The organism is Thalassobacillus sp. C254 (assembly GCF_001310615.1).
On sequence record NZ_BAXQ01000001.1, the window covers coordinates 279,153 to 394,495 of the forward strand.

Annotated in this window: 80 protein-coding genes, 1 tRNA gene, 42 pseudogenes and 6 other annotated features (2 of these 129 cut by a window edge); of the genes and pseudogenes, 9 read left to right on the forward strand and 114 right to left on the reverse strand. The window is 41.4% G+C overall.

What is annotated here, in order from left to right; all coding sequences use genetic code 11:
• Positions 1 to 234, reverse strand: the 5' portion of a protein-coding gene (locus JCM19033_RS01625) for a chemotaxis protein CheW (protein WP_054635043.1). The gene continues 207 nt to the left of window position 1, outside the view; 234 of the gene's 441 nt are visible here — the first part of the coding sequence; it begins with the start codon at positions 232 to 234; the stop codon falls past the left edge of the window.
• Between the two features lie 99 nt (positions 235 to 333).
• Here JCM19033_RS01625 and JCM19033_RS24860 point away from each other — a divergent pair, with 99 nt between their 5' ends.
• A complete protein-coding gene (locus JCM19033_RS24860; protein ID WP_269757910.1) occupies positions 334 to 465 on the forward strand; it encodes a hypothetical protein in 132 nt (43 codons plus the stop codon).
• Here JCM19033_RS24860 and JCM19033_RS01630 read toward each other — a convergent pair.
• Positions 458 to 2,489 (reverse strand): annotated as a pseudogene (locus JCM19033_RS01630) (chemotaxis protein CheW). The gene JCM19033_RS24860 and the pseudogene JCM19033_RS01630 sit on opposite strands and share 8 nt — an antisense overlap.
• A gap of 491 nt (positions 2,490 to 2,980) precedes the next feature.
• Between JCM19033_RS01630 and JCM19033_RS01635 the strand changes: the two are divergent.
• Entirely contained in the window at positions 2,981 to 3,214 is a 234-nt protein-coding gene (locus JCM19033_RS01635) for a KTSC domain-containing protein (RefSeq protein ID WP_054635044.1), read from the forward strand.
• Positions 3,215 to 3,566: 352 nt separating this feature from the next.
• On the opposite strand, the gene JCM19033_RS23055 is transcribed toward JCM19033_RS01635, so the two are convergent.
• From JCM19033_RS23055 to hemA, 45 genes and pseudogenes are all read right to left on the reverse strand, one after another.
• The gene (locus tag JCM19033_RS23055) at positions 3,567 to 3,731 is read right to left on the reverse strand and encodes a hypothetical protein (RefSeq protein WP_157049695.1); all 165 of its coding nucleotides are present in this window, start codon (positions 3,729 to 3,731) and stop codon (positions 3,567 to 3,569) included.
• 123 nt (positions 3,732 to 3,854) lie between these two features.
• Positions 3,855 to 4,217 carry a DUF1516 family protein gene (locus JCM19033_RS01640; RefSeq protein ID WP_054635045.1) on the reverse strand — a complete coding sequence of 121 codons (363 nt, stop codon included), beginning with the start codon at positions 4,215 to 4,217 and terminating at the stop codon, positions 3,855 to 3,857.
• Positions 4,218 to 4,402: 185 nt separating this feature from the next.
• Positions 4,403 to 5,050 (reverse strand): phosphate signaling complex protein PhoU, encoded by a 648-nt coding sequence (phoU, locus tag JCM19033_RS01645; RefSeq protein WP_374701187.1) that lies wholly within the window; start codon positions 5,048 to 5,050, stop codon positions 4,403 to 4,405.
• A 25-nt stretch (positions 5,051 to 5,075) separates the two neighbouring features.
• On the reverse strand, positions 5,076 to 5,906 hold the full coding sequence (gene pstB, locus JCM19033_RS01650) for a phosphate ABC transporter ATP-binding protein PstB (RefSeq protein WP_054635047.1): 831 nt from the start codon (positions 5,904 to 5,906) through the stop codon (positions 5,076 to 5,078).
• A gap of 22 nt (positions 5,907 to 5,928) precedes the next feature.
• Positions 5,929 to 6,821 (reverse strand): annotated as a pseudogene (gene pstA / locus JCM19033_RS01655) (phosphate ABC transporter permease PstA).
• Between the two features lie 25 nt (positions 6,822 to 6,846).
• Positions 6,847 to 7,763, reverse strand: a pseudogene (gene pstC, locus JCM19033_RS01660) (phosphate ABC transporter permease subunit PstC).
• 117 nt (positions 7,764 to 7,880) lie between these two features.
• Positions 7,881 to 8,909: a phosphate ABC transporter substrate-binding protein PstS family protein gene (locus JCM19033_RS01665; RefSeq protein WP_054635048.1), complete on the reverse strand. Its 1,029-nt coding sequence runs from the start codon at positions 8,907 to 8,909 to the stop codon at positions 7,881 to 7,883.
• Between the two features lie 288 nt (positions 8,910 to 9,197).
• The gene (locus tag JCM19033_RS01670; RefSeq protein WP_054635049.1) at positions 9,198 to 9,938 is read right to left on the reverse strand and encodes an MBL fold metallo-hydrolase; all 741 of its coding nucleotides are present in this window, start codon (positions 9,936 to 9,938) and stop codon (positions 9,198 to 9,200) included.
• Positions 9,939 to 10,112: 174 nt separating this feature from the next.
• Positions 10,113 to 10,396 (reverse strand): annotated as a pseudogene (rpmA, locus tag JCM19033_RS21810) (50S ribosomal protein L27).
• A 1-nt stretch (position 10,397) separates the two neighbouring features.
• Positions 10,398 to 10,742 carry a ribosomal-processing cysteine protease Prp gene (locus JCM19033_RS01675; RefSeq protein ID WP_054635050.1) on the reverse strand — a complete coding sequence of 115 codons (345 nt, stop codon included), beginning with the start codon at positions 10,740 to 10,742 and terminating at the stop codon, positions 10,398 to 10,400.
• An 11-nt stretch (positions 10,743 to 10,753) separates the two neighbouring features.
• Positions 10,754 to 11,062, reverse strand: coding sequence for a 50S ribosomal protein L21 (gene rplU / locus JCM19033_RS01680; RefSeq protein ID WP_054635051.1), 309 nt, complete (start codon positions 11,060 to 11,062; stop codon positions 10,754 to 10,756).
• Between the two features lie 12 nt (positions 11,063 to 11,074).
• Positions 11,075 to 11,148 (reverse strand) — a sequence feature (ribosomal protein L21 leader region).
• Between the two features lie 72 nt (positions 11,149 to 11,220).
• Entirely contained in the window at positions 11,221 to 12,402 is a 1,182-nt protein-coding gene (locus JCM19033_RS01685; RefSeq protein WP_157049696.1) for a ribonuclease E/G, read from the reverse strand.
• On the reverse strand, positions 12,380 to 12,727 hold the full coding sequence (locus JCM19033_RS23060; protein WP_157049697.1) for a S1 RNA-binding domain-containing protein: 348 nt from the start codon (positions 12,725 to 12,727) through the stop codon (positions 12,380 to 12,382). The genes JCM19033_RS01685 and JCM19033_RS23060 overlap by 23 nt, the downstream gene beginning before the upstream one ends.
• Before the next feature lie 208 nt (positions 12,728 to 12,935).
• On the reverse strand, positions 12,936 to 13,079 hold the full coding sequence (locus JCM19033_RS24030) for a hypothetical protein (RefSeq protein WP_198153385.1): 144 nt from the start codon (positions 13,077 to 13,079) through the stop codon (positions 12,936 to 12,938).
• 82 nt (positions 13,080 to 13,161) lie between these two features.
• Positions 13,162 to 13,764: pseudogene (locus JCM19033_RS01690) on the reverse strand (M50 family metallopeptidase); the annotation flags it as partial.
• A 19-nt stretch (positions 13,765 to 13,783) separates the two neighbouring features.
• Positions 13,784 to 13,981, reverse strand: a complete 198-nt coding sequence (locus JCM19033_RS01695; protein ID WP_054635053.1) for a peptidoglycan DD-metalloendopeptidase family protein — start codon at positions 13,979 to 13,981, stop codon at positions 13,784 to 13,786.
• Between the two features lie 8 nt (positions 13,982 to 13,989).
• Complete coding sequence (locus JCM19033_RS01700; protein ID WP_054635054.1) at positions 13,990 to 14,604, reverse strand: hypothetical protein; 615 nt, start codon at positions 14,602 to 14,604, stop codon at positions 13,990 to 13,992.
• Positions 14,605 to 14,823: 219 nt separating this feature from the next.
• The gene (locus tag JCM19033_RS01705) at positions 14,824 to 15,003 is read right to left on the reverse strand and encodes a hypothetical protein (protein WP_054635055.1); all 180 of its coding nucleotides are present in this window, start codon (positions 15,001 to 15,003) and stop codon (positions 14,824 to 14,826) included.
• 504 nt (positions 15,004 to 15,507) lie between these two features.
• A pseudogene (locus JCM19033_RS01710) lies at positions 15,508 to 15,914 on the reverse strand (ArsI/CadI family heavy metal resistance metalloenzyme).
• Between the two features lie 79 nt (positions 15,915 to 15,993).
• On the reverse strand, positions 15,994 to 16,281 hold the full coding sequence (locus JCM19033_RS01715) for a metalloregulator ArsR/SmtB family transcription factor (protein ID WP_054635152.1): 288 nt from the start codon (positions 16,279 to 16,281) through the stop codon (positions 15,994 to 15,996).
• A 177-nt stretch (positions 16,282 to 16,458) separates the two neighbouring features.
• The gene (minD, locus tag JCM19033_RS01720) at positions 16,459 to 17,259 is read right to left on the reverse strand and encodes a septum site-determining protein MinD (RefSeq protein WP_054635056.1); all 801 of its coding nucleotides are present in this window, start codon (positions 17,257 to 17,259) and stop codon (positions 16,459 to 16,461) included.
• A 117-nt stretch (positions 17,260 to 17,376) separates the two neighbouring features.
• Positions 17,377 to 17,790 (reverse strand): septum site-determining protein MinC, encoded by a 414-nt coding sequence (locus JCM19033_RS01725; protein WP_054635057.1) that lies wholly within the window; start codon positions 17,788 to 17,790, stop codon positions 17,377 to 17,379.
• Positions 17,787 to 18,104, reverse strand: a complete 318-nt coding sequence (locus JCM19033_RS01730; protein ID WP_198153386.1) for a hypothetical protein — start codon at positions 18,102 to 18,104, stop codon at positions 17,787 to 17,789. The genes JCM19033_RS01725 and JCM19033_RS01730 overlap by 4 nt, the downstream gene beginning before the upstream one ends.
• 318 nt (positions 18,105 to 18,422) lie before the next feature.
• Positions 18,423 to 18,947, reverse strand: coding sequence for a rod shape-determining protein MreD (mreD, locus tag JCM19033_RS01735; protein ID WP_054635059.1), 525 nt, complete (start codon positions 18,945 to 18,947; stop codon positions 18,423 to 18,425).
• A pseudogene (mreC, locus tag JCM19033_RS01740) lies at positions 18,947 to 19,881 on the reverse strand (rod shape-determining protein MreC). The gene mreD and the pseudogene mreC overlap by 1 nt, the downstream one beginning before the upstream one ends.
• 15 nt (positions 19,882 to 19,896) lie before the next feature.
• Positions 19,897 to 20,940 carry a rod shape-determining protein gene (locus JCM19033_RS01745; protein WP_054635060.1) on the reverse strand — a complete coding sequence of 348 codons (1,044 nt, stop codon included), beginning with the start codon at positions 20,938 to 20,940 and terminating at the stop codon, positions 19,897 to 19,899.
• 420 nt (positions 20,941 to 21,360) lie between these two features.
• Positions 21,361 to 21,988: pseudogene (gene radC, locus JCM19033_RS24865) on the reverse strand (DNA repair protein RadC).
• A gap of 130 nt (positions 21,989 to 22,118) precedes the next feature.
• Complete coding sequence (locus JCM19033_RS01755) at positions 22,119 to 22,697, reverse strand: nucleoside triphosphate pyrophosphatase (RefSeq protein WP_054635061.1); 579 nt, start codon at positions 22,695 to 22,697, stop codon at positions 22,119 to 22,121.
• Positions 22,698 to 22,903: 206 nt separating this feature from the next.
• Positions 22,904 to 23,197 (reverse strand): hypothetical protein, encoded by a 294-nt coding sequence (locus JCM19033_RS01760; protein ID WP_198153387.1) that lies wholly within the window; start codon positions 23,195 to 23,197, stop codon positions 22,904 to 22,906.
• 26 nt (positions 23,198 to 23,223) lie between these two features.
• Positions 23,224 to 23,652 carry an SPOR domain-containing protein gene (locus JCM19033_RS01765; RefSeq protein ID WP_198153388.1) on the reverse strand — a complete coding sequence of 143 codons (429 nt, stop codon included), beginning with the start codon at positions 23,650 to 23,652 and terminating at the stop codon, positions 23,224 to 23,226.
• Entirely contained in the window at positions 23,607 to 23,825 is a 219-nt protein-coding gene (locus JCM19033_RS01770) for a hypothetical protein (RefSeq protein ID WP_054635064.1), read from the reverse strand. The genes JCM19033_RS01765 and JCM19033_RS01770 overlap by 46 nt, the downstream gene beginning before the upstream one ends.
• Before the next feature lie 177 nt (positions 23,826 to 24,002).
• Complete coding sequence (locus JCM19033_RS26995; RefSeq protein ID WP_306301188.1) at positions 24,003 to 24,431, reverse strand: A24 family peptidase; 429 nt, start codon at positions 24,429 to 24,431, stop codon at positions 24,003 to 24,005.
• A 23-nt stretch (positions 24,432 to 24,454) separates the two neighbouring features.
• Entirely contained in the window at positions 24,455 to 24,730 is a 276-nt protein-coding gene (locus JCM19033_RS27000) for a prepilin peptidase (protein WP_306301199.1), read from the reverse strand.
• A gap of 195 nt (positions 24,731 to 24,925) precedes the next feature.
• Positions 24,926 to 25,471 (reverse strand): glutamate ligase domain-containing protein, encoded by a 546-nt coding sequence (locus JCM19033_RS21820; RefSeq protein WP_198153389.1) that lies wholly within the window; start codon positions 25,469 to 25,471, stop codon positions 24,926 to 24,928.
• Positions 25,452 to 26,207, reverse strand: coding sequence for a folylpolyglutamate synthase/dihydrofolate synthase family protein (locus JCM19033_RS21825; protein ID WP_083465218.1), 756 nt, complete (start codon positions 26,205 to 26,207; stop codon positions 25,452 to 25,454). The genes JCM19033_RS21820 and JCM19033_RS21825 overlap by 20 nt, the downstream gene beginning before the upstream one ends.
• A gap of 75 nt (positions 26,208 to 26,282) precedes the next feature.
• Positions 26,283 to 28,928 (reverse strand): annotated as a pseudogene (locus tag JCM19033_RS01785) (valine--tRNA ligase).
• A 121-nt stretch (positions 28,929 to 29,049) separates the two neighbouring features.
• Positions 29,050 to 29,283 (reverse strand) — a binding site (T-box leader).
• Positions 29,284 to 29,737: 454 nt separating this feature from the next.
• Entirely contained in the window at positions 29,738 to 30,409 is a 672-nt protein-coding gene (locus JCM19033_RS01795; protein WP_054635066.1) for a hypothetical protein, read from the reverse strand.
• The gene (locus JCM19033_RS01800) at positions 30,409 to 30,741 is read right to left on the reverse strand and encodes a hypothetical protein (protein ID WP_054635067.1); all 333 of its coding nucleotides are present in this window, start codon (positions 30,739 to 30,741) and stop codon (positions 30,409 to 30,411) included. Before JCM19033_RS01800 ends, JCM19033_RS01795 begins: the two co-directional genes overlap by 1 nt.
• On the reverse strand, positions 30,731 to 32,014 hold the full coding sequence (locus JCM19033_RS01805; RefSeq protein ID WP_054635068.1) for a LysM peptidoglycan-binding domain-containing protein: 1,284 nt from the start codon (positions 32,012 to 32,014) through the stop codon (positions 30,731 to 30,733). Before JCM19033_RS01805 ends, JCM19033_RS01800 begins: the two co-directional genes overlap by 11 nt.
• A gap of 281 nt (positions 32,015 to 32,295) precedes the next feature.
• Positions 32,296 to 33,580, reverse strand: a pseudogene (hemL, locus tag JCM19033_RS01810) (glutamate-1-semialdehyde 2,1-aminomutase).
• A gap of 125 nt (positions 33,581 to 33,705) precedes the next feature.
• Positions 33,706 to 34,684, reverse strand: a pseudogene (gene hemB / locus JCM19033_RS01815) (porphobilinogen synthase).
• Positions 34,684 to 35,463, reverse strand: a complete 780-nt coding sequence (locus JCM19033_RS01820) for a uroporphyrinogen-III synthase (protein ID WP_054635069.1) — start codon at positions 35,461 to 35,463, stop codon at positions 34,684 to 34,686. The pseudogene hemB and the gene JCM19033_RS01820 overlap by 1 nt, the downstream one beginning before the upstream one ends.
• Positions 35,460 to 36,395 carry a hydroxymethylbilane synthase gene (gene hemC / locus JCM19033_RS01825; protein ID WP_054635070.1) on the reverse strand — a complete coding sequence of 312 codons (936 nt, stop codon included), beginning with the start codon at positions 36,393 to 36,395 and terminating at the stop codon, positions 35,460 to 35,462. Before hemC ends, JCM19033_RS01820 begins: the two co-directional genes overlap by 4 nt.
• Before the next feature lie 202 nt (positions 36,396 to 36,597).
• Positions 36,598 to 37,428, reverse strand: coding sequence for an inner membrane protein YpjD (locus tag JCM19033_RS01830; RefSeq protein WP_054635071.1), 831 nt, complete (start codon positions 37,426 to 37,428; stop codon positions 36,598 to 36,600).
• 18 nt (positions 37,429 to 37,446) lie between these two features.
• Positions 37,447 to 38,835, reverse strand: coding sequence for a glutamyl-tRNA reductase (gene hemA, locus JCM19033_RS01835; protein WP_054635072.1), 1,389 nt, complete (start codon positions 38,833 to 38,835; stop codon positions 37,447 to 37,449).
• A gap of 384 nt (positions 38,836 to 39,219) precedes the next feature.
• Here hemA and JCM19033_RS01840 point away from each other — a divergent pair, with 384 nt between their 5' ends.
• Both JCM19033_RS01840 and JCM19033_RS01845 read left to right on the forward strand, forming a co-directional pair.
• Positions 39,220 to 39,489: a LiaI-LiaF-like domain-containing protein gene (locus JCM19033_RS01840; RefSeq protein ID WP_054635073.1), complete on the forward strand. Its 270-nt coding sequence runs from the start codon at positions 39,220 to 39,222 to the stop codon at positions 39,487 to 39,489.
• Positions 39,468 to 39,713 carry a hypothetical protein gene (locus tag JCM19033_RS01845; protein ID WP_157049700.1) on the forward strand — a complete coding sequence of 82 codons (246 nt, stop codon included), beginning with the start codon at positions 39,468 to 39,470 and terminating at the stop codon, positions 39,711 to 39,713. Before JCM19033_RS01840 ends, JCM19033_RS01845 begins: the two co-directional genes overlap by 22 nt.
• Before the next feature lie 167 nt (positions 39,714 to 39,880).
• Here JCM19033_RS01845 and yihA read toward each other — a convergent pair whose 3' ends face one another.
• The 32 genes and pseudogenes from yihA to JCM19033_RS02005 all read right to left on the reverse strand — a co-directional run bounded on the left by yihA (position 39,881) and on the right by JCM19033_RS02005 (position 74,935).
• Positions 39,881 to 40,474, reverse strand: a complete 594-nt coding sequence (yihA, locus tag JCM19033_RS01850) for a ribosome biogenesis GTP-binding protein YihA/YsxC (RefSeq protein WP_054635075.1) — start codon at positions 40,472 to 40,474, stop codon at positions 39,881 to 39,883.
• Positions 40,449 to 42,791 (reverse strand): annotated as a pseudogene (gene lon / locus JCM19033_RS01855) (endopeptidase La). Before lon ends, yihA begins: the two are co-directional and overlap by 26 nt.
• A 355-nt stretch (positions 42,792 to 43,146) precedes the next feature.
• Positions 43,147 to 44,819: pseudogene (lonB, locus tag JCM19033_RS01860) on the reverse strand (ATP-dependent protease LonB).
• 179 nt (positions 44,820 to 44,998) lie between these two features.
• Positions 44,999 to 46,270: an ATP-dependent protease ATP-binding subunit ClpX gene (gene clpX / locus JCM19033_RS01865; protein WP_054635076.1), complete on the reverse strand. Its 1,272-nt coding sequence runs from the start codon at positions 46,268 to 46,270 to the stop codon at positions 44,999 to 45,001.
• Positions 46,271 to 46,975: 705 nt separating this feature from the next.
• A pseudogene (tig, locus tag JCM19033_RS01875) lies at positions 46,976 to 48,204 on the reverse strand (trigger factor).
• A gap of 157 nt (positions 48,205 to 48,361) precedes the next feature.
• Positions 48,362 to 49,396, reverse strand: coding sequence for a M48 family metallopeptidase (locus tag JCM19033_RS01880; protein WP_054635078.1), 1,035 nt, complete (start codon positions 49,394 to 49,396; stop codon positions 48,362 to 48,364).
• Positions 49,397 to 49,586: 190 nt separating this feature from the next.
• Positions 49,587 to 50,174, reverse strand: a complete 588-nt coding sequence (gene leuD / locus JCM19033_RS01885) for a 3-isopropylmalate dehydratase small subunit (RefSeq protein WP_054635079.1) — start codon at positions 50,172 to 50,174, stop codon at positions 49,587 to 49,589.
• A gap of 22 nt (positions 50,175 to 50,196) precedes the next feature.
• A complete protein-coding gene (gene leuC, locus JCM19033_RS01890; RefSeq protein WP_054635080.1) occupies positions 50,197 to 51,606 on the reverse strand; it encodes a 3-isopropylmalate dehydratase large subunit in 1,410 nt (469 codons plus the stop codon).
• 35 nt (positions 51,607 to 51,641) lie between these two features.
• Positions 51,642 to 52,741, reverse strand: a pseudogene (gene leuB / locus JCM19033_RS01895) (3-isopropylmalate dehydrogenase).
• Between the two features lie 30 nt (positions 52,742 to 52,771).
• Positions 52,772 to 54,317: pseudogene (locus tag JCM19033_RS01900) on the reverse strand (2-isopropylmalate synthase).
• Positions 54,304 to 55,325: pseudogene (ilvC, locus tag JCM19033_RS01905) on the reverse strand (ketol-acid reductoisomerase). The pseudogenes JCM19033_RS01900 and ilvC overlap by 14 nt, the downstream one beginning before the upstream one ends.
• 33 nt (positions 55,326 to 55,358) lie before the next feature.
• Complete coding sequence (gene ilvN, locus JCM19033_RS01910) at positions 55,359 to 55,880, reverse strand: acetolactate synthase small subunit (RefSeq protein ID WP_054635081.1); 522 nt, start codon at positions 55,878 to 55,880, stop codon at positions 55,359 to 55,361.
• A complete protein-coding gene (ilvB, locus tag JCM19033_RS01915; RefSeq protein WP_054635082.1) occupies positions 55,877 to 57,604 on the reverse strand; it encodes an acetolactate synthase large subunit in 1,728 nt (575 codons plus the stop codon). The genes ilvN and ilvB overlap by 4 nt, the downstream gene beginning before the upstream one ends.
• Before the next feature lie 140 nt (positions 57,605 to 57,744).
• Positions 57,745 to 58,014 (reverse strand) — a binding site (T-box leader).
• Between the two features lie 7 nt (positions 58,015 to 58,021).
• Positions 58,022 to 59,688, reverse strand: a pseudogene (gene ilvD / locus JCM19033_RS01920) (dihydroxy-acid dehydratase).
• A 29-nt stretch (positions 59,689 to 59,717) separates the two neighbouring features.
• Complete coding sequence (locus JCM19033_RS24870) at positions 59,718 to 60,122, reverse strand: aminotransferase class IV (RefSeq protein ID WP_269757929.1); 405 nt, start codon at positions 60,120 to 60,122, stop codon at positions 59,718 to 59,720.
• Positions 60,123 to 60,326: 204 nt separating this feature from the next.
• The gene (locus tag JCM19033_RS24875; protein WP_269757911.1) at positions 60,327 to 60,620 is read right to left on the reverse strand and encodes an aminotransferase class IV; all 294 of its coding nucleotides are present in this window, start codon (positions 60,618 to 60,620) and stop codon (positions 60,327 to 60,329) included.
• Between the two features lie 724 nt (positions 60,621 to 61,344).
• Positions 61,345 to 61,421, reverse strand: a tRNA-Arg gene (locus JCM19033_RS01930).
• Between the two features lie 110 nt (positions 61,422 to 61,531).
• A pseudogene (locus tag JCM19033_RS01935) lies at positions 61,532 to 62,019 on the reverse strand (metallophosphoesterase family protein).
• A 31-nt stretch (positions 62,020 to 62,050) separates the two neighbouring features.
• A pseudogene (locus JCM19033_RS01940) lies at positions 62,051 to 62,640 on the reverse strand (XTP/dITP diphosphatase).
• On the reverse strand, positions 62,609 to 63,406 hold the full coding sequence (gene rph / locus JCM19033_RS01945) for a ribonuclease PH (protein WP_054635083.1): 798 nt from the start codon (positions 63,404 to 63,406) through the stop codon (positions 62,609 to 62,611). The pseudogene JCM19033_RS01940 and the gene rph overlap by 32 nt, the downstream one beginning before the upstream one ends.
• A 179-nt stretch (positions 63,407 to 63,585) precedes the next feature.
• Entirely contained in the window at positions 63,586 to 64,680 is a 1,095-nt protein-coding gene (locus tag JCM19033_RS01950) for a GerMN domain-containing protein (RefSeq protein ID WP_054635084.1), read from the reverse strand.
• Positions 64,681 to 65,020: 340 nt separating this feature from the next.
• Positions 65,021 to 65,825 (reverse strand): annotated as a pseudogene (racE, locus tag JCM19033_RS01955) (glutamate racemase).
• Positions 65,826 to 65,878: 53 nt separating this feature from the next.
• Positions 65,879 to 66,325, reverse strand: a complete 447-nt coding sequence (locus tag JCM19033_RS01960; RefSeq protein ID WP_054635085.1) for a MarR family winged helix-turn-helix transcriptional regulator — start codon at positions 66,323 to 66,325, stop codon at positions 65,879 to 65,881.
• A gap of 213 nt (positions 66,326 to 66,538) precedes the next feature.
• Positions 66,539 to 68,255, reverse strand: a pseudogene (gene ptsP, locus JCM19033_RS01965) (phosphoenolpyruvate--protein phosphotransferase).
• The gene (locus tag JCM19033_RS01970) at positions 68,255 to 68,518 is read right to left on the reverse strand and encodes a phosphocarrier protein HPr (RefSeq protein ID WP_054635086.1); all 264 of its coding nucleotides are present in this window, start codon (positions 68,516 to 68,518) and stop codon (positions 68,255 to 68,257) included. Before JCM19033_RS01970 ends, ptsP begins: the two are co-directional and overlap by 1 nt.
• Before the next feature lie 426 nt (positions 68,519 to 68,944).
• Positions 68,945 to 69,160, reverse strand: a complete 216-nt coding sequence (locus JCM19033_RS01975) for a response regulator transcription factor (protein WP_100400900.1) — start codon at positions 69,158 to 69,160, stop codon at positions 68,945 to 68,947.
• Positions 69,161 to 69,349: 189 nt separating this feature from the next.
• A pseudogene (locus tag JCM19033_RS01980) lies at positions 69,350 to 69,816 on the reverse strand (acyl-CoA thioesterase).
• Between the two features lie 92 nt (positions 69,817 to 69,908).
• Positions 69,909 to 70,667: pseudogene (gene sdhB, locus JCM19033_RS01985) on the reverse strand (succinate dehydrogenase iron-sulfur subunit).
• Positions 70,664 to 72,440, reverse strand: a pseudogene (gene sdhA / locus JCM19033_RS01990) (succinate dehydrogenase flavoprotein subunit). The pseudogenes sdhB and sdhA overlap by 4 nt, the downstream one beginning before the upstream one ends.
• 24 nt (positions 72,441 to 72,464) lie before the next feature.
• A pseudogene (locus tag JCM19033_RS01995) lies at positions 72,465 to 73,080 on the reverse strand (succinate dehydrogenase cytochrome b558 subunit).
• Between the two features lie 283 nt (positions 73,081 to 73,363).
• Positions 73,364 to 73,534: a hypothetical protein gene (locus tag JCM19033_RS24040; protein WP_198153391.1), complete on the reverse strand. Its 171-nt coding sequence runs from the start codon at positions 73,532 to 73,534 to the stop codon at positions 73,364 to 73,366.
• Positions 73,535 to 73,585: 51 nt separating this feature from the next.
• A pseudogene (locus tag JCM19033_RS02005) lies at positions 73,586 to 74,935 on the reverse strand (TrkH family potassium uptake protein).
• A gap of 115 nt (positions 74,936 to 75,050) precedes the next feature.
• Between JCM19033_RS02005 and JCM19033_RS02010 the strand changes: the two are divergent.
• On the forward strand, positions 75,051 to 75,530 hold the full coding sequence (locus tag JCM19033_RS02010; RefSeq protein WP_157049701.1) for a DUF2507 domain-containing protein: 480 nt from the start codon (positions 75,051 to 75,053) through the stop codon (positions 75,528 to 75,530).
• On the opposite strand, the pseudogene uvrC reads toward JCM19033_RS02010, so the two are convergent.
• The 18 genes and pseudogenes from uvrC to JCM19033_RS02095 form a co-directional block, all read right to left on the reverse strand.
• Positions 75,516 to 77,285 (reverse strand): annotated as a pseudogene (gene uvrC, locus JCM19033_RS02015) (excinuclease ABC subunit UvrC). The gene JCM19033_RS02010 and the pseudogene uvrC sit on opposite strands and share 15 nt — an antisense overlap.
• Before the next feature lie 273 nt (positions 77,286 to 77,558).
• On the reverse strand, positions 77,559 to 77,873 hold the full coding sequence (trxA, locus tag JCM19033_RS02020) for a thioredoxin (RefSeq protein ID WP_054635088.1): 315 nt from the start codon (positions 77,871 to 77,873) through the stop codon (positions 77,559 to 77,561).
• A gap of 193 nt (positions 77,874 to 78,066) precedes the next feature.
• Positions 78,067 to 79,036, reverse strand: a pseudogene (locus JCM19033_RS02025) (electron transfer flavoprotein subunit alpha/FixB family protein).
• A gap of 13 nt (positions 79,037 to 79,049) precedes the next feature.
• Positions 79,050 to 79,823 carry an electron transfer flavoprotein subunit beta/FixA family protein gene (locus JCM19033_RS02030; protein WP_054635089.1) on the reverse strand — a complete coding sequence of 258 codons (774 nt, stop codon included), beginning with the start codon at positions 79,821 to 79,823 and terminating at the stop codon, positions 79,050 to 79,052.
• 30 nt (positions 79,824 to 79,853) lie between these two features.
• Positions 79,854 to 80,625 (reverse strand): annotated as a pseudogene (locus JCM19033_RS02035) (enoyl-CoA hydratase).
• A gap of 35 nt (positions 80,626 to 80,660) precedes the next feature.
• A complete protein-coding gene (locus JCM19033_RS02040; RefSeq protein WP_054635090.1) occupies positions 80,661 to 81,269 on the reverse strand; it encodes a TetR/AcrR family transcriptional regulator in 609 nt (202 codons plus the stop codon).
• 124 nt (positions 81,270 to 81,393) lie between these two features.
• A complete protein-coding gene (locus JCM19033_RS27860; protein WP_374701189.1) occupies positions 81,394 to 81,864 on the reverse strand; it encodes a hypothetical protein in 471 nt (156 codons plus the stop codon).
• Between the two features lie 45 nt (positions 81,865 to 81,909).
• Positions 81,910 to 83,109: pseudogene (locus JCM19033_RS02045) on the reverse strand (AMP-binding protein); the annotation flags it as partial.
• A 248-nt stretch (positions 83,110 to 83,357) separates the two neighbouring features.
• Positions 83,358 to 85,067, reverse strand: a complete 1,710-nt coding sequence (locus JCM19033_RS02050; protein WP_054635091.1) for a long-chain-fatty-acid--CoA ligase — start codon at positions 85,065 to 85,067, stop codon at positions 83,358 to 83,360.
• Between the two features lie 298 nt (positions 85,068 to 85,365).
• Positions 85,366 to 85,779: a DUF350 domain-containing protein gene (locus JCM19033_RS02055; RefSeq protein ID WP_054635154.1), complete on the reverse strand. Its 414-nt coding sequence runs from the start codon at positions 85,777 to 85,779 to the stop codon at positions 85,366 to 85,368.
• Between the two features lie 34 nt (positions 85,780 to 85,813).
• Positions 85,814 to 88,173, reverse strand: a pseudogene (locus tag JCM19033_RS02060) (endonuclease MutS2).
• 56 nt (positions 88,174 to 88,229) lie between these two features.
• A pseudogene (gene polX, locus JCM19033_RS02065) lies at positions 88,230 to 89,963 on the reverse strand (DNA polymerase/3'-5' exonuclease PolX).
• Positions 89,964 to 90,056: 93 nt separating this feature from the next.
• Positions 90,057 to 90,595, reverse strand: a pseudogene (locus JCM19033_RS27865) (CvpA family protein).
• A 2-nt stretch (positions 90,596 to 90,597) separates the two neighbouring features.
• Positions 90,598 to 90,861 (reverse strand): cell division protein ZapA, encoded by a 264-nt coding sequence (zapA, locus tag JCM19033_RS02075; protein ID WP_054635092.1) that lies wholly within the window; start codon positions 90,859 to 90,861, stop codon positions 90,598 to 90,600.
• Positions 90,862 to 91,172: 311 nt separating this feature from the next.
• A pseudogene (gene pheT, locus JCM19033_RS02080) lies at positions 91,173 to 93,592 on the reverse strand (phenylalanine--tRNA ligase subunit beta).
• Between the two features lie 13 nt (positions 93,593 to 93,605).
• Positions 93,606 to 94,637, reverse strand: a pseudogene (gene pheS, locus JCM19033_RS02085) (phenylalanine--tRNA ligase subunit alpha).
• A 64-nt stretch (positions 94,638 to 94,701) separates the two neighbouring features.
• Positions 94,702 to 94,956: a binding site (T-box leader), on the reverse strand.
• Positions 94,957 to 95,118: 162 nt separating this feature from the next.
• Positions 95,119 to 95,541, reverse strand: a complete 423-nt coding sequence (locus JCM19033_RS02090; RefSeq protein ID WP_054635093.1) for a CBS domain-containing protein — start codon at positions 95,539 to 95,541, stop codon at positions 95,119 to 95,121.
• A gap of 367 nt (positions 95,542 to 95,908) precedes the next feature.
• Positions 95,909 to 96,663, reverse strand: a pseudogene (locus JCM19033_RS02095) (TrmH family RNA methyltransferase).
• A 121-nt stretch (positions 96,664 to 96,784) separates the two neighbouring features.
• On the opposite strand from JCM19033_RS02095, the gene sspI reads away from it, so the two are divergent.
• Positions 96,785 to 96,994 (forward strand): small acid-soluble spore protein SspI, encoded by a 210-nt coding sequence (gene sspI / locus JCM19033_RS02100; protein ID WP_054635094.1) that lies wholly within the window; start codon positions 96,785 to 96,787, stop codon positions 96,992 to 96,994.
• A gap of 50 nt (positions 96,995 to 97,044) precedes the next feature.
• Here the strand turns inward: sspI and JCM19033_RS02105 are convergent, their stop codons facing one another.
• Positions 97,045 to 98,184 carry a M42 family metallopeptidase gene (locus JCM19033_RS02105; protein WP_083465219.1) on the reverse strand — a complete coding sequence of 380 codons (1,140 nt, stop codon included), beginning with the start codon at positions 98,182 to 98,184 and terminating at the stop codon, positions 97,045 to 97,047.
• A gap of 145 nt (positions 98,185 to 98,329) precedes the next feature.
• Positions 98,330 to 98,815, reverse strand: a complete 486-nt coding sequence (locus tag JCM19033_RS02110; RefSeq protein ID WP_054635095.1) for a dUTP diphosphatase — start codon at positions 98,813 to 98,815, stop codon at positions 98,330 to 98,332.
• A 203-nt stretch (positions 98,816 to 99,018) separates the two neighbouring features.
• On the opposite strand from JCM19033_RS02110, the gene JCM19033_RS02115 reads away from it, so the two are divergent.
• Positions 99,019 to 99,408: a hypothetical protein gene (locus JCM19033_RS02115; protein WP_054635096.1), complete on the forward strand. Its 390-nt coding sequence runs from the start codon at positions 99,019 to 99,021 to the stop codon at positions 99,406 to 99,408.
• Positions 99,409 to 99,439: 31 nt separating this feature from the next.
• On the opposite strand, the gene JCM19033_RS02120 is transcribed toward JCM19033_RS02115, so the two are convergent.
• The 7 genes and pseudogenes from JCM19033_RS02120 to ytxC form a co-directional block, all read right to left on the reverse strand.
• Entirely contained in the window at positions 99,440 to 100,018 is a 579-nt protein-coding gene (locus JCM19033_RS02120) for a TVP38/TMEM64 family protein (protein ID WP_054635097.1), read from the reverse strand.
• Between the two features lie 28 nt (positions 100,019 to 100,046).
• Positions 100,047 to 100,322, reverse strand: a complete 276-nt coding sequence (locus tag JCM19033_RS02125) for a DUF1294 domain-containing protein (protein WP_054635155.1) — start codon at positions 100,320 to 100,322, stop codon at positions 100,047 to 100,049.
• Between the two features lie 168 nt (positions 100,323 to 100,490).
• Positions 100,491 to 100,847 carry a 50S ribosomal protein L20 gene (gene rplT / locus JCM19033_RS02130; protein ID WP_054635098.1) on the reverse strand — a complete coding sequence of 119 codons (357 nt, stop codon included), beginning with the start codon at positions 100,845 to 100,847 and terminating at the stop codon, positions 100,491 to 100,493.
• Between the two features lie 38 nt (positions 100,848 to 100,885).
• The gene (rpmI, locus tag JCM19033_RS02135) at positions 100,886 to 101,083 is read right to left on the reverse strand and encodes a 50S ribosomal protein L35 (RefSeq protein WP_054635099.1); all 198 of its coding nucleotides are present in this window, start codon (positions 101,081 to 101,083) and stop codon (positions 100,886 to 100,888) included.
• Between the two features lie 95 nt (positions 101,084 to 101,178).
• Positions 101,179 to 101,700: a translation initiation factor IF-3 gene (gene infC, locus JCM19033_RS02140; RefSeq protein WP_054635100.1), complete on the reverse strand. Its 522-nt coding sequence runs from the start codon at positions 101,698 to 101,700 to the stop codon at positions 101,179 to 101,181.
• Between the two features lie 179 nt (positions 101,701 to 101,879).
• Positions 101,880 to 102,009: a sequence feature (ribosomal protein L20 leader region), on the reverse strand.
• Between the two features lie 142 nt (positions 102,010 to 102,151).
• A pseudogene (gene thrS, locus JCM19033_RS02145) lies at positions 102,152 to 104,095 on the reverse strand (threonine--tRNA ligase).
• Between the two features lie 112 nt (positions 104,096 to 104,207).
• Positions 104,208 to 104,436, reverse strand: a binding site (T-box leader).
• Between the two features lie 79 nt (positions 104,437 to 104,515).
• Positions 104,516 to 105,388: a sporulation protein YtxC gene (ytxC, locus tag JCM19033_RS02150; RefSeq protein WP_054635101.1), complete on the reverse strand. Its 873-nt coding sequence runs from the start codon at positions 105,386 to 105,388 to the stop codon at positions 104,516 to 104,518.
• Between the two features lie 209 nt (positions 105,389 to 105,597).
• Between ytxC and JCM19033_RS02155 the strand changes: the two are divergent.
• Positions 105,598 to 106,108, forward strand: a pseudogene (locus tag JCM19033_RS02155) (transposase); the annotation flags it as partial.
• A 403-nt stretch (positions 106,109 to 106,511) separates the two neighbouring features.
• On the opposite strand, the pseudogene mqnC reads toward JCM19033_RS02155, so the two are convergent.
• Positions 106,512 to 107,620, reverse strand: a pseudogene (gene mqnC, locus JCM19033_RS02160) (cyclic dehypoxanthinyl futalosine synthase).
• A 385-nt stretch (positions 107,621 to 108,005) separates the two neighbouring features.
• Between mqnC and JCM19033_RS02165 the strand changes: the two are divergent.
• Positions 108,006 to 109,100, forward strand: coding sequence for a hypothetical protein (locus tag JCM19033_RS02165; RefSeq protein WP_054635103.1), 1,095 nt, complete (start codon positions 108,006 to 108,008; stop codon positions 109,098 to 109,100).
• Between the two features lie 116 nt (positions 109,101 to 109,216).
• On the opposite strand, the gene dnaI is transcribed toward JCM19033_RS02165, so the two are convergent.
• The 7 genes and pseudogenes from dnaI to ytaF form a co-directional block, all read right to left on the reverse strand.
• Positions 109,217 to 110,164: a primosomal protein DnaI gene (gene dnaI / locus JCM19033_RS02170; protein WP_054635104.1), complete on the reverse strand. Its 948-nt coding sequence runs from the start codon at positions 110,162 to 110,164 to the stop codon at positions 109,217 to 109,219.
• Positions 110,164 to 111,612, reverse strand: a complete 1,449-nt coding sequence (locus JCM19033_RS02175) for a replication initiation and membrane attachment family protein (RefSeq protein WP_054635105.1) — start codon at positions 111,610 to 111,612, stop codon at positions 110,164 to 110,166. Before JCM19033_RS02175 ends, dnaI begins: the two co-directional genes overlap by 1 nt.
• A 123-nt stretch (positions 111,613 to 111,735) precedes the next feature.
• Positions 111,736 to 112,202, reverse strand: a pseudogene (nrdR, locus tag JCM19033_RS02180) (transcriptional regulator NrdR).
• A gap of 195 nt (positions 112,203 to 112,397) precedes the next feature.
• Positions 112,398 to 112,781, reverse strand: coding sequence for an adenosylmethionine decarboxylase (gene speD, locus JCM19033_RS02185; protein ID WP_198508968.1), 384 nt, complete (start codon positions 112,779 to 112,781; stop codon positions 112,398 to 112,400).
• Between the two features lie 307 nt (positions 112,782 to 113,088).
• A pseudogene (locus JCM19033_RS02190) lies at positions 113,089 to 114,116 on the reverse strand (glyceraldehyde-3-phosphate dehydrogenase).
• Positions 114,117 to 114,355: 239 nt separating this feature from the next.
• Positions 114,356 to 114,958 carry a dephospho-CoA kinase gene (gene coaE, locus JCM19033_RS02195; RefSeq protein WP_054635107.1) on the reverse strand — a complete coding sequence of 201 codons (603 nt, stop codon included), beginning with the start codon at positions 114,956 to 114,958 and terminating at the stop codon, positions 114,356 to 114,358.
• An 82-nt stretch (positions 114,959 to 115,040) separates the two neighbouring features.
• On the reverse strand, positions 115,041 to 115,343 hold the final stretch of the coding sequence (ytaF, locus tag JCM19033_RS02200) for a sporulation membrane protein YtaF (protein WP_054635108.1). 348 nt of this gene lie beyond the right edge of the window; the window shows 303 of its 651 coding nt (coding positions 349-651); its start codon lies off the right edge, out of view; it ends in the stop codon at positions 115,041 to 115,043.

Consider the following 115,343-nt stretch of genomic DNA (forward strand, 5'->3'; position numbering starts at 1 on the left):
AGATTCATCAGCATGTTTCTCTTCAAGCCCAAACCGTTTTCTAAGGTCAATCACAGGTGTAATCACCCCTCTTAAATTCATAACTCCTATAATAAAAGACTGGACCCCAGGAATTCTTGTTACATTTTGCATTCGTTCGATGGACTGTACGTAAGTAACGTTTATGGCGTATTCTTCTTGACCCAATTGAAAAATAATCATCTTTAATTGGTCATTATCAGTTTCCGTAGTCATACATGGTACCGCCTTTCCTAAATTAGGTCTCTTACTGGCTGTTATTGTTTATAATATAGGCTTTCCCTGGCTGGAAGAGAAGGACTACAGCTTAAGTCTATGAAAAACAGCAGGATGAAAGCCTTCCCCAGGATTATTCCAGCCTACAAGAATCTCGTCAGGGAAGGCCATATCGGTATTCATCATAGTGAAGAGACTAACATTATCCTTACCTATACGGAATTTATTTAACGAGTGCGTTCGTATCTACAATCAGTGCTACTTGGCCGTCTCCCAAAATTGTCGCACCAGAAATAGCAAAAACATTTGAAAGGTAATTTCCTAATGATTTTAGCACCACATCATGCTGTCCGATCAGTGAGTCAACAATGAGGCCAGCCAGTTTTTCCCCTTTTTTTACAATTACCAGGGAATGAATCTGGTTCTCCAGCTTCTCTTTTGATACATCAAAAATACTCGAGAGAAAAACCAAAGGAACTATTTTACCTCTAAAATCAATTACCTTCTGGCCATGATAATTGTAAATGTCTTCTTTATTGATAATCGCCGTTTCTACTATAGCTGATAAGGGCAAACCATATTTCTCCTCTCCGACCTCTACTAATAGGACATCTATTATAGAAAGAGTTAATGGAAGCTGAATGGAAAAAATGGATCCTTTTCCTTCTATAGAATCAACAGTTACAGACCCTCCTAACGTTTCAAACGTATTCCTCACTACATCTAACCCAACTCCACGCCCGGAGACGTCCGTTACTTCATCCGCTGTACTAAAACCTGAAGCAAATAAAAGATTGTAGACTTGCTGGTCACTCATCTTTCCTGCTTCTTCTTCCGAAACCACTTCATTTTCCAACGCTTTTTGAAGCACTTTCTGCTTATTTATTCCTGCTCCATCATCCTCTATTTCAATAAAGACATTATTTCCACTGTGGTAAGCCTTTAAGATGACTTTTCCTTCTTCCGGCTTTCCAGCTTCTCTTCTTACTTCCGGCTTTCAATGCCATGATCAATGGAATTTCGGATTAAATGAACCAGTGGATCACCGATTTCATCAATGATCGTCCGGTCAAGCTCCGTTTCTGCGCCGATGACTTCAAGCTTTAATTGCTTCCCTAGTTCTTTAGACAAGCTGCGGACCATTCGAGGGAAACGGTTAAATACCTGTTCAACCGGCATCATTCTCATCGTCAGAATGATTTCTTGCAAATCCCCTGAAATTCTTGACATATGTTCTACCGTCTCATTGAGCTCATGATTGTTTAGTTCAGAAGAAATCTGCTCCAAACGTCCACGGTCAATCACCAGCTCCTCAAATAAATTCATGAGGACATCCAAACGTTCAATGTTCACTCTGATTGTTTTGTTTACCTCACCACCAGATTTCTCTATTTTTTTATTCTCCCCCTCATTCGTAAATGGAGAAGTTTTTTCCTTGTTGTTTTCTTCATTACTTTTTACTGTGGTGTCCTTTTGCCTAGTGATCTCTTCTTTTGTTACTGAGTGAATATGTACTTCCTCTACTTCTGAGATACTTTCTAACTGGCTTTTATCTTTTCGCCCTCTTCCTGAGAAAGAAGTGTGACAATAAACTCGTTTTCAAAATCTTCATTCTCTAATTTTTCAACGGGTGGGCTGGATTTCACTACTTCTCCAACACCTTCAAATACCTCAAAAACCATAAAAACGCGGGCAGCCTTCAGCATGGTTTGATTATCAAGCATTACTTTGATTTCAAAGACATTATAATTTTGTTCTAATGACTGTACTAGTACCGTGCTTTCGAATTGATCATAGAAGTGTTCAGTTTGTTTAAGAATTTCCTGATCTTTGACTGCTGCTATTTCCTGTAAGGGACTGCTGTTTTGAGCCTGATTCCCCTGCTGGATACGCTCAAGATTCGCTGCAATATCCTGAATATCTTTCTTTCCCTCTCCTCCTTGGGAGATATCAATGACCATTTCCTCTAAGGCATCTACAGCCTCAAAAATGATATCAATAACTTGAGAGGTAACACTCAGTTCATTGTTTCTTACAAGATCGAGAACGTTTTCCATTGAATGGGTAAGCAGAGCTAAATCCTGATATCCCATCGTGGCAGACATACCTTTTAACGTATGAGCTGAACGGAACACTTCTCCAACTACTGACAAATCAGCAGGATCACTTTCCAAACGAAGCACGTTATCATTGATCGCTTGAATATGTTCCTGACTTTCTTCTATAAATACATCTAAGTATTCATTGTTATTCATAGGATCCACCTCAATTAGCTAAAGTACGTCTTTTCCTCAAAGAAAAGAGGAAAAGCTCGCTATGAAGAATCTGTTGCCAAACCATAGTGTTACATTTTGTTGTTGATTTTTCGGTAAAAGATGCTTCCTTGCACCCAAAGTTACAAATGAGAGATTTGCATTCCCGGTGTCTTTTACGCCTCGGGCATAGTTTCGTCTTCCTTAGAAAAACCATCATGCGGGATCTTTGGATCGTGGTATAAGGCGTCTCGCGCTTTTATCTACAATCAATTACTTATAAAAAATCAACATTTCCCTTGCATAGAACCGACCCATTATTAAAGGAAGACTTACCTGCTCATCATTTTCCTTATTCTTCATATCGACTAAATTACAATTCTTTTCACTCTTTCCTTTTACATACGATATTTTCATGGCCCGGAATATAAAGTTTTTTCCCGGAGACTAAAGGGAAAGGGTAAGATAAATTCTACTAAAGAGGAGGCTGACAGATGACAAATAGAAGTGATCATGTAGCAGGAGCCGCTATCACCTCAGTCAGCTATGATGAAAAAACGTATACCTTATATGTTAAGTTTGACAACAACGTCACCCATATCTTTCACGATATTCCCAGTCACATTTATGTTGCTCTATCCTCACAGACCGTTGATGATAGAGAGCAATATTACGAAGAAAAGCTTAAAGGTCAATTCCGTTCACAAATTATTGACCCTAATTCCTAGAGCTAATAAGTAAGAGTCTGGGACAAAACTGTCTCACCAAAATAAATAAGGCTCCAATTATCAAAAGACGATAATTGGAGCCTTATTTTTAGATTCAAAATTGCTGTAGAGTTGTCGTTGATTGTTCAAAAATCACGAGATCACTCCCCGAGATCCAGCGGTTGATCTTCCCCGGTTAGTTGAAGCCTTGTCTCCGGGATAGAAGACACCGTGAATGCGAATGAAGTGAAGCTTGAACGGTTATTACACTTGTGCTTTTAGGTGCATGCCAGTGTATCTTTGAACAAACAAACAATAGAATACAGAAAATAAAAAAGAGCTCTCACCGATGATTCTTGAGTATCAGCTTCACTTAAATGGCACTTCCCTTGTTTCTAAGATACTTTAAATAAGCCAACTCTCTCCCTTCATAGAAACGCTTATCTAAAGCAGACATGCGAAACGCTTTTTCTTGTTCTTTCTTTGTGTACACTCTGGTCTGGAAATTTACCGTAAAACCAAGGAAATGAAATTGCACTTCCTGCTCTCCTCGCCTCTAAAATTTAGCTGACTTACTTCCTTATATATACTAATAGTAAATTTCAGGTAGCACAGAATATTTCATAAGAACAAAAAACACAGCGGCTATCCCGCTGTGTTTTTATAAAATGACATTGTAGCCTATCATGATTATGAGAATAAGAGCAATCGCAAACTGCACCCAGTAGTACGTACGCTGACTCCCGGTAAGCTCTCCTCTTTTTGTACGGCCAAGGATTACTTCCATTAAATAAATAAGCCAAAGAGCCAAGATCGATTTAACAGTATAGTTAATCGGAAAGCCATAAGAAATTAATAAATAAACACCTGAAACGATCATAAGTACATAAAACAAACGAGCGATATGATGAGGAATCTTATATCCTTTTTCTTTGCCTTTTGTTAGGTTTATGTACGCAATCACAAAAACGATAACAAGTAAAAGCCAAACCGAGCGGTGGATATTGAGCATTATGTCCAGCATGTTTCTTCCTCCTGTAATGTATGTAAGTGTAAGTAATTACCCTGCTTCATTATAATACAAGTTAGAAGGAAGACAAACTATTAACGACGAATTTTATCATTTGTTTGCAAAACCGTCATACAATAGAGAGATAAAAGAGGAGACACAAAAGACATTATAAGATTTCCACTTTTTTCTGTCTCTTTTTAATTAAGGTCGAAATACTTTCCGTTTGCCTCATAAACAATCCACTCAGCAATATTTGTTGCATAGTCAGCAATTCTCTCAATGTACCGGCCAATAAATGCTAACTGTGTGACTTCCTCAACTATTCCTGTGTTAGGGACAAGCTGAAATAGATTTCGAATAAATAAAGCATACTTCGTATCAATTAAGTCATCTTCCTGTGCTATTCTTTGGGCTGCAAGAACATTTCCTTCATTGTATGCACGCAAGGCTTTCTTAAGCATGTCGCATGCTTGTTCTGCAAGGACACATAACTCTATTCTTTCGTCTGTTAAAGCTCCTTTTTTTAGGCGCTTTCCTCCTTTGGCCATATCTACTGCCAAGTCCCCTACTCGTTCAAGGTCACTGGAAATTTTCAGTGCGACAATCACCGATCGCAAGTCACTTGCTACAGGCTGCTGTTTTGCAATCATAAGAGTAACTGTTTCATTAATCGATGTTTCCTTTTTATTAATAATGTAGTCACTGGATATCACATATTCAGTCATAATCTGGTCATTATTACGCAAGGCGTAAATCACTTGCTCAAAAGCGTCAGTTGCGAGTTCACCCATTTCTAAAATGGTAGACCGTAAATTCTCCAGCTCTTTTATATAATGCTCTCTCACACCCATTTCTGCCCCTCACTTTCTTTTATCCAAAACGGCCTGTAATATAATCTTCAGTCCGTAAATCTTGAGGAGTGGAAAACACTCTGTCTGTCTGGTCAAACTCTACCACTTCTCCATTTAGGAAAAAGGCTGTTTTATCAGAAATACGAGCCGCCTGCTGCATATTATGGGTGACTATAACAATGGAGTAATTTTTCTTTAGCTCCTGTACAAGCTCTTCTACTTTAAGAGTAGATTTTGGATCCAACGCTGATGTTGGTTCGTCCATTAAAATAACATCCGGTTCAATAGCCAGGCACCTTGCAATACATAACCTCTGCTGCTGGCCGCCTGATAATCCATAAGCATTTTCGTTTAATCGATCCTTCACTTCTTCCCAAATTGCCGCTCCTTTTAAGCTTTTCTCCACAATATCCTTAAGAATTTTTTTATCTCTAATTCCATGCACCTTCGGCCCGTAAGCCACGTTTTCAAAAATAGATTTTGGGAATGGATTTGGCTTTTGAAACACCATTCCTACACGGGTGCGAAGCTCTTCTACCCGGTAAGAGCGCTCAAAAATATTCTTGCCCCTGTAAAGGATTTCACCTGTGGTTCTCACACTAGGGACAAGTTCAACCATTCTGTTTAATGTTTTAATATACGTAGATTTTCCGCATCCTGATGGACCGATAATCGCTGTTACATGATTTTCCTGAATCGGCAGGTCAATGTTTTTTAATGCCTGAGTCTCCCCGTACCATAAATTTAGTCCTCTTGTATCATATATCACTTTGTTATCCTTCGACACCGGCTCTTCATTTAGCTTATTCTCAATTTTAATTTCACGGTTTTTCCGTAAGGTTGTCGCCATGATCAATCAGTCTCCTTAAAAATTAATATCGCTTTTGAAACTTTGCCCGAATGAGGATTGCCAGAGAATTTAATATAAACAAAACGAGAAGCAGGACAACGATCGTAGCTGCAGCTAAGTTCGCGTATTCATGAACCAGCACAGCATCAATGGTCCAGTAATATATTTGCATTGGCAGAGCTGTAAAGTTGTCCATTGGTCCCGATGGTACAGGAATTAACAAGGCAGGAATACCCAGGACGACAAGTGGTGCTGTCTCCCCTATAGCTCGGGAAAGTGCAAGGATTACTCCTGTTGCAATCCCAGGTATGGAAGCAGGAAGTACTACATTCTTTATCGTCTGCCACTTTGTTGCCCCCATCCCGTAAGACGCTTCACGCAGAAAGCCTGGCACAGAGCGAATGGCTTCCTGAGCGGACACTACGACAATTGGCAGAACAAGGAGCGACATCGTTAAAGCACCAGCTATGACGCTAGCCCCAAAGCCAAACATTCTTACAAACACAGTAAGTCCTAAAATACCAAAAACAATAGAGGGGACACCTGCTAAATTAGCAATGTTGGTTTGGATAAAAGAATGAAGACGACCCCTTTTGGCGTACTCTTCTAAATAAATGGCAGTACTTATGCCAAGTATCATAGTTACAGGTCCCACTATAAGCATCAGCATAAAGTCCCTGTAATAGCCCCTCTGATCCCGGCAATTTCCGGATTTGATGAAAGTCTGTCAGTTAAAAACTGCCAATCAATCCAGCCTGCGCTGTCCATAGCTACGCGATATAACAGAATAGCCAGGACGACCAGCCCTATAAATGTAGAAACCAGGAACAAGTACTTTACTGCTTTATTCAACATGAGACGCTTGTTCATTTTCCGGTTTACAAGGTCAAGATCAATATATTCCTCTTGTTTCATTTCTGGCTGCTTCATGCTCAATTGCTTAATACACCTCCCTGAATCTCTTGCTGATGTATCTTGCAAGCATATTCATGGTCAAAGTAAAAACGAATAACGTCATGGCCACTGCATAAATACTGTAGTAGATAGGAGTACCCGCTGCCGCATCTCCACTGGTAACTTCTACAATATAAGCCGTCATTGTCTGCATGGATTGGGTGATATCAAAGGTAAAATTTTTAGAACTCCCGCTTGCAATCGTAACAATCATTGTCTCGCCAATCGCTCTGGAAATGCCCAAGACAAAGGAGGCAATAATGCCTGAAATTGCAGCAGGAATAACAACACGAAACGTCACTTCTAATTGGGTGGCACCTAACGCCATTGCCCCTTCTCTCATGGAATTCGGCACAGAATTCATAGCATCTTCAGAAAGAGAAGCCACAAGTGGATGATCATTATTCCCATGACGATGCCCGGGCTTAACGCATTGGTAGCTGATAGTCCTGGAATGACATCTCTTAAGACTGGAGTCACGAATGTAAAGGCAAAGAAACCATAAACAATTGTTGGTATTCCTGCTAAAACTTCAATCATTGGCTTCAACACTTTTCTTGCTCTCTTCGAAGCATATTCGCTTAAATAAATAGCCGTAGTCAGGCCAATCGGCACAGCCACCAGGACAGCTATTAGAGTAGTCATCAACGTCCCCATGATTAAAGGGAGTATACTAAATTGGGGATCAACCGGGCTAAGGGGCCTCAATACCGTTCCTGAATAAAATTCGAAAAATGATACCTCTCTAAAAAACATGATTGTTTCCCCTATAAGAGTAAAAACAATTCCTACAGTAGTGATTACCGATACAAATGCAGCTGCAAATAATAATACTGGAATCGTTTTTTCAACGATTCTTAACGCATTTTTGGACTGTTTTTTATTTTTAATGATATCTTGCACGTTTGATGTCTTTGGCACAAGCAGCTGCCTCCTTCACAACGAACCGTCACCTTTTGAGAATATTTATAAACAGATGAAAAGCAAAGCTGCTTCTCATCTGCTTTTCCTTAGGAAACCTTATTGAATAGATTGTACATCTTCAAGCTGTTCATTGAGCTCTTCCTCTGGAAGAGGAGCAAATCCAGTGTCACCAGCCAAATCATCGGCTACTTCAAATACATATTCAGCGAATGCTTTTACTTCTGGCTTTTCTTGTGCAGAGTTAATACTTAGATTTGTAAAAACAGGCCGGGTAAATGGTCCGTACTCCCCATCTTCTTCGATTGTATCCAAAGAAGGCTCTACCGGGCCGTCTCCAAAGTCAATTGCAACTGCTTCAAGCTCATCTGTATTATTCGCATAATACCCATAGCCGAAGAAGCCAATGGCGTTCTCATCCTCGGAAATTAAAGTGACAAGGGTAGAATACTCTTGTTGAAGGTTGATTGTCTGGACAAGATCCTGCTCATCAATAATCTCTTCTACAAAAAATTCGTTGGTTCCATGGTTCTCATTCGGGCCATAGAAATTCACCTGTTCATCAGGCCAGTCAGAGCGAATGTCAGACCACATGATCTCATCACTCTCATTGATATTTCCTGTAACAAAAATTTCTTTAATTTCTTCTTCTGTCATTTCATTTGCCCAGTCATTATCTGGATGGATAACAATCGTTAATCCATCTAACGCTACCTTGTATTCTCTCGATTCAATACCGTTTGCTTCTAGTTCCTCAATTTCTTCCTCTCTAATTTCACGGGAAGCATTTGATAAGTCGGTTTCACCGTTCACAAACCTTTGCATGCCCGCGCTTGTTCCTGCGCGGCTGACTTCCACACTTACACCTTCCTGTTCATTTATCATAAACTCTTCAGCAATCCGAGCCATTAAGGGGTATACGGTGCCAGATCCATCAATTGCAACGGTACCGCTAAGTTCTTCACCAGCTTCGTTATTATTTTCTTCTGTGTTATTACCATCTGTTTCTTCCGCCCCACTCGTGGCAGCCTCCTCAGAAGTTCCCCCTTCTTCTCCTTCTCCACAAGCTGCTACAGCCGGTATAGCTGCTGCTAGTAAAAGAACTGATAACCATTTCTTAGTGTTCATCTGTCAATTTCCTCCCTTTTCTCCCAATAGGTATGTTCTTTGTCTCACGATTTATGTATCTATCGCTCACAATTGCAATTATAGGGAAGCTTCGTAAAGGAGATATTGTGAAATTGTAAAGATTGCGCAAAGAAATCTATTAATTTATTAAAAAGAAATTTACAATTCAAACTTTTTATATTTATCTCATTGTCAGTTTAATAGTTAGAAATTATCCTCGTAGTAGTCCTCCTCTTCAGCAGTGCACTAAAAAAGCTCCCTGTATATTCAGGAAGCTTCTTGCCTTGTTTATTGTTCGATTGTTTTTTTCCAGCCAGCATGCGCAGTTTCAACATTGCCTTGAAAATATTCCTTCGCTTCACTTACCAGCTGCTTATGGTTTCCAAAGTGGGGAAGATGAGTAAGTAAAAGTTCTTTTGCTTTCGCAGCATCTGCCAGTTTTCCTGCTTCATGGCTGTTCATGTGGCCAGCTGCTGTTCCGTCTTGTCCGGCAAACAGGCTGCATTCAGCTATCATAAGGTCACAGTGCTGTGCATGGGAAGCAAGAGCGGGCATATATCCTGTATCCGCTGTGTAAAATACAGAACCCTTTTCTGTGGAAATGCGCATGCCGTAACAAGCTACGGGATGAGAAGTTTTCACAAAAGTAATTGTAAAAGGGCCTGCCATTAAAGGTGCCTGATCTGTGTATGGAAAAGCGGCAGCCAGATTTTTATAGGAGAGAGCAGAAAATCCTTGTGAATCTTCCTGGTGCCCATATATGGTTAATGGTTTCTCAAACCCTTCTCCATAATAAGATAGAACTCTGTGATAATGCAGGACTCCAATGTCTGCGATATGGTCATTATGGTAATGAGAAAGAACTACACTATCCAGCTCTTTTAAGTCAATATACTGTTGCAAAGATGAAACAACGCCACTTCCACAGTCTACCAGCATTTTGTATCCTTCTTCTTCAAATAAATATCCAGAGGTTGCTTCTCCGGCCCCCGGATAGCCATGCCAGTACCCAATAACCGTAATTTTCATTGCTTACCTCCCAGTTATTCTTTTCATAATCTCCCTGATTCCATTGTACCTTTTTCAGCTGCTTTTTGTCTCAACACGCTGCCTTCTGCTTTGCACTATTCTCTCCCCTCGCTTTAACAAAAAAGTTCTATAAAAAACTCCCGGTCTATTACTAGACCGAGAGTTTCTTTCTGCTTATGCTTCTTTTGGATATACGCTTACTTGTTTGCGCTTTTTACCAAGACGCTCAAACTTCACAACGCCGTCTACTTTTGAGAACAACGTGTCGTCACCGCCGATGCCAACGTTTGTACCTGGGTAGATACGCGTTCCTCTTTGGCGAACTAGGATAGAGCCGCCAGTTACAAATTGGCCGTCTCCACGCTTGGTTCCAAGACGCTTAGAGATAGAGTCACGACCGTTCTTTGTACTACCTACCCTTTTTTCTGAGCGAAGAACTGAAGATTCATTTTCAACATGTCATTCACCTCCTTGATTTTCAGCAATAGTCATGTAATCGCCGTATTCTTCGGCAATGGAGTGAAGAGACACCAGCATTCCTTCTAATAGAAGCTGGACATCCTCAAATACACGCCCGCTTACATGAGACGGAACCGTGCAGCGGAGATATCCCCCATTGTCACTCATATCCACATCTAATTCAATATTGCATAAGGCGGAAATTCCATTCACCGCTCCAAGGGAGACTGCAGAAGCGCCTGCACAGACAATATCTTGTCCATAAGGACCTGACTCCGCATGTCCCGACATGGAAAACGAATGAATTGTACGATTGCTATTCCGCTCAACCACTATTTCAATCATGTGATTGTCCCTTATGCATTAATTTTGTTGATTACAACTTTAGTATATGGCTGACGGTGACCGATCTTACGACGGTAGTTCTTTCTTTTCTTGAACTTCCATACGATCACTTTCTTTTGACGGCCATGCTTGTCAACTTTTCCAGTTACACTGGCACCATCTACAAATGGAGCGCCGACTTTCATGTCATCTCCGCCAACAACCAATACTTTGTCAAAAGTTACTTCTTCGCCTGCAGAAGCATCCAGTTTTTCGATGTAAACTTCCTGGCCTTCTTCGACTTTGATCTGTTTACCACCAGTTTCAATGATTGCGTACATTTCTGCACCTCCTATTATACTCAGACTCGCCAATGCAGGTGCCTGGACGGGCTTAAAAACCTTCATTTGTGCGGTTGTAGTTTGGGTGCTTACCAAACGACTAACAAAAAAGATCATATCACAAATAAGATTCCAATGTCAATATCACATCATACGCCTTACTTGCTGCGTTTTAATTTTTTTGCCCGCTCCTTGACCGTCTCCTCGCTTGCCAGCAGCCTCACATGAATTTCCTCATGAATATGAGGGAGAGCTTCTGAAAGGTAAATTTTAAAACCATACCGTTTCTCCAGTTCATGAACATAGTAGTGGCTGTTTTTATCATTTAAAAAAGAAAGAACCTTAGCCGGCACTTCTAACAGCATAGCTTCCTCTTCCATGAAACGATATTCATGAATCAGACGATCAGTTCTTGCAGCCAGTGCTTCAGCAGAAGGTTCTGTGCCTTTCCCAACACACACACTGCAGGGATCTGAAAGAGTATCATTTAAATTCTGTCTAACTTTTTTCCTCGTCATCTCAACGAGCCCAAGCTTGGTCATCCCGGCTACGTTTGTTTTCGTTCGGTCTTTTCTTAATGCATGTTTAAAGGCCTGAAGAACTTCCTCTTGGTCTGTCTCATTTTTCATATCAATAAAATCTATAATGACAATCCCGGATACATCTCTTAGACGGAGCTGTTTTGTTATTTCCTTAATCGCTTCAATGTTTGTTTTCTTAATGGTTTCCTGCAGATTGTCACTTCCAGTAAACCTTCCTGTATTGACATCAATAACGGTCAAGGCCTCTGTCTGGTCAATCATGAGATAGGAGCCGTTTTTTAACCATACCTGCCTCCGGAGAGCTCTTTCAAGTTCCTTTTCTACTCCGTGCACAGAAAATATATTCTCTGTCCCTTTATACAATTCTACCTTGTTTGTATCTTTTGGGTCGTGCCGAAGAAGATGTTTGATGTGCTGGCTGTCCACCGGATTGTCAACCAGAATACGGCTGATAGTGGTAATGGGAAAGTCTCTGATGATTCTATCTACTATGCCTCCTTCTTGATGAAGCACAGCCGGGGGCTTAACATCTCTGCCCCTATTACAGATTTCTTCCCAGTCTTTTCGTAAATACGCCAGGTCTTCTTTCACGTCATCAATAGCTAACCCTTCACAGATTGTACGAATAATCATTCCTTCCTCTGCTTCTTTCATATCGTGTCCATGTCTTCTCCACTCTTCCCTTATTTCTTCAGCAGACATCTTCTTAGAAACCCCTACATAGTTGCCGGAGGCATATACACAATGTATTTCCCCGGAAGTGAGACCACTCCTGTCAAACGGCTCCTTTGGTGCCAAACTCCTCTTTCGTTACCTGGACAATGATTTCTTGTCCCTCATGGACAAATTCGGAGATGTTTCTCTTTCTCTTTGTATCCTCTTCTTCATTAAGCTGCTGATATGCAAGGACTTCATCACGATATAGAAATCCGTTTTTACTGCGGCCTATATCCACAAAGGCCGCCTGCATGCCAGGGAGTACATTCACTACCCTGCCTTTGTAGACATTTCCTACTAAACGCTCTTCTTGTTGTCTTTCAATTAGAATTTCTGCTACTTGTCCATTTTCTTTAATTGCAGCTCTTTTTTCTAAAGTTACGGTATTTAAAATAACCTCTCTCAATGTATGCGCCCCCAGTCGAAGAGACTCTCTATCCCGATTTTTCTTTATTATAAGACCTCTGTTTGTTCCATTGCCTTTCTTTTTTCCCGGCTAAACATGATAAAATGCAATAAAAAGCCGACTCTTCTGCCGGCTTATTCCCTGGCTTTCCTCTCTATTATAAACGATCTGCTCCTCAACATATCCTTCCCATAACAAAAACCTTCCATTACCTTTTGTCTGAGGTAAGGAAGGTACTGAAAGACTTCATGCCAACATTTTCTCTGGTAATACCATAAAGAAGCTCTTCTTCCGATACCTTTTCCCCGTTTTCTTCGATCAGGAATATCGTATGTGCATTTTTTCGAATCATCTTAGCAGCATCAATCAGTCTTGTGTGTTGAGAGACTTTTTTCTGTTCTTGATGGAAGAACACCCTTTACAAACATTCTGTTTCTTTCTAATAAAAACCTGAAAAAACCATACGGCTGCTGCTTCCGTTCTAAATAATGAGAAATATATAGAAATAACAAAATGACCCATGATTGTAAATGATAGGGGAATGAAAGAATTGTACCTATTGTTAAAAATACCAAAATAGAAAAGGAGAGTACAAGAAAATATTTTTGCGCTTTACGATAAGGCATAAAAGCAGTGCTGGCAAAAAAAAGGAGCTTACCTCCATCAAGGGGCCAGACAGGAAGAAGGTTAAAGAAGAAAATAACCCCATTATGAAACAAAAAGGTTTGATGGTCTGCTGCATTCCAATATGGAGTAAGCAGCATAATAAAGGAAAGGCCAGCCAGCAGCACATGCTGAATTGGCCCGGCGATGGTCACGGCTATTTCCTCTTTCAGCGGCCTGTTTCCATATTCATTTATTTCGGCAACTCCCCCGAAGGGAAGAAGCTCTATTTTTTTAATACGCCACTTATACTTATGGGCCATAAACGCGTGGCCCAGCTCATGAACGAAAACGATGAAAAATAACATAAGAATTTCATAAAAGTATCCTGTCACAATTCCGGTTGCTATTACTACCCAAAATAGAGGATGGATTCGAATTTTTTGCAAAATGCTAATCAAAAGAAATCACTTCGCTCGGATCAATGTATTGATCCTCTTCTTTTAACGCGAAGTAAAATATTCCGGATTCACTTCCTTCTTGAGTATTCACTTGCCCGATGTTTTCACCAGCTTGAATGTGATCATAAAGCTTAACTTCAACTTCCTCCAGCATTCCATACCATGATTCCCCACCATCATAGTGCTGCACAGCTACCGCTAAGTCCCATTCTTCATGAGGCCTGCATGAATGACAATTCCTCCCCGCACAGCTTCCACATCAGCAGCACCAATGGTTTCAAGCATGATCCCTTTACCATTTTCAGTAAATGATTCTGTTACTTTTCCTGATGCAGGCACAGCATATTCTGCCTGGTAGGCATCTGCTGGTTCTGCTGCTGGTTGCTCGTCCTCTGGCTTAGGCATAAGTGCCAAAGGCTCCCCAAATCTTTCTTCATACCAACTTGAAACAGCAGCAAATTGAAATTCATTTTGATAGGAAGCTTCTATATATTCTCTGGCACCTTCAAATGCTGGATGACTTGTTTTGAATAATATACCGATAAGCAGGAATAAGCATAATGCAGCAAGGCCCTGCATCACAAACAGATATCTGCTTTTGGTCTGTGCTTCTGTCTTTTGTTCAGTCTCTCTCCATGAGTAAAATTCCGGCTCATGCTGCGGCATTTCATCATGACTGGGGTAATAGCCAAAATTGGTGGGAGTTACGTCTTTGTCTTTGTCTTTTTCTCTTTCCCTGTCTCTCATCCTTCCTTCTATTCCTCTTCGCTTTGCATCTGCTTCTCTTTTAACCTTGGAAAGCTTCTTAGACATTATCGGCCCCTCCCTGGCGGGATTCTCTTGCTTCATGTTTATGACTTGTCCTTTTGTTTTATTCCAGTAGTGAGGAGAGATGGAAACGGCAAGAGAAGTCTTTCCCATTTAATTGTACGAAGGGCAATTATGTATTAACACTGTCAAAGAACATATCAATTGCAATAGTTTAATAGAAATTTGCATAAAAAAAATCACCCCTGAAATCAGAGTGATAACTTAATTCTCTTGAGCGTCTTTTGGCAGACTGTTTCGCAAACGTGCTTTTTCGTAGATGATTGTCATTTGCGTCGTATAACGTTTAAGATCTTCAACTTCATTAACCTCTTTAACTTTAGCCTGGAGATTTTCAAGCTTTTCTATATCTTCAGGTGTTAAATACTCATGTTTACTAATCATATCAGGCCCTCCCTTCAGAGTGCACTTCCTAACAAATCTCTTATCCAGTATGACCAGTTATCGCCATTTCATACTTTTCCCGAAAAACATGTTCAATACTCTTTTTTTAATGGCTTTGTTACAATTTGTTGTTAATTGTTGGTAAAAGACGCTTACTTGCACCTAAGGAACAAGTGCGACATCCCTTCAGCTTCTTTTGGATAACGTTCGCTGGCTTCATCTGCATCTGCTATCCCCGAAGGTCTCTCGCGCTTTTATATCAACAAAATGACTTACAAAAAATCAACATTAGCCTTTAACAGAGCCTTTATAATAAGGAAATCAAAGATATTTAGGTAAGGTAATAGAGGGAGAATGAGGTTCTTACTAAAAATATACCACATTCAGAAAAGCCAGGTAAAATATATGGACTCTCAGAAAATTTTAATAACCTTTGTTTCTGCTTCAAAAATTATTTCAGTTGAAAAAGCTAATATGACAGCCCATTCCTGCATCATTTTTCTATTAAGATACACAGCAGCCATCAACATCATCCTGGACTGCTTGACTATCCTTGTTCTTTGTATAAAAAACTCCCACTCATTACCATCCGGGTCATTGATCCAAAATTTATCCTGCAGGGCATAACAACAGTTTGTGTTCATTTCTTCTGTAATCTGAGATCCTGCTTTAACTAGACGCTCTTTATGTTTCAGGAGCACTTCTCCGCTTTTCACTTGAATTCCAAAGTGACCCACTTGGTTTCCATGTACTTCATTAACAAGGTTCAAAGTGAAGTTAAGAGCTAAATTTTCAGGCATAAACTTAGCGTAATTTTCTTTTACCTTAACAGGATTTTCTCCAAAAAGATCTGTGTAAAAATCAATGGATTTCTTCAGGTTAGTAACATGTAAACCAATATGAACGTTCATTTTTTGCCCTCCTGTTAAATCAATTTTTTTTGATGTATAGAGTAAAAAAATGACATGGCGTCACTTTTTACTTTCATTATCAACGAAACAGACAGCATAACTCTTCAGATAATAGCTTATTTACTTCCTGCTGGTTGAGCCGGTAATAGCTCCACGTTCCTTTTGTTTCTTGCAGAATAAGCCCTGCTTCTTTTAATACTTTCAAGTGATATGACAGCTTCGATTGAGACATATCAAAAATGTCCATCAAGTCACACACACACGTTTCTCCACTTCTGGTTAATTCATGCATGATCATTAGACGCTTTTGATCCGCAAGAGCTTTGAATTTTTTTTCATAAAGGGAAAACGTTTCCTCCGACGTCATAAAAGCGGCCGCTTTTTCCATATTTTCACCTCATCAAATATTCTTGATCTATATATACTATACAACAACCTGAATTTATTGACAACAATTAATCAAATATTTTTGATTAATTGTTGTCAATAAACCCGTCTGAACAAACTGTATCCTCAAAACACAGAGTTTCAGACGGGAAGTTCACTAGGCTCTCATTCCAAAAAAACTTTTCACTTTTGCCATGAATCCTTTTTTCTCATCAATAGATAGTAAAGGAACAGATTCACCTAAAATGCGCCGGGCTATGTTTCTATAACACATAGCTGCTTTAGTATTGGGATTGGTAGCAATAGGCTCACCTTTTTGAGCAGCTCTTAACACCTCTTCATCATCAACTACCATTCCTAATAGATCAATCGCAAGAATAGAAACCACATCATCGACATCAAGAAGATCTTCCTCTTTCATCATGTGAGTCTTCACACGATTTACAACTAATTTAGGAGGCTCAATTGATTTTTCCTGTTCTAAAAGACCAATAATCCGGTCTGCATCTCTTACTGCAGCTACATCCGGTGTTGTCACCACAATCGCTCGATCCGCTCCGGCAACTGCATTTTTGTATCCTTGTTCAATACCAGCAGGACAGTCAATTAATACATAATCATAATCCGGCTTAAGCTCTTCAACTATTTTTTTCATTTGATCAGCATCCACTGCTGATTTGTCACTTGTCTGCGCAGCCGGCAGTAAATGCAGGCAGTCAAACCTCTTATCTTTAATAAGAGCTTGCGGGACTTTACAACGGCCTTCTGCCACATCTACCAAATCATATATAATTCGATTCTCCAACCCCATAATGACATCCAAATTTCTAAGGCCGATATCTGTATCTACTAAACATACATGTTTCCCCTGCAATGCTAAGGCTGTTCCAATGTTCGCTGATGTGGTCGTTTTACCGACTCCGCCTTTTCCCGATGTAATAACAATAGCCTCTCCCACAGCAATTCCTCCTTACTGACGTAACAGCAGCTGTCTTCTCTCATCAATGTTTCTTCTGTCTTTGCCTCGATAAGTAAGATGACAATTTACATTTATACCTTCATACGATCTCACGTTCTACAACCCTTCGAATGTTCCGTTTGCCACATGAGGGTATAGTTGACCCAGCTGTCGAGTTTTTTCAAAAGCTACTTCTTTTGTTTCCCGATGTATGTATGCATAGACCGGTTCTTCATTTGTATATTCATTATCTTTTTCATCCTCATACCGGTCAGGAGCATAATAAATGGTGTTACCTATTGATAATTGATTAGGTTCCATCACTGAAGCACATATAACAGTATCCTCATTCCCATCTACTCCGGCACGGACTGTTCCTTTTAAGGTTCCCATAACAAACACATTCCCTGTAGCCTCGACTGTACCCCCAGGGTTAATATCCCCTAACAAAAGAGCATCTCCTTGAATGCGAAGAACCTGTCCTGATCTAATGATCCGGGCAATGGATGTTATGGAGGATTCTTCTTTCATTTTTTCAGCTTCTTCAGTGGAATCACCTGGGAAATGATGTCCTGGATCTTAATGACTCCTGTGCCTTCAATGATCTGCTGGATTTTGTTTCGATGATCCTCCTGCAAATAGCGATACCCTGTGTCTACTTTCACTTCAACTTCAGGTCCATTGCCAAACGCCTGCTTATCTGCTACTTTTTCTGTAAGTTCTTCCATGAGTGCCTCAAAAGAGCACTGGTCATCTAAAAGGATTGTCAGCCCATCCTTGGTACCTTTAATCGTCACTAAATTTCGTTTTGAACCTGTTTTCATCTGCCTCACCTCTACGGGCACATCCAAGTTGCTTTGAGAGTTTTCATTTACAATGCTGCTCTTTATCTTTTGAACAGTTGTTATCCTATTTAGAGGCCCATTTCTAATTTATACCTAAGTTACGTGTTCCACATTAGTATAGCAGGGGTGGTCCCAATAAGTTCCTTTTCAGCTAAAGTGAATAATTAGTTTACTTACCTTATGGGAAAAATCCCCTCAAGTTTATTGCGGCAAAACCTATACATTGTGTTGTTTTTTCAGTTAACAGTAATACATTCCACATAGAAAAGTGATATTCCTGCATAGCAGTCTGTGTTTCTCGTATGTTTCGACTTTTTTCTATCTTTGCCTGAGTTCCTCTTGTTTTTCCATTTTTTCAAAGAAAGCCTGCAGTGGAAACAGCATAAGAATGCCGATCACACCATTTAATAAAAGAGATGGAAGCAGTCTTGTATTTAGAAAAACAGCCCACTCCATCGCTGTCAGGCCAATTACAGAATGCAGTCCATACGTAAGTATCTCAAAAATAATAACTGCTAACAACAAAACGCCAGTAAGCAAAGGCAGGCTCCTCTTGACCGACGTATAAGAAAACGCACATATATAGGCTACAAGCCCCAAACCAAACATATATATTCCAATTAAATCTGTAAATACAAAATCATAAAAAACTCCAGCTCCCACGCCATATAAAACACCTATCAGAGGACCGCGGAAAATCGAGATTAACACAATGACTATTAATACAAACCTGGGAACAAATATGGCCTCCTCAGTTAAAGAAGGAGGAAAAAAAATTTGGAACCAGGTACTTTCAATTAAAAATAAAAAAACCAGGAGAGCAGGAAGAATATACCGATTCATTACTCTCCCCCCTCCTCTGTCATTTGCTCTTCGATCGCTTCTTCCGATTCATCTGCTTCATCCTCTAAATATTCTTGCAGCATGGAATCTTCCAAATTATCGGTTGTTCGCTCTATGACACTTACGTAATCAATATTATGATAATTAGCTGCAGGCTCTACAACCGCGTTCATAGTAAGACCATATTCATCCGGTTCCACTTCAACAATCTCACCAATAACAAGCCCGCGAGGAAAAATACCTCCCAGTCCCGACGTACTGACTAGTTGTCCCGGCTCTATTTCAGCTTCCGATTCAATCTTTCTGAGTAGAAGACCTTCCCTGTCTTCATCCCAGCCTTCCACAAAAGCAAAGACCGGGTCTTCATCTGTGTGAATCATAGCAGAAACTCGGTTTGTTCGGCTATCATCAGATAATAGTTGAACTGTTGAAGTAAATTGTGAGACATTCTGTACCTTACCAACAAGCCCCTCAGGCGTGATGACAGCCATATTCCTTTCTATTCCATGCTGGGAACCCCGGTTAATTCCAATAACCTCTGTCCATTGGTCAGGTGAGCGATGTATCACCATGGCAGAACGCATGACGTAATCAGAGAGACTTTCTTCGGCATCTATCATGCTTTTTAAAGTTTCATTTTCCTGCTTCAAAGTTTGAAGCTCGGCTGAGGTGGCTGCATACTCATCAAGACGGGATTTCAGCAATTGATTTTCTTCATACACATTACGTAAGTCTTGCACGTTTTCAAAGACGCCGCTACATAATGAGCGGGCCTGCTGAATACTGATTGTACAACGCCTACGGAATCTCGGGCAAACTGCTCAGGCCATGTTACTGTTTCCCTTTCTCTGAGGGAAAAACCGATCAATGCCACCAGGATGATAATGGAAACCATTAATATAATCAGGCGCTTATTTGAAAAGAAATGAGGCATAAACGGACACCTACTTTATTGTAACTTACGGTTAGATCGCGAAGTAATGCCTGCTTTTGAATGAAACAGATGCAAGTTTTCAAGTGCTTTTCCTGTACCAATTGCCACACAATCCAAAGGATTTTCTGCTACATGGACAGGCATGTTTGTTTCTTCACTCAACACCTTATCCATATTCCGAAGCAGCGCCCCACCGCCAGTCAAAACGATCCCCCGGTCCATAATGTCTGCTGCTAGTTCCGGCGGAGTCTGTTCCAGCGTACTTTTTACATTTTCCACAATTGTGTTCACGGTATCCTGGAGTGCCCCTGAAATTTCTTCAGCTGTAATGGAAATCGTTTTAGGGAGACCGGACACTAAATCTCTTCCCCTGATTTCCATATCCTCTACTCCCTCAGGTGAGCCTGCTGACCCAACTTCCATTTTAAGAGCTTCAGACGTTCTTTCTCCAATCATCAGGTTGTACGTTTTTTTGACATGATTGATAATTGAATCATCCATCTCATCACCAGCTACTCTGATTGATTGGCTCGTAACGATACCGCCCAAAGAGATAATAGCTACTTCTGTTGTCCCGCCGCCAATGTCGACAACCATGCTTCCGGTTGGCTCCCACACAGGTAAATCGGCACCAATCGCAGCGGCAAACGGTTCTTCTATCGTAAATGCCTCACGGGCACCGGCTTGTTTCGTCGCATCCTCAACCGCTCTCTTTTCCACGGCGGTGATTCCTGAAGGCACACAGACCATTACATTGGGCTTACGGGTAAACATGGAACGGTTTTTTTGAGCTTGATTAATAAAATAATTCATCATTGTAGCAGTTGTGTCAAAATCAGCAATCACACCGTCTTTCATTGGCCGGACCGCTACTATATTTCCAGGTGTACGGCCAATCATGTTTTTAGCATCATTCCCCACCGCTTCAATCGTACCAGTATCGGTACGCATGGCAACCACTGAAGGCTCTCTGACAACGACTCCTTTACCCTTAACGTACACAAGTGTATTTGCGGTACCTAAATCGATACCAAGATCTCTTGAAAAACCACCCAACATCTATGTATCTCCCTTCATTGTTCACTTTCTATTTATTCATTTTAGTTACAGTTTTTGTTTGTCCCTTTTTAGAAAACATGTGTTCATCTTATACAGGAACTTTCCATCTTTTGGCACAAAAATGAGAGCATCTCCTTATCATTCGCTTTGGTAAGCGAAGACCCTGCTGCCTTGGTCCATCCTCCTCTGAATGCCTCTGCCTTCAGTAAAAGATGTGAAATATAAGGGAAAATGCTCTTCACATAAGCCGAATTTCACAACTAGTCTTTATTATACTTAATCTTATTAAAAAAAAATAGCCTAAACGTTTGGTTTTGAAAATTTAATTATTTTGTATGAGTAATAGAAAATCAATGGAGGGACTGAGACCTAGAAAAGTGGGAATTAAAGAGGTTATTCCTGATAGGGGTAGAGTACTTACTATATACATCCTTTTTCCTTCAAGCTGATAAATTGCCTGTCCCCAATAATGACATGATCAAGGACTTCTATTCCTATGATTCGTCCACATTCAATTAAGCGTTTGGTCACTTCAATATCCTCTTTACTTGGTGTGGGGTCCCTGAGGGTGATTATGAAGGCATATTACCGAAGCGGCTGAACGTTTTAACGCTTCTTTAAACAATTCTCTTGGATGGACAATGCTTGAATTTAAACTTCCTATAAAAAGAGTTTGTCGATGAAGAACTTGATTTTTTGTATTCAGACAAAGAACGACGAAATGTTCCTGTGTTAAAAACCGCATTTCTTCCATTACATATCTGGACACATCTTCTGGACTCCGAATGACGTAGCGTTCATCTGCCTGATATGTATAGATTCTTTTGCCAAGCTCAAGAGCAGCTCTGATTTCCACCGCCTTTGAAATACCTATCCCTTTTACTTTAGTGAGCTCTTCTATGGTGGCTTCCTTTAAAAGGTGAAGACTGTCGAATTGATAAAGCAGTTCCTGAGCAACGTGCATCACCGATGCGTTTTTGGTACCGGTACGGAGCAGGATCGCTAACAATTCATTTGTAGAGAGCCGGTCTGGACCTTCTTTTACCATCTTTTCCCTTGGTCTTTCACGTAATGGCACATCCTTAATAAGAAATGAAGAATCTGTCAAATTGTTTCCTCCTTTAATATGGTAAGGGCCGATCCCTTCCCCTCTTCTGCAGGGAGAAGAGACCGATTCCTCAGTTATTAAAATAGGGATAAACGTCAAATTTTCTTAGTTCTCTCACTAAACGAGCAACAGGAAGCCCGACAACATTAAAGTAATCACCATGTATTTCTTTCACTAAAAAGGAGCCTATGCCTTGAATTCCGTAACTTCCTGCTTTATCAAAAGGATCTTTTGTCTTCACGTAACTTTCTATTTCTTCAGAATGTAAAGGATAAAAAGTCACATCTGTTTTCTGGTGAAAGGAAAATGTTTGTTCAGGAGAAATTATCGATACGCCGGTATAAACGTGGTGCGTAGCATCAGATAAATCCGCTAACATTGTTCTGGCCTCTTTTTCACTCTTTGGCTTGCCCAGAATCGTATTATTGAATACTACAACTGTATCTGCACCAATAACTACACTCTCTGGGAAGTCTTTTGCTACATGCTTTGCTTTATGAACAGCTAAGCGTTCTACCGTACTTGCAGGAGAATTACCAGGAATTATTTCCTCGGGGATGTTGCTTTTTACGACTGTGAAGGAAAAACCTAGTGTGGAAAGAAGTTCTTTGCGCCGGGGGGATCCTGAAGCTAAAATAAGAGAATTCATAAGGGGCAACCACCTTTTCAATAAGATACGTAATGTATCTATTGTACAAGGTGCAGGTCTAGTTTACCAAATGCCCCATATATTTTCAATAATATTCTGAAACCTTCGAGAAACGTTTGTTCTATTCTACACCTTCAATAAATTTTTCATAAGATAGTACCGTTTTCATTGCTTCCTGATGACTCTCTTGTGCAGAGGAGCCATTTTCAGCTTTTTTCAAAAGCTATCTTTAAGTTTTCAAAGAAAGCCTGTCCTTCTTCGGGAATTTCTCCTTTCACTTTCTCGTATAACTGCTCTGCTTCGGCTGCATCTTGCGACAGCTCCACACTTGCGGAACTGCTTATAGCGCTTCCTGATTGTTCAAGTAAGCTCTCCAGTGAAGAGCGGCTCTTTTCAAACCAAAGCTTCCCGTCATCACTCCATGAATCCAGAACAGGAGCAGGTATGTTTCTGGTTTTCAGGAATACTTCACTCCCCTGCTCATTATAATAAGACTGCATTACAGAAGCATTTTCCCGGGAAGGCATCATCCTACCAGCAAATAATATAAATCACCGTCGTCGGTTAATAATGTTGGGAACCCTTTCTGTTCTAACCCTGCTTTCATCTCTTCTCCTTTTTCAAGGGTCGAAAAAGCTCCAGCCTGCACTATATTAAGATTCAACTCATTGTTATAGGAAGCAGCAACTGCAGAAGACTGTTCAGCTGAGGCAGGAAGTGCAGAGGAAGATGTGCTCGCTTCGCCTCCTGGGCTGCCAGTTAATAAATGAAGGACAATAAAGCCAAACAATAATCCCATAACCATTGCTCCGCCAATAATCATAGATATCTTTAACGGCAAACCTTTGAAAGAATCCTGAAAGCGTCGTTCATTTTTCTTTTTTTTACGATTAAAGGGGAGGCCGGGACTCAAATCTCTTTTACCATCATCAAGGGGGCTGTCTTTTCTTTCCATTGTTTTTTCTTTTTTCCAAAGTCAATGACTTTCAGCTGCGGGGACGAATCGTCATCTTCCTTCTCCTTTCCATCCTCTTTTTCCGTAAAAGAAAGAGGCTTGGACTCCCTTTCTTTCTCTTCATCCTTACCATACAACTTAAAGGAGAGACGGTTATTATTATCTTTACTCATGAACATTAACCCCTTCCCACGTAGCCTTTCTGTTCATTAGCCTGTCCTCTGTACTGATTTCACCTTATCATACGCCTTGCAAAAAAGAACAAGACATTTGTCGCCTTGTTCAGGACTTTTTTAGTCTGATCATTCTGACATCTTCAACAATTTATTTACCTAACCTTAACCACTTATTTATAAGTATAAGCCTGTATACCACTTTATGACTTTTTCACCACTGAAAAGGCAAATCAAAGCTCCTAAGACGATAAAGGGGCCAAAAGGGAGAGGCTTCCCCTTTGCTACCCGGCCTGTTATCATTCCTAATCCACCTATCATACTGCCTATACATATGGATAAGAAAAAGAGGAGAAGTACTTCTTTCCAGCCAAACATAAGGCCAAGAACAGCAAACAGCTTAATATCTCCACCTCCGATTCCCCCATTGCTTACCAGGGCGATAACGTAAAGGAGAACAAAGCCTGTCAAAGCTCCTGCAAACGGACCCCACCATGGATCTAATGGAGCAACGCTCATTCTGAAAAAAAGAAGAACTCCCCCAGCAGTAAGGAGTACCTTGTCAGGAATAATCATGTATGCCAGGTCACTTACAGTGATAATCATGCACATGGAAAGAAAAACAAGCGCTAGTGCAAGCTCCCATGTAAAGCCAAATACAAGCCAGGAAGATAAAACAAGAATCCGGTGGAAAGCTCTATAAGCGGGTAAAAGAGGGAAATTGAATTACGGCATGTGCGACACTTGCCTTTTAAAAAGAAGTAGGAAAAGAAAGGAATTAAGTCAACGAACGTTAATGGGGTGTGACAAGAAGGGCAATGAGAACGAGGGGAAACTACCGAAGTACCAATGGGAATTCGCAAACCAGCAACATTGAAAAACGAACCCATTGTAAGACCTGCCATGAAAAAATAGACTCCTAAGATCCAGGCCACCACAACACCTGCCTTTCAATATAATGAATTATTTTATCGGGTTTTTTCCAAGTTGTTCAATTTATTGTACCATAAAAACTTTTTTTAAACGTGTATAACTTATTCTTAAGGAACTTTTATTAAAAAAGCCAGATGTTCTTTATAAATGAACATCCGGCTTCTTATTTACTGTTTTATTTCAGAAATGAAGTATAAGGACCCACAAATGACAATGACATCATTCATGGATGCAGATTTCTTTGCTTCCTCCATAGCCGTCTGCCAATTTGGCACTTCCTGCATCTCAAAAGGAGACTTCTCTTTTATTTCAGCTGGAGAAGCAGCCCTTGGAAAATCAAACGGTGCTGCAAAAGCAGACCCTATGCGAAGAGATGACAAGGGCAAAAGGAGTTCATAGGCGTTCTTTTCTTTTGTCATAGCAAAGATAATATGCACAGTTTTATCAGGGTAACGTCTATTCAGCGCTTTGGCCAAACTTTCCATTCCCTCTTTGTTATGAGCTCCATCAAGGATGATTGTTGGCTTTTCCTTAATAATTTCAAACCTTCCCGGCCAGTTCGCCTTTTTCAGCCCGTTACTGATGTGATCGTCATCCACGGGAAGAGCATAAAACATTTTTAAATACCCAATCGCCATCAGAGCAGCAGCAGCGTTTTTCACTTGATGCTCACCTTCCATCTCAATACGGAGCTCAGGGTAATGTTTGAACATAGAAGAAAAAAGAAAAGCTCGAGCCAGTTTCAGCCTCATTATTATTGTTTATAAAAAATTCTTTTCCTAATGTATACATTTTCGTGCGATTTTGCTCCACGGTCTCTTTAAATATGGCAAGAGCTTCTGGCTTATCTTCGCACGTAATCAGAGGCACGCCGGATTTTACAATCCCTGCTTTTTCTTTTGCAATCTCTGGAATGGTCTCTCCTAAAATATGTTGGTGATCGTGACCTACATTGGTGATGACACTAACCATTGGGTGCATAGCAGTGGTAGAGTCGAATCTGCCTCCTAAGCCTACTTCCCAAATCACAACATCTGGATAAGCCTTTTTTGCAAAGTAAAGAGCAGCAATCACTGTCAGGACTTCGAACTCTGTTGGTGCTCCAAGAGGTGTAGTAGCAAGCTGCTCTGTCAAAGGTTTCACAGCCGCTGCATATTCAAGGAAGTCTTCTTTGGGTATTGAATGTCCGTTAACTGAAATTCTTTCACGGAAATGGGTTATATAAGGAGAGGTAAAAGTCCCGACTTCAAGGCCGGCTTCGTTCATCATGTACCTTAAAAAAGTAACCGTCGATCCTTTTCCATTTGTCCCGCCCACTTGAATAGACTTAATACTCCGCTCAGGATTTCCAAGGGCATCCAGCATATAGTTTACTCTTTCTAATCCTGGCTTGATTCCTAAAGGCACAAGGCTATGTAACCATTCTTTCGCTTCCTCATATGTATTCATTGTTGTTTCTCCTTTCTTAAATGAACAAAGAGCCACCGCGGAATATATGCGGTGGCATCCCTGTCATACAAACTCCTACGCTTTCAGCTCCTCAATTCTTGCAATCACCTTTTCTCGTTTTTCCAAATAATCCTGTTCTTTTGCTTTTTCTTCATCAACGACTTTCTGAGGAGCTTTTTTGACAAATCCTTCATTCGAAAGCTTCTTTTGCACCCGCTCTACTTCTTTATTAAGTTTTTCTTTTTCTTTTTCCAAACGGGCAATTTCCTCTTCCAAATCGATAAGCCCTGCCAGCGGAAGAAATAATTCTGCTCCTGTCAACACCTGAGAAAGAGATTTGTCAGGTGGAGTAAGGTTTGTTCCTATCGTCATCGTTTCAGGGTTACAGAATTTTTCAAGATAGGCCTTGCCTCTTTCCAGCTGCTGTAGTCTCTCTTCATTTGCTGCCTGTATTTGAATTTCAATTTCTTTGCTTGGGGGAACGTTCATTTCTGCTCTTGTGTTACGTACGGAACGGATGATCTCTTTTAACAGCTCCATATCCTTTACTGCGCTTGTATCCTTTAGATTTTGCTCAGATGTCGGCCAGGAAGCCACAGTAATCGACTTTCCTTTGTGGGGAAGATGCTGCCAAATTTCCTCTGTAATAAACGGCATAAACGGATGGAGAAGACGCATGGTCTGATCAAGAACGTAAGCCAGCACAGATCGTGTGGTTTTCTTCGCTTCTTCATCTTCCCCATAAAGCGGGAGCTTCGCCATTTCAATGTACCAGTCACACAGATCATCCCAAATAAAGTTGTAAAGAAGACGTCCTACTTCGCCAAATTCATAGGTATCCATCAAGCGCGTTACATCATCGATGGTTTCCTGCAGCCGAGTGAGAATCCAGCGGTCAGCGATTGTTTTTTCTCCGCTTATATCGATGTTTTCATAGCTTAACCCTTCCATGTTCATGAGAGCAAATCGAGAGGCATTCCATATCTTGTTCCCAAAGTTCCAAGTAGACTCTACTTTCTCCCAGTGAAAACGAAGGTCATTTCCTGGACTGGTGCTTGTCGCCAGGAAGAAGCGCAGGGCATCTGCTCCGTATTTATCAATGACATCCATCGGGTCTACCCCGTTACCAAGAGATTTGCTCATTTTCCTGCCTTCCGCATCACGCACCAGGCCATGGATCAGTACGTCCTTAAACGGACGCTTGCCAGTAAACTCAAGGCCTTGAAAGATCATCCGTGAAACCCAGAAGAAGATAATATCATAACCAGTAACAAGGACGTCTGTAGGATAGTAGCGTTTGTAATCTTCTGCTTCTTCATCCGGCCATCCCATAGTGGAAAAAGGCCATAGGCAGAACTGAACCATGTATCAAGCACGTCTTCATCCTGCTCCCAATTCTCTCTGTCAGCAGGGGGCTCTGTACTTACATGTAACTCACCTGTTTCCTTGTGATACCAGGCAGGAATTCTGTGTCCCCACCACAGCTGACGGGAAATACACCAGTCACGGATATTTTCCATCCATCTTAGATAGGTTTTTTCAAAACGGTCAGGTACAAAGTGAACTTTTTCTTCCTCTTTCTTCTGCAGGTCAAGTGCTGCGTCTGCCAAAGGCTCCATTTTTACAAACCACTGGTAGATAAATATGGCTCGACTACCGCCCCGCTTCTTTCTGAATGTCCGACGGAGTGTACATGATCTTCAATTTCAAACAGAATCCCTTCATCCTGAAGATCTTTTACAATTTGCTTTCGACATTCAAATCGATCCATTCCCTGGTATTTCCCTGCATTATCATTCATTTTTCCGCCTTCATCCATCACAAGCACTCGCTCAAGGTTATGGCGGTTTCCAATTTCAAAATCATTAGGATCATGGGCAGGAGTGATCTTCACAGCTCCGGATCCAAATTCCATATCTACATAATCATCAGCCACAATTTCTATTTCTCTCCCTACAATAGGGAGAGTCACTTTCTTTCCGATCAGTCTTTATATCGTTCATCCTCTGGATGAACAGCCACCGCAGTATCTCCAAGCATCGTTTCAGGTCGAGTTGTCGCGACTTCAATGTGGCGGCCGGAACCATCAGCCAAAGGATATTTCATATGATAAAAGTGACCCTGCAGGTCCTTATACTCCACTTCAATATCTGATAAAGCCGTCTGGGTCGATGGGTCCCAGTTAATAATATATTCTCCCCGGTAAATTAATCCTTTGTTATAGAGTCGGACAAATACTTCTTTTACTGCCTGGGAAAGTCCTTCGTCCAAGGTAAAACGTTCACGTGAGTAGTCCAGCGACAAACCAACTTTAGACCACTGTTGACGGATAAAGTCTGCATATTCTTTTTTCCATTCCCAAGAAGTTTCAAGGAACTTTTCTCTTCCAAGATCATAACGGCTTTTACCTTCTTCTTTGAGCTTGCCTTCCACCTTTGCCTGTGTTGCAATCCCGGCGTGATCCATGCCTGGAAGCCAAAGCATATCGTAGCCCTGCATCCTTTTTGACCGGGCAATAATATCCTGCAGCGTTGCATCCCAGGCGTGTCCTAAATGTAAACGGCCCGTAACGTTTGGGGGAGGGATAACTATCGTGTAAGGTTCTTTCTTTTCATCTCTTTCTGCTTCAAAGAACTTCCCTTCAAGCCAGTACGGATACCATTTTGCTTCAGTTTCCTGAGGATTATATTTTGTAGGCATTGAAACTTCTTTATTCGACATATTCATTCTCACTCCTTAATTAACATCAGTTGAGACGTTTGTCATCCATCTTCCTGATTGCTGTTATGACATCAATTTGAGTACCATCACTAAAAAATATCATAAAAAAAGACTCTCCTCATCAAAGGACGAAGAGAGCCATTCGCGGTGCCACCTTTGTTCACAGCAACATATGTATAAAGCAATGCTGTACACTCTGGACAGATAACGGATGTTCCCGGCTTCTCCTACTGTTCTGTTCAAAGAAGCTGCTCAAGGATGACTTTCCATTCTTCCTGCCTAAGGAACTTTACAGCCTGGAGTTCCTCTCTCTGAAGGTGGATAGGAATGTACTTCTTCCTCTCATAGCATGATTATAAATGTATGTATAACACTACAGTATTATATTATATTTTACTCTTAAACTGTTTTTTTCGTCAATGATTCGTGTGTTTTTGTTACTTGTTTCTATCAGCTCACTTCTCCGCAACAATTCAAACGTACGTGCATAAACTATACAATAATACTTTGAAGGAGTCTTGATTTTATGGGACATTATCCAGGTTATTACGGTCCCCCTCCATATAAGCCCCCGCACAAGAAAAAAAAGCGCCGGTTTCGCTGGCCTTTATGGATGAAGCGGCTGCGGCAGGCTTTTGCACAGCTCCTTTTGCCTTTGGTCTGCTTTCAGTTACTCAGAACGTTATTTCTCCCCACTACAGTAGACGTTTTCCTTTTGATATTTCTCCTTATTCTTTACTTGTATTTCCTTTTTACACCTTAATCATACACGGTTGGTCACATCCTATTAGAAAACAATCCCCTTCCGCTCAGGAAGGGGATTGTTTATAATGCTGCTCGTATAAATGAGAGGAAAAGCCATATAAGCGTTTATACAGCCGGACGTGAAGCTCCACCAATCTGACATACTCTTTTTCTAAGGCCCTTGACCTCTTTGTTTGATACTCTTTTATAGGAGAAACCAATGAATAGGGAGAAAGCAGGTGGCTTAAAAATAAGGAACGGTCCGCTTCCGCTAAAGGAAACTGTTTTTCATATTTGGTCATCCAACGATAAGCATCTATGTTGTCCCATAACCCCTTTTCAAAGCTGTCCCTGAAAAAATATGCAAGATCCCATGCCGGACTGTCGTCTCTTGTTTTTTCAAAGTTAATTAAATACGTGTTTCCCTGGCTGTCTATGACTGCATGTTCTACTGACGGACATCCATGGCACCTCACAGTCCGAACTTGCTGTTTTTCTCTGCTGATCTCAAGCCAGGTGTTAAAGTGCTTTTGTGATTCCTGGTAAAGCTGATGGATAAAAGGAAAATGAGTCAGGACCGCAAGCTCAAAAGGAGAGAAGTAATGTTTGCGTTCTATTTCATCAGCATATCGTTCCAGTTCTAACAATTCCCTTTCCTTTTTTCGCTGTACTTGTTCCCCAAAGGAAGTTACGTACTCATCTGCACTTTCTTCCATTCTCTCGCTAAATCGATGCATCAGTCCCAGCGTCTCAAGTATACGTTCTTCTTTCCCGGCAGCGTGTCTCGTATCTTCAAGTACCCAGGCATAAGGTAATACGTCGCGTTACTTCCTTGTACTGCAAAATCTCCGTAGCGGTTTGGATATAAAGGAACAACAGAGTATATTTGCTCTCTCTCAAAGTAACGCATGGTTTGTAAAAAACGATCCAGGGAATCAGCTGGAAACTGTGATTGTTTCAAAGCAAAGGTTCCCTGATAGCATTCAACCTTAAAGACGTTTCCAATCCTTTCCCACTTGTTTGGCTTTAACCCGTAACTCTGCAGGGTCTGCTTAATTTCAGGATTCATTTTTTCGGGAGGCTGTTACAGGAATATACAGAATTTCTCCTTCTTCTATATGTTCACTATCCAGCCTGTTTACTCTAAGGAGGTGAGAAGTTGTAAGATCATATCTTTTCGCAATGGTATCCAGCGATTCATTTTCCTGAATGATGCACATTTTCAATCGGGAAAATTCCTCTTCTCCCTTCGTGAGTACCTTTGTTAAATATAAAGAGTTTTCATCCTTAGAGGAAGAGGATACAGCCGGCACAGTCTCTTGTTCTTCAGCATCCTCACTTTTTTCCTGTTCTTCTGATCTCGGCTCAAAAGAAACCACGGTTTGTTCTTCTTCCCTGTTCAAAGGAACGGTTTTTTCCTCTGCAGGCTCAGTCAGCTCCTCCTCTTTTATCTCTTGATGCCGCACCTGATCATCAGGATTTTCCTCTGTTTCTATTGTTTCTTCAGTCTCTATTGTTTCTTCAGTCTCTATTGTTTCTTCTGTTTCCTCTGTTTGCTCAGCTTTTTCTTCTGGCTCTACTGCTTTCAGGCTTTGATTCTCTTCTAGGCTGCTAGTCCGTTCACCAGCCTCTTTATAGGCTGCCATCTCTTCTGGATCCTTTTTATAATAGACACTTACCTGACTTTCACTTTCTTCAGCTTCTGGAAGCTTCGTATTCCTCTCTTGGGTTTCTTCATTACCTTCCTTCATTGACGGGAAGATATTATCCCTTTCTTTTACTTCTACATCTTCCTGTTGTTCATACCTCGGCTGATCGGCTTCCTTTTTTGCTTCGGTGAAAAAGGAAGGAAATGACTCAGGCCAATTTTCAGTGTAGGGACGGCTTGATTTCTGTTTTCCGCTTTTATGCTCTTCTTTCATGCCAGAAATAGTTATATCGGCTGTTAGCTGAATACACCCAGGATCAGGAAGGTCATAATCAAATCCTTCAACCTGTACGAAAATATCATCTAAGTTCTGTATACGATGTAAAGGAATGGTGACATCAATGGGAAAGAAATGTTCAATCTCTGCTTCTCCATTTTTATTTACTGTCGCTTCTTCTACTACTTGTAAATTAGCCCGATGGTCTTCTTGTAAAGAATCTTCCTCTTTGTCTTGAATATAGTATTCTCCCTTTAAATGGAGGCCACCCTTAATCACTACCTCTTCTTCATGTTCCTCAATTCTAATGTCTGGTTCTAGTCCCAGAGAGATAATTTCCTGGATTTTTTGGCCTTTATTCAGCCAAACAGACTCCTCAATATTAAAGGAAAGGGTTGAGGCATGCTCATGAGTCACAATAACGTCCTCCTTTATTTCACATAATCAACACAGTCTTCTATTAAGTTCTAGCTGTCCGTTTCAGGGCTGGGTGTACAATTACACTCTATGACCTCAGAGAAGTTTTTATGAATAATCTCCTTGTTTCTTCCCTATTCCTCTCTCTTGTTTTGTCAGGTCGGTAGTTATTCTATCTTCCAGGTGAACACTCCTTTTCAAGAAGAAAGTAAAGTGCTTATTCTGGGACAAGTACTCAGATGCCTTAAAAAAACCCCCTGGCTCGGCCAGAGGTTTTATTCTTATTTGATTTTCTCAAAGGCTTTTTCTGCTGCGTTAATTGTCGCTTCGATATCTTCTTCTGTGTGCTTTGTAGATAAAAACATCCCTTCAAACTGAGATGGCGGAAGAGAGATCCCTTGCTGCATCATTTCTTTGAAATATTTTGCAAACAAGTCTAAATCTGAAGTGCGGGCACTCTCAAAGTCCACAACTTCTTCGTTTGTGAAGAAGAAGCCTACCATAGAACCTGCATGATTTGTAGTATGTGGGATTCCATGGCGCTCTGCGGCTTGAGATAGCCCTTCTGCCAAACGCTTGCCCAGTTTATTAAATGTTTCATAATTCTCCTCAGTAAGCTGGTTCAGTGTTTCAAATCCCGCAGTCATAGCAAGGGGATTACCTGACAAGGTCCCTGCCTGATATATGGGACCGCTTGGGGCAATTTGTTCCATGATTTCTCTTTTTCCTCCAAAGGCACCTACCGGAAGCCCTCCTCCAATAACTTTTCCTAAGCAGGTAAGGTCAGGTGTGACTCCAAACTCTCCTTGAGCACAGTGATAGCCGGTTCTAAATCCTGTCATCACTTCATCAAAGATAAGAAGGCTTCCCTTTTCTTCTGTCAGCTGCCTGACCTCTTCCAAAAATCCCGGCTTAGGAGGAACGACTCCCATATTCCCTGCTACCGGCTCTAGAATGACTCCAGCAATGTCGTCACCAAACTTCTCAAAGGCCAGCTTTAGGCTTTCAATATCATTGTATGGAACGGTCAACGTATTTTCTGCTACTCCTCTAGGGACACCTGGACTGTCCGGCAGCCCTAGAGTGGCAACGCCTGAACCTGCTTTGATCAATAGAGAATCCCCGTGGCCGTGGTAACAGCTTCCATTTTCACAATTTTATTTCTCCCTGTGTACCCTCTCGCCAAACGTAATGCACTCATTGTTGCTTCTGTGCCTGAGTTACCATTCTAACCACTTCAATAGAAGGAACTCGCTCAATTACAAGCTCTGCAAGTTTAATCTCCATTTCATGACTTGCTCCAAAGCTCGTTCCTTTTTCTGTAACCGCCTTCAGCTGTTCTACTACATGTGAGTCAGCATGTCCAAGAATGAGAGGTCCCCATGATAACACATAGTCAATGTATTCATTACCATCCAAATCAAAAATTCGGGCTCCTTCTCCTCTTTCCATGTAAACTGGGTCATGTTTTACCCCTTTATATGCTCTAACAGGGCTGTTCACTCCACCTGGCATCAGAGGCTCGGCTTTGTTAAATGCTGCCTTGGATTTTTCAAAAGATTTCATGCAAGCACCTCATTTCATAATTTCCAATCTCTCGATTACATTAAGCATTCCTTTATAGGGTATCAAAATTTCCTTACCTTGTCTTATTAGAAAGAGAGAAGGCGGATTATTTCCACCTTCTCTTTTTATTTTTCTTCGTCTATCCATCTGGCAGCGTCTTTTGCAAAATAAGTTATGATTAAATCCGCACCAGCTCTTTTCATACTGGTCAACTTTTCAAGGACAATTTCCCTTTCATTAATCCAGCCATTCATTGCTGCTCCTTTAATCATAGAATATTCCCCAGATACATTATAAGCCACTACAGGGTATCCAGTTGAATCCTTTACTTCACGCATTATATCCAAATAAGAGAGTGCCGGTTTCACGATTAAAAAATCTGCTCCCTCTTCTACATCAGAATTCGCTTCTCTCAGAGCCTCAAGCCTGTTAGGAGGTCCATCTGGTAGGAATTACGATCGCCAAACTGGGGAGAACTATGAGCTGCATCCCTGAAAGGACCGTAAAATGCTGAGGAAAACTTAACAGCGTAGGACATGATTGGAACATCAATGTATCCGGCTTCATCAAGACCTTTTCTAATAGCAGCAACAAAGCCATCCATCATATTTGAAGGGGCAATAATATCCGCGCCGGCTTTTGCCTGTGAGACTGCGTCTTCGTCAGGAGGTCAAGTGAAGGATCATTCAATACCTCTCCGTTTTCAATGACACCACAGTGGCCATGATCGGTAAATTGACATAAGCATGTATCAGCAATCACTGTAAGTGATGGATTGTTGTCCTTAATTTGACGCACTGCCTGCTGTACGATGCCGTTTTCTGCATAAGCCTCGGAACCGCAGTCATCCTTTTCTCCTGGAACGCCAAATACGATAACAGCTGGAATATCAAGGTCCTCAACTTGATTCATTTCCACATTTAACAGATCAAGTGAAAGCTGGTACACCCCGGGCATTGAAGGAACCTCATTTTTTACCTTTTCTCCTTCTACAACGAAGATTGGATAAATTAAATCTTCCTTGCGTAAAAAAGTTTCTCGAACCATGGCCCGTAGTCCAGGTGTTTTTCTTAATCTTCTGTGTCTATGAAAATTTGTTTCCATTATTTTACCCCCTTGATTTCTCTCATTGCCTCCATCATGCCATCAACCGTATAATGTAGTGCTGTATAGATGAATGAAAAACCCTTTCTTTCTGCTTCAGCTTTTGTCACCGGGCCAATACAAACAACTGGAACCTCTTTCACCCACTGCTTCCAGTCATCTTCCTCTAAAAGATTTGTGAACGCCTGCACCGCACTTGGACTGGCAAATGTTAAAATGTCAATCTCTCCACCCTGTATTAGTTCTTTTAAAGCTGGAGCTGAAGCTCTTTCTGCAACATTTCTATAAAGAGGAACTTCTTGAACAAAGACTCCCTGTTTCCTAAGTGTATCAGCAACCACTGTTCTAGCTTTATTGCTTTTTGGAATCAGTACCCGGTCATCCTCGTCAAGAAAAGATGACAACTCTTCAGCCAATACCTCTCCAATAAATTTTGAGGGTACAAAAGAGGCTTCACTTCCATGCTTGCGAAGTGCCTGCTTTGTTTTTTCCCCTACGACTGCAAAACGGCACTGTGCCGGAAGTACAGCTTCTGCTTCTGAAACGGCTTCAAAAAAGAAATGAACAGCGTTTGCACTCGTAAGAATAATCCAGCTGTACTTGGTCAGATCATGAAACTCTTGAATCAATTCCTGCCACCGTTCTGCTCTTTCCAGCCGAATCAAAGGAAGGACTTCGGCTTTTCCACCTTGCTCCTCAATTCTTCTGACAAACCCTGCCGCTTGGCTCTGCTGCCTGGTAACCAGTACTTTTTTACCGGCCAGGAAGCCTGGCTTCATGACTGATCCAGCTCCGCTTTAACACGGTCCAGAATGTCAGTTGCCCCTCTTTTCTTTAATTTTTCTGCTACGGCTTTTCCTAGCTTTTCAGGATCGGTTCCAGTCTCTGTTTCTTGTAAAATAACTGAACCATCAGGCTCGCCAACTAGGGCTGATAACAAAATCTCCCCGTTTTCATGTAAGGTAGCATACCCCGCAATCGGCACTTGACAGCCGCCCTCAACGCTTTGAAGGAAGGCTCGTTCAGCCAGTACTCGTTTAGCCACACCTTCCTCATGAATATGTTGAAGAAGGTCAATAACCTCCTGATCATCTTTGCGGCATTCAATGCCTAAGGCACCTTGGCCAACAGCCGGAAGACAAACGTCTGGCTCTAAAAATTCGGTAATCATTTCATTTTCCCAGCCCATTCTCTCAAGACCGGCTGCCGCTAGAATAATAGCATCGAAGTTCTCTTCCCTCAGCTTTCGAAGACGTGTTTCAATGTTTCCACGGATCCATTGCACCTTTAAATCCGGGCGCCTTGCCAAAATTTGAGCTGATCTCCGCAGGCTGCTTGTTCCGACAATAGATCCAGGCTCTAAGTCATCAAAACGAACGTGGTCGTTTGATATAAGTACATCGCGAGGGTCTACGCGGTTTGTAATTGCTCCAATAGTAAATTCTTCTTGTAGTTCCCCAGGCATATCTTTTAGACTGTGAACGGCCAGATCTATTTCCTTGTCTCTCATGGCCTGTTCAATTTCTTTTACAAACAGACCCTTCCCTCCAACTTTAGATAAGGTTACATCTAAAATCTTATCTCCTTTGGTAACAATCTTTTTTATTTCAAATTCATAAGGAAGATTATATTTTTTTAATTCATTAATAACCCATTCAGTTTGTTTTAAGGCAAGATTACTTTTTCTAGAACCAATAACGATTTTTCGCATACTACGCCTCCGCTTTCCTAAGTTTCGATTTCTATTCTACACGAATAGACAAGATACAATCAAAAAGTATAAGAATATTTTTTAAACAGGCATACAGAAAAACACCTTTTATGCCTGCAGTATGACCTGGCCTGCTTTCCCTTTTTCTAGAGGATGGACATAGAAAGGTGCTTTTATAACTGGAAAAATGATGAGTGCTGTACTATTCATCCCATAGGTGAAACTCTGTTAACTGCCCAAACAAGAAATAATTGATTAACACAACCAGAAAACCTGCCACATTAAGATAAGCCATTGAATAGCCTCTCTGGTGCTTTACCACCCATAAGTATAAATAGATCCCATACAGGATTAAGATAGCGATAGAACCTAATACCTTGGCATCTAGAATAGGCAATGCGTTTAGTTGCGTGGATGCCCAAACGAAACCAAGAATTAACCCAATAAGGAGAAAGGGAAAACCAAAAGTCGTCATCACAAATGTGAGTCTTTCCATTTTCGGCAGGTTTTCCATTCTCAATAACCTTTTTCCCCACTGTTTTTGCTTAAGAAGCTGATGCTGAAACATATACAAAACCGAGAATACAAAAGCCAGCGTAAAAGCGGCATAGGAAAGAAGGATAAAGGACACATGAATAACCAAAAGCTCAGATATTAACAAGTCTGTTAACTGGTCTGGCACGTCCCCGCTTGGGGCAAACAAACTAAAGGACATAATTATAAAACCAACTACATTTGTAAAAAACACTAGAAAATCCACCCGAAAAGACCAGTTAATAATGAGTGACAGGGTGACAAGAAGCCACGCATAAAAAAACAGCCCCTCAAAAGGGGTAATAACAGGCAGACGATCATATTGGACAGCTCTAATAATAAAAAACAGTGTTTGCAATATCCATACGATAGAAAGCAACCAGAAGGCGATTTTATTCACCTTCCGGTTGCTCTGTAGAAAATCAAGAAAATACCCGAGAACACTTAAACTATATAATACGATGGTTACAACATAAATCACATTTGCTGTAGCAACCACTAGCAGAAAACCCCTCTCCTAAGAGCGGACGATTACATCTTTCGCATAAGTATATGGAAGCAGTTTCTTTTTCTTTGTCCATTTCTTTTCTGCCTCTTCAACTTTGGCTTGACCCTTCTCGGCTTCTCGTGCCGTTTCCACTTCATTTTCAAGAGCAAAAATCTCTGTAAAAAGGGCCAAAGATTCTTCAGCGTCCGGTTCGCCAGCCAGCTCTTTTACTCTGGTAATAGGATCACGAAGCATTTGATTGATAATACTCTTTGTATGTTTGCGAAGGACCTTCTTATCCCGCTCAGACAATTCAGGCAGCTTTCGTTCAATGCTTTCCATTGTTTCAGCCTGAATGCTTAGAGCTTTTGTACGAAGCGCTGAAATGATAGGAACAACTCCAAGGGTTTGAACCCATTCTTTGAAAATTCCTATTTCATCCTCAATCATTTCTTCAATCTTAGCGGCTTCCTTCTTTCGTTCAGCAAGATTGGCCTGAACAATGTCCTGCAAGTCATCAATATCATAAAGAAAGACACTGTCAATCTGAGATAAGGCCGGATCAAGGTCCCGGGGGACAGCTATGTCTACCATAAACAGCGGACGCCCTTTTCTCTGCTTCTGGATGCTTTGAAGAAGGGGCTTAGTAATTACATATTCTTCTGCACCAGTAGAGGAAATTAAGATGTCTGCTGTCGCCAGACAGGATTTCAGATTATCCATGCTTTCAGCTTGTCCTAAAAACTTTTCAGCTAATTCTGCAGCCTTTGCATACGTGCGGTTCACTACGGTAACCTGTTCAGCACCATTTGCATGCAAATGCTTTGCTGTCAGCTCACTCATTTTCCCTGCACCTAATATCAAAACCTGCTTTCCTTGAAAATCACCAAAAATTTTCTTTCCAAGCTCAACAGCTGCATAACTAACAGAAACAGGATTGTCGTTAATCTCTGTTTCGCGGTGCGCCCTTTTTGCAAACGTAACTGCTTGTTTAAACAGTTCATTAAAGACCGTGCCTGTCGCCTGCTGTTCCTGAGCCATTGAAAAGCTGTCTTTCACTTGTCCGAGAATCTGGGTTTCTCCAAGAATCATTGAGTCCAATCCTGTAACTACACGGAACAAATGTTGAATAGCCGCATCGTTTTCCCGAATGTTTACATAAGGACCGAACTCTTCCACAGGAAGATCAAACCACTGAGACATAAATTTCTTAGTAAAATGACGTCCAGTATGCAGCTGATCTACTACTGTATAAATTTCAGTTCGGTTACATGTAGAAACAATCGTACACTCCAGCACACTCTTCATGTCTCGTAATGCTTGAAGAGCCTCCGGCAGCTCATTTTCCTGAAAAGAAAATTGTTCACGTATCTCTACAGGGGTTGTTTTGTAATCTAATCCAGCAACGAGGATATGCATTGGTTGTTCCACCCCCACAAAATATAGCACGATGTGAAATACCTTTGATCCACATCATTATAACTTACCCTTTATATAGGTTCTGCCTGAACAGAACTCCACATTCAATTTACCAACAAATTAAGCAGCTCTTTTACTCTTCGACAATTATAACATGTCCTAGTCAGAACACAAAAAAATAAATTGTGAACAGAAGCTGAATGCTTATGTTACTATGAGAAACAGGAAGATGAACTGTGCGGCTCTGCTTTTTCATCCTTATTTTCATAGGTACTGCAGCACGTTTTTATTCGTTCATACATACAAAGAGCTATATTTTTCATCTACTACTACTACACTCTTCTTACTCTCTTCAATATCACAATACGACAGGAGGAGACATTTATGAGCAAAAAAGGAACCTTTCCTGGAGTCCTTTTAATAGGAACTGCACTATTGTTTATTATGGATGAGTTTCAATTACCTTTTTCAGATCAGCTTATGCAATGGCCTACCGTTTTATTGATTATTGGGCTGGCTTTTTTATGTCAAGGCCTGGTTTCAAATGACAACAATATATTTCCAGGAAGTGTTCTCATTCTTCTTGCTCTTCATTTTCATGCTTTATCATTTATTGATGCGTGGCCGGACTATTGGGGAATGTACCTCTTTTAATTGGTGTGGCCTTTGTTTTTACATATATGAAAACAAGAAAAGAAGGGCTGGCAGCTGGTACAGTCTTTATTCTACTTGGTGCTGGCGCTTTTTTCGCTGACGAGCTTTTTCGTTTGGCAGGTACTGAGCTCGCAGGAACCTTTCAAACATTTTGGCCGTTTCTCCTTCTGATACTTGGCATGTACTTTATATTTTTCCATAATAAAAAAGCAAAAAGCAGATAAAAAATTCCCGTTAAAAGCGGAGTTACTGTTAAAGATATAGCGTCTTGCTGCCTTTTCTTTCTTCCGAGAACAGAGTGGGGAGGGGTCCTGCTTTTACGAATGCAGAGTAGGTATTCCAAACCCTTTCTCTATGCAAAAGACAAGAAGCCATCTGGCTTCTTGTCTTTTTACTTTTCGATTAACCTGTAAAGCTCTTTCCATACTTCTTCTTTTCCCTGTGCAGTTTCTGCAGAAAACAAAATCACTTTATCCTCTGGTTCAACTTCCAATGTTTCTTTTACTTGCTTAACATGTTTTTGGATTTTTGATTTTGGCACTTTGTCAGCCTTTGTAGCCACAACAAGCACCGGTATTTCAAAATGCTTTAAATAGTCATACATTTGCTGATCATCGCCTGTAGGTTTATGACGAATGTCCACAAGGAGTACTACTCCTCTAAGTTCTTCCCTGGTCTGCATATACAGTTCAATCATCTTACCCCAGGCAGCCCGTTCACCCTTCCCTACTTTGGCAAAGCCATAACCAGGAACATCAACGAACAGTAATCTGTCATTTATATTAAAGAAATTAAGAGTTCTTGTTTTCCCTGGGGTAGAAGATGTCCTGGCAAGATTTTTTCTATTTAGTACTTTATTAATAAAAGATGACTTACCCACATTTGATCGGCCTGCTAAAGCAATTTCCGGCAGCCCTGTATTTGGGTATTGTTCAGGCTTGACTGCACTAGTTACAATTTCAGCTTTTGTTACTTTTACTCTCATTTCCCTCTCCCACTAACGCATACTTTAATACCTCGTCTAGATGTGAAACCGATATAAACTCCAATCCGTTTCGTACACTCTTTGGAATGTCTTCCAAATCTTTTTCATTATCCTTTGGTAAAAGAATTGTCTTCAGGCCTGCCCGATGTGCACTCATCGCCTTTTCTTTTAACCCACCGATAGGAAGCACTCTGCCGCGTAATGTAATTTCCCCGGTCATGCCCACTTCTTTTCTTACCTTTTTGCCGGTTAGGGCAGAAATTAAAGCGGTAGCCATTGTAATCCCTGCAGACGGACCATCTTTAGGAGTTGCTCCTTCCGGAACATGGATGTGAATATCAAGATTTTCATGGAAACCTGGGTCAATCTGAAGTTCATCGGATTTGGAGCGAATGTAGCTGAAAGCAGCCTGGGCAGATTCCTTCATCACATCCCCAAGTTTCCCTGTTAACGTCAATTCACCTTTTCCTTTGGCAAGGGACACTTCAATCGATAACGTATTTCCTCCTGCAGAGGTATACGCCAGCCCTGTGGCAGCACCCACCTGGTCTTCCTCTTCCGCTTTTCCATATCGGTATTGGGCTTCCCAAGCATTTCTTCTACTGTATTCTCAGTGACAACCACTTTCTTCTTTTCACCCGACACGATGATCTTAGCTGCTTTCCTGCATACTGTGGCAAGCTGTCTTTCCAGGCTTCGGACACCAGCCTCACGAGTATAATAACGAATAACCTTTAATAACGCTTCATCCTTAACCTGAATCGTGCCCTTGGTCAAACCATGTTCCTTTACTTGTTTAGGCAGAAGGTATTCTTTTGCAATCATTTGCTTTTCAACCTCTGTATACCCCGCAATCGTGATGATTTCCATTCGGTCAAGCAGAGGTTCAGGGATTGTTCCCACATTGTTTGCAGTGGTAATAAACATCACTTTAGATAAGTCAAAAGGCTCTTCAATAAAGTGATCAGCAAAAGAATTATTTTGCTCCGGATCTAACACTTCAAGCATGGCAGAAGCAGGGTCTCCCCGAAAATCATTGGCCATTTTATCAATTTCATCGAGTAAAAAACAGGGTTAACCGTTCCGGCTTTTTTCATTCCTTGTATAATACGCCCAGGCATAGCCCCCACGTACGTGCGACGATGACCGCGAATTTCTGCCTCATCTCTTACCCCGCCAAGTGAAATCCGGACAAATTCTCTTTCTAAGGAACGTGCAATAGACCTGGCAAGAGAGGTCTTACCAACCCCTGGAGGACCTGCAAGACAAAGAATCGGACCTTTCAGTTCTTTTGTCAGTTGCTGGACCGCCAGATACTCAAGCACTCTTTCTTTTACTTTATCAAGTCCATAGTGGTCAGTATCAAGAATGTTTTGGGCGTGATTAACATCAAGTCTGTCAGTCGTTTCACTTTTCCATGGAAGATTAAGAAGCCAGTCGATGTAGTTGCGAATGACAGAGCTTTCTGCTGACGTTCCAGGCATCTTCTCATATCTGTCTAACTCTCTCAGTGCCTTTTCCTCTACATTTTCAGGCATGTCGGCAGCTCGATCTTTTCCCTTAACTCTTCTACTTCCCCGCCTTTTCCTTCTTTATCACCCAATTCTTTTTGGATGGCTTTCATTTGTTCTCTTAAATAGTATTCCTTTTGAGTCTTTTCCATGGACTTTTTAACTCTTTGCCCAATTTTCTTTTCAAGTCCCAGCACTTCTTTTTCACTGTTTAAAATATCAATGATTTTCATCAGACGATCAGATACAGGCACAGTCTCAAGGAGCTCCTGCTTTTCCGAGACCTTTAAAGGCAGATGGGAGGCCACTATATCCGCCATCCGTCCCGGCTCACCGATATCCTGTACGGAAGCCAATGTTTCACTGGAGACTTTCTTTGACATCTTTACGTATTGCTCAAATTGTTGAAGAACCGTCCGCATTAAAGCTTTCTCTTCTGTATCCTCCTCTTCTGTTACATTGAGGACTTTCATTTCAACTTCAAAGTATTCTTCATTATCAAGGAATCTCTCGATTTGCGCTCTCTGCAAACCTTCCACCAGCACTCTGATTGTCCCATTAGGAAGCTTTAGCATTTGTTTGACTTTCGCAAGAGTCCCTACGTGGTATATATCTTTTATATCCGGTTCATCGATGGAAAGATCAGTTTGTGTCGTTAATAAAATTTCGTTGTCATCCACCATTGCCTGCTCCAACGCTTGAACGGACTTATCTCGTCCTACATCTAAATGCATGACCATGGTCGGAAAAACAAGCAGGCCGCGAAGCGGAAGCAGTGGTATGATTCTTTTATTTTGTTCACTCAATTTCTGCACCCCCAAGTATCCTAACAATTTGTAAGCAGAAAATACCCTCTTTATTTAGTCTGGGGTTAAAAAAAAGAATAGGTTCTGCTATAAGAGATAAAAGCTCTTCAACAGGAGAAAAAGCTTTCTTCTTCGCCTCGTATTTCTCTATTTTCTTATTGTTATGCCTGATTATATTGAAAACCGGCAGCTAAAAGTTTCTGAAATATAGGCATGTACCTATGTATAAAAAGCCCGCTTACCATGAAAAAGAACAGCATTGCGGGCATTTTTAATTTACCGCTTACAAGGTCTTTATTAATTTTATCTTACTGAATCTGCCTTTGTCTATCTAGAGCCTGTCCTTAAAGCTGTCCTATATGCCGATGGGAGAAAAAGATCCCGTTGCCGGCACTACGGCTTCCTCTTCATTTTTCTCTCTCACTTCTTCTACTAGTGCAAGCTTCATGACTTCATTAAGGCTAGCGACAGGTATCACATTGAGGTTATCATGGCGGTGCAGGACAGTTTGATCATTCTCTTTCGGAATAATCACAGTATCAGCACCAGCTTTAAGGGCAGCTTCTACCTTAGGCACAACGCCGCCAACAGGCTTCACGGATCCCATAATCCCGATTTCACCAGTCATTGCAATTGTATTTTTCACTTTTAACCCTTTTATCGCAGAATAAATGGCAATTGCCATTGCCACACCTGCTGACGGACCATCAACGGGTGTCCCTCCTGGAAAATTAATATGAATATCGTAATCCTGCACAGGAACATGAAGCGACCGCAATACGGTTAATACATTTTCAACAGAACTTTTGGCCATGCTTTTTCTGCGGATGGAACGGATTTGTGTCCCGGAATTCTCTTCCTCCGCAATCCCTGTAACAGTAATATCTCCTTTGCCTTCTACTTTTCTGGCCGTTGCTTCAATCTCTAGCAGCATTCCCATACCCGAACCATACACCGCAAGTCCATTTACATACCCCACAGCAGGTGCTCATGAATTTTCCGTTCAGGTCTCGGGGTTAGTCTGCTGGAATGGACAACCCATTCTATGTCACTTGCTGTTATAATCTTTCGGTTATCTCCGGAAGCAAGGCCAGAGGCAATTTGGATTGTATTGACTGCTTCCCGGCCGTTTTGTGCATATTTAGCAACAAGTTCCAGGGCTTTCTCTTCAATGTCAATTCCCATTTTCTCTGAAGCCTTTTTGGCAATGACCTGCATTTCATCTGGCTGAAGAGCTCGAAAAAAGATTTCTAAACAGCGTGAGCGAATGGCCGGCGGGATTTCTTCCGGGTTTCTCGTCGTTGCCCCACAAGGCGAAAGTCAGCCGGAAGGCCATTTTGAAAAATATCATGTATGTGGCGGGGGATTTGTTGATTTTCTTCATTATAATAAGCACTTTCAAGAAAAACCTTTCTATCTTCCAGTACTTTTAACAGTTTATTCAATTGGATGGAATGCAATTCGCCAATTTCATCAATAAAAAGCATTCCTCCATGGGCTTTCGTCACGGCTCCCTGCTTGGCTGGGGAATCCCCGCCTGTCCCATCGCTCCCGCTCCTTGGTAAATAGGATCATGTACTGAACCAATTAACGGGTCAGCGATACCTCTTTCATCAAAGCGTGCAGTAGTACCGTCCACCTCTACAAACACTGCTTCTTTTGAAAAAGGAGAGTGCGTATTTTTTTTGCTTCTTCAAGCACCACTCTGGCTGCAGCTGTTTTCCCCACGCCTGGCGGTCCATACACAATAACATGCTGAGGGTTAGGGCCGCACAGGGCTGCTTTTAAAGCTCTAACCCCTTCTTCCTGTCCGATAATTTCATCAAAGTTTCCTGGCCTGACTTTTTCAGACAAAGGCTCGCTTAGCTTTACCGATCTTAGCTTACGTAGTTGATCCATTTCTTTCCGAGACTCTCTGTCAATAGAGACTCGTTGTGTTCTTTGATTTTTTAGCAGGTTCCAAAAATACAGGCCGATGATGATTCCAAAAACGAGTTGGATCAACAAAGCCACAGCCGTAAAATTCATGGCAGATCCTCCTTCATGATCTAGTCTCAGTCCCTGTTAGTATTGCTTGAGGTCCTGCAATTCATTCAAAGGGATACCAGAGATGATAAAAAGGAATGGGATCTGCTGTATGTATTAAGAAAAGGATATTAATAATAAAAAAACAAAACACCCCGGAAGCCCGGGGTATTCCTATGTGATTACGCACTTTCCTTTGGTGACTTTAACGTTACTTCTTCGCCTTCTTTTGTTTTCAGTATTGGAGTTCCTTCGCCCGTGACACATTCCGCTGTGATCGTGCATGTAGCAATTTCCTCTTTTGAAGGAAGATCATACATGACATCAAGCATGATGCCTTCAATAATAGATCGTAGGCCACGCGCTCCAGTTTTCCTTTCAATTGCTTTACGTGCAATTTCTTTAAGAGCTTCCTCTGAGAATTCAAGTTCTACTTCATCAAGCTCGAGGAGCTTTTGATATTGTTTAACTAACGCATTTTTTGGCTTGGTAAGAATTTCAACGAGTGCTTCCTCATCAAGCTGCTCAAGACTTGAAATAACTGGAAGCCTTCCGATGAACTCTGGGATTAAACCGTAACGAAGCAAGTCTTCCGGAAGTATTCTGCTCAAATACTCGTCTTTTTCAAGGTCTGCTTTTTCAGACTCTGATCCAAATCCAATCACTTGCTTGCCAAGACGTTGTTTAATGATCTGATCTATTCCGTCAAAGGCTCCACCACAAATAAAGAGAACATTACTCGTGTCAATTTGAATAAATTCCTGATGAGGGTGCTTTCTTCCCCCTTGAGGCGGAACACTTGCTGTTGTGCCTTCAAGAATCTTTAATAGTGCCTGCTGTACACCCTCACCGGAAACATCTCTAGTAATAGAGGGATTTTCTGATTTTCTGGCTACTTTGTCTATTTCGTCAATGTAGATAATGCCTTTTTCCGCTTTTTCCACGTCATAGTCAGCTGCCTGGATTAGCTTAAGAAGAATGTTTTCAACATCCTCCCCTACATAACCGGCTTCGGTTAAAGAAGTGGCGTCAGCGATGGCAAACGGTACATTTAAAATTCTTGCCAACGTTTGAGCTAGCAAAGTTTTCCCGCTTCCGGTAGGCCCAATCATACAAATATTACTCTTAGCAAGCTCAACGTCTTCCGATGTTTTGGCCCCGGAATTTACCCGCTTATAGTGATTATAAACCGCAACAGACAAAGATTTCTTAGCTCTTTCTTGCCCGATTACGTAATCATCCAGGATCTCGTTTATTTCGTATGGTTTTGGAATTTCTTCAAACTCCACTTCCTCTTCAGTGCCTAATTCTTCTTCTACAATTTCCGTGCAAAGCTCGATACACTCATCGCATATATATACACCAGGACCTGCTACTAGCTTCCGAACCTGATCTTGTGTTTTTCCGCAAAAAGAACATTTCAGCTGTCCTTTTTCTTCATTGAATTTAAACATTCTTGTCACCCCTTACTTATATATTGTACACGAGAATCCTATCTCTAGTACAAGGAAAAAGCATTGAAAATTCTTTGGTCTGTGCAAGTATTTAAGAAGAAGAAAGAGTCCTTTCTCTATCTAAGCGGGACAATCTATTCTCTTTATAGCCTTACGCTACGAAGTCAAAAAGATTCTTCATTTCGTTATCTTCCCTTCACAGACTTCATGTAGCTGAAAGACCGCACGCTGGAAGATGATGTTCCTGAATTGTATCACACATACAAGCTGATTAGAAACATTATACCTAAAGGGTTCTTTTTTCCTCTTTTTCCTGCTTTTCAACCTTTTCAAACCAAAAGGGAACTCATATGTAAATCTGCATGCTTTAAGCCAACCATTGAAAGTGTTAGCCTCATTTCTATGTATTATACCTTTATCATGTAAGATAAACTTCATATTTCTTTACATTCAATAAGAACCGCCAATTTCCTCTTTTTATACAGGAAAAAAAGAAATATTATGTGCAAAAAGTATAAATGTTATGAATTTATACTTTTTGCCTCTGTTTTTTTAGAAGAAGAAACAAGGCACGTTAGTCCGTGCCTTGTTAATGCTTTTATCTATTAAATTACGCCTCTTCACTCTCAGCTTCTTCTTTCTTTTCTACAACCTTGCTGTTTTCTACAAGGAGGTCAATGGCTTTTTGCACTTTAAGATCACCTTTTAACGCGTCATCTCCGCCTTGCATAGCAAGAAGATTTTAATTTCATCTTTTGAGCGCTGGTACGTTTCAGCCATTTTTTCAAGCTCTTTATCCACATCTTCATCAGATACTTCAATGTTCTCTGCTTCAGCGATTGCTTCAAGAGTAAGGTTCATTTTCACACGCTTTTCTGCTTCTTCCTTAAATTGCTCTTTCATGCCTTCTTCGTCTGTTCCAGAGACTGATAGTACATATCCATTGACATTCCCTGTGCCTGGAGACGCTGGCTGAACTCCTGCATCATACGGTCTGTTTCCGTGTCGATCATTGCATCCGGAATATCAATTGTCGCATTTTCTGCTGCTTTTTCTACAACCGTATCACGTTCGTGATGCTCTTTGGCATGCTCTTTATCATGCTTCAGACGTTTTTCAATATCTTGTTTTAATTCTTCAAGACTTTCAACTTCTTCATTTACGTCTTTGGCAAACTCATCATCAAGTTCTGGCAGCTCTTTACGCTTGATGTCATGAATTTTCACTTTAAAGGTAGCTGCTTTGCCTGCAAGATCTTCAGAATGGTACTCTTCAGGGAAGTTTACCTCAACATCTTTTTCTTCGCCTGCTTTAAGTCCGACAAGCTGCTCCTCAAAACCAGGAATGAATTGACCAGAACCAATTTCCAGAGAATAGTTTTCAGCTTGTCCGCCTTCGAACGCTTCACCATCCACAAAGCCTTCAAAATCAAAGACAGCTGTGTCGCCTTCTTGAATCTCGCCATCTTCCACAACAACAAGTTCAGCATGCTTTTCCTGAAGCTGTTTCAGTTCATTTTCAAGATCTTCGTCAGCCACAGAAATATCAAATTCTTCGACTTCAAGACCTTTGTATTCACCCAATTCAACTTCCGGTTTTACCGTAACCGTTGCTTTGAATGTAAGGTTTTTTCCTTTTTCCATTTCATCGATATCAATTTCAGGGCGATCCACAGGCTCAATTCCTGTTTCTTCGACAGCCTCTGAATAGGCTTGCGGAAGAAGAATATCCAACGCATCCTGATACAAAGATTCAACACCGAATCTTTGTTCGAAGATCCCGCGTGGAACCTTTCCTTTACGGAATCCAGGTACGTTAACTTGCTTACGTACTTTTTTTAAACGCTTGGTCCAGGCTTCATCGACTTTTGCCGCATCTACATCAACGGTTAGTATCCCCTGGTTTCCTTCTAACTTTTCCCAATTTGAACTCATTTATACTTTCCCTCCAAGTTTCATAGGTTGATTCTCAACTATACGCTTCTTTTACAACCACTACATTATAACATAATAACCTTTCATTTCAATGATAAATGGGTCTGTGGCAAGGACAGGTAAAATATTCATATGTTTGTGGTTCATTGAAATACTACTAAGTAAGAAACTCTTCCGTATTTAACTGTTGCAGCTCCTCTTTTAACTTTTGACAGCGACTCTCATTCGTTTCATATAAACGTGCGATCTCCTGAACGTCTGGCTCCTGCCCAAAATGTGTTGCAGCTTCATGGTGAATAGCCGCCGCCCAGCCTCCTGCTTCCCTTGGTTCTAGTGAAAAAGGATAATAATGCAGGGAAATTTGCTTTAAAAGGTGATGAGCTGTATTAAATAATGAAGGATCACTTTGACCCAGGTGTTCATCTAAAAGTGAAAAAATTGAAGGAACGGGTTCGATTTCCTCAAAGGAAGGCAGCTTTTCAGGAACGACAGTTATTCCCACTTCTTTTTTCACTACCGTCACTTCTTTTGATACTCCCCGGTCTTTTAAGAGAAGTAATATGAAGCTCTTAATGACAGGGAATGTCTTCTCAGATTTCATTACTTGCTCAAAGTCTCTCAATTCTATGGAGGACTTTTCTCCTTTTAAAAGAGACAATGCTTGCCACTGCTGCTCAAATGAGCCACTTGTTAATAAATGTAAAGCTGTATCTGCAGCCTCACTGCTCATTTGCAGTTCTTCTTCATCTTCTACAAGTGTCTGACTTTGTTCATCAGCCTCTATCATAGATTTGGATAAAGCCATCATTTCAAAAAACGGCTCAGCTAAATGAGCGGGAAATCTCGTTTCACTTTGGACGGCTTCAAGAGTGCTGACTACCTTTTTGTATTCTCCCAGTTGCGCTAAAATGGATATATAAACTTGAAGCACCTCAAAATATTCTCCCTTTGCCTCCTGGAGCATTGTCTCTGCTAAACGTTTTCCTTCTTTTAAGTCTCCAGCATCTGCGTATGCTAAAAGAAGGCCATACGAAGCTTGCTCATTATCGGGGTCATGGGCCAAAGCTTCTTGAAACATTTCAACCCCTTCTTTTGGGTTGCCCTTTTTTAAATGATCCAGCCCACGTTCAACTAACGTGTTAGCAGCCCCCGGAAATTGAATGATCTTTCCCTTTTCATTTTCCTGTCCCATACTATAGGCCTCCTGCCAGCATTTCCTCATTGTATCGCTAGTGTAGCAACTTATGTATATAAAAACAAACCAATAGTGTACATTTAGATTTTTTCTATAACTTGTCTTTATATTATGGTTCAGTATGTGAAAAGCACAAGTGTGTTACCAGAGAAAAGAGGCAGCCGCTATGGATGCCTCTTTCTTAGTGTTATGCTTGAACTTTTTCTTCATATGCTGAAATATCTTCACCATATTGGAGAGTTAGACTGATTTCGTCCCAGCCTTTTAACAGCATTTCTTTCCAGTAAGAGTCAACTTCAAAACTAGTTTCATACCCGCTTTGATCTTTAACCGTTTGATTTTTCAGGTCTACAGTTATTTCATTTTGCTCAGCCTTACTGTTTTCCATGAGAGTATATACTGTCTCTTCAGGCAAACGAATGGGAAGGATACCATTTTTAAAGCAATTATTGTAAAAAATGTCTGCAAAACTAGGTGAAATAATAACCTTAAATCCATAGTCCTGCAGCGCCCATGGTGCATGCTCTCTTGAGGAGCCGCAGCCAAAATTATGATCAGCAATCAGGATACTTGCTCCTTTTGCTTCTGGCTTATTCAGTTCAAAATCTTCATTGTCTGTGCCGTCAGCATTAAAGCGCCAGTCAAAAAACAGGTATTGACCAAAACCGGTACGCTCTACTCTTTTTAAAAATTGCTTGGGGATAATCTGGTCTGTATCCACATTTACTCTGTTTAGTACTGCCGGTTTTCCAGTATGAACAATAATCGGTTCCATGCTTCCACCTTCTTTGTATATATTAAACTGGTGTATTTTCCAACGTTCTTACATCAACAAACTTTCCAGTAACAGCTGCTCCGGCAGCCATTGCAGGGCTGACTAAGTGGGTACGTGCTCCTTTTCCTTGGCGCCCCTCAAAATTTCTGTTAGAGGTAGAAGCACAACGTTCTCCTTCAGGAACAAAATCAGGGTTCATGCTTAGACACATACTGCATCCTGACTCGCGCCATTCAAACCCGGCTTCTGTAAAAATTTGATCCAAGCCCTCAGCTTCAGCTGCTTTCTTAACATTCTGGGAGCCCGGTACAACGATAGCTCTGACTCCATCTGCAACCTTGCGTCCCTTCGCTACTTTTGCAGCTGCTCTTATATCACTGAGACGAGAGTTTGTACAGGAACCAATGAACACATGCTGAATTTCGATATCCGTTACCTTAGTGCCTGGTTTTAAATCCATGTATTCCAAAGACTGCTGAATTGCTTTCTTTTCAACACCCTCGGCTTGCTCAGGATCCGGCACTTGTCCGTTAACTCCGATGCCCTGGGAAGGATTAGTTCCCCACGTAACCATAGGCTCGATTTCCTCACTGTTGATTTCTAATACTGCGTCATACGCAGCTCCTTCATCAGTGGCAAGGTCTTTCCACTCCGCTACTTTCTTCTCAAACTCTTCTCCACTTGGCACTTTCTCTCTGCCTTCCAAGTAATCAAAAGTTACCTGGTCCGGACTGATTAATCCTGCTTTTGCACCCGCTTCAATTGACATGTTACAGATGGTCATTCGTTCTTCCATCGTTAATCCTTTGATCGCTTCGCCGGTATACTCTACGACATGTCCTGTGCCGAAATCGACACCGAATTTAGCAATGACGGCAAGAATAATATCTTTAGCAGTAACCCCATCTTCAAGTCGGCCATTGACCCGGACTTCCATCGTTTTTGGTTTAGACTGCCATAACGTTTGAGTAGCCAGGACGTGCTCCACTTCACTTGTGCCTATGCCAAATGCCAAAGCTCCAAACGCTCCATGAGTAGATGTATGACTATCACCACAAACGATTGTTTTACCAGGATGCGTCAGGCCCAGTTCGGGCCCGATCACGTGAACGATTCCATTATTCGGGCTATTTAAATCAGCAATTTCAATGCCGAATTCTTCACAGTTTGCTGACAGAGTTTCCATTTGTTTTTTGGCAATCGCATCTGTGATATTTAACCGGTCCGTGGTAGGAACGTTATGATCCATCGTTGCAAATGTTAAATCCGGACGGCGAACCTTTCTCTCAGCCAGACGAAGTCCTTCAAAAGCCTGGGGAGATGTTACCTCATGAACCAAGTGTAAGTCTATATACAAAAGATCCGGCTTTCCCTCTTCCGCTTTGACAGTATGACGGTCCCAGATCTTTTCTATAATAGTTTTTGGTGCCATTATGTTCCCCTCTCTTTCCTTCCAATTATCACTGATTATGAACTTGGCGCTGCTTTGACCTGCTTGCGCAGAAGATCAATTACTTTTTCAGTCATTTCTTCTGTGTTTAATACTTTATCTTCCGGCTTTGCGATGTCTCCGGTACGATGTCCCTGAGTCAGCACTTCAGCTAGAGCAGCGTCAAGAGCTTCTGCTTCTTCTACCATATTAAAAGAATACTTTAACATCATTGCTGTTGAAGCAATGGTTGCTAACGGATTAGCTTTTTTCTCTCCCGCGATATCAGGAGCTGAGCCATGTACTGGTTCATAGAGGCCAGGACCTCCGCTTCCAATGCTTGCCGATGGAAGCATTCCTAAAGAACCGGTCAGCATGGATGCTTCATCACTTAAAATGTCACCGAACATATTTTCTGTTACTACAACATCAAATTGCTTCGGATCTCTGATAAGCTGCATAGCTGCGTTATCCACAAGCATATGCTCAATTTCAATCTCCGGATAATCCTTGCTGACTTCCTCAGCTACTTCTCTCCACAGCCTGCTCGTTTCCAGGACATTTGCTTTGTCAACAGAAGTCACTTTCTTTCTTCTTACTTTGCTAAGTCAAAAGCACGACGTACAATTCTTTCAATCTCTGAACGCTTATAAGAAAGAGTATCTACTGCTGCTTCCTCGCCGTCTTCCTGACGACGTTCTTTTGGATCTCCAAAATAAAGTCCTCCTGTAAGTTCACGCACGATCATTAGATCTACTCCATCTACCACTTCTTTACGAAGCGTAGAAGAATCAGTTAGACTTTCATGACCAGTAACAGGACGAAGGTTTGCAAAAAGATTCAAGGCCTTTCTCAAGCCTAATAATCCTGTTTCAGGACGCATATCACCTGGAAGAGTATCCCACTTCGGCCCCCCTACAGCGCCCAAAAGTACTCCGTCACTTTCCTTACATGCATTGACTGTCTGTTCAGGGAGAGGAGTATTTTCTTGATCTATAGCAACTCCCCCAATTTTTTCGTAATTATAATCAAATTTGTGGCCATATAAAGCCGCCACTTCATCAAGCACTTTAATAGCTCCCTCTACTACTTCCGGGCCTATTCCATCCCCGGGAAGGACAGTAATACGTTTATTCATGTACATTCTCCCCTTATTGGTTTGGCTCTGTTAAATTTGAACTTTTTCAGCTTTTTGTTCTTCTCCGCTCTTACGGTTTAAAATCCGGTTTACCGCATTGATATACGCTTTAGCTGACGCTTCTAACACATCATGGGCTGTGCCTCTTCCCGTAGACTCAATCCCTTGAAATTCAACCTTTACAAACACTTCAGCTAACGCATCTCGGCCCCCGCTGATCGATTGAATCCGGTAGTCTGTTAAGGTAACCTCTTGCCCGATAATCCGCTCTAGAGTGTTGTAAACAGCTTCTACACTACCAGAACCTGTTGCAGCCTCCTGGATCACTTCGTGGTTAGGATTTCTCATGGTTATCGTAGCCGTTGGTATATTGTTCGTCCCGTAATTAACCTGAAGTTTCCACCTCAAAATACTTAACAGCCGCTCCAACCTTTTCATCAGTCATAAGCGCGAAGATATCCTCATCAGTGACTTCCTTTTTCTTATCTGCCAGCTCTTTAAAGGATTTAAAGACTTTGTTTATCTCTTCATCAGAAGCTGTGTACCCTAGGTCCCTGACTTTTTCTTTAAAGGCATGACGTCCGGAAAGCTTTCCAAGAACCATTCGGTTTGCGTTTACACCGACAAGCTCAGGAGTGATAATTTCATAAGTTGTCTTCTCTTTCAACACGCCGTCTTGATGAATGCCAGATTCGTGAGCAAACGCATTGTCTCCCACAACGGCCTTATTATTAGGGACTACCATGCCAGTTAATTTACTTACCAGGCTGCTGGTTTTCTTGATTTCATGTAGCGTTAACCCCGTGGTAGCCTGATAGAAATCATTTCTGATTTTCAATGCTACTGCAATTTCTTCCAGGGAAGCATTGCCCGCACGTTCACCTATTCCATTAATGGTGCACTCTACTTGCTCAGCCCCGCCTTCAATCGCAGCAAGTGAATTCGCAACAGCCATTCCAAGATCATCATGACAGTGCGCTGACAGCTTAGCTTTGTCACTATTAGGAACATTAGTCTTAATATAGCTGAACATGTTCTTTATTTCTTCTGGAGTGATGTATCCTACAGTATCAGGAAGATTAATAACCTCCGCTCCTGCGTCAATGACTTTTTCTATAATTCTGACAAGGAAGTCTAAATCAGATCGGCAAGCATCTTCCGCTGACCATTGTACATGAGGAAACCTCTTTTTAGCGTACGTAACAGCTTCTACTGCCTGCTCGATGACTTGGTCAGGAGTCATTTGCAGTTTATGAGTCATATGAATGGGCGAAGTGGCTATAAATACATGCAGTCTTGGTTCAGCCCCTCCTTTTAACGCTTCCCACGACACATCGATATCTTTTTTCAAAGAACGAGATAAACCCGTTACAGAGCTTCCTTTTACCTGATCAGCTATCGCTTTTACTGACCTGAAATCTCCTTGGGAGGAGGCAGGAAATCCTGCCTCAATAATATCAACACCGAGCCGCTCTAACTGCTTGGCAATTTCCATTTTTTCTTCAAAGTTTAAATTAACTCCCGGAGACTGTTCTCCATCGCGAAGTGTCGTATCAAAGACGTTAATTTTTTGCACTTCCTACCACTCCTTTAGATCGTCCTTTAACAAATGGCATCATTTCACGCAACTCACGACCCACTTCTTCGATAAGGTGCTTGTTTTCTCTATCATTTGTTGCATTAAACTCTGGGCGGTTAGCCTGGTTTTCAAGGATCCAGCCTTTAGCAAATTTTCCGGTTTGAATGTCAGAAAGAATCCCGCGCATAGCATCTTTTGTATCCTCTGTAACAACACGTGGACCTGCCTGGAAATCACCCATTGTGCTGTATCAGAAATGGAATAACGCATTCCTTCAAGGCCGCCTTCGTACATAAGATCAACAATTAGTTTTAATTCATGTAAGCACTCAAAGTAAGCAACCTCAGGCTGATATCCTGCTTCTACTAAAGTTTCAAAACCAGCTTTCACTAATGCGGAAGTACCACCGCAAAGTACTGCCTGCTCACCAAACAAATCTGTTTCTGTTTCCTCTTGGAATGTAGTTTCAAGGATTCCAGCTCTTCCGCCGCCGATTTGCTTTGCATAAGCAAGAGCCAAGTCTTTTGCATTTCCTGTTGCATCCTGGTATACAGCAATAAGTGCCGGCACGCCAGCTCCATCTTCAAATGTACGTCTTACAATGTGCCCCGGACCTTTTGGAGCGACCATAAATACGTCAACATTTTCCGGAGGAACAACCTGGTTAAAGTGAATATTGAATCCGTGTGCAAATACAAGAGACTTACCTTCAGTTAATTCTGGCTCGATTTCATTTTTGTATGTGGTTGGCTGATATTCGTCTGGAAGAAGCACCATAATTACATCAGCTTTGGCTGCAGCTTCACGCACGGTAAGTACTTCAAATCCATCTTCTTCTGCTTTATCCCATGATTTTCCTGGACGAAGACCGATGACTACGTTTACTCCACTTTCGCGAAGGTTTTGGGAATGAGCATGGCCCTGAGAACCATATCCTACTACTGCAACTGTCTTGTCTTGTAATACTGCCTCGTTAATATCTCCATTGTAAAATACCTTTGCCATAATAAATCTCTCCCTTTTTTTTATATAATTTAGTTAATTGATGATAGAATACCTTGAACCCTCAAAAACACTTTTCTTAGTGCCTCGTTTGAAGGCGGTAATCCCAGTTCTTGCTAGCTCTTTAATTCCATAAGGCTTTAACAAATCAATAAGAGCTTCCACCTTTTGGTGGTCTCCTGTCACCTGAATCGTGACACTTTCTCTGCCAACATCAATAATTGAAGCTCTAAATGGAGCAGCAAGGGATGCTAGTTCCCCCCGGTGCTGGGGAGAAGCAACCACCTTAATTAATGCCAGCTCTCTTGCAACAATTGCTTCGTCGGAAATGTCACGGACTTTTAGTACGTCCACCTGCTTATTAAGCTGTTTGATCACTTGGTCAAGAGACCGGTGATCATCAACATTTACCACAAATGTCATCCTTGAAATAGATGGATTCTCAGTGATTCCTACAGTGATACTCTCTATGTTAAAATGCCTTCTGGCAAAAAGCCCGGTAATTCGGTTTAACACACCAGATGTGTTGTTAACAGTAGCTATGATTGTTCTTTTCATGGTTTGATCCCCTCCATTTCGTGATGCCCTTTTCCTGGGGCGATCATAGGATAGACATTTTCATCCTTCTTCACTCGGAAGTCCAACAGCATCGGACCATCGTATGCCATTGCTTCACGAAGCACCTCTTTTACCTCACTTGGATCATCAACCTTCTGAGCTTTAATGCTGTAAGCCTCTGCTAGTTTGACAAAGTCAGGCTGGATTGGAAACAGAGAATTTGAGTAGCGTTCTTCATAGAAGAGCTGCTGCCATTGTCTGACCATTCCAAGAGATGCATTGTTAACCAGGATTATCTTCACAGGGAGGTTAAGCTCCTGAAGGATAGAAAGTTCCTGGGCTGTCATCTGGAAGCCCGCATCCCCCAGCACGGATACCACTGGAGTCTCCGGTTCAGCAAATTGTGCGCCGATGGCTGATGGGAAGCCAAATCCCATAGTGCCTAAACCTCCGGAAGTCACCCAACGGTTTGGCTTATTGAATTTATAATACTGCGCAGCCCACATTTGATGCTGGCCCACATCAGTCGTAACAATGGCTTCTCCCTCAGTAACCTCATATACCAATTCCATTAATTCCTGAGGCTTAATAATCCCCTCTTCTTTTTCGTACCAGAGAGGATATTCCTGACACCAGGATTTCACCTCTTTCTTCCACTCATCGCATTGAGAAGGCTTGCCATTAGCTTGAATCATCATTTCCAGTGCCTTTTTCGCATCTCCAACAACAGGGATCTGGGTATCGATATTTTTTCCGATTTCAGCGGGATCAATATCGATATGCGCCACTTTCGCTTCTGGAGCAAAATGAGCCAGGCTGCCTGTTAGACGATCGTCAAATCGAGCTCCCACATTAATCAAAAGGTCACATTTATGAAGAGCCATGTTTGCGGCATACATTCCGTGCATACCCGCCATTCCTAGAAAGAGTTCATGATCTCCAGGAAAGGCTCCCAATCCCAACAGAGTACTGACCACTGGAATCTGCTGCTGGTCAACATAGGAGAAAAGCTCTGAAGAAGCATGGGCATGGAGGATGCCTGCTCCTGTTAAAATAACCGGTCGCTTAGCTTCCGTCACAGCATCTGTCAGCTTTTTGATTTGAATCTTATTCGGCACCACAGTCGGCTGGTAGCCTGGAAGCTCAAGCTTTTGATCATAGTCAAACAAACCACTATCTACAGATACATCCTTAGGCAAGTCAATGAGGACTGGTCCAGGTCTACCCGTAGTCGCAATGTGAAAGGCTTCCTTAATCACACGAGGCAGTTCCTTAATACTGCGCACTTGGTAGTTGTGCTTTGTAATCGGCATGGTAACACCGATCATATCAGCTTCTTGGAAAGCATCCGTACCGATAACAGAAGTTGCAACCTGTCCTGTAATGACAACAAGAGGCAGTGAATCAATCATTGCATCCGCGATGCCAGTTACTACGTTCGTTGCCCCGGGCCCAGAGGTAACAACACATACACCAGGCTTCCCAGACACTCTGGCATAACCTTCAGCTGCATGAATGGCGCCCTGCTCATGCCGTGCCAAAATATGGCGAATGCCTGTGCGGTAAATTTCATCATACGTTGGGAGAATTGCTCCTCCCGGATACCCAAAAATTACATCAACATTTTCCTTAGCCAGTGCACGGATAAGCATACTTGACCCTGTGATTTCTTGGTTTTCTTCTTCCATTCGCATTTCTTTTTTCTCCTCTGCTTTCGTACTCATGATTGCCTCCTCCTTATATGTGGTTTTCTGACATTCTACTCCAGGAAGTATGACTATTTATCTGCATTTTTCACTTCTAACTGCGCTTATCAAGGCATGAAAAAAACCTTCTCTCCCCTATAAAAGCCGAAACAATCGACTAAAGGGGTGAAAAGGTCTCCTTTCCACGGTACCACCCTTCTTCACAGCACACAGATATTGCACTGCCTCAGCGGCGACGAAATCATCGTCGTCTCTTTTTGATAACGAGTAAGAGAACTTATGTCACTTACTCGGCCGGTATTACTTGTCGCCTTTCATACCGACACTCAGAGGTGAGTTCACTATTGAAGGAAGCACCGTATCTCAGCATCCACGGCTCTCTGTTGGTTCCTTTTTCAATAGCTACTTTTCCTCTTCTGCGTGTTTTTTATGAAATTAGTACTTCATTACTCCGCCAGTGTTAGCAGAAGTAACTAATTTAGAATAACGGGCAAGATACCCTTTTTTCACTTTTGGTTCCGGCTCCGACCATCCTTCCATTCTCTCAGCAAGTTCTTCGTCTGATAGATCTACATGTAATCCTCGATCAGGAAGGTCGATTGTTATTTTGTCCCCACTTTCGATAAATGCAATGGGTCCTCCTTCAGCAGCTTCCGGCGAAATATGGCCAATTGATATGCCCCGCGATGCTCCTGAAAAGCGTCCATCGGTTAACAAAGCAACCTTTGTTCCTAGCCCCCGTCCGCTTATAGAGGAAGTCGGTGTAAGCATTTCTGGCATTCCCGGCCCGCCTTTAGGTCCTTCATAGCGAATGACCACTACGTGCCCTTCTTTAACGGTCCCATTGTTAATGCCTTCAATTGCTTCGTCCTGGGATTCGAAAACAATGGCTTCCCCTTCAAACCTTTTAATAGAAGGATCAACAGCTCCAACCTTTATTACTGCCCCATCAGGAGCAAGGTTTCCGTATAAGATGGAAAGACCGCCCACAGGGCTGTATTCATTGCCTTTGCGCCTTATCACGTCATCATTCAGAATTTCTGCATCTTTTACGTTTTCGTAAATGCTTTTTCCTGTGATTGTGATCCTGTCAGGATGTATAGCTCCATCAATTTGTGCCAGCTCTTTAATAATCGCTGATACTCCCCCTGCTTTATGGACATCATCCATGGAATAATCAGAAGCAGGACTAATTTTACTTAAATAAGGGACTCTCTCTGCGACCTCGTTAATTCGTCGGAGATCATAGTCGATTTCTGCTTCATTTGCGATGGCCAGGGTATGAAGTACTGTATTAGTTGACCCGCCCATTGCCATATCAAGAGCAAACGCATCATCAATCGTTTCTTTTGTAACGATATCTCTTGGACGAATATCCTTTTTAATCAACTCTACCAAATGCTTAGCTGCATCCTTGATCAACTGATGCCTTTCTTCAGATGTGGCTACCAGTGTGCCGTTTCCAGGAAGTGCCAAGCCTAGCATCTCCATTAACGAGTTCATAGAGTTAGCTGTGAACATTCCTGAGCAAGAACCGCAAGTAGGACAGGCAGACTGCTCAATTTCGAGAAGCTCTTCCCTTGTCATTTTGCCTGACCCTACAGCTCCAACTCCTTCAAAGACAGAAACAAGAGAAAGGGATTTTCCTTCTTTTGTTCTTCCGGCCTCCATTGGCCCACCAGAGACAAAAACGGAAGGGACATTGGTTCTTACTGAAGCCATAAGCATTCCCGGCGTGATTTTGTCACAGTTAGGAATAAAGAACACTCCGTCAAACCAATGGGCATTAATCACTGTTTCTGCTGCATCACAGATAATCTCTCTGCTGGGTAGAGAATATCTCATCCCTATGTGCCCATTGCTATTCCATCATCCACTCCAATGGTATTGAATTCAAATGGGATAGCTCCCGCTTCACGGATTGCTTCCTTCGCCACTTCAGCAAATTTATTTAAGTGCATATGTCCTGGAATGATATCTATATAAGAATTACAAACACCGATAAACGGCTTATCCATATCCTCTTCTGTTACCCCTGTAGCTCTAAGCAGGCTCCGGTGAGGAGCGCGGTCAATCCCTTTTTTTATCATGTCGCTTCGCATCTTTATCTCTCCCACTGCATCTCTCTCTGCTATCCTACTTCTACTTCTGATTCTTTAGAGTATACTTTGACTCCGTCTTCTACGACTTTTTGACGGAAAGCTTTCAGTAAACGCTGTGTCTCTGGACCAGGTTTTCCCTCTCCAATTTCACGGCCGTCGACTTTTACAACCGCAATGACTTCAGCAGCTGTCCCTGTTAAAAATACTTCATCGGCTGTGTAGACATCATGTCTGGTAAATGGCTCTTCTTTTACTTCGTAGCCCATATCTAGAGCAAGGTCCACAATTGCGTTTCTTGTAATTCCTTCTAGTGCCCCGATGTATCCTGGAGGAGTTAACAATACGCCTTTTCTCAAAATAAAGACATTGTCTGCGGAACCTTCTGCTACATACCCTTCATTGTTCAGCATTAATGCTTCACTTACTCCTGCCAGACTGCTTCTATCTTAACTAATATATTATTTAAATAGTTTAGAGATTTCACTTTTGGGCTCAATACATCCGGTCGGTTTCTCCGAGTAGCCACTGTGACGATTTCAAGCCCTCTTTCATATAATTCTTTAGGATATATGGCAAGCTCTTCAGCTATTACAATCAGCTGCGGCTTTGCACAGGTAGTTGGATCTAACCCCAGGTTCCTACTCCACGAGAGACCACCAGGCGTATATATGCATCCCGCAATGCATTTTTTTGAGGGTTTGAACAATAATGTCTGTTAATTCATCCATTGTGTATGGAATATTCAGCATAATTGATTTAGCTGAATTGAAGAGACGCTCTAAATGCTCTTCTAGTTTGTAGACATTCCCATGATATACGCGTATCCCTTCAAACACTCCATCTCCATAAAGAAAGCCGTGATCATAAACAGAGATCTTAGCATCTTCCTTTTTTACAAACTCTCCGTTTAAATAGATCCATTGTTCACCCACTCTAATCACCCCTGATGTCTGCTTAAATATTCGAAAAAATCTAGCTAATAATAGGTTCACAAATTATATCATTATTGCCCTTTTGTTCTCCTGCAGAGGGCAATTGTTCTTCTCTTGACTACAAAATGTGTTTGACGTTTATAATACGCCCATTAGGGGAAGTGGTCAACCACTTTTAAAAATTATCCGACGATTCAAATTATATAATTTCTTATGATAACGCTTTCAGTATTATTGTTAAAGGGTTCAATGTCTTCATATTTTTATATTCATTAATTGAATGTTGTGTAAAAAGAAAAAAGACTTTCCTGGTTGTAAGGTCATGAAAAACATAGAGGGAGGAGAAGGGATATAATATCAATATAGTTTTATGAAACGAGACCATACAGACTCTGGGGTAAATGCTTACTAAGTCGCATGTAAAGCATGAAATGAAAAATAAAGGCTTTGTTACCTTTTATTGTTGGTTTTCCCTTTCACGAAAGGTATAAATACAAAAGCATTAACAATTCACGACATTCGCATTCACGGTATCTTCTATGCCACGGGCATTGTTTCAGCTTCCAGCCTCTTCTTCCGCTAATGCTATTTCCGAAGGCGTCTCGGGATTTTATTTATAATCAAATGACTTTTAAAAATTAACAATCACCTTTATTAGAGCCAAAACTAAAAAAGCCTTCCTTGTTGTGTAAGGAAGGCTAGAATATTATGTAAGCAATATAAGTGGCGTCCCAGGAGAGATTCGAACTCCCGACCGACGGCTTAGAAGGCCGTTGCTCTATCCTGCTGAGCTACTGGGACATGAAAATAAGCAAGAACTCATCGGCGACATATATTAATATAACTCATCAGCCGCTAACAGTCAAGGGGGAAATAAAGGAGAAATAAAAAAATCTCCTTTTCCCTTTGAACTAAAATTTTCTGGATAATTCCGTTATTTCTTTTCCGCTTCCCTGCTCATAGAAAGAAACCGATAAAACCTTATTATTCTCAGCTTCTACGATAGCATATGAAGCGACTGGATAGCCGCGAGGCAAAAGCAGGCTGCCTGGATTTACATAAACGACTCCATTCTCCTCAAGTACACCTGCTTGATGCGAATGGCCAAAAAAGCAACGTTTGCTCCTGCTTCTTCGGCCCGGTAAGTCAAAGAAGCAAGACTCATTTTGATGTTATATAAATGGCCATGAGCTACAAGAACCGTCAGATCCCCTAATTGTTCAACTCGTTCCTCAGGAAAATCCCCTATGTCACAATTCCCCTTTACAGCCAGCACTCCTTTAAGTTCAGGAGCGTCCGTCGACAATTCAGAATCACCGCAATGAATCACATGCTCCACTTCCTGATGGCGCATCTTTACCTCTGTTACTTCTTTTTTGACCCCATGGCTGTCACTCATTACTAGCAGCTTCACACATAACCCTCACTTTTTAAAGAATATCTTTCCATCTTTTTTGCAATTTTTCTAACGCTCGTTTCCGGTGACTGATTCTGTTTTTCTCTTCAGGAGCAGCTCTGCCATCGTCTTGCCCAGCTCTGGCACGTAAAAGATTGGATCGTATCCAAATCCTTTGTCCCCTTGCTTTTTTTCAGTGATTACACCGTTAACTATACCTTCTACAACCAGAGTCTCCTTGCCAGGCACCGCTACAGCAATGGTACTAACAAAGCGGGCACTTCTTTGGTTAACCGGAACGTATTTCAATTCCTGCAGAACCTTTTCCATGTTTTTTTCGTCACTTTTCTCTTCACCTGCATACCTTGCAGAATAGACACCAGGCCTGCCCTGTAATGCATCTATTTCCAATCCGGAATCATCTGCCACTGCAGGGGAATTAAAAGCTTGTGCTGCAGCCTCTGCTTTGATCTTAGCATTTTCAGCAAAGGTTTCTCCTGTTTCGGGTATATCTTCAAATTCCACGTCTAACAATGAAGTCACTTTTATATTTTCCCCTTCAAGCATTTCTTCCAGTTCTTTAATCTTTCCCTTATTTTTTGAAGCTAGAATGATCTTTTTCATCCGTTGATTCCTCATTCTTTGTTTTCGTGTTAATTAACGCAGAAGCATCTCCAATTGCTTCTCTTTGGATAAGAAATAATTCCTTTATCCCTTTTTCACCAAGCTCCAGCAGGTGATTAAGCTGCGCTCTGGAGAATGTAGCTTCCTCTCCTGTACCTTGAAGCTCTACAAATTCACCATTACCGGTCATTACGATATTCATATCTACGTCCGCAGCGGAATCCTCTTCATAGCATAAGTCTAGCAACTCGCCTCTTTCAGGGTCAACTCCTACAGAAACAGCAGCTAAATATTCCTTTACAGGAAGCTCTTTCAGTTTGCCATTATCCACGTGACCTTTCAGTGCAAGGACCATTGCAACAAATGCTCCGGTGATTGATGCCGTTCTTGTACCACCATCTGCCTGAATTACATCACAGTCTACCCAGACCGTTCTTTCTCCAAGCTTGCTAAGTTCCACTACAGAACGAAGAGCCCGTCCAATTAACCTTTGGATTTCCATTGTTCTTCCTGTAAGCTTGCCTTTTGCTGCTTCTCGTATGTTTCTTTGTTCCGTAGCCCTTGGAAGCATGGAATACTCAGCGGTTACCCAGCCTTTCCCTTCTCCTCTCATAAATGGAGGCACCCGTTCCTCAATACTGGCTGTACAGATAACTTTCGTATCTCCAATCGTTATAAGCACGGAACCTTCCGGGTGTTTTAAAAAGTCATTATCTATTGTTACAGGTCGTAACTGGTTTGTTTCTCTGCCGTCTATCCTTGTCATCTTGTTTGCCTCCTCGTCTTCAAGTATCTCTTTCTTTTGATCGCCTTATGTATATGTATTACACTATCTCCAGCAAGAAAAAACAGGAAATTTCCGCTTAGGAACATGAAAGAAGGCAGCTTAAGCAGAGCCACCTTCCCTGATTCCTAATTGATTATAGCAGACTTTGATTAGAAGTTCTAAAATTCTCCTGTATTGACCTGGGCAGGTCTGGAAACAGGCTCGGCCAAAACCTCACCAGAAGTAGTCAGAACTTCATCTGTCCCCTCTACACTGACTGCTACTTCCTCGATACCCTCCAGTTCAGTAAAGGAAAGTGCCAGAGTGTTCAACACATGATTTGAAATCGCAGTGCCTTCAAGTTCGCTTAAAATCTGGTCATTAAAAGTAAGAGAGACAACGCCAGCTTCAACAGTCGGTTCCTCTGTTAACTCTACTCCATTTCTAAAGTCCGATAACAAAGAACTCTCGTGCTCTGGTCCCTCCAACAATTCTTCAACCACACTCTCCATTTGGTCTTTTTCCCGGTCTACCCTGCGAGTGACTGGGACATAGTATACTTCCTCTCCCTTTTGAGAGAGGAAATACACTGAAACACTTTCACTCTGGGTGAGATCGCTTGCGTTTCCTGTTTCAAGATTGATCCCATTCGACCGGCTTAACCCATCTCCAATAGGCGTTTCATTTACAGGCATTACTTCTTGATCGTAGCCATTAATCCTAATTTGAACTTCTTCTACGTTTTCAAATTGTGTCAATGTCCATGTAATGGATTGAAGGATTGATAATTCTTTATCTGCCGGGTATTCTTCGAATTCTGGAGAAAAGTCCGCCACTGCTGTTCCGTCCTCTGTTAAATGAACATCTATCTCTGTCCCGGGAGGCAGTACGGCTTGAAAGCCATTTGGAATCATTTGAGTAACAGGGCCATCAATAACCAGGTATTCTAACGCCTGTCTAAGCGCCCCCTCCTCTTTTGGCAGCGACAAGGTTTGGGGAACAACCATCCCATCTTCGTCTAACAAATATATTTCTCTATCAACAGTTTCCTCACTTATTTCTGCTGACCCCTCTTCTGATTCTGCTCCCTCTTCTTCAGAGGTGCCGTCGACCTCGTTTCCTGCCTCCATTTCTAAATCAGTCCCCTCATCTATATAATCAATTTGAGGGGAGTCCATTTCTTGACCAGCTTCATTATTCCCAAAGCCGCACCCGCTTAACAACAGACCAAGGACAGCTGCTCCAGACACCCCTTTGATGATTGCTCTCTTCATGATCTATTCCCTCCCATACCTGTTTGTACTTTTATGTATACGAGTACCAGGTTGAAATAGACCAAGCATTTTATACAGGGGCCGTATTGATAGCAAAAAACCTTCATCTAGGGCTTGAAAGGTATTGTCACAAAAAGGGGAGAGAGATGCCGGCTAACGAACTGCTATGCTGCCTGTGAGCAAAAGAAACGATGATGGGAACGAAAAAGGCGGGACTGAGAACATGTTACGCCCTAAAAGCTTGAACTTTCTTAACATATGCCAAGAATTGGTAATATGTAAAAAGAGGGTTTCGCCAACAAGATAAACTGTTGGGAAACCCTCTTAACCCTTATTAGTATTATGATATGGCTTCCAAAGTAATGGGGTTCACCTTATCTATTTTTACATCCAGCCAGCGGTTCGCGATCGTGCGAAACTGTTCAGAAGACCCTGTCGTATAAAAAATATGTTCAGGCTCACGGTCACTTGTAAACTGAAGACCATTGTGATAAAGCAAAGTACTTACTTCCCTGGCCGTTTCATCTCCAGAAGAAATGAGTATAATATCATCCCCGACGGCTTGTTGAATGACATCGTAAAGAAGTGGATAATGGGTGCACCCCAGAATTAAAGTATCAAATGATTTCCCTTTTAACGGAGCCAATGTTTGCTTTACAATAGTTAAAGCTTCTTCCCCTTCACACATTCCTTGCTCAACAAGAGGAACAAACGGAGGGCACGCCAAGCTTTCTATTTTTATTTGTGCGTTTATTGTCTTAAGTGCCGTTCATATGCCCGGCTCGTTATCGTACCGTTTGTTCCTATCACTGCCACGTGGTCTGTCTGAGTCAGCTTTAGTGCTGCAATGGCACCAGCTGAACAACGCCGACCACAGGAATAGGAAGTTCCTGTCTTACTTCCTCAAGAACCACAGCTGTGGCTGTATTACAGGCAATCACAAGCATTTTTATATCCTTGTCCATCAACCGGTCTATCATTTGCCACGTATATGTACGCACTTCTTCAGTAGGACGAGGCCCGTATGGACAGCGAGCAGTATCCCCGATATATATCATCTTTTCTTTAGGCAGCTGTCTTGCTATCTCTTTTGCAACAGTTAAGCCACCAAGCCCTGAATCAATTACACCAATTGGTTGGTCCACTTACATTCCCTCAATTTCTATATGATTTTACCACTTACGAGAAGGAAAATTTTTCATCCTCGCTGGTCATTATCTATCATCACCTGGTGAAGGGACGAAAGGTTCTTCTCTAGTGAATTCACTTCTTCTTCGGAGAAATGGATGAGTACATCTGCTAAATACTCCTGTCGTTTTCGTATGACTTCCCGGATAATACTTTCCCCTTTTTCAAGAAGATGAATCCTGACAACACGACGGTCTTTTGTATCTTTGACTCTTTCAACAAGTTCATTCTTCTCCATTCGATCAACCAAATCCGTTGTGGTGCTGCAGGCAAGGTACATTTTGTTAGATAAATCTCCTATGGTCATATCCCCACTTTCATGGAGCCATTGTAAGGCTACAAATTGAGGGGGAGTAATAGGAAACTGGTCTAATATTTCCCTGCCGCGCTGCTTTACAATATACGATACTCTTCGCAAGGATTTTTCTATATCTGCAACTTGGGTTTTGTCCGCCATTCTACAGCCTCCCGAGATTCACAATCTGGTTTTATTTTCTCTGTTTTCTTTTGAAATTGCAAGCCTTTAAGAGGAACATTACGTGAACTCCGAGTCTTACTTTCACTATATGCAGCGGCGAAAAAAAAGTCATTTCACCCATAAAAAATGCCGCCTGCTTACTTCAGGCGGCATGGTACTCTGGCAGGATGTCCTAAAACAGGAAAGGTTGAACTAGATAAACCCTTTTTCTTTTACTAACTCTGCCACTTCATCAGCTGTAGATAACGTTAAAGCTTCCTCTACTAGCTTTTCTGCATCTTTTTTAGTTAAGCTTCTTATTTGTGACCTGGCTGGAAGCACAGAAGTAGCACTCATACTAAATTCATCCAGTCCTAGACCTAATAAAAGGGGTACGGCTGTTTCTTCCCCAGCCATTTCTCCACACATTCCTGCCCATTTTCCTTCCTTGTGAGCTGCTTCAATTACACTTTTCACCAGTCGTAAAATGGCAGGATGGTAAGGCTGATATAAATGTGATACTTTTTCACTCATACGGTCAGCAGCAAGTGTATACTGAATTAAATCATTAGTGCCGATGCTGAAAAAGTCAACTTCTTTTGCAAACAGTTCTGCTGCCACAGCTGTGGAAGGGATCTCTACCATGATTCCTACTTCAATATCCTCGGAAACATTCACGGCTTCTTCAATCAGCTGTTCTCTTTCTTCTGCTAAAATCATTTTAGCCTGCCTAACTTCTTCTAGAGTGGCTACCATGGGAAACATGATTTTCAAGTTTCCATAAGAACTTGCCCGTAAAAGAGCACGAAGCTGTGTACGGAAAATATCTGTCCGTTCCAAACATAGTCGAATCGCTCTAAATCCTAAAAATGGGTTCATTTCTTCTGGAAGGTCAAGATATGGGAGCTCTTTGTCTCCTCCAATATCAAGGGTACGGATGACTACCGGTTTGCCTTCCATCTTTTCGACTACTGTTTTATACGCTTCAAACTGCTCTTCTTCTGTAGGAAGCTGGTCTCTTCCCATATACAAAAACTCCGTACGGTACAATCCAATTCCTTGAGCTCCATTGCTTAGCACACCCTCCATGTCATTTGGAGTTCCAATGTTGCTGCCAGCTCTACTTCATGGCCGTCCTTTGTTTCTGATGGTTCATTGATAAGCTTTTCCCATTCTTTTCGTTGAGCGTTGAATTTTTCAAGCTTTTCCCGGTATTGTTTGACTACCTCTTCTTCCGGTTGATGAGCACATCACCTTCCAAGCCGTCTACAATAACAAGATCTCCGTTCTTCACTGTCTCTGTAGCATTTTTTGTTCCTACCACGGCAGGGATTTCCATGGAACGAGCCATGATAGCAGAATGGGACGTACGCCCGCCAATGTCCGTAGCAAACCCGCGAATGTATGTTAAGTTTAATTGGGCAGTATCTGAAGGCGTTAAATCTTCAGCGATAACTACTGTTTCTTCATCAATTGTAGCTAAACTTGTGTTCTCTACACCTAAAAGGTGAAGAAGAACCCGTTTAGATACATCACGGATATCGGCAGCCCGTTCTTTCATATATTCGTTATCCATGTTTTCAAACAAGGAAACAAACGTGTCAGAAACTTCTTTCATCGCAAATTCAGCGTTCACGTTGTCGCCTTTAATTTTGTTCGTGACTCCATCGATAATTTCCGGATCTGATAAGACAAGAAGATGAGCTGAAAAAATCTCAGCCTTGTCTTCTCCCATTTCTTTTAACGTCTTCTCTTTAATGAGCTGGAGTTCTTCTTTGGCTTTAGCAAGGGAGTTGTTAAAACGCTTAATCTCTTGATCCGTATCTGTTACTTCCTTCTTTGAAAGATCCATCTCCGGTGTTTCCAATAAGAATGCTTTGGCAATTGCAATGCCTTTAGAGGCGGCAATACCAGTAAGGTTTAAAGACATTATTCTCCTAACCCCTCTTTAATTACTTCTGCCACACCGTTAAGCGCTTCTTCTTCATCAGAGCCCTCTGCTTTCACTGTGACTTCTGCTCCTTTGCCAACTCCAAGAGACATGACGCCCATGATTGATTTTAAGTTCACAGATTTACCGTTGTATTCCAAGGTAATGTCAGAAGAGTACTGACCTGCTTTGTTGACAAGCTGTGTTGCCGGCCGTGCATGAATTCCAGTTTCATCAGTAATTGTAAACGTTTGCTCTTGCATGATAATAACCCCTTTACTATTTGTTTTATTTTAGTGAGTAAGGAATAAGGAAGCCTTCCTGTTATTTATAATGTCCTTTACTTACGTTACCACAAACATGCGGTTTTCAACCTAAAAGATGAGCTGAAAGCATAAAAAAAGGCATGAGTAAAATGAATCAACCTTATAAAGAAGTGAAAATGATTCTTTATATGGTCAATCACTTATTTACTCATGCCTGATCGTATCAGTAACACGTAAATCATGTTTGCGTTTTCAGTTTAGGCAGTAACCCTTATTTCAAAGTTATTATAGCATTGTGCATTTACCCAAACAAGTATTAAACACTCTTTAGGTAAAATTACATATTTTGACCAGAAAAAGGCCATTGGCCGCTTTTTATCCAATAAAAAACACCGGCCCCTCAAAGAGAGCAGCCGGCACTTATTAAATTTGAATCTCGCCAAGCCTGATTAATTCAATTACGGCCTGGGAGCGCCCCTTTACCCCCAGTTTTTGCATCGTATTTGAGATGTGATTTCTGACCGTTTTCTCACTAATATATAATTGGCCGGCGATTTCCTTTGTTGTTTTATCTTGAACAAGAAGTTCAAATACTTCTCGCTCCCGCTTGGTAAGAAGAGAGCGCGGGCCGCGTTCCATTTCTTTCAATGATGTCACCCTTTCTGGCATAGACTGCAGTCTCCTCTAACCTGGTTTCTTAGAGGTGCATATCATTGAAGAAAGAACTTAGTCACCCATATCCTATGTTATCAATTGTTTAACCGTTACCTGTTCTCAAACATAGCCACCATTTATTATAAAAAATAAACTGGTACCTATAACCTTTTCTTATTGGAGGCTTGCCTGCTTCTCATTTAGATCTGATAGCATTTCCTCATTCCAGGGTACCGACTTACCGCTGAATTTTGAAATTTGAACTATCGCTCCTCGTCCCGTTAAACAGTAGGAGCCCTCGTTGTTCACAGCAAGATAGTGTATATCAAGTGATGTGTTTCCGACATGATTGACTTTTACATACACGGATAATTTCTCATCAAAGAAAACCTGTCTCAAGTAATTGCACTGGAGGTCGGCAGTAACCACAATAGTGGAACTTTCTTCTTTCAACCACTCATCCATTAAACCTAAATGCTTAAAAAATCAATTCTGGCTTCTTCAAAATACACAAATGCGTTTGTATTATTTAAGTGCCCAAAAGCATCAGTTTCCGAAAAACGGACTTTCACTTCTGTACTGAATGAGAACTCATTCACCCACTCATTAAAATTTTTTATATACGGTATTGTTTTGGCCATCTCGTTAACCCTTTCTCTTTAAGGATATGAATCTATAAATTAAGCAAGGCCTCTATGAAAGAGGCCTTCTTATAATTTATACAATTACTGAATTACTGCTTGTCACTGCCAAAGAAGTTTTTGAAAGACTGAACTGTTGAAGAACGGTTTAGAGCCGCAATGGAAGTTGTTAAAGGAATACCCTTTGGACAAGATTGTACACAGTTTTGAGAATTACTGCAGTTTCCTAGTCCTCCATCTCCCATAATTGTTTCTAAACGTTCAGCACTATTCATCTCACCTGTTGGGTGAGCATTAAACAAACGAACTTGGGAAAGTGGGGCTGGTCCGATGAAGTTAGAGCGCTCATTTACATTCGGACATGCTTCTAAACAAACTCCGCACGTCATACATTTTGAAAGCTCATAAGCCCATTGGCGCTTGTTTTCTGCCATTCGAGGCCCGTCCTAAATCGTATGTTCCATCAATAGGAATCCATGCCTTCACCTTTTTCAAAGAATCAAACATCCGGCTTCTGTCTACCATTAAGTCACGGATTACAGGGAAGGTTTTCATAGGCTCCAAGCGAATTGGCTGTTCAAGCTGATCCACTAGGGCCGTACATGATTGACGCGGCTTACCATTTATCACCATAGAACATGCCCCGCATACTTCTTCAAGCAGTTCATGTCCCAGATTATTGGATTGGTCGCTTTGCCGTTTTTATTCACAGGATTTCTGCGAATCTCCATCAATGCAGAAATCACATTCATGTTTGGGCGATGGGTGACTTCAAATTCTTCCTCAAATGGTTCCTTATCCGGTCCTTCTTGGCGGGTGACGATCAAGCGAATTTTTTTATCTTCACTCATGATTTACCAGCTCCTTGTTTGTTGCCCGCTTTTGCTTTTGAATAATCACGCTTCCGCGGTGTAATAAGAGATACATCGACGTCTTCATATTCGAAATCAGGAGCGTCCTTCGCTGGGTTATATTTAGCCTTAGTTGTTTTCAACCATTCTTCATCGTTCCGATCTGGGAACTCAGGCTTATAGTGAGCTCCACGTGATTCATTACGGTTATAAGCACCAAGGGTAATCACTCTGGCAAGATGAAGCATCCCATGAAGCTGGCGTGTAAATGTAGCAGCTGGTTACTCCATTTTGCTGTGTCACTCATATTAATGTTTTCCCAACGCTCAAGCAGTTCCTGAATCTTTTCATCAGTTTTTAGGAGATTTTCATTCTCACGCACACTGTCACATTGTCAGTCATCCATTCGCCAAGTTCTTTATGAAGGACGTAGCATTTTCCTCGCCATCCATATTCATTATTTTATCATGAAGTTCTTCTTCTTTCTTCACTTGTGACTCGTAAATAGAAGAAGACATATCTTCAGCTGATTTCTCAAGGCCTTTCATGTACTCCACAGCTTTCGGTCCGGCTACCATTCCGCCATAAATCGCTGATAATAATGAATTAGCCCCTAAGCGGTTCGCACCATGCTGGGAATAATCACACTCACCCGCAGCAAACAATCCTGGGATATTTGTCATTTGGTCATAATCAATCCACATGCCGCCCATTGAATAGTGAACCGCAGGAATATTTTCATAGGAACCTTACGAGGATCATCTCCCATGAACTTTTCATAAATTTCCATAATTCCACCGAGTTTGATATCAAGCTCTTTAGGATCTTTATGGGAGAGGTCAAGATAAACCATGTTTTCCCCGTTAATGCCAAGCTTTTGCTCTACACAGACATTAAAGATTTCACGAGTGGCAATATCACGAGGTACCAAGTTACCATATGCAGGATATTTCTCTTCCAGGAAGTACCAAGGTTTACCGTCTTTATAGGTCCAGACTCGTCCGCCTTCCCCACGTGCTGATTCACTCATTAGACGAAGCTTATCGTCTCCCGGAATAGCAGTCGGATGAATTTGAATAAATTCTCCATTAGCATAGTATACGCCCTGCTTATAAAGAGCAGCAGCCGCATACCCTGTGTTTATGATTGAGTTCGTTGATTTTCCAAAGATGATTCCTGGTCCGCCCGTTGCCATAATAACAGCGTCACCGCGGAAGCTTTGAATTTCCATGCTTTGAAGGTTCTGACCAGTAACGCCTCGGCAAACACCTTCATCATCCATTACGGCTGAAAGAAATTCCCAGCCTCATACTTTGTCACAAGGCCAGCTACTTCATAACGACGGACCTGCTCGTCCAATGCATAAAGAAGCTGCTGACCAGTAGTCGCCCCTGCAAATGCCGTTCTGTGATGCTGTGTTCCACCGAAACGGCGGAAATCCAGAAGACCTTCCGGAGTACGGTTAAACATTACACCCATGCGATCCATAAGATGGATAATGCCAGGTGCCGCTTCTGTCATTGCTTTTACCGGAGGCTGGTTTGCAAGAAAGTCTCCTCCGTAAACAGAATCATCAAAGTGTTCCCAAGGAGAATCCCCTTCCCCTTTTGTATTTACTGCACCATTAATTCCGCCTTGTGCACATACAGAGTGAGAACGTTTAACAGGAACCAAGGATAAAAGGTCTACCTGGACACCTGCTTCTGCAGCTTTGATGGTCGCCATAAGACCAGCAAGACCGCCACCCACTACGATAATTTTTCCATTGCTCATGTCCACTCACTCCTTAAATATTCGCTAATTCAGGTTGATAAATGCAAAGATTGCACGCACGCCGATGAACGTTAAAATGACAAAAACACCGATTGTTGCGTAGGTTGCAATTTTTTGGGAACGAGGGGTGATTGTAATTCCCCATGATACCAAGAAAGACCAAAGCCCATTAGAAAAGTGGAACGTTGCAGCTACCACACCGGCTATATAGAAAACAAGCATAAACGGCTGCTTAAAATGTCCGCCATCATATCATAATTCACTTCCACGCCCAGAGCGGCTTGTATTCTCGTTTCCCATACGTGCCACGCAATGAAAATAAGAAGGAATACTCCAGTGATTCTTTGAAGTAAAAACATCCAGTTACGAAAATACCATAGCGCCTTGTATTACTCTTGCCCTGGAATGCTATGTACAGTCCATAAATTGCATGATATAAAAGTGGAATAAAGATGATTAACAGTTCAAGTGCATATCTAAAGGGAAGCCCTTCCATAAAGTGAGCAGCCTGGTTAAATGAGCTTGCTCCATACACCGCAAAGTGGTTAACAATTAAGTGTTGAATTAAAAAGATCCCAACTGGAATAACTCCTAGCAATGAATGCAGTCGACGATTGAAAAATTCACGATTCCCTGCCATGCCTGTGTCCCCCCACAAAATGTTTTTTTAACCTTTGTTGTCGTTTCTCCTACTATTCTCTCTATACTTTTCTCTATGAAACAACCTCCCTGTTTGAGTATGGAAGAACGAACTGGGGAGCTAAAGAAAAAGCAGTTAGTTTGCCGATGCAAATCAGTTACTGCAATTAAGCGGTTATGTATGCTCTCCTGACAAATTGTCTTCCACATCAATAATTACATCCAAAGACTCTCAGCCTTTGTGAGGATCATAGAATGAGCGGATGCTCACCTGATTCTCTTTTCTACTTTAACGCACAAAAAGCTACAGTTAAAAACCACTTTAGAGACCTGTTCACTTGCATATATGTCTCTAATTTCGCCATAAATCTGACAAATTTATTGTACTCCCACTTTCCATGCTCGTCAAGAAAGCGTATACCTATTTTTCTTCCTCTTATGCATGGATTATCCACTAATAGAAAAACAGAGGGTGACAGCCTCTGTTTACCTTCCATTTCCTCTTTTTATCCGATAATCATTCGTTCAGTTGGATATTTATAATGAGTCTTTGTATCTTTTTCTTTACAGAAAATAAAAATACTAGAATCCCCACTCTACCGACAAACATGAGGAACAGGAGGATAATTTGACTCGGCATGCTCAAGTCTGCTGTTATCCCAGTGGACAGTCCGCATGTTCCAAAAGCAGAACTGGTTTCAAAAATAACATCAATAAGCTCGACATTTTGATTTTCTCTCTCCAGGCTGTGATCATGGTTACTGCCGATACAAGTCCAACGAAAAAGAAGGATAACACAATAAACGCTTTCTGCTTGTCTTCTGGGTGAACCTCTCTGCCAAATACTTTTACGTCACTTTTTCCAAGTGCAAAGCTTCGAATGGTTAAAAACATAACGGCCAGTGTGGTCGTTCGGATACCTCCGCCAACACTTGAAGGGCTCGCCCCTATAATCATTAAAGCGGAGAGAAAAAGAAGCGTCGGGAGAGTATAGTCCGATATTTCCATTGTGGACAGTCCTGCACTTCTGGCTGTTGCTGAATTAAACAGGTTAAAAAACAGCTGCTGGTGCCACTCCATACCTACATAATAATAATTTCGTTCAAAAGCCCAAAGACCAAATACACCAATAATGAAGACAAGAAAATAAGTAGTAACAGTCACTTTTGTAAACAGACTGAATTTAAATTGCCGGTCTTTTGATGAGAAATATTCTTTTAACTCCATTAATACTGGAAATCCGATAGCTCCGGAAAAGATAAGCAATATGACTATAAATTGAACATAATAATCATCAGCAAATGGAATTAATGATTGTCCTGTCACATCAAAGCCAGCATTCGTAAACGCTGACAATGCAGCAAAGGCCCCCTGATAATATGCCTGTCCCACAGAATCAAAATATTGGATGTAATATGTCCCCAGGATTAAGGCCCCTATTAATTCGATGGCTAGGGCGGTCAGTAAGATTCCACGCATCAGCTTCACCATGCCTGAAAATTGATACTGGTTCTGATCCACCATAATTAATAATCTTCTTGAAAGATTAATTTTCTGTCCAAACAACAGCCAGACAAAGGTCCCCAGGGTCATAATGCCGATTCCCCCCAGCTGAATGGCCACAGCCAAAAAAAGACACCTACGTAGCTATAGGTCTGAGACACATCTACCACTGTCAACCCAGTTACACTTACAGCCGATATTGATGTGAATAATGCTTCAAAATAAGTCAGGTTAACACCTGGCTGCTGAGAAATCGGCATCCATAGAAGGAGGCTGATTAAAAACATAGTAATAATATATGCAACGATAATGAATCGAAATGGCGACATGAACTTTGCTAGACGGGTTTTCATTATGTTCAACCTCCGACAAGTTTCGGGCCTAAGTATACCATTTATCCTACCGAGATTCTATAGAGAAAATAGCTGAAACCCGCTATAATATAGATAGAGAAAGTGGGGGCCTTTTATGGAAAAAGAGAATCAGTCATATACAGACTTTGGATATGAGCTTATCCGCGACACTCTTCTTCCTGAGCTTTTAGGAAAAGAACATAGCGAGATACTATATTGGGGCGGGAAAGCCCTGGCAAGGAATTTCCCATTGGAATCCATTGATGAAATTAAAGAGTTTTTCGTGAAAGCCGGATGGGGAGAAGTTCATATATTAAAAGAAAAGAAAAGCGAAATTCTTATAGAACTAGAACTTCCACACCTGGCTGGAGGAAAAAAAGCTTCGTTTGACCGCCACCTGGAAGCGGGCTTTCTGGCTGAGCAGTTAGAGCGGTTAACCAGCTGCCCTGCCGAAACATTTATTACTGATAAAAAACCAAAGTACTCTTTGAAGTTCATTGGGATCCTAAGGATCACTTCGGAAGAGAAACAAGAAAAACAAGAAAAAAGAGCAGCGGATCCTGAAAAGGGGCCGCTGCTCTTATTCTTCATTTAATCGCTGCATAATATCTTTTGCAACTTTGTCTGGGATAGAGGCATGGCGAAAATCCTCCAAAGAGGCCTCTTTCATTTTCTTTACAGAACCAAAATGCTTTAACAAGCTTCGTTTTCTCTTTTCCCCTACCCCTGGAACATCATCCAGAACAGAGGTAAACATTGTTTTGCCTCGTTTCTGTCTGTGAAAGGTTATAGCAAAGCGATGGACCTCATCTTGCACCCGCTGCAAGAGGTAAAACTCCGGCTGTCCCGTTTAAGGGTGACAAACTCAGGAGGGTCTCCCATAACCAGCTGGGCCGTTTTATGCTTTTCATCTTTTTCCAGACCAACAACAGGGTCAATAGGTCAAGTTCATCCTTTAAAACACTTTGAGCTGCTGAAAGCTGGCCTTTTCCTCCATCAATAACAATGAGATCAGGCAGAGGAGACTGCTCTTTCAACAGTCGCAGATATCTCCTTCGAACTACTTCTTTCATAGAGGCATAATCATCAGGACCTTTTACACTTCGCACTTTATATTTCCGGTAATCTTTCTTACTCGGCTTTCCATCTATAAACGTCACCATGGCAGCAACCGGATCGGCTCCTTGAATATTCGAGTTATCAAACGCTTCGATGTGATGAGGAGTATCTATTCCTAAAGCTTCCCCCAGCTTATCCACCGCTTTAATTGTTCTCTCTTCATCCCGTTCTATAAGGCAAAACGTTCTTTTAAAGCGGCTTCTGCATTCTTTTCGGCAAGCTTTACCAATTCCAGCTTTTCTCCCCGCTTAGGCTGATATACCTTCACTTCAAGCAGCTTTTCAACCATTTCTCGATCTAAATGGGCAGGAATAAAAATTTCCTTTGGTTTAATGTGCTCTGCCTTTAAATAGAATTGTCCGAGAAAAGTTAAAAATGCATCCTCTGCATCTTGATAATAAGGAAATACCGAAACATCCCTTTCAATCAATTTCCCCTGACGCACAAAGAAAACCTGAACACAAATCCAGCCTTTGTCAAAAGAATAAGCAAAGATATCTCTGTCAGTCTGGTCTTTAATCATCATTTTTTGTTTTTCCATAACCGAATCGATGTGCTGCACCATGTCTCTTAGTTCTTTGGCGCGTTCGAAGTTCAGCTCCTCTGCAGCAACATTCATTTTCTCCTGCAATTCAGCCTTTACGTCCTGATGGCCATTATTTAAAAAGCGTACAATTTCCTGAACCATTTCCTTGTTTTGCTCTTTACTGACCGGAAATTCACATGGGGCAAGGCACTGGCCTATGTGATAATAGAGGCACACCCTTTCTGGCAGCGTCCTGCATTTTCTTAAGGGATACAGACGGTCCAGTAACTTCTTTGTTTCGTTTGCTGCAAAAGCATTTGGATAGGGACCAAAATATTTCCCGCCGTCCTTTTTTACTTTTCTTGTTGTAAGTAAACGAGGATGAGTGTCGTTAGTAATTTTTAAATAAGGATACGATTTATCATCTTTTAACAAGACGTTGTACTTTGGTTCATATTTCTTTATTAAGTTCATCTCTAGTATGAGAGCTTCCAGGTTTGAAGAAGTGATAATATATTCGAAGTCTCTGATTTCGCTAACCAGTCTTTGAGTTTTTCCATCGTGAGAACCAGTAAAATAGGAGCGAACTCTATTCTTCAGTACCTTTGCTTTTCCTACATAGATGACAGTGTTGTTTTTATTTTTCATTAAATAGCAGCCTGGCTGATCAGGCAAGACTGCCAGCTTCTCTTTAAGTTGACTCATAGCTTCCACCTCTTTGTATTTTCTTGAGAGGCTATTTATTATTCCTGGCTTAATCATACTGCATGTAAGCTGTCTTATAAAGGAGGAACAGCAAGTAATACTATTCAGTCAATTGTATCTTCGATTTATGCGTTTATATCTACAATCAAAAGCCTTATAAAATCCGCATCATCCTTAAACAAAGCCTTTTAAAAAGAGAAGAGTGCAATGTAAACATACTAATTTACATAAAAAACTGGCGGCAAACGTCTTCTGCCACCAGTTCGTTTTTTCTTACAGATGTTTATTAAGCAGTTCTTCCAATTGCTCTTTTGGCTGGAAGCCAACCACTTGCTCGACTACTTCTCCCTCTTTGAATACAAGGAGAGTCGGGATACTCATTACCCCATATTTCCCAGCAGTTTCCTGGTTTTCGTCTACATCAAGCTTAGCAATCTTCACTTTGTCTCCCATTTCAGAATCAAGTTCCTCTAAAACAGGCGCAATCATTTTACAAGGTCCGCACCACGGAGCCCAAAAATCTGCAAGAACTACACCCGCAGATGTTTCTTCCGCAAAGTTTTGATCAGTTACGTTTACAATTGCCATTATAATCCTCCTTTGGTCAACACTTTAGTTACACATATGCATTATAGCATTGCCAAATGATAGAAGCGAATAACTTGCACTAGTTAGAATACCCGAAAATAAAAATATAAAACTGGACATTTTATGTGCCCCGAACAGGAAACAAAAAGAAGGGTAGCACCAAAAGCAGGCTTTTGGGACACCCTTCTTTGTCTTACGCTGTAACTTTCTTAAACTCTTCAGTAAGAAGCGGAATTACTTCAAACAGGTCGCCTACTATTCCATAGTCTGCTACTTCAAATATAGGCGCTTCAGGATCTTTGTTAATCGCAACGATGACCTTGGAATTGGACATTCCCGCCAAATGCTGAATGGCCCCGGAAAGACCTGCCGCAATGTAAAGGTCAGGGGTTACCACTTTACCTGTCTGCCCAATTTGCAAAGCGTAGTCACAATACTCGGCATCGCAGGCACCCCGGGATGCCCCTACAGCCCCGCCTAACACTTCAGCAAGTTCATAAAGCGGCTTAAACCCTTCATCACTTTTTACTCCACGGCCGCCGGCAACAATAACCTTCGCTTCAGATAAGTCTACGCCGCCGGCTGTTTTCTTCACTACTTCTTTAATGATGGTTCGTAAGTCCTTGATATCTACGTCAATAGACTGCACCTCTCCGCTTCTTGCCTCATCTTTCTCTAAAGAAGCGATGTTGTTGGGGCGAATGGTAGCAAATACGAGCCCATCCTCAATAGATTTCTTTTCAAAAGCCTTACCTGAATAAATAGGACGGGTAAAAACCGCTGTGCCTCCCTCTATCTCTATGTCCACAGCATCGGATACAAGTCCTGACCAAGTTTAGCTGCCAGTCGGGGAGCAAGATCCTTCCCTGAAGAAGTATGACCAAAGATAATCCCTCCGGGCTTTCTTGATCACACACTTGTAAAATTGCCTGCTGATAAGCGTCAGTGGTGTACTGCTTTAAGTCGGAATGCTCTGAAGTCAGCACACGGTCCGCCCCGTAATGAATCATTTCATTCGCAAAGCCACTCGCGTTCTCTCCAAAGAGAACACCGACTACTTCTCCTCCATCAGCAACCTTTTTAGCTGCTGCGATTGCTTCAAAGGTTACATTTCTAATTTCCCCATCACGGGTTTCTCCCAGAACAATTACTTTTTTAGCCATTCTAAATCCCTCCTTAGACAACTTTTGCTTCATTTTTCAATAGGTCAATTAATTCCTTCACCTGATCGTTCACATCGCCTTCAAGAATTTTCCCTTCTCCTTTTTCCGGAGGGAGAAAGCGATCAGTCGTTTTAGTCTTTGCTTCTACGTCCTCTTCCTCAAGATCTAAATCATCCAGGTCAAGGGTCTCTAATGGCTTTTTCTTTGCTTTCATAATCCCTGGAAGTGATGGGTACCTTGGTTCATTCAACCCTTGCTGGCAAGTCACCAGAAGAGGAAGAGCAGTTTCTACAATTTCGATGTCCCCTTCTACATCCCTTTCAATTGTTGCTTTATCTCCATCGACTGTAAGCTTTGTAATCGTTGTTACTTGATTAATTCCAAGACCTTCGGCCACACGAGGTGCTACCTGTCCAGCTCCATCATCAACGGCAACATTTCCCCCCAGGATAATGTCATACTCCTGGTCTTTTAAGTATGCCGTGAGCATAGTTGAGACACTAAAATGATCAATTTCACCATCAATATCCTCAATGTCCAGTAAAACGGCTTTGTCTGCTCCCATTGCCAGAGCGGTACGGAGCTCCTTTTCTGCTTCCTCATCCCCTACAGTTATGACCGTCACTTCCCCGCCATGAGCTTCTCGTAAAACAATGGCTTCCTCTATAGCGTACTCGTCATAGGGATTAATGATAAACTCTGCTCCCTCTTCATCAATTACCCCGTTGTTAATAACAATTTTCTCTTCCGTGTCAAATGTGCGCTTCATAATGACAAAAATATTCATTACTATCCCTCCCTAGTAAAATAAATTTGCTTAGTGGTCTTTAAATTGAGGTTTCCTTTTTTCAAGAAAAGCAGTGATTCCTTCTTTACTATCATGAGTTCCATACGATTCTCCAAAAAGCTCTGCTTCTCTTTCTACTCCTTTTCTAAAGTCCTCTCCTTTGCTGTAAGAGAGAAGCTCCATAATCATGCGAATGTTCACGGCACTCTTGGAAGCTATCTTTTCTGCAAGCTTTACAGCCGTTTCCAAATGCTCGCCTTCTGCACATACTTGATTTACCAGTCCTGCGGCTTTTGCTTCTCTCCCTGTTATGGCTCGCCGCTCAGCATCATTTCAGCTGCTTTTGCACTGCCTGCTATATGGGTCAGTCTCTGGGTGCCGGCAAAGCAGGAATGATTCCAAGGTTAAGCTCTGGCAGCCCGAGCTTTGCTTCTTCGGTTGCGATCCTTATGTGGCAGGCCATGGCAAGCTCCAATCCCCCTCCCAGAGCAGCTCCATGGATCGCCGCGATCACCGGTTTTGTAAGGGCTTCCAATCGTTCGAATAAAAGCTGCCCGTTTTTTGATAACCGGGCGAACTCTTCTTCATTATTCACCTGTGTAAATTCTTTAATATCAGCTCCCGCTGCAAAGAATTTACCTTCTCCGTGTAAAATAATAACCTTTACTTCTGAATCTTGTTCAAGCTCTTCTATTGCTTTCTCAAAGTCTTCCAGCAATGCTTTGGCTAGAGCATTAGCCGGGGGCCGATTTATGGTAATATACCCAATCTTATGTTCCTTTTTTATAGACAAATATGACATAATAAAGGCTGTCCCCCTCCTCGTTTCTTTAGCTGTTACATTTCTACTGTGCTTTCAGCATTGGTTTTAAAACCATTTAAAAGCATAGAATAAACAGGTTCAGCTAATTCTTCCAGATCATATTTACATTCTTTCATAACCCAGTTTGTTACCACTTCATCTAATGTTCCAAAGACCATTTGTCTTGATAGCTTTTCGTTCAATGAAGAAGAAAAGCTTCCAGATTCCTTGCCTTCTATGATTACTTCTTCCATTAAAGATAAGTAATCCTTCAATATTTCATTAATCTGCTGACGCAAATCGCTGTGAGACTGCCTTAATTCTAATTGGGTAACCACAGCTAAATGCTTGTCAGCGGCCAATTGTTTAAAATGAAGCTTGATTAGGACCGACAGCTTTTCTGCAGCTGACTCCACTGTTGACAATTCCTCTCTGATTTTACTGACGAACGTGCCCATCTTTTCGTCAAAAAGTGAAATGAGGATGTCTTCTTTATTTTTAAAGTAGAGATAAATGGTGCCGTCTGCCACACCTGCCTCTTTGGCGATTTTTGATACTTGTGCGTGGTGGTAGCCATTTTTTGCAATAACACGAACGGCCGCTTCTATAATTTGTTCGTATTTCGGTCCTTTTCGTTTACTCATCTTAGTCTTCCTTTCTCCCATTCATTCTTTGCGATGTAATTCACGATGTAATGAATGACCGTTCATTCATCTTTCTTTTATTTTATGAAAACATTTATAAACTGTCAATCTTAATTCCAGGATTTCAGGAAGTTTTCTGATGACTCTTTTCTTTAGACTGTGCTCGTTTCTCTTTTTCCTCTTCCACTAGTACCCGGCGGAGAACCTTTCCCACCATGGTCTTAGGAAGCTCACTTCGAAATTCATATATCTTTGGAACTTTGTAGGAAGCAAGATTCTCTCTGCAATACTTGTTAAGTTCGCCTTCCGTGAGAGTCATTCCTTCCTTTGTTACGATAAAGGCTTTCACCGTTTCCCCGCGGTACGGGTCAGGCACTCCAATGACTACAGCTTCTTGAACTGCATGATGCTCATACAGTACCTCTTCAATCTCACGAGGATAGATATTAAATCCACTGGCAATAATCATATCCTTCTTCCGGTCAACAATGTAGAAAAAGCCCTCTTCATCCATGTAACCCATGTCTCCCGTTTTCAGCCATTCGTCAAAGAAAGTGGCAGCTGTTTCTTCTGGACGGTTCCAGTATCCCTTCATTACTTGCGGTCCTCTTATAATTAACTCCCCAATTTCTCCAGGCTCACCGAAGTCTTCACTTTCCTGTGAAAGGATCGCAGCGTCCGTATTGGGCCACGGAAGGCCAATACTTCCTTCTTTTCTCTCTCCCCAGATTAAATTACAGTGCGTTACCGGGGAACTTTCAGTTAAGCCAAATCCCTCTACAAGCTTGCCGCCCGTGACAGATTCAAATTGGTGCTGTACTTCCACGGGAAGCGGGGAAGAACCGCTGATACATGCCTTAATAGACGATAAGTCGTATTTCTCCAGGTCAGGGTGATTTAAAAGTGAGATATACATCGTTGGCGCACCTGAAGGTGGTAATCTTATGTTTCTGAACCATTTGTAGAACCTCTTTTGGATCAAACTTAGGGAGAATCACCATTTGTGATCCATTCATAACCGAAAGGTTCATGGAAACTGTCATACCGTAAACATGGAAAAAAGGGAGAACAGCTAATGTTTTTTCCTTTCCTTTTTCCATTTGATACATCCAGCTTAAACATTGAGTAGTGTTAGCTACTAAGTTATAGTGCGATAGCATAACACCTTTCGCAAGACCAGTAGTCCCTCCGGTATATTGTAGAAGGGCTAGATCTTCAACTGGATCCACCTCATCCTCGATTTCCTTAAAGGATCCTTTTTTCAGCAAGGATGAAAAAGAGTGGATAAAATGATTGTAGGAAATATCTACTTTAACCTTTGCACTTTTTCTTTGCGTTAGTGGGTATAACACATTTTTTGGGAAAGGCAGGCAGTCTTTTATTTTTGTTACGACAATATGTTCAAGCTGTGTCTCTTCCTTAACTTTCATCACACGGGGGTAAAGTAAATCCAGACAGATCATAACCTTAGCTCCTGAATCAGTCATCTGATGTAAGACTCCCGCTCCATGTAAAGGGGATTAGTCTGCACTACCACTGCTCCTGCTAACAATGTTCCATAATAACTAATGACAGACTGGGGAGTGTTAGGAAGCATGATGGCTACCCGATCACCTTTCTTTACCCCCAGGTCTTGAAGTTGACCGGCAAATGTAACAGACTCTTCATACAGCTCCAAATATGTCCACTCTTTCCCATAAAAATACAGGGCTTTATGATTTGGATACTCTTCTGCCGTTTGTTTTAAAAAGGATTGAAGAGTTCTTTTTGGATATTCAATATTTGTTGAAATTTCAGGCGGATATTTAGCTTCCCATTGTCTCTGCAGTTCTTTTACCATTCAAGATCCTCCCTCACCCTCTCCTCTCTAAAGGTATTTCTCCTCTATCCCCATTGTACTGAATAGTCGTTCATTTTTAAATCCTTTTTTACAATTTTTTTATAATGATGCCTGGCACCAGCTCTCATTGTCATATTACTTTCCAATGACAAAAGATGCCCACTTGAACTTGTTACAGACTCGGATTGGTGCCTGGCACCTCTCCATCTGTAATAAATAAACCGCCGATGGGACGGCGGCTTATATCATTAGCTTCCTTTTTTTAATGAATCCTCATTTTCTTTACGCTTTTTTTCTTCCTCTTCCACAAGCGCCCGACGAAGGATTTTTCCAACCATTGTCTTTGGAAGCTCTTCTTTAAATTCATATAAACGAGGCACTTTAAATGCAGCTAAATTTTCCCGGCAGAACTTTTCAAGTTCTTCTTCTGTTACGTTTTTCCCTTTTTTTAGTACGATAAATGCTTTCACGGTTTCTCCTCTATACGTGTCAGGCACACCGATTACGGCTGCTTCCTGAACGGCTTCATGTTCGTACAGCACTTCCTCTATCTCTCTTGGATAAATGTTAAAGCCACCAGCAATAATCATGTCTTTTTTCCGATCTACGATATAAAAGTATCCTTCTTCATCCATGTAACCCATATCGCCTGTTAAAAACCAGTCTTCCTTAAAAGAGGCAGCTGTATCCTCAGGCTTGTTGTAATAACCTTTCATTACCTGCGGTCCCCTGATCATAAGTTCACCTATTTCACCTGGCTCAGCTGTTTCACCTGTTTCTGCCGAAAGAACGGCCACCTCAGTATCAGGCCATGGCACCCCTATGCTTCCAGCTTTCCTTTTCCCCCAAATCGGGGTGGAAACAGCTACAGGGGATGTTTCTGTTAATCCATACCCCTCGACCAGTTTTCCGCCAGTCAGCTTCTCAAACTGCTGTTGAACCTCCACTGGAAGAGGCGCCGAACCGCTGAGACATGCTTCAATAGAAGAGAGGTCATACTTCTCGATGTCAGGTTCATTAATAAGACCGACATACATAGTAGGAGCTCCAGGGAACAGACTTACCTTATGTTTTTGAATCGCCTTTAACACTTGCTTCGGGTCAAATTTAGGAAGGATAATCATTTTCGTCAAATACATGATAGATAAATTCATTACAACGGTCATACCGTACACATGAAAAAATGGTAATGCAGCCAGAACCCGTTCTTCTCCTTTTTTCATTTTGTACATCCATGCCCTGCATTGAAGCGTATTTGCTACCAGGTTGTAATGAGTAAGCATCACACCTTTTGCCGGTCCTGTGGTCCCCCCGGTGTATTGTAATAAGGCAAGATCTTCTTTTGGGTCAATCGGTATATCAAGTTCCTTCTCCTCCCCCGCTGAAAGAAGAGACGGAAAATGGAGTGTTTTGCTGTTATACGAAATATTAACCTTGATACCGGTGTTCTTTTTCTGCACGAAAGGATAAATTACATTTTTAGGGAAAGGCAGGTAATCCTTAATACTAGTTACCACAACATATTCTAAAGAAGTTTTTCTCCATACCTTTTCTACTCTGGGGTAAAGAATATCAAGACATACCATAACCTTTGCACCAGAATCGATCATTTGGTGCTCAATCTCCCGTTCGACGTATAAAGGATTTGTTTGTACTACCACGGCCCCTGCTAATAAAGCGCCGTAATAACAAATAACCGATTGAGGGGTGTTGGCAAGCATAATGGCAACACGATCTCCCTTATTCACTCCAAGGCTTTGCAGTTGATTCGCAAATCTCAGAGCATCTCCGTAGACTTCTTTATAGGTCATATCCTTACCCATAAAATGAAAAGCTTGTTTTTCAGGATTCTCACGTGCTGCTTCTTGTAAAAATGATTGCAAAGAACGATTTTCATACTCTAGAGTTGAAGGTATCTCCTGCGGGTAACTTTCCAGCCATAATTTTTCCTTTACCATTTCCCCATCTCCTTTTATTTTAAAGTCCTCCTTCTTTTTAAAACTCCTCCCTTATACTTACATTCTAATGGAAGCGTTTACAATTTTAAACTGGTTATTTTAAATTTTTTGACTAATTATAATGAATATTCGAAATAATAAGATGAAAGGAGGACTCTCCTCCCTGTTTTTCCAAAACTATACGAAAAATGTTAAGTAAATAACCCCTGCCAACATAAATCCGATACAACAAACAATTAAGACTTTCCATAGTGTTTCCACAACTGATCCTCCTCATCCTAAATCAAGCTCTCTTTCGTTACATCGAATTAATTCCTCCCCCGATAACAAAAGAAAGCCCTGTTGACAAAACAAAGGCGATAAATCCTACTGCCTTATTTCCATTTTCTATTTCCTCATCCACTTTAAACATTGGAGTTAAAAATTCAAATATCAAGTATCCTAACATAAGCAAAGCAAACCCGAATGCTCCCCATACTGACATGAGCAAAATAGAATCGTTATGCAAGATAGAAAAGTGGAAGATATTTGCTACTCCAAATATCTTCCCGCCTGTAGCGAGAGCTACGGCCATGTTTCCCGCTTTGATTTGTTCCCAATTTTTATAGGGAGTTAAAAATTCGAAAATAGTCAGGCATACGATCAATGCCAATACCGCTACACTGTATTGGCCTGCTGTTTGTATAAATGGGTTTTCAAATAGCTCCTCCACGTCTGCCACCAGCCCTCTATAAGTGTAAAGGCTATTATTTTAAATCTACCACTGTATTACCAAGCCCGCCCTCATTCATACCTCCGTCACGAGTTCCGCTCACACTCGGGTGTTTTTTTAACAAGTCCTTTACGCCTTTACGCAAAGCCCCCGTTCCTTTTCCGTGAATGATATGAACCTGGTTGTACCCGGCAAGAACAGCTTCATCTAAATACTTCTCTACTTTTCTCATCGCTTCATCGAAGCGTTCTCCACGCAGATCAAGTTCTGGTTTTACTGCTTGTCCTGCCGAAGACACGGAAGCTATCGGCTTAGGCTGAGATTTAGCCGTTTCCCCTTTAACCTTCTCCATGTCTTCTTTTTTTACGTTCATTTTCATAATTCCTAATTGTACCTGAAACTCCGTCTCGTTTACCTGCTTAATAATCTGCCCCTTTTGGCCGAAGCTCAATACTTTTACCTCATCTCCGGGGTGAAGGGCTTCCTTTTTCTTAGCTTGCTTTTTTATTTGTTTTGTTTTGGGGGTAAGTTCGGGCGCTGCTTTATCCATTCGTTTTTTTGCACTGATAAGTTCATGCTCTTTAACAGACAGCCCTTCTTTTTGTAAACGCCGCAAGTCACTGATAATGCTTTCCGCTTCTTTTCGTGCCTTTTTCACTTCTTTTTCAGCTTTATCTTCAGCTTCCTTTAAGATGCCTGACCTTTTCTCTTCCACTTCTGCCAGCTTATGCTCAAGCTCTTCATGAAGCTTTTCTGCTTCCCTGCGATGAGCCTCGGCTTCCTCTCTTTCCATTTCAGCAGCTTTTCGTCTTTCATCAAGTGAGGTGATCATCTGCTCCACTTGACGTGAATCAGCTGTTACTTCGTTCTCTGCAGCTGCAATGATCGATTCGTCCAGCCCGAGGCGCCGGGAAATCGCAAAAGCGTTGCTTCGGCCCGGCACACCGATAAGGAGACGATACGTTGGACTTAAAGTTTCAACATTAAATTCCACACTTGCATTCATTACGCCTTTTCGATTGTAAGCATATCCCTTGAGTTCACTGTAGTGAGTAGTCGCTACTAACTTAGCACCAGTACTGTACACATAGTCCAGAATTGAAACAGCCAGGGCAGCTCCTTCCGTCGGATCAGTTCCTGCCCCTATTTCATCAAATAGAACCAGGCTTTTATGATCGACATGTTTTAAAATGTTTACGATATTAGTCATATGTGAAGAAAATGTGCTTAAATTTTGTTCAATGGACTGTTCATCTCCAATATCAGCAAAAACCTGAGAAAAAACCGAAGCTTCGGACCCTTCTTCTACCGGAAGGAAAAGGCCGGATTGAGCCATTAAAGAGAGCAGGCCTACTGTTTTCAAAGTGACTGTCTTTCCTCCGGTATTCGGACCGGTTATAATCAAGGAAGAAAATGAGCCTCCAAGCTCTACATCAATAGGCACGACCTCCTCTTCGGAAAGAAGAGGATGACGGGCTTTCAGAAATTCAAGGCGGCCATCCTCATTTAAAGAAGGCTGCGTTCCCTTAATTTCTTTTGCATAGTATGCTTTCGCAAAAAGAAAATCAAGCTCAGCAAGCACTTCAATATTGCTGAGCAGCTCCTCTCCATGCTCATTTATTAATCCTGATAACTCCATGAGTATCCGTTCAATTTCCTGTCTTTCTTTCACTCGTGCTTCTCTTAGCAGGTTATTGATTGAAACCACAGATTGAGGCTCGATAAATAATGTAGCTCCAGATGATGACTGGTCATGAACGATTCCTCCAAAAGCCCCTCTGTATTCTTGCTTTACTGGAATCACATACCTGTCATTTCTTATTGTCACTATCGTGTCAGAGAGTTTCTTTTGATTGCTGGAAGACCGGATTATTTGATCCAGCTTGGATCGCACCGAAGATTCATGACTTCTGATATTTTGTCTTATATTTCTCAAAGAATCACTTGCAGAATCAAGAACCTCAGAATGCTCATCAATACACTGTTTAATGCTTTTTTCAACCTCTGTTAATGGAATGATGGCGCTTGTTAACTCATCTAATAAAGGTAAAGACACTTCCTCTTCAACCATGTTTTGAATGAATGTGCGCAAGCGTCTGCCGCCATAGATAGTATCTGCCACATCCCGTAACTCTTCGGCGTTGAGCATACCACCAATATTCGCACGCTTAATTTGTGGCTGGATATCATGGATCCCCCAAGAGGAGCCTGTCCCTTTAAACGAAGAACTTTTGTACCTTCATACGTTCGCTTTTGCTCTCTCTTCACGGTTTCAAGATCCGTTAAAGGCTGTAGTTCCTCTGCTTTTTTTCTTCCAAGGGAAGAAGCAATATGGGCTTTAAGCTGTTGTTTCATTTTGTCATATTCTAATACACGCAGCACTCTTTCTAACAAAAAGCCTCCTCCTTTTCCAGCATTTCACACATTTGTTTTCTTTACTTGTCATTCTTTTACTTCTCTCCTGAGTTGTTTTGCTTTTTATTTACAAACGATAGAAAGTCATCTTTTGACCAGGTGTTCAGAACTTGATCTTTTGTCAGCATGGCCTTACGTGCAAACCCTGTTCCAACCTCCATAAATTTAAAGGTGCTGGTTTGGTGGGAATCCGTATTGATAGAAATGACAGCTCCCTTTTCAGCCGCCAATTTCAGCCACTTAGCAGACAAGTCCAGCCTGTGAGGATTCGCATTCAATTCTAAGGCTGTTCCTGTCTTGGCGGCTTTTTCAATTAACTGTTCTACATCTACATCATAACCTTCACGCGTCCGATCAACCTTCCCGTAGGATGAGCAATCAGATTTACGTAAGGATTTGTTAAAGCAGTTTCCAGCCTTTTCATAATCGTTTCTCTTTTTTGAGAAAAAGAGGAATGAATGGAAGCAATGACAAAATCAAGCTCCTTTAATGTCTCGTCCTCAAAGTCCAAAGTACCATCGGTCGAATATCCATTTCAATTCCAGAAAAATCGTGATATCATCCATCGCTTCGTTAACACGTTGAATTTCTTCTTGCTGCCTTTTCAATCGGTCTTCATTCAGGCCATTAGCAACCTGAAGAAATTTAGAGTGATCGGTAATCGCAATATATTCATAACCTCTTTCACGGGCTGCCTCAGCCATTTCCTTTACAGAATAACCACCGTCGCTCCACGTTGTATGCATATGAAGGTCAGCGCGTATGTCATTTATTTGAAGTAATTTCTTTGGTTCTTTAAAAATTTCTGTTTCATGAAGGCCGCTTCTCGCTTCGGGAGGGATATAATGCAGGTTAAAATGCTTATAAAATTCTTTTTCTGAAGCAAAGGTTTTCACTTTGCCCGAATCCAGAGATTCAACTCCATACTCACTCACTTTCTCTCCCTGTGCTTTCGCGAGCTGCCTCATAAGAACGTTGTGTTCTTTTGATCCTGTAAAATGATGAAGGGTGGTGGCAAATTCTTCATCCTTTACTAAGCGAAAGTCAATTCCTACGGTAAAATCAAATGAAACTTCCAAAGAAACCTTTGAGGTCCCATCAGCAATAATATTGGTTACGCTCTCCATTTCTACAAGCTGTCTTCTTACCTCTTCTGCATCTTCTACTGCAATAATGTAATCAAGATCCTTGACAGTTTCTTCTATACGCCGAAGACTCCCTGCTCTTTCATATCTAATTATGCCTTTTAGGTCTTCCAGCCTTGCGTCCACCCAGTCCGCGATTTCCATCATATATGCCAGAGGAAGCCTCTCCGGTCTAGAGCCGATTTCTTCAATCGTAGCCAGTATTTTTTCCTCAGATTTCGCACCAAACCCGGAAAGCTTTTGCACCTTTTCTTCCTCACACGCTGCTCTTAATGTCTGCACATCTACCACACCAAGTTCTTGATAAAGCCGTCCAATCTTTTTCCCACCAAGACCTGGAAGCTTTAACAAAGCAAGAAGTCCTTCTGGTATATCTTTTTTCAGCTCTTCTAAAAGCTCCGAGGTACCTGTTTCTCTTAATTCTTCAATAACAGAAGCCGTCCCTTTGCCGATGCCGGACAGTTCAGAAGGATCGTGAATTTCACCAAGTGTCCGTTCATCTTTTTCAAGAGCTCCGGCAGCTTTCCGGTAAGCGGATACTTTAAAAGGATTTTCACCCTTGATTTCCATATAAACAGCTATTTTTTCCAAAAGCTGAATCATTTCCTTTTTATTCATCCTGATCCCCTTTTCTACTCATAATCTTGATCTATCATGCATCATCTTGCTATCTTAATACATGAAAAAGCTTCTCACCTGCGAGAGAAGCATTGTTATCTATATACCCTGAGACCATAAATTTTGCAGCCAATCAGACAATATAGGTGTATTTTCAACCATTAATCTGGCCATGGAAGAATTAGCGATACTTTCCTGAATAAAATCAACAGGCAGCAGTGCTGCGGCAATTAAAAGAATAAAAATAATCAAGTATGTTTCCAACAGACCAAGAATGCCCCCAAGCCAGCGATTAAAGGTGCGAAGAATAGGGATGTGAGAGACAAAATCAAGCATGGAGCCTATGATTTGTAAAAGAATCTTGGTGATAAAAAAAGCAAAACGAAAGAGATCCCTGCATAATAGACTGATTCAAAGTCAAAAGATGAGATCAACATGGCTACAGTACCGTTATCAGTAGAGAAGTGCGGATAAGGAAGCCACAGTCTTAGGAATTCAGCAACATCTCTATAAAAAATATAAGCAACAAAGAAAGAAATAAATATACTGACAAGGTGAACCAGCTGCAGCACGAATCCACGCCGGAGACCTATCAAAAAGCTCATAAACAAAAATAATATAATTAACAAACTAAGCATAATTATCGATCCTTTTCCTTCTCTTCATTTTCATACTCTTTTAGTTTCTCTAAGAGCTTTAAATGCTCATCAACTAAATTTATGGAAGTGAGTACCGCAAGCTTTGTCGTATCTAAGTAGGGATTGCTGTTCTTTATTTCTCTCATCTTATGATCCACGTATTCTGCAACACGTACTACGTGGCTTGATGATTCTTTGCCGACAATGGTATATTGCTGGCCATATATACTAACTGTTGTTCTTTGTTTTTTATTTCCTTCAGACACCGATAAGCCCCCTATTCTCTCCAAAATCCCTAGCTTTTATCATAACAGAATAAAAGAAAGGATGAAAATTATTCTCCTTTCCGTCACGTGCTAAGAGATGTATTTCCCTGCTTAGTACATGTTAAATCATTATCATCTTCACTTATCTATTATTTTACCATAGGGTAAAAGTTCACTAAGACAAAATTACTCCATTTTTACTCTTTTTCGACATCCATCTCTTAAATCCTTTCTTTCGTCAAGGATGACTGCAGAAACAATAAAAAAGCTTCCTCCAATCAAAGGAGGAAGCTCTTTTTCACTTATGATTCTTATGCTCTTAACACAGCGCCTACGTTACTTTTTAATTCTTCAAGGACATGTTCATGTACCTTTGTTACTTCTTCATCAGTCAATGTCCGTTCAGGATCAAGGTAGAGCAGTGAAAAGGCAAGAGATTTCTTTCCTTCTTCCATATGCTCCCCTTGATACAAATCAAAAAGATTTACTTTTCGCAGGAGAGAACCTCCAGCTTTTCTAATAACTGCTTTCACTTCACCAGCAGGTATATCCTCATTAAGGACCAGGGCGATATCTCTTCCTATCGAAGGATAGCGAGGAAGCGTTTGATAACGAAGGTTTTCGCCTTTAAAAGAAAGAATAAATTGGAGATTTACCTGGAAAACGTACGTTTCTTTTATATCGTACAGTTTTTCGAGTGAAGGATGAACTTGCCCTATGAAACCTGCATGCTCTCCACCAAGCAGTATTTCTGCTGTTCTTCCTGGATGCATATCTTCCAGTTTCAGCGGCTTGAATGATATTTCATTTTCCAGGCCCAGTTCTTCGAACATACCTTCCAGTATGCCTTTAAGAACATAAAAGTCAACTTCCTTCTTCTCTCCCTGCCACATATGAGTTTCCCACAGACCAGTAATTGCACCAGCGAGCATCTCCTTTTCTTCAGGCTGTTCTGCCAGCTGTTTCTGATCAGTCAGGAAAATAGAACCTACCTCAAAGATAGCAGCGTTATGAAGCTGCCGATTATGATTATACTGAATAGCATCTATTATATGAGGGAGGAGGCTTGTTCTCATTACACTTCGTTCTTCACTCATAGGCATTGAAACGTTTACAGTATGCTCTGTTTTTTCAGTCGCAAACCTGTTCACTTTTTCAGGGCTTGTTAATGAGTAATTAATCGTTTCATGAAGTCCGCTGCTTTCCAAATATCTGCGGATCTGTCTTCTTTTTGCCTGATAGTCGGTAAGGGAACCGGGTGTCGTGGCTCCTGCCGGCAATGTTGTTGGGATATAGTCATAACCATACAAACGTGCGACTTCCTCCACTAGATCCTCTTCAATTCTTAAATCAGCCGTCTTGATGGAATGCTGACTTCAAGAGAATGCTCTTGTTCGGTAACATCAAGGCGAAGGCGTCTGAAAATATCAATCATATCACTTTGAGACAGTTCCATTCCTAAAAGACTGTTTATACGAGTAACTGTAGTAGTAATCACAGGCTTTGATTTGTCACGGCTATCTTTCTCTACTGTCCCTTCAAGGACTTTGCCGCCTGCAAGGTCTTCCATAAGCTTTGCTGCTCTTTCTGCTGCCTGCTCTACCCGGAATAGGTCAATTCCTTTTTCAAATCTGCTGCTCGATTCACTCCGCAGACTATGATCCCTTGAAGCTTTTCGAACTAAAGATGGGTTAAAGTACGCGGCTTCCAGAAGGACAGTCTTTGTCTCACTTGTCACCTCTGAAAAAGCTCCTCCCATCACCCCAGCTAAAGCCGTGGCTTCCTTGCCATTTGTAATAACTAAATGATCCGGCGATAATGTTCTTTCTTCCTCATCAAGAGTGGTTATTTTCTCTCCTTCTTTGGCCCGGCGTACAACAATCTCAGAAGAACCAAAACGGTCATAATCAAAAGCGTGTAGAGGCTGACCATATTCTAATAGCACAAAGTTAGTAATGTCCACTACATTATTAATCGGTCTGATTCCAGCAGCAACCAGACGGTTTTGAAGCCAAAGGGGAGAAGGGGAAATAGTTACATCCTTAATCACTTTAGCACCATAGTATGGATTATCCTCACCATTTTCCACTTCAACTGACACGAAGTTTGAAGTCTTCTCTTCATCTTCATGATGGATGGTATCCGGCAATTTCACTTGACGGTCTAACAGGGCAGCCATCTCATAAGCTACACCGATCATGCTTAGACAATCAGCACGGTTAGGTGTTAAATCAAGCTCCAGCACAGTATCATTCAGGCTCAATGCCTCAAGAGCATCAGCACCCTCTTCGACCTCCTGAGGATAAACAAAAATACCGTCAGCAAACTCTTTTGCCACTAATTTTGGTTCTACACCAAGCTCCTGCAAGGAACAGATCATTCCTTCTGATGATTCGCCTCTAAGCTTTGTTCGTTTTATTTTTACTCCTCCAGGCAGTTTAGCGCCTGGTTTTGCAACGGCCACCTTTTGGCCTGCAGCCACGTTAGGAGCCCCGCACACAATTTGAGAAACTTCTTCCCCAATTTTAACCTGACAAAGATTTAGTTTATCAGCATTTGGATGTTGTTCACAAGAAGTCACACTACCTATAACTACGTTTTCAACTCCTTGGTTTAATTCATGAAGAATATCTACTTCTACCCCGCCTCTTGTCAGCTTTTCAGCGACTTCAGACGGAGTCATATCAGATAGATCTATATAATCCTGTAACCAGCGATATGAGACTAACATGCCTATTTCCTCCTTATGAGCGTTTGAACTGTTCTAAAAACCGTAAATCGTTTGTATAAAAATGTCTGATGTCATCAATTCCATAGCGAAGAAGAGCAAATCGTTCTACACCCATTCCAAATGCAAAGCCACTGTACTCCTCTGGATCAAACCCACTCATTTCTAACACTCGTGGATGAACCATTCCGGCTCCTAACACTTCAATCCATCCTGAATGCTTACAAACCCGGCATCCTTGTCCCTGGCACAAACCGCAAGAGACGTCTACTTCTACAGATGGTTCTGTGAATGGAAAGAAACTAGGGCGAAGCTGATACTGCGGTCTGGACCGAAATACTTCTTTACAAATGTCTCTAATACCCCTTTAAGGTCACTCATCTTTACATCTTTATCGACGTACAATCCTTCGATTTGCATAAACTGGTGAGAATGAGTGGCATCATCATCATCTCGGCGGTAGACCTTACCCGGGCAAACGATCTTAACAGGACCTTTGCCCTCATGCTTTTCCATTGTTCTTGCCTGTACCGGAGAAGTTTGGGTTCGCAGCAGCAAATCCGGTGTAATATAAAATGAGTCCTGCATGTCACGAGCCGGGTGATCTTTCGGGAGATTTAACTTTTCAAAGTTATAATAATCAGTTTCTACTTCCGGACCTCTGTCACTTTAAATCCCATGCCAATAAAAATGTCCTCAACCTCTTCAACCACTGCTGTTAAAGGATGACGAGCTCCTTTTTTATCGGGCGCCCAGGAAGAGTAACATCTATGCTCTCTGATGAAAGCTTTTCCTCTAATGCTTTCTCTTCGAGTCCTTTTGTTCTCTCCTCCAGTCTTGCCTGTATAGCTTCTCGAACTTCATTTGCCTTTTGGCCGACCTTTGGACGTTCCTCTGCTGAGAGCTTTCCCATTCCCCGCAGCACTTCTGTAATAGGACCTTTTTTCCCAAGATACTTCACTCGCATGGCTTCTAGCTCTTTTACACTCGCAGCTTCTTCTACCTGTTGCAATGCTTCTTCTTCTAATTCTTCTAATCGCTCAATCAAGCTGCTTGCCTCCTTTATCTCATTTCGTATACTATAATTTCCCACAAAAAAACCCCCCTCCCTGGAAAGGGACGAAGGTTTCGGTCGCGGTACCACCCTTTTTAACCGTTTGCTTCAGCTTATTTTATGTAAACGGTTCGCTTCATTTTGATAACGGTTTGTATAAAACCGATGCTGCCTTAATAAGCTCAAGGAACTCATCATCCGGCGCGACTCTGGAGTGAATTCAACAGCTTGTTCATAGAAATGCTTCCAGTTTATAACATTTCCTCCCTGTATGAACAAATTCCTGCCTACTACTCTCCATCGCAGTCTTTAGGGTGTTAAATTGTGATTCAATTATAGAAAAGTTTAGCCTTCATTGCAAGCTTTCCTTTTCATTCAATTATCCAGGACTTCTCTCAGCTCAATGATCAGCCGCCACGGGGTCAATCATTCCATTAAAAAAGAGCACCAGCATTCACTGGTACTCCGTATCTAATTATTGATCACGCTTTGACCCTTGCATAATATCATCAAGCGCTGCTTTTGCTTGTTCTTTCGTGTGTTCATCAACAGCTATGTCACCTAATGTGATGATACCCACGATATCATCATTTTCTTTCACAGGAAGGCGACGGATCTTGTGTTCTTCCATTAGCTGTGCTACTTCTTTAACATCCATTTCTGGTGAAGCCGTCACCAGATCAGAACTCATGATATCTCCAGCCTGAGAAGAAGGTGAATCTTCCGCCACATAACGGATAACGATATCCCGGTCGGTAATGGTCCCTACAAGTTTATTATTGTCCACTACCGGAATAGAACCTACATTCAGTTCCTTCATTTTCTTTGCAACATCAGCTACATTATCATTCACTTGGCATACATCAACATTGGCACTCATAACTTCTCTTACATTCATGATTACATGCCTCCTCTGGAATGGTTTCAATAATGCCTTTCCCAGAGTGAAAAGGAGTTAAAACTAAAAACCAATCCTTCCCAAAAGATAGGAAATTTTACCTCCTCTCTCTTTCTCCTCCATACTAAAAAACAGGCAAATGTTGATTTATTTGATTCTTTGGGAAGAGCATGAGCCGAAGATTTCCTCTTCCCGAGGAAGGTGAGACAGTGACCAGGACATAGGGAAACACCTTGAATGAGAGAGTAGGGAAGCTTGAATGGATGTGCACATGTCCCTATAGGGGGAAGTGTGCGTCCTTTATCGAAAATCAAAAAATGTTAAAAATCCACTGAAAGTATAATTCTCCCCTCAATGAAAGCCAATACTACCCCCTCAGGTGATACAGTAAAATCCCCGCTGCTACAGCAGCGTTTAAAGACTCGGCTTTTCCGTGAATCGGTATATATAAATTCTGATCGGATTTGGCCAGCAGGAATTCACTAACTCCGCTTCCTTCATTACCAATAAGCAGGGCAAAAGTTTCCTGAGGTTCAATAGCTGTGTGAGTAGTCCCCATTTCAATTCCCGTTCCAAACACCGGAATATTCTTTTTCTTGCATTTCTCTATCCAGTCTTCCAGGTCTCCTCTTACGATTGGAAGGTGGAATACGGAGCCTGGGTAGATCGAAGAACTTTATCATTATAGAGATCTACTGTCCCCTCTCCCAAAATGACAGCGGTCAACCCGGCTGCATCTGCAGTGCGAATAATTGTCCCTAGATTCCCAGGATCCTGAATGCCGTCAATAAAAAGGTAACGCCCCTGCTCCAGCGTTAAGTTGGAGACCGCCGTCATATTGCAAACCGCAGCTACGCCTTGAGGCGTTTCAGTGGCACTCATCTCTTTCATAACAGCTTCCGGGACAAAAGTGACTGGTATATCTTTAAAATCCCATGAGGAAGGAACACTAAATTCCTCCTCTAAAAAAACCTCCTGAACCGCGGCCTCATAATGTAATGCTTCTTCCACTAAGTGGGGACCCTCTATAAAAAATTGATTATCTTTTTCACGCTGTTTTCGTTTATGAAGTCTTTTTATGTGTTTAATCTTTGGATTTTTTGCTGACTCAATCCTTTTCATAACAAGCCGCTCCTTATGTGAATTTTTTCTTCTATTACATATTTACCCTTTATTTAGGAATACTATGGCTATCTTTAATAAGTAACATATCTAATATTATCAAAAAAGGGAGGAAGCTTACATGTCCTTTAATTTACGTCAAGCAATTTTAGCTAATGTTTCTGGAAGCAGCGAACAGGAAGTTGAGGCTACAATTTCTGATGCACTTCAAAACGGGGAAGAAAAAATGCTCCCAGGTCTAGGAGTGCTCTTTGAAGTGTATTGGCGCCAGGCAAGCGAGGATGACAAAGAACAAGTCATTCAGCAGATCAGTGAAGGTCTGCAGCAGTAAGGAAGTACTTGGAGCTTTCTCAATGGTGCTGTAAAGCTTTTCATACTGTTTCACAAAAGAAAGAGAACGCCCCCTTCAATATCCAGGTGCGTTCTCTTTCTTTTTAGCCAAAAGTAATTTCTTTTAACTTTATCTGCATCCAGCTTTTTAATGACGGCTACGATGAGTTTTACAGCATTTTCAAAATCATCTCTATGCAAAATGCCGGCATGAGTATGGATGTATCGAGTAGGCACAGTGATCGATAAAGAAGGGACACCGTCTCCAGTTAAATGAATCGCCCCCGAGTCTGTGCCTCCGGCTGCAACGACATCAAATTGATAAGGAATACCTAGTTCGTCTGCCATTTCCGTGACAAAGTCGCGAACCCCTTTATGAGATACCATAGAGGCATCATAAACGAGCACCTGGGGGCCCTTCCCCATTTTAGCAAGGGCATCTTTTTCTGTTACCCCTGGTGTATCGCCAGCAATGCCTACATCAACCCCAAAGCCAATGTCTGGTTTAATAGCATGAGCGGAGGTCCGCGCTCCTCGAAGACCTACCTCTTCTTGAACGGTCCCTACTCCATATACTTCATTTGGATGAGACTCGCCTTCCAGCTGCTTTAATACTTCTATCGCAATTGCACACCCTATTCTATTATCCCATGCTTTAGCCATAAGCATTTTTTCATTTTTTAACACTGTAAAATCGCAAACCGGAACAACAGAGTCTCCCGGTTTCACTCCAAATTCCTCAGCTTCTTCCTTGCTTGTCGCACCTATATCAATAAACATGTCCTTCTTATCAACCGGTTTCTTTCTCTGGTCTGCCGGAAGGATGTGTGGAGGCTTTGAACCTATGACACCAGAGATATTCCCTTTAGAAGTCATGATGGTAACACGTTGAGCAAGCATCACCTGTTCCCACCAGCCGCCGACGGTTTGAAACTTCACAAAACCATTATCATCAATGCTCGTTACCATAAATCCAATTTCGTCAAGGTGGCCGGCTACCATAATCTTCGGACCGCCTGCTTTTCCAACTTTTTTGGCAATCAAGCTTCCTAAATTATCAGTTGTTATTTCATCAGCGTACGGCTCAATGTATTTCTTCATTGCTTCCCTAGGCTCACGCTCGTTTCCAGGAATACCGTTTGCATCCGTAAGTTCTTTTAACATTTCAAGAGTTTCATCAAGCTTTGTCATATAGAAACCTCCTTATGTATCTCAACTGCAAAAAGCAGCCGGATCATTACTAAGTCCACGCTTAGAAAACCCTGCATTCAGTATAACGATATTTTGTGAGTGACTCAAATATTTTTCCTGTATTACGTAGATTTACCAACTGCGATTAATACCCTTCATCTTGTCTTTCGTGATTCTTTTGGTTTTTTTCTATATAGGCTTCTTTCACTTCTTCTGGAGAAAAACCAAGGGCCTTACCTAAACCGAGATATACAACCAGCAAGGTCACAAAGGACTCTTTCTTCGGTTCTTGTCTTAAGGAAAAAATTGCTTCAAACACCTTGTGAAAATTCTCTGTCAAGGTGGAAGCCGGCTCTCCTGCTTCTATAGTATCTCTTTGCCATCCTCCATCAATACCAAGGGATAAAATAAAATGAAGACCATCGACATATTCTTCTAAAATAACACTATTTGAAGAAGGCGGCTTTTGACTCCAGTACTTAAAACATCTTGTTTCATTAGCCAATTCACCAATCTCCACTTCCAGAGCAAGAATTTTTGAAGAAAAAAGATCCTCTCTCTTCAAACGATGCTCTTCAAGTATTCGATCATCCAATTGTTTTTGCAAAGTAAAAAGTCGGGTAATATTCATTATGTACACTCCTTTATCACAAAGATTTAAATGAGCAGTGAAGAAATTTCAAATATAATCAAAAGTGAAACTATCTTACTTTATTTTCGTATACAATAAGGAAAAGGACAAACAATGCTCGGCATGCTGCCTGTCCAATTTACGGACTGTGCCTGCTTTGTCTTGAGTCTTCATTATTATGTTATAGGAAGGAGAAAACCAATATGGCTTTGCTCTTTCGTGCCATTATTATCATCGCGATTATCATTCTTATCTATGCTTTAATAAAATATATTTTCAATCCTAAGCGAAAGCTTGAACTCGCCCATGAAAAAAGAGATTTTTACTTTCTGGATGACAAACAAAATGTCCGCAAAAACTTTTCTCTCACTTATAAAGGCGTTATGTTTGAGGGGGAAAAATTCCTAGGAACCACTGAAGAGGCTTTTGAAGTCATTTCTGTCTCCATGTGGCCTAAAAATATCGACAGGCTCAAAGGCCTGGATCGTAAAGACTTTGAGTTTATTGAACGAGAAATACTTTCAGAATATCCCCATGCCTCTGTGGAGTGGAAAAGTCCGGTAAAAGAATTTCTTCGAAAAACTGAAAAATAAAACTTGCTGCTTAGGAGAAGCAGCAAGTTTTTTATGAGGCTGAACGATTCGGCAGGAACTCTTTCACCTTATAAAATAAATGCTTGTTTCGTGAAATAAAAAATAAAGAAATAAGAACAGCTGTCATAAAAAGACTTGCATACCATGGCATTTCTCTCATCACATGGCCAAAAGAAGTATAAACCAGAGCAGGTGGGATGCTGGCAAAAAACGCTAACTTCACATACCCGCGGAAACTTCCTGTCATTTCCATAACATAGGCATTAAGTAAATGAAAATGAATGAAAGGCATCATTCTGAGCAGCATAATTTCCGGAATCGTAATTTCCTCTTTCCCTCCGAGCCATTTTTCTTTCCAATACCTTATCTTCTCCCTAATAAATGGAAAAAAGGACACTACTCCATAAAAAGCGATACTTACAGCAAGGAGTCCCACAACAGAATAAATCGTTCCATAGATTGTACCGAAAAGCATTCCGCCAATGATGCATACTACTGCTACCGGAATAAAAAAGAACTGTCTAATAACATGAAAAACAATAAAAAGAACAGGAGCTAACCAGCCGCTCACTTCGATGTAATAAAGTATAGATTCTATGTTGCTCTCCATTGGCTGCCCTCCTTTATACATTCTATGCTTAAACTACTGTGGTAACTACTGCAGCTGTTATTATTAACACCTGAAATACCAGGAGAACAGGTATACCTGTTGAAAACTTCTTCTTTCTGGTTTTATGGCGAATAACGTGCATGAGCAATAAAATACTCGGGCTCCCGCCTAAAAAAGCACACAGAAACAAGGTTTTCTCTGGAATCCTTCTTCCTTTTTTACGAGCTCTTTGCTTATCTATTATAAAAAGCGATCCTGCAATTACGTTCATGATAAAGATATAACTTCCTGCTATATATTCCATTATACTCTTCATTCTTTCTAATGAATGGTTATTTTTCACAGTTGTGAAATTTTTTCAGAAAATCATTCTCTGCTTATGAAAGCAGATACCGATAAGCAGTACCTTTTTTCCCAAAGCAAAAAGGCGCCAAACCGGGGCGCCTTTTTAAAATAAGCTATGAAAGATAGACTACTTCAAGCTTGATTTTGCTTTATCAGCTAATTCTGCAAAAGCTTTCTCATCATTTACAGCAATATCAGCAAGCATTTTACGGTTAATATTGATATCAGCTTGCTTAAGGCCATGCATTAAGCGGCTGTAGGATAGACCGTTTGTACGAGCTGCCGCATTGATACGTGTAATCCAAAGCTTACGGAAGTCACGTTTCTTTTGGCGACGGTCACGGTAAGCATACTCCAAAGACTTCATTACTTGTCCTTGTGCAGTCTTAAATAAACGGTGTTTAGAACCATGATATCCTTTTGCGAGTTTTAATACTTTCTTACGACGACGACGAGCGACATATCCGCCTTTAACTCTTGGCATCGTAAACCCCTCCTTTATTAAATCAATTTATTATAGTTTTACTTGTAAGGCATTAAGTCTTTGATACGCTTTTGGTCACTTTCATCAACATAACCAGTTTTGCTTAGGTTACGCTTTTGCTTTTCAGATTTATTACGGAACATATGGCTTGTGAAAGCATGGCTGCGCTTTAACTTTCCATTTCCTGTTTTTCTAAAGCGCTTCGCTGCGCCGCTGTGCGTTTTCATTTTAGGCATCGTAATATCCTCCTTAAATCTTTGTGTTGAGCCCTGGATAATAAATGTAATCACTTGCTGCTTATGTCTGTAGCAGACGTTAAACCAGCTCTATATTACTCGTTATCTTTCTTATCCTTTTCATTCTTTGGAGCAAGAATCAAGAACATGCTCCGGCCTTCCATCTTAGGCTTTGTTTCTACTGTGGCCACATCTTCACACTCTTTTGCCAAGCGCTCGAGAACTTCTTTTCCGATCTCCGAGTGGGTGATCATTCTGCCGCGAAAACGAATCGCTGCTTTCACCTTATCTCCTTTGGTCAAAAACTTCCGTGCATTTCGAAGCTTTGTGTCAAAGTCATGCTTTTCAATGTTAGGACTTAAACGCACTTCCTTAACGTTAATAACAGTTTGCTTCTTCCGAGCCTCTTTTTCTTTCTTTTGCTGCTCATAGCGGTACTTGCCGTAATCCATAATCCGGCATACCGGAGGCTTAGCATTTGGAGCCACCATAACTAGGTCAAGGTTTGCATTTTGAGCCATTTCTAAAGCTTCACTTTTGGACTTTACCCCAAGTTGTTCGCCACTTGCATCAATGAGGCGTACTTCGCGAGCGCGAATTCCGTCATTGAGTTTCATATCTTTACGAATAATGAGCCACCTCCAAAGAATTTGTGAATCAAAGCATTCATAAGCACAAACGCCAAATTGCGAATGTCAGTCTAGACGTCACTTATCAATCAGCAGGTTTACCGTTCTTTTTTATGGCTGGCTGTGTCAGAAGGATGATCCTTCTTTTCTCTACAGAACATCAGCCTTTAGGCAAAAAAATGCAGGCGCACATAGCGCCCACATGATGTCTGTATAATACGCAGTATTAATACCACCATACCTGTCAACAGCCTTGTGCGTCAATCAGGTGAGAAGCGGGCGCTTCTGCTTGCTTTGGTTCCTTATTTATTCATTACCATCTAACATTATCATAATGAACTGAAGGTGTCAATTCATTTCTAATTTCAATGGGTTCAATAGGGAATGATGTCCCAAGAAAATATATTATCTTAATCTGTCACATAAATCAAGTATATTTTTATTGTTTTTTTGAACGATCAGAAATCTCAGTAGTGATTTTTTCTATAAACTGTTTTAATGAAACTGACTCAGATTTTTGCTCACCATATTTGCGTACATTAACACCTTCAGCCTCAATCTCTTTATCTCCGAGGACAAGCATATAAGGCACTTTCTTCATTTGAGCTTCACGGATTTTATAACCGATTTTTTCATCTCTTGTATCCACTTCTACCCGCACTCCGGCTTGACGCAGCTTATCCTCTACCTGTTTGGCATATTCCATATGAACCTGTGCAGATACTGGAATCACCTTTGCTTGCACTGGAGCAAGCCACGTTGGAAATGCGCCTTTGTACTCTTCAATTAAGAAAGCAACAAAACGTTCCATGGTTGATACTACCCCGCGATGGATAACAACAGGACGATGTTCCTGGCCATCTTCACCAATATATGTTAAGTCAAAACGATTCGGCAGATGGAAATCTAACTGTACGGTAGAGAGCGTTTCATCTTTCCCTAAAGCCGTTTTCACTTGCACATCAAGCTTGGTCCATAAAATGCCGCTTCTCCTTCTGCTTCCACGTATTCCACGTTCATGTCATCCATTGCTTCCTTAAGAAGAGCCTGGGACTTTGTCCACATTTCATCATTATCAACATACTTTTCTTTATCTTCCGGATCGCGATAGGAAAGACGGAAATAGTAATCCTCAATACCAAAGTCTTTATATACGTTTTGGACAAGTTCAACTACCCGTACAAATTCATCTTTCAACTGGTCCGGCCGGCAGAAGATATGAGCATCATTCAATGTCATGGCCCTGACTCTCTGGAGTCCTGCAAGAGCACCTGACATCTCATGGCGATGCATCGTCCCAAGCTCGGCGATTCGGACTGGAAGGTTACGGTAACTGTGAAGCTGGTTCTTATAAATCATCATATGGTGAGGACAATTCATTGGGCGCAGGACTAAGTCTTCGTTATCCATCTCCATAGTAGGAAACATGTCATCTTGATAGTGATCCCAGTGGCCTGAGGTTTTGTAAAGCTCTACGCTTCCCAGTACAGGCGTATACACATGTTCGTAGCCTAATCGCTCTTCCAAGTCAACGATGTAGCGTTCAATTACTCTGCGAACCGTAGCTCCTTTTGGCAGCCAAAGAGGGAGACCTTGTCCTACTTTTTGACTGACGGCAAAGATATCAAGCTCTTTCCCAAGCTTACGATGATCTCTTTCTTTTGCTTCTTCAATCATTTTCAAATACTCATCAAGCTCATTCTGCTTTGGAAAAGCAGTCCCATATACACGCTGCAGCATCTTATTGTTGCTGTCTCCGCGCCAATAGGCACCAGATATATTCATCAGCTTAAATTTCTTTAGCTTCCCGGTACTTGGCACATGGACACCCCGGCACAAATCAAAGAATTCACCCTGTTCATAAATCGTCACAGTCTCTCCTTGAGGAATTGCATCAATCAGCTCAAGCTTCAGGTCATCACCGAGTTCCTGGTACATTTCCTTTGCTTCTTCCCTGGATACTTCCTTACGTATAATTTCATGATTTTCATCAATGATTTTTTGCATCTCTTTTTCTATTTTGGGAAGATCCTCTGGGTGAATGGTTTCAGGCATATCAATATCATAGTAAAAGCCATTTTCTATGACTGGTCCTACACCAAGCTTAACATCTTTATATAAACGTTTTAGAGCCTGAGCCATAAGGTGAGCTGTACTGTGACGAAGAATTTCTATTCCTTCCTGGTTCTTCAGAGTAATGATTTCAATTTCCCCGTCCTCTTTTATAGGGTACGTAAATCAATCTCCTGGCCGCTTAATTTACCAGCTACAGCCTGCTTTTTCAGACCTGGCTGATGGAAGAGGCAATTTCCTCTGTTGTTACTCCCTGTTCAAATTCTTTTACAGTACCGTCTGGAAAGGTAATTTTCACTTGTTCAGACATTCTCTTCACTCCTCTTAAATCGTTCACATACGCGGACTGGGAAATAAGGTATTTGCTCAACAATTGAAAGGGAAAAGAAAGATTTTCAGACACAAAAAAACACTCCTCCCTCATAAGGGACGAGTGTGGCCCGTGGTTCCACCCTTTTTTCCGCTTTCTAATTAAAAAAGCAGCTCAAGACCAGATAACGCCTGGCAGGCGTCAGCAGTTACTAAGACAGTCTGTTCCCTGCTGATGTTCAGAGGTGGTAAGAAGCAATTCCGCGATAGGAAGCTTCCAGCCACAGGCTTCCCTCTCTGTCATCCGTACGTTACCTCTCTTGTCCTCTTCCCTACATTTTCCCGTCATTCATTATGGTAGTAATTATAGAGAGATTAAAAAATAAAATCAAGCACAATTCTGAAGAGAAATTCATGTCCCTTACTGGATTTGCTTTAAGTTCAGACTGCTCATGAAATGAAGAGGGTATACTTTTACCCTTTCCTGAAATACAGCCTGCAATGTTTGAATGACTCCGTGTTCGTCCGAGTTACTATAAATATGCAGCAGTTCCGGAGCCATGCTGACAAGAGGACTGATAACCATTTCTTCCGGGAGAAGCTCCTTCTCAAATACCAAGTCTTTAACGAGACAGCGCATCCTCATTTGTGTAGTAATTTCATTATAGTTTTCATCAAAGAATCTCACTTTTTCACCGTACACCAGGTGAACCACCGGTACGGCCGGGACCGTTCTATTAACAAAATCCCGAAAACTTTCAACCATTGTCTGATATTCTTGTTCCCATTTATACTCATCAATTGTACATTCAAGGGCGTGTAGAAGACAGGAAAAGTACTTCCCGATTCTAAACGTCAGGAAAGGTTCCCACTGCAGCTGTTTATTTTTTTTCAAATCCTCCAGCAGGGGCTGATAAATAAAACATTCTCTATGGTAAAAATGGGAATAAACCGGCATTTCGGCTTTTTTTCCGTCCAGAACGGAAAAAGCCATCTCCAAAATTTCGGCAGCTACTTCCACATCGTTGTATAAAAAGACGTCCTGAATGTTTGTAAGAAGCCATTCAGACTCCTTTGTATCTACAACATGCTTAGTGAGTACAGCTGAAATATATGGAAGAATCCCATGTTCCCATTCTTCTTTTGTTCCATTATAGGACCAAAACAGAGTGCTGTCCTTTTTTGTTACACTTCCTATATTTAATCCTCTTTCCTCAAACTCGGATACTGCTTTTTCGAATAGATTGTATACGTGACTGCTCTCTTCTCTACAATTAAACATGATTGAAAACATGTTAATACCTCCTTGCCCCCATAGGCTCCAGTCATCCTCTCGTATGTACAGTCTTGGTTCCTGTTATATACATATGGGGACATGCTAAGGAACATGCCGTTTTTTTTGAACTCAATCTCCCTTCGTTTTAGGAAGCTTTTTCACAGCCCGGTCCCTTATATATGACAAAGTCAAGCCCTACTACAGTGAAGACAACGGTCGTCCGCCCATTGACAATGCCGTTATGCAAAGGAATAGAAGAACGGAACACCATGGGTGTTATCGCTCACCGTCGCTTTAAGCCTAAGAAGGGATATATGCCAAAATGGAAATATACCTACGATAAAGAATCCAATACCTATACATGTCCAAATGGGATTACCCTGACTTATTCGACCACGAACCGTGAAGGCTATCGTCAATATCACTCTGATCCTAAAATATGTGTAAACTGTCCTTTACTTACTAAATGTACTAACGCTAAGAATCACAAAAAAGTTCTTACCCGGCATGTTTGGGAAGAAAGTAAAGAGAAAGTCAGGGAACACAGACTTTCCAAAGAAGGAAAGACGATTTATAAAAAGAGAAAAGAACGATTGAGCGAAGCTTCGCGGACGCTAAACAGCTCCACGGGCTTCGCTACTGCCGGTTGCGCAGCTTGAAAGGGCATCGGAACGGGTGCTGATGACAGCCACAGCGCAGAATATAAAGAAGATCGCCAACCACCTCACAGCCAGCTAAGGGGTGTTTTTGTATTTTTAGAGCAAATAAAATGGCTGGAAGACTCTCCAAAACATTAGGAACCCACGCTTTAGAAAAGCATGGGTTCCTCCCTCGACAGTCTTAGCGCCTGAATAGGCGTTTTTTTGTGTACCTATACGTTGATTGTTCAAACATCGCGAGACGCCTGCGGGAAAAGCAAGAGCTGAAGATCCGCCGGGGGTTTCACCCCGGCTAGCTGAAGCCTTGCCTGCGGCATAGAAGACACCGTGAAAGCGAATGAAATGAGGATTGAACGGATGTCGCACTTGTACCTTTAGGTGCAAGCGAGTGTACTTTTGAACAATCAACAGAACTAAGTAAGGGCCCTCACCCGCGGTGAAGGCCCTTCTATTTAGCTCAGTTTTGTCCCAGCCTCTTTTCGTTAGTTTTGCATAATGAAATCTTTCTCAGCAGACTGGTCTCCTTCAAAGACTTTAAGAGTATTATACTTTGTATCACGCTGAGCCGGGATTTTCCCTGCTTCTCTAATAAGCTGAAGGATTTCATTAGTATTTACTTTGTGAGTTGTTCCAGCTGCTGAAACAACGTTTTCCTCCATCATTGTACTTCCAAAATCATTACAGCCGAATTCAAGAGATCTCTTTCCGACTTCTGGCCCCATTGTAACCCAAGAGGACTGGAAATTAGCAATATTATCAAGGAACAGGCGAGAGATAGCTACATTCTTTAAATAACCTTCAGGAGTGATTTTCTCACCCTTCATATTTGTATTATCTGGCTGGAATGTCCAGGAAATGAACGCCAGGAAACAATCGGCTTCGTCCTGTGCATCACGGATTCTTTGCAAATGAAGAGCTCTTTCTTCATTAGATTCCCCTAATCCTATTACCATTGTCGCTGTCCCATGCATACCAACTTTCTTTACGGTTTTCATGCATTCAAGCCACTGATCGTGGGTACACTTCAGTCTGCTGACCTTTTTGCGAGTTTCTTCGGTAAGAATCTCTGCGCCTCCGCCAGGGACTGAATCCAGGCCTGCTTCATGAAGATCTCTTAAGACCTCTTCAAGAGTCAGACCAGAAACTTCAACCATTTTAAAAATCTCCGCAGGAGAAAAAGAATGCATAGTTATTCCTGGGAAACGTTTCTTAATATTACGAAGAAGGTCAGTGTAATAACTAAATGGAAGGTCCGGGTTTGTGCCGCCTTGCATTAAAATTTCAGTTCCATTAACGTCCTGGGTTTCCTGGATTTTTTGGAAAATTTCTTCATCGCTTAATACGTATCCTTCAGAGGAACCGGGTGCTCTATAAAAAGCGCAAAAACGGCAGTACGTATCACAGAAATTGGTGTAATTGACATTCCTCCCAATCACAAACGTTGTGATAGGTTCGGGATGCCACTTTTTCGTCAATTCATTAGCTGCTGCTCCCATTTTTCAATTTCATCACTCTCATATAAACGAACCGCATCTTCTTGAGTCAAACGCTCTCCGTTTACAGCTTTTTCTAAAATTGCATCTATACTCATCTTTCATTCCCCCAACTGCTTACATTGATTGTATCTCCAGCCCGGCAAGGAAAAGGCTGGGTATGGAGCCTTCTATGGAAATCTGATCATTAGTAGTAATGGTTATGTGAACATTACGTTAATCGTATCACAAAAACGTGAAGATTACCTAACAGAGAAAACAAGACACATCGTATAAACATTTTTTCTGCCTATAAAAAAAATAGGAGAAGACTAACCTGTAAGCCCTTGATATATAAGCCAAATTCGTTCTACACCAAAAATACATTTGCTTCCTATATCATAAGTAGTTATTCACCTTTACGAAAATAATAGAGAATAAGAAAAATGAAAATCGTTAAGCCTAAGGAGGGCAATAAAGAGCAAGAGTACTAGGAGGCCATTAATGAAAGTCGCAATTATGGGGGCGGGAGTCTCAGGACTAACCAGTGCTATTATTCTCGAAAGAAATGGAATTCCTTTTGATATTTATGAAAAAAGAGGAGAGGCAGGAGATCGTTTTGTAAACGGCGAAATCTTTTTAAATTTATTAACTCCTGTTAACGATTGCATTACTTACTTAGCGGAAAGTCATAATATTTACATAAAACCCGAATCACATATTAAAAAAATTATTATTACTTCTCCGGAGAAGCAAGCTGAAATCCACGGGCATTTTGGCCACAGCATTAAAAGAGGAAGGACTTCTTACTCCTTAGAAAAGCAGCTGGAAGAACAAGTAAAAACCCCTGTACATTTTCACTCCACCTGCTCCTACAAAGACCTAGTACAGGGTTATACCCATGTCATTTTAGCTACAGGGGATGCTGATTATGCTATGGATATCTCAGAGTTTCAAAATGACATAAATGTCACCCTTACTGGTGGAATGATATCGGGAAACTTTGATCCTGGTACTCCTATGGTATGGCTGGATAACAACATTTCACCGCTTTCCTACGCTTATATTATCCCATTTTCCAGGGTGAAGCCCACATGGCACTTGTACCCTGAATATAAATCAACAACCACATATGATTCACATGCTTTACTATCACGGTTTCACGATAAAGCAGCCAAGGATCTGAAACAGGATCTAGTGATGAAGGACAGATTTGAGGTGAATCATTACAAGCTTGGGATATGCCAATACCCCAGAATAGGAAACACCTTCCTTACTGGAAATTGCTTTGGAAGCGTTATGCCATTTCTCGGTTTTGGACAATTTTCTTCTATTCTGACAGGGATCTATGCTGCCCAGGATATTATTGGCGAAGGGAAATACGAGGAATTAACAAAGCCTTTGCGAAAAAGTTACTATCGTTCCTTAGTTCTTAGAAGAGCCTGGGAACAATTGGATAACAAAGGATACGACCGTCTAACAAAAATTGCCGGCACTCGTTTATTTGAAAAAGCAATAAACAGTAAGTTAAATTCAGCAAAGGTAGCATCTATGCTTGCCGCTCCCCTGGTGAAAACAGCAAATCTGTCTCGAAAATAAAAACATTATCCAGACAACGGCTGTTTTCAGCTAGTCTTCCCGTCGCTACCAACGTAAAAGAGCTGTTAAGAAAAAATCTTAACAGCTCTTTCCCATTTTCCTCTGGAAAGCTCAAATTAATGTGGGATGTCAGCTATATTCTCTTCGATTCTTTCCTTCAATAAAACTGGAGTGGTTAACGGTTTAATTCTTTCCATGATTCTCTTTGCCTTTAACTGTTCAATTCCGCCCTTTTGGGAATAGGCTAAATGCTCTTCAAGTTCTTCGTAATCATAATTAGATGTGAATAAGGTTGGAAGCTTTTCCATCATTCGATAATGTAATATCACACCTAAAATATCATCCCTCACCCAGCCGGACATGGTTTCCGCGCCAATGTCATCCAATATTAGAACAGGAGCTCTTTTCACTTCATCGAGCTTTTCCTGAACTGTCCCATCAGAAACTGATTGCTTCATCTCCCTGAAGAAATCGGGCACATACACAATCATGCTTGCAATATGCCGCTGAGCCAGTTCATTCATTACTGCTCCCATTAAGTAGGTTTTGCCTACTCCAAACTTCCCGTATAAATATAACCCTCTGCCGTTTTCTCCAGGCTGCGCATTTAATGCAAAGGCCAGGGCTGCATTACTAGCAGTCAATCTGGTGTCATGATCCTGTTCTACTTGTTCAAAGGTAGCATCTAAAATGTCTCTTGGTACATACAGGCTTTTGATCAATTTTTGCAGTCGTTTACGTTCATCCTCCCGCTGCTTCAGCTGGCAAGAGTTATATCTGATTTCCAGCTTCCCTCTCTCTGTAAAAAGCGCCGGCTGGTACCCAGTTAGAAGGTTTGGGCAATGGTCAAGACCAGGACATGCATCACAGTTTTCCCACTCTTTTTTAAACTCATATAATTTTCCGATATTGTTCTCAAGCTCTTTTTCCGGGATCTCCTCATTCTTTCGTAAGAACTCCTGGACTCGGGAATATTGGTAAACACCCTGCTTAAGACGATCATACCGGTTTTCCCATTTTTGATCCTTCATCATATTTTCAAGAGCTGACCGGATGGAATTCATTATGATTCACCTCTATTCTTACGGTTCTCATGCCTTTTTCTCATCATCTCTTCAAAACGCTGCTTTTCGATTTCCATTTCTTTTCGACCAGAATCTGTCGAAACCTTTTCCTTGGATTCTTGCTCCTCCGTCAACCATTTAGGCAGTTTGTCTTTACGAACTTGCGGACGATAAGGACGACTGTTTCCCGAGGCAGCACCTTGCTTTGAGTTTGCTTTTTCAGCTAACGCTTTTTTCGATTTGTTTTCTTCCTTAGCCAGGTTCATGGCCTCTTTCACCGTGTTTAATTGCTTACGCGACCAGTGACCTGCTATCTTTTGGATTAAGGTTTTGTTAAGCTTCATATTGTTTGTTTTCATTACATAATCAATAAGGACATTTACCACACCAGGCTGCAGGCGATACTCCAGGATTAATGATTCTACAATTTTAATATCAGCAAGGGGCACCTTTGCCCCGTCTGATATGCTTTCAAGGAGCATCACCGGAGAAGTCGATTCATAAAAGTGAATCATCTTTTCTTCCTCTGTTACAGGCTCTTTTTCTTCCATTATTCGATGTTTGGCAGGATGGGTTCGATATGCTAAAGCAGGCGGCTCAGGACCATACTCAAAACGATACCAGTCCTGAACCTTCTTCCTTAGTTCACTAATTTCCAACGTTTCCCCGCCAACAAGAGACTGTTGAATCAGTTTGCTCATCTCTAAGGGACCAAGCCGATATACAAAAGCCAGACGGGCAATCGCATCTTTGGCTTCTTCACTGAGTATGTCTTCTGTCTTGATAAATGCCGGCAAGTCTGCTTTAAGAAGCTCAAAGTCAAAGCTGCTTTGATCCAGAAATGGATCCTTTCCTGACGGGCGCTGAGCAAAACCTTTTCCCTTTTCTTCTGCCATGATCATTTCTTGCGCTTCCTGATTTTGCATTACCATTTCTGAATGATGCAAGGATGCAAATACTTCGTTAAAAGAAGACGTGATTTCTGTGCACGAGGATTCATCTATCGTATCTAACATAAAACGGTCTCTCGTCTTTCGGTACTTCTCTTTTCCTAATCTATTGTAAAGGAAAACACTAAGCACGTCATTTTGAAAAAATTGCTTGGGAGACATTGGAGCCTGCAGCTCATAGATAAACAGCGATGAACCTTCTTCAGCTTGCTTATATGTTCGAAGCAAACCTATCCCTTCCAGTTTTCGCCTTTCCTCAAATATCTGGTTTAACGGGGCTCCCATTACCAGCATCAGCTCTTGATGGTTTGACTCATCGCTCCAGTAGGAATCTTTCTCCAGTTTGCTCGCAAGTGTCATGTACAGACTTACTGCCATGGAACCGATTAAAGGCTGATATAAAAGACTTAATACTTTTTGGTCTCCTTCGCATGGCTTTTCATCTGTTCGGACACAATAGCGGTCGATAGGAAGTAGCTCTTTCCAATGCCAGCTCATGTTCCTCCCCCTTATTTATTCCTTTCACTGAAAGCTTGTTATTATCAATTTATTATTGCATCTATGAAAAAATATGACATACAAAAAAAGGAGCTAAAGCGGTGCGCCCTAAGCTCCGTCGTCTTACTCTTTTTTTTCATCCTTGTTAATTAATTCCTTAAGTTCATTAATAAATACATTAATATCTTTAAATTGACGGTACACAGAAGCAAACCTTACATAAGCGACATCGTCCACTGAAGCCAGTCTTTCCATTACCAGCTCTCCAATTTCTTCACTCATCACTTCTGATTTTCCGTCTCCTCGTAATTGTTTCTCTACGTTATTTACTATTGCTTCCAATGTTTCAAGCGCAACCGGACGCTTCTCACAGGCTCTTATCAGCCCCCGAAGAATCTTTTCCCTGCTGAACTCTTCTCTTTCCCCGCCTTTTTTGACTACGATCAAAGGAAGTTCTTCAACCACTTCAAAAGTCGTAAAACGGTAGTGGCAGGATTCACATTCTCTTCGGCGGCGAATTGAACGGCCTTCATTGCTTGGCTTGAGTCCAATACTCTGGTTGCGTTTGAATGGCATGCTGGACAAAGCATAACATCATCTCCAGTTTGACCCTGGATGCTACCCAGGTGACCTTCTTCTCCATTTCTCTTCATACTATCATATCATTCATGCAAGAGGTTTGGAAAGGAAGCAAACACAACCATTTTCTATTGTAGTTAGACAACTTTTTCATATGTAAGGAAAAAATATGAAAAAAGGAGTGCCACGAAGGCACCCCTTTTAATTTATAATACTTTTGCGATTGGCTTCTTTACTTGTACAGGTCCCATTCCTCTTGGGACTTCTACTACTTCCTGCGTCTCTGCACCGAGCGCTTCAGAAATATAATTAGAAGCCACATTTGGATCGATGCGATCTCCACATGTGTATACATCAATGCTTGCATACCCATGTTCTGGAAAGCTGTGGATTGTAAGATGGGATTCAGAAATAATCACTACCCCGCTCACACCGTGTGGAGCAAATTTATGAAAAGCCACTTCTCTTACTTCTGCACCTGCCCGTAAAGCTGCATCTACAAAGACCTGTTCAATATAATTTAAGTCGTTTAATTTCTCAATACTGCAACCCCAAAGTTCCGCAATGACATGTCTTCCCATTGTATCCATAAGCGGCATCCCCCTCATTTAAAAATACTTCATGCATACTCAAGCATGGAGGAAATCGTTACTACGGGGGAAAGTTAGTTCTCAGAGGCCCTAACCCTTTCAGTAACAACAGTTCCTTATACAGCTTAGTCGAAGTTCACGAAATTTAGTATACTTCCTTTACTCAATTTTTGCAATAACGTAATGATATTTTTATATTATCTTTAAATTTCTCCTTATTCTTACGTTTTACTTCATTTTCTTATAATGGATGATTATGCAGAAAATCAGCAAAAGAGCACCAGGCTTCCTGATGCTCTTTGTATATTTATGCCCCAACCGGTGATGTTTTATTAATTCCGTTCGCTACATGGTTCACTAGATCAACAACCCGGCAGGAATATCCCCACTCATTGTCATACCATGCAAGCACCTTTACTTGTTTGTCATTCATTACCATCGTAGACAGGCCATCGATAATGGAGGAGTTTTCATTTCCATTATAATCAACAGAAACAAGAGGATCATTGTTGAAAGCGAGTATTCCTTTCAATTCACCATTTGCAGCTATTTCAAATGCCTTGTTTACCTCTTCGACTGTTACATTCTTTTTCAAGTCGACAACTAAGTCAACAAGAGAGACGTTAGGAGTCGGAACTCTTAAAGCCATGCCATTCATTTTCCCTTCAAGTTCAGGAAGGACTTTAGAAAGTGCTTTAGCAGCTCCTGTAGAAGTAGGATGATTGACTGGCCGCAGGCTCTTGCTCTTCTTAAATCCTTGTGAGGATTATCAATGTTCTTTTGGTCATTTGTATAAGAATGTACGGTAGTCATCATTCCTGTTTCAATTCCAAATTGTTTTTCCAGTACTTTTACGACAGGTGCCAGGCAGTTAGTAGTGCAGGACGCATTGGACACAACATCATGTTTTTCAGGGTTATAGTCTTCTTCGTTTACACCCATTACGATCGTTACATCTTCATTTTTTCCAGGGGCTGTAATAATGACTTTTTTTGCTCCTGCTTCAATATGAAGCCCAGCTGTTTCTTTTGACTTGAACTTCCCGGTTGCTTCAATAACGATATCCACACCAAGCTCCTTCCAAGGAAGCTCTTTTGGATCACGCTTTTGAAGAAGTACAATTTCTTTTCCGTTTATAAACAATTTATCGTCTTTCGCAATAACCTCCGCATTAAAAACGCCGTGAATCGTATCATATTTTAAAAGGTGGGCTAATGTTTCCGCAGGATAACTTGCGTTAATGGCCACCATATCTAATTTGTCATCAAGGATTGCTTTTCTAAAAACCATTCTTCCAATTCTTCCAAACCCATTTACTGCTACCTTAACCGTCATAAAGGAAGCCTCCTCTGTTATTTGTGATATACTAAATAACCTTTTGTTAAAATTAGTATAACACAAAGAGGTTTCATCGTACTATAGTTTTTATGAAAACGGTACAATAAAGATGACAATTTTTTCTGAAGCGAGATATGTAAAGAAACTCCTCTTTTAGTCTTTTCTTTCTATAGGTTGTACGAGAAACAAAAAAGCTTTAAAAACCAAGGGATAACCTTAGAATTTAAAGCTTTTTTCTAGTCAGCTATAGGGAGTTTCCAATTCCATAATACATTCTTCAACTGTTTTTTAGTATCTTCTCTTGAACCGCCATTATCAATCACTTTATCGGCAAATTCTCTTTTTTTAATTAAAGGCATTTGCGACCGTATTCGATTAAGCGCATCTTCTTCACTTGATTGATCTCTCTCCATTAAACGTGCAAGCTGAATATCATCTTCCACATATACAAGGAGCACTTTATCCACCATGAATTGAAGCTGGTTTTCAATTAGAAGCGGAAGGTCAAATACAATATGCTCATGTCCTTTATCCTGGAGTTTCTCTTTCTCTTCAATCATTTTAGAACGGATGGCCGGATGCATAATTTGATTTAAAATCTCCCGGCGTTTATCATCTTCAAAAATTAATTTACCAAGGGATTTGCGATTGATAGTTCCGTCAATGTTTAAAATATTAGAGCCAAAGGCTTCTATAATTTGTTCATAAGCCTGCTCTCCCGGCTCGGCTACTTCCCGTGCTATTTTATCAGCATCGACAACCGGAAGTCCCCATTCTTCCATCAAACCAGCAACAAAGCTTTTACCGCTTGCAATTCCGCCTGTTAATCCTATAATCACATGAACTCCCCCCTTTCTTTGTGAACGGTTAGTACAATTTATGTAAAGGAGACTCTCTAGCCGCAATGGAAAGAAAGTCCTGTTACAAGTTTAATACACCAAGCACAATCAACAGCACTCCGGGAAGAAAAGACATGCTTTTCACCCAGTTTACTCCGGACAGCCTGTAACCGCCTTTCATACCAAGTGTTACAAAAAAGGCACACATAAAAGCTACAGTACCAGCAAGAAAAATAGGGCTGATTCCAATTAAAGAGGCTCCAATCCCTGCTCCAAACGCATCCAGTGATAAAGCGATTCCTAATAAAAATGCTTCACGGAGGCTGATAGTCCCTGATCCATCCACATCTGCAGCTGTAGGCTTTTTAAGTATGCTGATGACAAG

Coding starts and splice junctions, on each gene's coding strand:
- rplU (WP_054635051.1), bottom strand. CDS start 11,062: ATGTACGCAATCATTGAAACTGGTGGTAAACAGATCAAAGTCGAAGAA.
- JCM19033_RS02165 (WP_054635103.1), top strand. CDS start 108,006: ATGAAAGTCGCAATTATGGGGGCGGGAGTCTCAGGACTAACCAGTGCT.
- JCM19033_RS01640 (WP_054635045.1), bottom strand. CDS start 4,217: ATGCTGGACATAATGCTCAATATCCACCGCTCGGTTTGGCTTTTACTT.
- sspI (WP_054635094.1), top strand. CDS start 96,785: ATGTCCTTTAATTTACGTCAAGCAATTTTAGCTAATGTTTCTGGAAGC.
- ilvB (WP_054635082.1), bottom strand. CDS start 57,604: ATGAGTACGAAAGCAGAGGAGAAAAAAGAAATGCGAATGGAAGAAGAA.
- JCM19033_RS01975 (WP_100400900.1), bottom strand. CDS start 69,160: ATGGAACGCGGCCCGCGCTCTCTTCTTACCAAGCGGGAGCGAGAAGTA.
- clpX (WP_054635076.1), bottom strand. CDS start 46,270: ATGTTTAAATTCAATGAAGAAAAAGGACAGCTGAAATGTTCTTTTTGC.
- JCM19033_RS01755 (WP_054635061.1), bottom strand. CDS start 22,697: ATGAATTCTCTTATTTTAGCTTCAGGATCCCCCCGGCGCAAAGAACTT.
- ilvN (WP_054635081.1), bottom strand. CDS start 55,880: ATGAAAAGAACAATCATAGCTACTGTTAACAACACATCTGGTGTGTTA.
- hemC (WP_054635070.1), bottom strand. CDS start 36,395: ATGCGAAAAATCGTTATTGGTTCTAGAAAAAGTAATCTTGCCTTAAAA.
- JCM19033_RS02010 (WP_157049701.1), top strand. CDS start 75,051: ATGGAAAAAGAGAATCAGTCATATACAGACTTTGGATATGAGCTTATC.
- JCM19033_RS02105 (WP_083465219.1), bottom strand. CDS start 98,184: ATGACAAAGCTTGATGAAACTCTTGAAATGTTAAAAGAACTTACGGAT.
- JCM19033_RS01970 (WP_054635086.1), bottom strand. CDS start 68,518: ATGCAAGAGCAAACGTTTACAATTACTGATGAAACTGGAATTCATGCA.
- JCM19033_RS27000 (WP_306301199.1), bottom strand. CDS start 24,730: ATGGCAGGTCTTACAATGGGTTCGTTTTTCAATGTTGCTGGTTTGCGA.
- JCM19033_RS01770 (WP_054635064.1), bottom strand. CDS start 23,825: ATGAGTAAAGATAATAATAACCGTCTCTCCTTTAAGTTGTATGGTAAG.
- JCM19033_RS01760 (WP_198153387.1), bottom strand. CDS start 23,197: ATGCAGTCTTATTATAATGAGCAGGGGAGTGAAGTATTCCTGAAAACC.
- JCM19033_RS02110 (WP_054635095.1), bottom strand. CDS start 98,815: ATGAATATTACCCGACTTTTTACTTTGCAAAAACAATTGGATGATCGA.
- JCM19033_RS01795 (WP_054635066.1), bottom strand. CDS start 30,409: ATGCATCGATTTAGCGAGAGAATGGAAGAAAGTGCAGATGAGTACGTA.
- JCM19033_RS01705 (WP_054635055.1), bottom strand. CDS start 15,003: ATGATTAGTAAACATGAGTATTTAACACCTGAAGATATAGAAAAGCTT.
- JCM19033_RS26995 (WP_306301188.1), bottom strand. CDS start 24,431: ATGATTATCACTGTAAGTGACCTGGCATACATGATTATTCCTGACAAG.
- JCM19033_RS01880 (WP_054635078.1), bottom strand. CDS start 49,396: ATGGGACAGGAAAATGAAAAGGGAAAGATCATTCAATTTCCGGGGGCT.
- JCM19033_RS01665 (WP_054635048.1), bottom strand. CDS start 8,909: ATGAACACTAAGAAATGGTTATCAGTTCTTTTACTAGCAGCAGCTATA.
- JCM19033_RS01715 (WP_054635152.1), bottom strand. CDS start 16,281: ATGACGTCGGAGGAAACGTTTTCCCTTTATGAAAAAAAATTCAAAGCT.
- JCM19033_RS21820 (WP_198153389.1), bottom strand. CDS start 25,471: ATGTTCAAACATTACCCTGAGCTCCGTATTGAGATGGAAGGTGAGCAT.
- JCM19033_RS02120 (WP_054635097.1), bottom strand. CDS start 100,018: ATGGAGAGCAACATAGAATCTATACTTTATTACATCGAAGTGAGCGGC.
- JCM19033_RS27860 (WP_374701189.1), bottom strand. CDS start 81,864: ATGAAGGGATACTGGAACCGTCCAGAAGAAACAGCTGCCACTTTCTTT.
- JCM19033_RS01700 (WP_054635054.1), bottom strand. CDS start 14,604: ATGTCTAAGAAGCTTTCCAAGGTTAAAAGAGAAGCAGATGCAAAGCGA.
- JCM19033_RS24030 (WP_198153385.1), bottom strand. CDS start 13,079: ATGATTCGAAAAAATGCACATACGATATTCCTGATCGAAGAAAACGGG.
- JCM19033_RS01950 (WP_054635084.1), bottom strand. CDS start 64,680: ATGAAGAGAGCAATCATCAAAGGGGTGTCTGGAGCAGCTGTCCTTGGT.
- rpmI (WP_054635099.1), bottom strand. CDS start 101,083: ATGCCTAAAATGAAAACGCACAGCGGCGCAGCGAAGCGCTTTAGAAAA.
- mreD (WP_054635059.1), bottom strand. CDS start 18,947: ATGAATCGGTATATTCTTCCTGCTCTCCTGGTTTTTTTATTTTTAATT.
- JCM19033_RS01675 (WP_054635050.1), bottom strand. CDS start 10,742: ATGATTGAAATAGTGGTTGAGCGGAATAGCAATCGTACAATTCATTCG.
- hemA (WP_054635072.1), bottom strand. CDS start 38,835: ATGCATATCCTCGTTGCTGGATTAGATTACAAAACAACCCCTGTAGAG.
- infC (WP_054635100.1), bottom strand. CDS start 101,700: ATGAAACTCAATGACGGAATTCGCGCTCGCGAAGTACGCCTCATTGAT.
- JCM19033_RS02050 (WP_054635091.1), bottom strand. CDS start 85,067: ATGGTAAAGGAAAAATTATGGCTGGAAAGTTACCCGCAGGAGATACCT.
- JCM19033_RS01745 (WP_054635060.1), bottom strand. CDS start 20,940: ATGTTGGGTGGTTTTTCAAGAGATCTTGGTATCGATTTAGGTACCGCA.
- JCM19033_RS02040 (WP_054635090.1), bottom strand. CDS start 81,269: ATGAGTAAACGAAAAGGACCGAAATACGAACAAATTATAGAAGCGGCC.
- JCM19033_RS02125 (WP_054635155.1), bottom strand. CDS start 100,322: ATGGAATATATAGCAGGAAGTTATATCTTTATCATGAACGTAATTGCA.
- JCM19033_RS01635 (WP_054635044.1), top strand. CDS start 2,981: ATGACAAATAGAAGTGATCATGTAGCAGGAGCCGCTATCACCTCAGTC.
- trxA (WP_054635088.1), bottom strand. CDS start 77,873: ATGGCAATTGTAAACGTAACTGATCAAAACTTTGCGGAAGAAACATCT.
- JCM19033_RS01840 (WP_054635073.1), top strand. CDS start 39,220: ATGAGCAAAAAAGGAACCTTTCCTGGAGTCCTTTTAATAGGAACTGCA.
- JCM19033_RS02115 (WP_054635096.1), top strand. CDS start 99,019: ATGGCTTTGCTCTTTCGTGCCATTATTATCATCGCGATTATCATTCTT.
- JCM19033_RS24860 (WP_269757910.1), top strand. CDS start 334: ATGAAAAACAGCAGGATGAAAGCCTTCCCCAGGATTATTCCAGCCTAC.
- dnaI (WP_054635104.1), bottom strand. CDS start 110,164: ATGAATTCCATCCGGTCAGCTCTTGAAAATATGATGAAGGATCAAAAA.
- JCM19033_RS01670 (WP_054635049.1), bottom strand. CDS start 9,938: ATGAAAATTACGGTTATTGGGTACTGGCATGGCTATCCGGGGGCCGGA.
- rph (WP_054635083.1), bottom strand. CDS start 63,406: ATGACAAGGATAGACGGCAGAGAAACAAACCAGTTACGACCTGTAACA.
- JCM19033_RS02175 (WP_054635105.1), bottom strand. CDS start 111,612: ATGAGCTGGCATTGGAAAGAGCTACTTCCTATCGACCGCTATTGTGTC.
- rplT (WP_054635098.1), bottom strand. CDS start 100,847: ATGCCAAGAGTTAAAGGCGGATATGTCGCTCGTCGTCGTCGTAAGAAA.
- JCM19033_RS21825 (WP_083465218.1), bottom strand. CDS start 26,207: ATGAATACATATGAGGAAGCGAAAGAATGGTTACATAGCCTTGTGCCT.
- JCM19033_RS01725 (WP_054635057.1), bottom strand. CDS start 17,790: ATGAAAGAAGAATCCTCCATAACATCCATTGCCCGGATCATTAGATCA.
- leuC (WP_054635080.1), bottom strand. CDS start 51,606: ATGGCACCAAAAACTATTATAGAAAAGATCTGGGACCGTCATACTGTC.
- JCM19033_RS01820 (WP_054635069.1), bottom strand. CDS start 35,463: ATGAAGCCAGGCTTCCTGGCCGGTAAAAAAGTACTGGTTACCAGGCAG.
- JCM19033_RS02030 (WP_054635089.1), bottom strand. CDS start 79,823: ATGAATATTTTTGTCATTATGAAGCGCACATTTGACACGGAAGAGAAA.
- JCM19033_RS01800 (WP_054635067.1), bottom strand. CDS start 30,741: ATGAATCCTGAAATTAAGCAGACCCTGCAGAGTTACGGGTTAAAGCCA.
- JCM19033_RS01765 (WP_198153388.1), bottom strand. CDS start 23,652: ATGGAAAGAAAAGACAGCCCCCTTGATGATGGTAAAAGAGATTTGAGT.
- speD (WP_198508968.1), bottom strand. CDS start 112,781: ATGGATACAATGGGAAGACATGTCATTGCGGAACTTTGGGGTTGCAGT.
- JCM19033_RS01960 (WP_054635085.1), bottom strand. CDS start 66,325: ATGGCGGACAAAACCCAAGTTGCAGATATAGAAAAATCCTTGCGAAGA.
- yihA (WP_054635075.1), bottom strand. CDS start 40,474: ATGAGAGTAAAAGTAACAAAAGCTGAAATTGTAACTAGTGCAGTCAAG.
- JCM19033_RS02090 (WP_054635093.1), bottom strand. CDS start 95,541: ATGAATGTAAGAGAAGTTATGAGTGCCAATGTTGATGTATGCCAAGTG.
- leuD (WP_054635079.1), bottom strand. CDS start 50,174: ATGGAACCGATTATTGTTCATACTGGAAAACCGGCAGTACTAAACAGA.
- ytxC (WP_054635101.1), bottom strand. CDS start 105,388: ATGTTTTCAATCATGTTTAATTGTAGAGAAGAGAGCAGTCACGTATAC.
- pstB (WP_054635047.1), bottom strand. CDS start 5,906: ATGGCGACAACCTTACGGAAAAACCGTGAAATTAAAATTGAGAATAAG.